The sequence below is a fragment of the Paraliobacillus sediminis genome, assembly GCF_003426055.1.
The window spans coordinates 922,744-1,038,086 of the sequence record NZ_QJSI01000002.1; the positions used below are offsets into that span (position 1 = coordinate 922,744).

The window sequence follows — 115,343 nt, forward strand, 5'->3', positions numbered from 1 at the left end:
CGTCTTTCTCTTTTAGAGAGAGTACCATATGATTAAACCCATCTATTAGTTTTGAAAAATCATTTGAATAATTATCTTCTGCACCCACAGCAAAATTTCCTGCTTGTACTTTTTTCATCGAGACTTGCAATTCTGTAATTGGATCTTGAATTGATTTAGCAAATAACCATGCACTCAAAGAGGCGAACAATATACTCATGACAATAATTGCTCCAGCCCAGTTCCAATAATCAGCAGCTATATCAGGTGCCACCTCTTCTAAACGAATTTGAGCAGATACCGTAAATAATAATATTGGCGAAACACCAATCACTAAAGCGCTAGCTATTAACGTTTTTCTAATCGTAACAAATATATAACCATGAGTGGATAATTCAATTTGGTGAATCGTCCTTGCTTTTTTTCTTATTTCAGCTAAAACTGGTTTAATTGCTTCAATCGTCAAATAATATTCAACAAGTCCATGCATAAGGGCAACTAAGGCAGAACCAATATACGCATATACGACATATTGATAGGAAACATGTAAGATTCCCATTTGAATAAATAGAATAGAGATAGCTCCAGCTGGTATCGAAAATCCAAGGAAATGTGGTAACAAAATTCTGCGCACAGTTAAAAATGGAAAGCGGTGTGTTTGTTTATAGGCTGCAGTAATTTCATCCATTGAAAGTTCCTGATCGGACGTCGCAAACTTGATCATATGTAGGTCTTTGTGGAGAACATATAATTCTGCTCCCATCATGACAACAAGCGAAACGAGAATAGTCGCGATCATAACAGATAGCTCAATTTCTGGAATCTCTAATGTTGTAAAAATAAACGTTCCCCCGACTAGTAGGACAGCAATGAAGGAACCAATTAAATAATTTATAATAATACGCCGAACAAACTGGTGATAAACGTGCATTGATACACCTACTTCTCATGTTTGTAAATAGAGAAAGTTCCGCATATCTTAGCGGAACCCTCTTTATGTTGTTTGTGATCATTTGATTGCGTTTGTGATCAATCTATTGGATTTGTGAGCATTTAATCGTGTTTGTGATCAACTAGATCAAATACCTATCAAATTAATAAACATTCATTCTCATAAATAAATGTATATTGTATATCTATAAATAAATAGTATGAGCTGGATAATGGATAGCTAAATGTTCGGATTAATTCTCTTGTCTCAATATCTGAGTAAATGTCAGACAATATGCCTTTTTTCCATATTTTCATTTGCATCATATTTTCTAGGAAATAGGGACGGAATGCCCAGTTTGAACCTTTTCGATCAGTCTCAATTTGCCAACTTGTTGTTTGTTTTCTAAAGTTAGCGGACACTTGTTGACCATTACTATCACAAACATACATCCGAAAGCTTTCTTGATTAAAATTACTTGTTACCACCTCGATAAATCCATCAACATTTTCCGGGTCTTTCCACTGTGGTAGTAACTGTTTAAGTTTTTCTTCCCAAGATAAAATATAACCTAAACGCTCTTCAATCAACGATTTCTCCCGTTGGATATATTCCGATACTTTTTCACTAATATTCACGTTTACTGTCTCGGTCGAACCAAGTTCAAAAGCAGGTTTGGCAAGATAGAAACCCTGATAATAACGGCCGCCATTCTTCCAAGCAAAGTATTCTAAGAAATCATCTTCAATGTTCTCAAACAATAAGGCAGCACCGATTCGATGTGCTAACATTGCAAGTGAATACATGATGTCTTGAAATCCTTCCTCCTTATAGCTGCCAATTATCCGTGTATCAATTTTTAACATATGTGGTTCTAGTTGACGAATCCGATCTATATTAGCACTTTTGGCACCAACATGATCAATCGCAATTTGAATCCCATATGTTTTATAATAAAGTAATAAATGATTTATATTCTCAAAATCTTCGTCTATGTCTTCTTCTGTCACTTCAATCACAATTCGATTCATAGCAAAGCCTTCTTTTTCAAACAATAGCAATGCTTGTAATAAATCTTCGCCGTCATTGACAAGTAATTGTTTGGCATTACGATTTATACATAAAAAAGACGTTTGATCAGTTGCCAACATTTCTCTGATTGCAATATGTAAGAGATGTTGATCAACTTCAACTTTAAATTCAGCTGGCACTTCTAGGTCATGAAAAAAATCACCTAAACTTATCCATTCCTCACCATTATAAAAACGACCTAATACTTCATAACCCGCAATCGTATGGGTTATGGCGCTAAAAATAGGCTGATACGCTGGTTTTACACGATCTAAATCTCCGACAATATCTAACGGATCCATGTACTTTCCCTCCTTCACAACACTACTATTGTATCATAAAAAGCAGTGATAATTTGCTGAAAAAACTGTCATTTTAATAATTATCAGAAAATTTAAATAATAAACAAACAAGTAAAAGGAGCAATGACTGCTACCATCATCGCTCCTTTCATAGTTACTTACTCAACTTTCTCACCAAGACTGTTTTAAGTTTGGCTTATATCTGTTATATTACATGACAATGTTTATGACTAAATTTCCATAAACTGCGACATTACGTAACAGCTTAATTCGCTCTGGAAATACACTTCGCTTTCCGCAGGCACGTCTTCAGCTAACTTCGTAAAGCAAAAAGCGCTTTACGAAGTGGATCTTCAGATCGCGCTGTTCCTGCAGGAGTCGTAGTGTATTTCCGTCGCTTACTATTTCAACCATAACAGGCCTTTTGAATATTTTCATATAGTTCACTGATTGCCAAAATCACAATATAACTTTTGATAAAATAGATAAGGCATTTCCTTGTTGTATTAGTAATGCTAACCAGCGGAGGAAAAATGCGAGACTCCTATGGGAAAGGAACAGTCTGAAGACCCCGCAGTGAGCGCTTTTTGCTCGCGAGGAGGCTGAAGCGTTCCCCATGGAAAGCGAGTGTTTTTACGCAGCGGCATATTAACACGGAACTTATAAAGAATAGAACGAAATCTCGATGAAGTGACGTCGCATTTCCTCTTAAGTTCGTAAGTTGAAACGTAATGATGCTTACGTAAGGAGTACGAAGTCAACTTCAACTTTGGAATAGACTTCCTTGTTAGACCTAGACTTAAATGCCTATTTCACTCTGTTAAAATTAAGTTACTTATCTATATTGGTATATATTTTTTTAAAATAGCGGTAAAACACATAATTTAATAGGATACCAATAACCAATAGAACCTCTATAACAATTAAAAGTAAATTATCTTGGAACCTTGAAACTAATAAATAACCAAATCCGATACATACGAGTAACTGAAATCCACCCATCACTAAAAAAACCTTATATTTGAAAAAATCTTTCAATTTTAAAAGCCCCCAACTAAAATAGTATCTTCCTTCTGCTATTTTAGCATAATTATTTCTACTGGCTACACTTTTATAACGAGGTTCGTGTTACTCTCTCTTTTTTTTGAAAACAGCTAACTCATACGCATCAATAGTTACACAAGAATCTAGTAAACAGCTTATCTCTGTCACTGTTTCCCTTTTGTTGCTTAGTGATTTTTCCCATCTTCCAAGCGCTGGCATCTCTACTTTGATCGTTTCATTCGTTGGATTTATAAAAACAACCAAATCTTCATCCGCTCCTGCTAATAGAAAGCCTAATGCCGGATTTTGAGCACGAATAATATGCAAGCGATGTTCAATTTCTTTTGCATTTCCAAGTCGTAGTAAACGGTGTGCTTTTCTGAATTGGATTAATTGCCTGACCCACTGCACATTTTGGTCTTCTATCTCGCGCTGTGACCAATCCAATTGATTAATCTGATCACCTGATAGATAACTATTTTCATCGCCCTTCTTTGTCCGAAAAAATTCCTGTCCTGCATGGATAAATGGGATACCTTGGGATAGTAATGTTAATCCTGTTGCTAATTGATGCATCTGTTTTTTATTTTCATTTGAAGTTGTCGGATTTGAAAGGTCTAATCGATCCCACAAGGTGTGATTATCGTGACACTCGACATAATTTACAGATTGTAACGGGTCAGAAAACAGTGAATTTCCAAATCGTTGATCAGAGGAACCTGCAACGAGTTGTGGCATTTTTTCATTATACATACCATTGCCATTGACGTACCCTGTGTCTAATTGATCAAATAATTTTCCTTTGACAACATCTCGAAAGGAATCATTAAAAAAGCTAATACCCATTAAATGATCACTTTGATTCGTGGAGGATTTTTGTTTAGGTAAAAGCGGTGTGTCTAATTCCCATCCTTCACCTAGCAACAGAATCGGACGATCTTCTTGGTTACATCGCTCACGAATTGCCTGCATCGTTTCCACATCGATTATCCCCATTAAATCAAAGCGGAAACCATCGACAAGATATTCGCTTAACCAATAGTCGACACAGTCCAGAATAAATTTACGAACCATTACTCTTTCTGTCGCAAGGTCGTTGCCTGTACCTGTTGCATCGCTAACTTTACCATCCGGTTGATATCGAAAAAAGTAGCCAGGTAGTACTTTTTCAAAATCAGAATTTTCATGATCATAAACATGGTTAAATACGACATCTAAAATGACGGACAATCCTTCTTTATGAAAGGCATGAATCATTTCTTTACATTCCTTGACACGCAAAACTGGGTCGCATGCATCTGTCGCAAAACTTCCTTCTGGCACAAAATAATGCAGTGGATCGTACCCCCAATTATAGCCTTCACTAGGATTCAATTCGTCTACTCGTGCAAAATCCTGAAGCGGTAGGAGTTGAACGTGGGTACAACCTAATTCCCTTATATAAGACAAACCTGTCGAATAACCAGCAGGATTCGTCGTGTTTAATTCAGTTAGTCCAAGAAATTTGCCGCGATTGCGTTCAGTGACACCACTTTCTTCCGCACTTGTCGCATCCCGGACATGAAGTTCATAAATAATCGCATCCGCTTTTGACACAGGCGCATACGTTTCATTTCTAAAATCTACCGGGTCTGTCCGGCGACTATCTAAAACGACACTCTCTATACCATTTGGTGTCAGCCCTTTTGCATAGGGATCGTTGATTTTGTTTTTTTCTCCATTAACTGTAATTAAAAAATAATAACGTGCTAAATGATAGTCTCCACGTACGGCAACTGTCCAAACGCCATTTGGCTTTTTTTGCATGAGATATTCTTTCTGATTTAAGCTAAGTACCATATTTGTCGCTGTTGGTGCCCAAATCGAGAAGGACGTTTTTCTACGTGAATAGTTCACGCCAAGTAAGGCCTCACGTGCATCGTATTTTTCCTCAAAAATGTCCGTACGAACAATTCCTCTTGGATAGATCGGCAATTCCATGTCTATCCAATATAGAGTCATTTCCTCATCACTATTTGCACTTTGCTCGAGTATAATGATCACTTCTTTTTCGTTCCAATCCATTGATTCGATAGCATAGATCTGCTGCTTATCTTTTATAACTGGCTTTATTGTTGTATGTTGTAGTACCTCTGTGAATACAACACGTATTTTATTTGGTTCGTCCAACCATGCGCAGTTTTTTTTCATTTGTTTGTCCTCATTTCTACATACTAGATAATCTTAAATTAGGTTATAAAGTATCGATCAAACACGTATATCTAACTATAAGAGAACTGTTCCACTGCAAATGATTATGCCAGCATAAACTAAAATATTTCTCTTTTTACAGTTTGTTTAAAATTTAAATACATCTTTTCCCAGGGGGGTTCCATGTCAACTTTCATATCTGATCCAGATGTGTTTTTATTTCATCAAGGCACTAACTATTATAGTCATCAGTTACTCGGTTGCCACCAAGAAATACAAAATAATAAAAAAGGGCTACGTTTCATTGTCTGGGCACCCCATGCGGTTTCACTTGCGGTTGTTGGTGATTTTAATAACTGGACTGGTAACGATTATCCGTTAGAGCGCTTGAATCAATCTGGACTTTGGGTTGGGTTCTTCACAACGATCATGCCTAATGTTTGCTACAAATACCAGATCACAACATCAGATGGTGCCGTTTTATTAAAAGCAGATCCGTATGCACAACAAGCCGAAGTTCGACCACGGACCGCTTCAATAACGCCTACTCCTGATCTGTATAGGTGGCAAGATGCACAGTGGGAACGGAAAAAACAAACGTATCACTCTTATCGTGAACCGATTCTCATTTATGAAATGCATCTCGGCTCTTGGCGAACAAAGGAAGATGGTAGTCTTTATTCATATAAAGAACTAGCCGAACAATTAATTCCGTATGTAAAAGAACTTGGTTATACACATATTGAATTACTACCACTTGCAGAGCACCCATTTGACTTATCATGGGGCTATCAAATTACTGGCTACTATGCCGTGACAAGTCGTTTCGGTAGTCCGAATGATTTCAAATATTTCGTTGATCAATGCCATCAACATGATATTGGTGTGATCATGGACTGGGTACCTGGTCATTTTTGTAAAGATGCCCATGGTCTACGGCAATTTGATGGGGAAGCTTTATACGAATACGCAGATCCAAGAAAGGCTGAAAAAAAGTCATGGGGTACCCTTACCTTTGATTTTGGTCGACCAGAAGTACAAAGCTTTCTTATCTCAAATGCAATCTTTTGGTTAGATAATTATCACATCGACGGGCTCAGAATTGACGCAGTCGCCAGTATGGTGTTCCTCAATTTCGACCGGCAAGATGAGACAGAACAACTGACAAATAGTTTTGGTGGTAATGAGAATTTAGAGGCACTTGCTTTTCTGAAAAAATTAAATGAAGTTGTCTTTAAATTCTTCCCAAATGTATTAATGATGGCGGAAGATAGCTCAGATCTTCCTGGCATCAGTAAACCAACCTATCTCGGTGGCCTTGGTTTTAATTTCAAATGGGATATGGGCTGGATGAACGATATGTTGCAGTATATGGAATATGATCCTGTTTATCGGAAATGGCACCATAATCTACTAACCTTTTCATTTATGTATATGTACAGTGAAAACTTTGTCCTACCGCTTTCTCATGACGAAGTTGTACATGGAAAGCGTTCCTTGTTAAACAAAATGCCTGGTGATCAGTGGCAACAATTTGCTAATCTACGGCTACTTTTTGGCTTTATGATGGTACACCCTGGCAAAAAGTTAATCTTTATGGGGGGCGAATTTGGTCAGTATATCGAATGGCGAGACCAACATGAACTCGACTGGTTGCTATTAGAATACCCGCTTCATACCCAATTACTTGACTATGTTAAAGCACTTAATCATTTCTATCGTAATACACCATCTCTTTTCACACTAGACCACGATCCAAATGGGTTTGAATGGATTGATGCAGATAACGTCGATCAAAGTATTATCGCTTTCAAGCGTAAAAGTAACGAGGCTTCCGAAGCTGTTTATATCGTATGCAATTTCACACCAAACGTGCATTACGATTACAAAATCGGTGTAACAGAACCAGGTAAATACTACGAAATATTTAATTCTGATTCTTCAATTTACGGTGGATCAAATCAATGCAATACAGACTTACATGACAGTTTCCCAACAGAATGGCATGGTAAATCAGACCATATTAAAGTGAAAGTACCACCTTTAGCCATCTGTGTTTTTAAACACGATAAGGTCTTATCTTTGGAGGTGGATTGACCATGAAAAAAGAATGCGTGACGATGCTATTAGCAGGTGGGGTCGGAAAACGATTAGGATTATTAACGAAGAATCTAGCTAAACCTGCCGTCCCTTTTGGTGGAAGATATCGGATTATTGACTTTGCATTAAGTAATTGCTTAAACTCTCATATGCATACAGTTGGTGTACTCACCCAATATTCTCCACTGGAGCTCCATAAACATATTGGTGTTGGAAAACCGTGGGACCTAGACCGGATGCATGATGGATTAACGACCCTTTCCCCTTTTATTGAGAACAACGGCGGGAACTGGTATCTTGGCACAGCCGATGCGATCACCAAGAACATTAACTATATTGAAGGCTACGATCCAGAGTATTTACTCGTCATTTCTGGTGACCATATTTACCATATGGACTATGATAAATTGTTGCAACATCATAAAGAGAACGAGGCAGACGTAACCATTTCCGTTCTTGAAGTACCATGGAATGAAACATATCGGTTTGGCATACTCAATACAACCGATGATCTCCGAATCTATCAATTTGACGAAAAACCAGTTGATGCAACTAGTAACCTAGCATCAATGGGTATCTATATTTTCAACTGGAAAGTCTTAAAACAGTATCTTCTGCAGGATGCACAACTAGCCGATTCTGAACACGATTTTGGCAAGAATATCTTACCGACAATGCTCGCTGATAATCGCTATCTCTGCGCCTACCAGTTTGAAGGGTACTGGAAGGATGTTGGCACGATTCAAAGTTATTGGGAAGCACATATGGATTTGTTTGATAAGGATTTAGCACAGTTATTAAGTAATAAAGACTGGTCGATCTATTCACACGATTCGCAATTCCCACCACAACTGATTGACGAGAACGCACTAGTCCGTCGTTCCCTCGTAAATAATGGGTGCATGGTTTCTGGAACCGTTGAAGAATCTGTTTTGTTTGAAAATGTTGTGATTGATGCGGGTGCAGTTATTCGGCAGGCAATCCTTCTTCCAGGTGTCCGGATTGGAGAAAATGTGCAACTAGAACGTGTGATTGTCCAAGAGAATGTCTCGATCCCTCCTGGCACGAAAATTATCGCAAGTCCAGATGAAGAGCCAATTGTTTTATCAAATGAAAAAGTAAAAGCCATGTGAGGAGGTGCATATAATGGACACAATGATGGGTTTAATTAATTTAGAGCATGAACAAGATTTCTTAGATGAATTAACCTATTTTCGTAGCGGTGCTTCTGTACCATTCGCTGGGCGCTATCGCTTAATTGATTTCACTTTATCTAATATGGTTCGCTCGAACATTCAAGAAGTAGCCATTTTTGCTCGAAGTAAATATCGCTCCCTTATGGATCATCTTGGGTCTGGTGCAGATTGGGACTTAGATCGACGACATGGTGGGCTATTTATTCTCCCACCAGATTGGAATGATCCGACTGATATTTCTAAAGGCGATTTAAAACATTTCCACAACAATATTGATTATTTTAAACGTGGCAAGTCAGATTATGTCTTAATAAGTGGCAGCCAATTCATTTCAAATACGGTTTACGATGATCTGTTCCAGTTTCACCTTGAAAGAAAAGCAGATGTGACACTTTTAACAACATCATACGAAAAGTCACTGCCAGAACATAGCGCTTGTATGAAGGTAGATCAAGATAATAAGCAATGGGTGACGGGTCTTTCAAATGATATCAAGAACCCTTGTATTTTTACCGGGGTTTATGTGCTACACAAAGATCTTTTACTCCAACTCATTGATGATTGTATTGCCCATTACAAAGGCCATTTCTTTTTGGATGGCATCAAGGCGAATCTTGAACGGTTACACATACAGGCCTATCAGTATGATGGATACAGTGCGATTGTTAACTCTGTCTCGAGTTATTATCGTAATAATATGGCCTTACTCGAAAAAGAAGCTTATAAAGATTTGTTTTTCACAGGGGAACATGTATTGACCAAGGTTGGTAATCAGGCACCAACCACCTATCATGATCAGGCAGACGTCACAAACTCCTTAATTGCAAGCGGTTGTGAGATTACTGGAGAAGTGACGAATAGTATCTTATTTCGGGGTGTCAAAGTTAATGAGGGAGCGATTATTAAAGATTCGATCATTATGCAGCGTTGCATCATTGAAGGTGGTGCCCATCTAGAAAATGTCATCCTAGATAAGGATGTAACGATAACAAGGAATCAAGAACTTCACGGTGCAAAAGAGCAACCTTTCGTAATTGCAAAACGACGAAAAGTATAACGAAAGAAAGGAGCACGAACAATTGGTTGATAACATCTTATTTATCGCATCGGAGTGTACACCTTTTGTAAAAACTGGTGGATTAGCGGATGTGGTTGGCTCCTTACCACAGGCGCTCAATCAAAATGAAAATATAAAAGTATCTGTCATCCTACCACTTTATCAAGAAGTTATCGAACAGTGGCAGGACGAATTAGAACAGGTTGGTTCTATTTTCGTACCTGTTGGCTGGCGTGACCAGGAGGCAAGTCTCTATAAATTAACCCAACAGAACATCGTCTATTATTTTATTGGAAACGACTACTACTTTACCCGTAAAGGTGTCTATGGGTATTATGACGATGGCGAGCGCTTTGTTTTTTTCTGTCAGGCCGTAATCGATGCAATTCCCAAACTGGATTTCCAACCGAACATTCTACATGCACATGACTGGCAAGCGGGTTTAGCACTAGCATTCGCAAAAATTCACCAACCAATTAAGCCATTAAAAACAGTATTCACGATCCACAACATCAAGTACCAAGGCATTATGCAAATCGATGCTTACCAGGATTTATTCAACTTACCATCTAGTCACATTAGTGGCATAGAATGGAATGGTCTAATAAATTGCATGAAAGCTGGTCTATTTCATGCCGATAAAATTACTACCGTAAGTCCGAGCTACGCCGACGAAATTAAAACACCTTACTACGGGGAAGGTCTGTATCCTCTATTGAATGAACGCCAAAACGATTTAGTGGGCATTATTAATGGGATTGACTTAGATGAATATGACCCAATGACAGATCCGCATCTCCCCTACAATTATGCGTATTCACGATTAAAGAAAAAAAAGAATAAAAAATATATCCAGGAAAAACTGGGCCTTCCGATCGATGATCAGGTCCCAATGTACGTCATGGTCACCAGACTAGTCGAACAAAAAGGGCTTCATTTACTCGAGGCAATTATTGATACATTTTTACAAGAGGATGTGCAATTTGTCTTATTAGGCACTGGCGATTACGCGTTTGAAAACTATTTCTACCATGCAGCAGAAAGAAATAAAGATAAATTAGTAACCTATCTAGGTTTTGATGAAGGATTAGCACGACAACTTTATGCCGCAAGTGATTTCTTTGTGATGCCTTCCTTGTTCGAACCATGCGGCTTGTCGCAACTGATCGCCCTTCAATATAAATCTGTACCAATTGTCAGAGAAACAGGCGGCTTAAAAGACACTGTAACACCCTACAATGAAATAACACAAACTGGAAATGGATTTAGCTTTTCGAATTATAATGCCCACGAATTGTTAGACATAATGCGTTATTCCTTACAGATCTATCATGATCCGGATCAATGGGCTTCCTTGCTAAAAAACACGAACAAAAGTCAGTTTGGCTGGGCAGATTCCAGTCATGCATATGCCGAACTATATCAAACGCTGATTGATGATTTGTAACTTTAGGAGGTGTTTAACCATTGGGGAAACCTACCGTCGATCAATTTATCTTATTGATCAAAAATAAACTGAAACAGCTTTACGAGAAAAAAATCAATGAGGCATCACCAGCTGAAATATATGAGACGATTTGTGCGATTGTTAACGAAGAAGTAAAGAAAGATTGGCTTCATACCGAAGCTGCTTATTCACATAGAAAACCGAAACAAGTCTATTATTTATCAATGGAATTTCTAATTGGACGCTTGCTAAAAAGCAATTTATTAAATACAGGTATGTTACATATTTGTAACGACGCCTTAACTGCTCTTGATTTGTCACCTGAAACCATTTATAAAGAAGAACAAGACCCTGGATTAGGAAATGGTGGATTAGGACGCTTAGCTGCTTGCTTTTTGGATTCCTTAGCAACCCTCCACTATCCAGGTCACGGATTTGGTATTCGCTATCGATATGGCATGTTTGAGCAACGATTTATCAATGGCTACCAAACTGAACTTCCAGATTATTGGTTAAAAGATCCCTATCCATGGGAAACACGAAAAGCCGATGAAGCGTTTGAAATACAGTTTGGTGGGACGGTCCATATGCTTGAACAAGCTGATGGAACGCTTGAATTCAAGTATGAAAACACCGATAAAGTGTTAGCTGTTCCTTATGATGTCCCAGTAGTTGGTTATCAAAATAAGGTCGTCAACACACTACGTTTATGGAATGCCGAGCTACCCGCTTCAGCGAACCAATCGCTTATCGATAAGGATCAGTCTAGCTATTACAAAGAATTAAAACATAATCATGCAATTGAGCAATTATCCGGGATGTTATATCCAGATGATTCGAACGACTATGGCAAAAGACTGCGAATTAAGCAACAATATTTTTTAGTAGCCTCAAGTCTACGAAAAATCATAACCGACTATAAAACACACAACCGACTACCACTCATCCACCTACCAAAGAAAGTAGTCATACAAATAAATGATACCCACCCTAGTCTAGCGATACCAGAATTAATGCGGATATTGATGGATGAAGAAGGATTAAGTTGGGAAAAGGCTTGGGATATTACCACACACGTTTTTGCCTATACGAACCACACGATCATGCATGAAGCATTAGAAAAATGGCCAATCCAGATGATGGAAAGCTTGCTCCCTCGCCTTTACATGATTATTGACGAAATCAATGAACGCTTCTGCCAAGGCATTTGGTTTGACCATCCAGCATTACGCGACGAGATACCTGGTATGGCTGTGATCGCAAATGATCAGATCCATATGGCACATCTCGCCATAATCGGCAGCTTTAGTGTGAATGGTGTTGCCAAATTGCATACCGATATATTAAAAACAAAAGAAATGAAAAACTTTTATAGCCTTTTTCCAGAACGTTTTAATAACAAAACAAATGGTATTACGCATCGTCGCTGGTTACTAATGTCAAATCCACGATTAACTGATCTGATTACCGAAACAATTGGACATCGCTGGTTACGCCGGCCTCGTGAATTGACCCAACTACTTCGTTATATAAAAGACAAAGCCTTACTCGAAAAACTAGAACAAGTAAAGAAGAAGAATAAACAAGATTTAGCATCCTATATCCACCAAACAACTGGCATCTTAGTGGATGATCAATCGATTTTTGATGTCCAAATTAAACGACTACATGAATACAAACGGCAGTTACTCAACATTTTTCATGTCATGTATTTGTATAATGAACTAAAAGCAAATCCTAGCCTAGACATCACACCACGCACATTTATTTTCGGTGCCAAAGCAGCACCAAGTTATTATTTTGCAAAAGAGGTAATTAAACTAATCAACACTGTTGCCTCCGTTGTTAACAATGACCCTGTAATAAAAGATAGGATTAAAGTCGTTTTCCTTGAAAATTACAACACTAGTTTAGCAGAAAAAATCATTCCCGCAGCTGACTTAAGTGAACAAATTTCAACTGCTGGAAAAGAAGCATCAGGAACTGGCAACATGAAAATGATGATGAATGGTGCCCTCACAATCGGGACATTAGATGGAGCAAACATTGAGATTAAGAACCACGTCGGTAATTCAAATATTTTTATTTTCGGCTTACAGGCTGAGGAAGTTTTCAACTATTATCAAGACGGCACGTACAATCCCAATGAAATTTATCAAAATGACGAACGCATTACGCAAATAATGGATCAGCTAAGAAGTGGCGCATTCGGCCGTGACGTCGAATTCACTGATATCTATTACCACCTCCTCTCCACTAATGATCCATACTTTATTTTAAAGGATTTTGACAGTTATGTAGAAACCCAGCAAATGGTTGACCGCAATTATCGCGATCCAGATAAATGGTTCTCAAAAACACTGATCAACATCGCGCATTCCGGCAAATTTTCAAGCGACCGGACAATCCAAGAATATGCGACAGGTATTTGGAAACTTCAAAAACAATAGGAAGCAAGGGGCGCTGTGAATTTACGATGGCGCCTCTTTTTATTGTGTTGTGCGGATGATTTTTGTGATTAAATTGTGTTTGTGATTAAATTTCGGGTGTTTGTGATCATTTGATCGGCGATGTGATCAACTGTTTGCGCTTGTGATCATTTCGTGACGTTTGTGATCAAACAATCGCCATTTGTGATCAAATCATTAAATTTTTAAATCTTTCCTTTTGACACTGCATTGAAAATAAGGTATATTACCAAATGGGCGAACAATTATTGTTAACCTTATATTTAATATTCGTATTTAGAGGTGTTTATAATGGAAAATGTATTCGATTACGAAGATATTCAATTAGTTCCAGCAAAATGTGTGGTAAATAGCAGATCTGAATGTGATACATCTGTTACATTAGGTGGCTATAGCTTTAAATTACCAGTAGTTCCTGCAAACATGCAAACAATTATTGATGAAAAGATTGCTTTATATTTAGCCGAAAATGGTTATTTCTATATTATGCATCGTTTTGAAACAGACAAGCGCATCGCTTTTATAAAAGATATGCAAGCACGTAAATTAATCGCTTCGATTAGTGTCGGCGTAAAAGAAGAAGAGTATCACTTTGTCGAGCAATTAGCGAAAGCGGAACTTGTCCCTGAATTTATTACAATTGATATTGCACACGGTCATTCTAATGCAGTAATTGAAATGATTCAGCACATTAAGAAACACTTACCAACAACTTTTCTTATTGCCGGCAATGTCGGAACTCCTGAAGCGGTAAGAGAATTAGAGCACGCAGGTGCTGATGCAACAAAAGTTGGTATCGGACCAGGAAAAGTTTGTATTACAAAAATTAAAACAGGCTTCGGTACTGGTGGTTGGCAGTTAGCCGCACTACGTTGGTGTTCGAAAGCCGCAAGTAAACCAATTATTGCAGACGGTGGAATCAGAACCCATGGTGACATAGCAAAATCCGTTCGATTCGGCGCATCTATGGTCATGATTGGCTCTTTATTCGCTGGCCATGAAGAATCACCAGGAGAAACAATCGAACAAGATGGCAAACTGTTTAAAGAATACTTTGGCTCCGCTTCAGAATTTCAAAAAGGCGAAAAGAAAAATGTTGAAGGCAAAAAAATGCACGTCGAATATAAAGGGCCTCTCCAAGACACATTAGATGAAATGGAGCAAGACCTACAATCATCTATCTCCTACTCAGGTGGTAGTAAACTAGAAGCTATTCGCAATGTCGACTACGTTGTTGTGAAGAACTCCATCTTTAATGGAGATAAAGTATATTAAATCGAAACGGGAAAGAACTAGTTTGTTAGTTCTTCCCGTTTTTTAGCTATCAATAAACCTTCTTATCGCTGGATTACCTCTCAGATGCAACGTTTAGAATCGTGCTTTTCTTTACTGCGACAGGAAAATTTTTATCAAAAGAGTGCCATAAAAATCAAATTAAGTTATACTTTTTTAATCGATTATTGTAGAGAAATGATATATAATAAAGGGGAAATGAGGAGGTGAAAAAGAAATGGAAGAACGGTTTGATCCTATGGAGAACATGCTTGGTCAGCTAATTGGCATGGTTGGAGCGATGAGTAAAGAACAAAAGGAAATGAAAGCGGATATTACTGCTATCAAAACAGAACAAACTTCTATGAAAACAGATATTACCGCTATTAAAGAAGAACAAACTTCTAGGAAAGCGTAAAACGAAAATAGACACCTAGAAATTTTAAAAAGGTTTTCAACGATGGAAGCTGATCACAATTTAATCTGGGGAAAAGCTGTCAACAACGAGTGCGATATTGCCAAAATGAAAACCCACGTTTTCCCTCACAACAAATTTTAGTTTTAACTCCCAAAACAAAACGTACCAGATTAGGTACGCCTAATCTGGTAAATATCATGCTACTTATTTATTTCATATTCTAGACAAAAGCTTATTTAGGCCTTTCAATAGTAAAAATCTCTCCGATTTTCGCGTAATCATTTCCTGCTAAACGACTAACAGCCGCCAAACCGTGCGGGTCAATTCTACCATCTTGATAAATCGCTTCATCTATGTGAAATTGGACTACTCTTCCAATCACTAAATCACATGTGGATTCTTTATCGCCCAATTCAATTACTTGTTCAAGCACACATTCCATCCGGATTTTTGCTTCCTTTACACCTGGCACTGAAATCTTCATACTTTCGACCTTAGTTAAATTCGCTAGCTCAATCTCACTTTGATCAGGCGGCAGACTTGCAGCTGTTTGATTGATTTGATCGACATTTTCCTGATCAACGATATGTACAACAAACTCACCTAACTCGTTGATATTTCGTGCAGTATCCTTCCGCAACCCTTTTGCTCGTTGAAGCGATATAGATATTAATGGTGGATTAGCTGTCACCACATTAAAATAGCTAAATGGCGCGCCATTTAACGTACCATCCTCTGCTTTCGTCGTTACAAAAGCAATTGGTCGTGGAATAACACTCCCAATTAAAAACTTGTAATTATCTCTTTCACTATTTTCTGATGGATCAATGGAAAGCATAAAAACACCCCTTTTTAAACTTAATTTAACTCGTGACTTGTTTCGTAATATATGTTGATAATACTTGCTTCTACATATTTCTCTATGATCTCACTATACCGTCATTTTCGCCAACTATATGGCTTAATCTCTCATTTTTCTAGATGATTTTATTATCGCCACAACGATGCTAATGATTCATTAAAATTTCAGCCACTTATGTGATGCCAATAGAAATTATAGTGAGACTGTTGAACAAAGCCTATAGATTTATAAAAAGGCGACTCAGAAATAACATACGCTTTTTTTGCACCCTTTTCATAACATTTTTTTAAAGATTCCAATACCACCGCTTTACCAATCTCCATACCACGGTATTGCGGTATGGTACAAACTGGTTCAAAATAAGCATAATCAGTAGTAGGATTATACCAGCATCCACAATAGGCAATATATTCGCCTTTTTCATTTTCAGCAATTGTGTGTAAATCGGGATTTAAATGAGGTGCCGACAGCATTCTTTTTTGTTGATTAATTGTTTTTTCATCATAAGGTACACTTCCATCGTTTTCAAATCCCTCCCATAATACTTTGTGATGCTTATATAAATCCTCCTTTATATGAAGACTTTTCATTCTGATACCTTTTGACAAAAAATAACTAAAGGTAATGTTCGCCATATTTATCTCAAGTATGTTTTCAGAATTGTTATCCTCTCTGAACCCATTATGTAGTAAAAAATTTATCCTTTGCGTATCAGATTCACAAACTGCAATACCAAGACCATCTTCATTACTAAAATTAGCAATAGCATATTCTAATATTTCTTTTTCAAGTTCCTCATATCCTATCTTAACTGCATAAAATGCCTCACCAAAATAATGATCATAAGTCGTTATACCCACCAACACATTATTACTACTACAAAACCATAAACCTATCTTATCCGTTAAACTATTATTAAACTCAGGATGAAATACCATCCATTCCCACCGCGCCCAATTCCAATTAATATGTCTACGTTCATCCTTTGATACTTCAATCAAAAAATCACAAACTGTCTCATAATAGGAGCTATTAAATGTTTTAAATAATGTTTTCATTAAATATCCTTCCTTAAGCAGCATTTTTTTCATCATAGTTACTATTGTTTCGGTAATTTTAATTACATTATTTCACAATTTATATTTTTATTTTAACATAAAAAGCTCATCTATTTACTTATTTAAAATATAATCTCAACTCAATTTTAGATCACAAAAAAAGACTAAGTTCTGAATGTCTCAGCGCTTAGTCTCATCTTCTATTTCATATTTCCCTTTGCCATTTTGACCATTTCTTTAACCATATTCCCACCGATGGAACCGCCAACTTTGCCAGCATCCTTTGCTTTCATTTCACCATTATAACCTCTCGTTAATTCAATCCCTTGTTCTTTGGCAATTTCGTATTTTGCATCTTGTTCCTTGTTGACATTAGATAGTTTTGCTTTTAACTCGTCTAAACCTACTCGTGCTTCTGGGACAAGTATCTTATTTCTTCTGGACACGTGCCTTCATCTCCTCTAATCTTTATGAACATAGTATCCCTAAAGATCAGCTAATTATAAATGCGAGTTTTATAAAGTCTAATTCGCCATAAAATCAAAGCGCTTTTTTTACTCATTATACAAATCAAATGACTCTTCAAAACCGTCCCATTTAACTGTTACTTGTATCACTTCATCTTCTTGATTTTTTGCTACACCCCTCGAACTGCCTGTATTAGTTGCTACCTTTTTAGGACTGCCTATTTCATTACTATTCATAGTTCCCCCTCCACCACCACTGGAAGCTTCATATGAATAATTCAGCTGTTTGATGGATGCATATATACTTTTATCTCCAATAAAACTTAAGACTCTCACGATCTTCTTTAATCAAATGATTAGCTGTATAAACACCGATACCAACAAAAGCAATAAGTAAGATACACACTTTTAATAGCTTCATTTCTACCTCCCGAGAATATCCTTATCTCATTCTAATCTAGACGCGATGGTGAAAATGTCATATGTCCTTTTTCTTGTTGGTAATAGGCTAACCTATCTTTTAGCGTACCGGTATGAAACTCAAATTTATGACCATCTGGGTCAGTAAAATAGAGTGACTTTTTATCTCTCTTATCCCTCGGTCGTCCAGGTAAAATGTTTACATTATACGCTTTTAGTTTTTCATACATTTAATCATATTCCTCTTCTTCAATTGTGAAAGCTATATGTGTATAGGAGTCATTTATTTCATTACGTGGAATATCCTCTTCGACATTGAGAGCAAGCCAAATACCCGCCAATTCAAAATAAGCTGTGCTCCTACCCTTCACTAACAATTTAGCATCAAATATTTTTTCATAGAACTGAATAGATTTATCTAAATCGGAAACTGAAAACAAAAAATGATTAAGACCTTTAATGGCCAACTAAATCACCACTTTCAGGAAAGTATTATCTTCATTATAATGAATAAATATGAAATATGAAATATGATTAAAGATTAATACAAAACAGCTCATATTAATTTGAAATTATATTCTTATTGATTCAATTTTAACTTAATGCTACTTACCTATGTATATACTAACGTACTATTTACAGAAACGCTCCAAATCTGAGCATCTTATAAAGGATTATTTCTTAACGGCGCATATATTTTCCTGAAGGACCATATTTTTTCTGGAAGGGTGCATATAAATTCGTAACAGCTCATATATCTAGCGGAAGGGCGCATATATTTCCGTAACGGCTCATATTTACTCAAATCCCTCCTATATGAGCCGTTATTTAACTCCATTCCGACTCTTTTATACCTAACAATCTATCGTTACGTCAATAACAGAGGCACTTATTAAACCACCTACTAATCCAAACAAAAAAAGCTTCTCCATTAACTGATGAAGCCTCTATCATTTTAATTATCGGTCAATTGCATCGTTGTAATACATGTATCATCATTTTTATATGTAGCTATCTCTGATTCTACATTCTTACCATCTTGTTCAATCGTAACGTGATACGTTTTATCGCGTGGAAGCCAAAAATCGATAAATCCATTAGCTTGGGACGTCATGACTTCATCTAGATAAACATTACCATCTGTATCTTCGATGTAAATATTAAAATCTTGATCCGCCAATTCGCCACGGCAACCTGTTAAACTATGCGTTGCACAAGGGTGTGTTTCGTCAATATATGGAGCAATAGAAACAAAGAAATCATCTTCTGGTAACGCATAAGTTGAATCTCCATCACTGTCCGTTACAACAAGTTGCTCTGAAGTAATTGAGGCAGCTTCAGCCTTTTTGGCACCAATACTGTATTCATTTACTAACTTTCTTATATTCAGTGTTTCCTTTTCTTCGGAATTATTAAAAATCACTATAAATAAAACTGCTACAAACGCGATCGCAACAAGTCCAATCATAGTAAAAGTATTTTTCTTCATCTTAATCACCTCCTAATTCTTTATTCCGCATTTTAAGTTCATTTATTCACAATAGTTATTTTAACACAAGAAAACAACTCGTGTGCGACTATCCTGTTAATTTTATTCGAGATATTTATGTTCCGTACTTAACAATATACGCAGCTTAATAGACAAATCAAACAGGAAGACAATCAAATTCGACTGTCTTCCCTTTTCCATTTATTCAAAGAGCGCCATTTGTTCATTCTCGCCGAGTCGATCTATCGTTGTTGGATCATGATCTTGGAAGTAAGCATGATGGAGCCACTTTTCCTTGGTCATTACTTTCTTACTTGAATCGGTTGATTGTCTTAACCGATAGCTATAGATAACTGGGAAGTAATCTTGAAGGAATTTCCCTTCTGCATGAGAAACTTACATTCTACTAGATTTCGCTAAAAAAAGCAGTTACTTAGTTATTCCCGTGCACTGTAATCATACTCATTTGGCTTTGATTGAGAAAACGGATCGGCAGGATACTTGTTCCTAATCCACTATCAATATAAAGATATTTTCCATCTCCTCGCTCAAATATCCCTTTATCAAATGCTGGAAAGAAACCTTGATCTGGTGCGACTACACCACCAATGAATGGTAAGCGTACTTGTCCACCGTGCGTGTGTCCACTCAGTGTCAAATCTACTGGACTTTCGATGAAACTGTTTGATGTGTCGGGTGTGTGTGACAGTAACACCGTGTAGTTGTCTGGGTTAAGTCCATCTAATGCTGCTGCAAGGTTGTCATGTTCTGTTGAGCTATCACCAATGCCAACAAGATTGATCGTCGCATTATCTAGGGTAATTGTCGTGTGCGCATTATCTAACATACTGACATTTAGCTCTTCCAATCCCGCAAAAAATACTTCTGTATCTGGATTATCCCATTCATGATTTCCCGATATAAAATAAACGTTTTCATTTAATATCATAAGTTCCTCAACTAATGCAAACATGTCCGTAAAATCACTCGTTTTTCGATCGATAAGGTCACCCGTAATGACAATGATATCTGCATTTAAATCCTCGACTTTTTTTATTAACTTTTTGTTTTGATCACCAAAAACTTTATTATGTAGATCACTTAATTGTAGAATAGTAATAGATGAACGATTTGGCATCTTTTCCGTTTCAAACGCAACCTGATTTACTTTAAAAAGGTTAGTATCGTAATATGCTTTAATTCCCACCAGTAAAACAAATAATAGACTCATATAAATAATAATCTGTTTCTTTTTCATCGAACAACCCCACCTCAATAGCAATATTTTACCATGTTGTCACCTTATTGTCTCTAATTTAAAGAAAAACTAAAAAGTAGCTACCGCCAGAGAAGCAGAGTAGCTACACCATTTTACTTATAAAACGGAATGGATAAATGCTTTAATCCATTACTGTATATTGGATGATCAAATTCTTAATTCGTATGTTGTGGTATCCCGACTTCTACATCTTCAATTAACCACGTTACACTATAGTTATCGGTTTGATAGGTTATCCGATATGGACCATTTCCAGATGCAGTGAAATATAGCGGTCCATGTATTGTATTACCTGGCTCAACTTTTCTTTCATGTACAAGATCGTCCAATCCATATATATCTAGTTCTTGTCTTGAAAAATCCTCAACGATAAACGCTCTAGCAGAAGCATATTTACTTAAAGTTGAAACATTCTCAAAGGAAAGTCCCATTCGCACGACATATTTTGGCGAATAGATTTCATCCTCTAATCTTCTGGCAACGGTCGTCCCACCAGTAAAAGTGATATTAGCTCCACCAATCTCCACCTCTTCACGCATGGCGAATGTCCCTAAATCCTCACGACTTGCTACAATTTCTTCTTTTTTTTCCTTTTCACGTTGTTCAAACGACTTATTAAATGCAACAATCTCTTCTCCTTCAGAATCAACAAAACGAATCGTTGGTTCGGTTTGATTTTGGTAATAGGTAGAAGCCTTATATGCTTGGCGAAGGTTTTGATCCAAGAAATCTGTTTGAGCTTCACTAATATCCTCTTCTGAACCAATTTCTTGTAAAACTTTGGCTTCGATTGTTTCATTATCTAGTAGTTCAAGCGTTAAAACACCAGCATTTTCTTTCGTTTGAAACATTTCTAAATAGTCTAAATACTGCTTAAATTCATCTTTACTTAGACGGATTTCCTCTTCGCTCCAGTCTTCTAAACCAATCTGTGACCAGTCCCGTTCTGATTCAACTGTCTGCTTTGTGTCATTCGAACATGCTGTCATAAAACCAATTAATAAACATATAATAACTACCTTTTTCAAGATGAATTCTCCTTACTAATAATATTTCAAGTCAATTAACTAGAATCTTATCATCTAATCACATTGATGTCTTGACCAAAAGGGAATACCTCACTTTTAATAGTACTTTTTTATATTACAAACTTCTATTAATTAAGTCTTCCACACACTTCAAAAATATAGTTAAATGCTTGTTAATTAACTTCAAAATCATGCTATACTTGACTTAACACATGAATTTATTAAGTGATCGATTGTTATATCGAGGAAGGTGATAGATTTTGTTTGATGGTTCAAGCGTGTTGACTTTCATACTGTTCATTGGTGTCAGTTTTATGTAGAGTTAAAAAAAGAGAATGATAAACTAAAAGAAGCGCTAGAATATTTTCAAAATAAATATAATAATTAGAAAAAGACCTCAAGATAATTTGGCCCTTTTCTTATTTAGACCCTATATTTTAAACTGTTAAGTGAATGAATTTTTAGACAACCTAAAAAACTATAAAGAAGAAGCTATACGTTTAGATATTTACATTTTACTCAAAAAATGAATTAAACAGGTATTAACCCAAACTTAATTCATAATGATAAAATTGGGTATCCTTTATGTAACCACTTTTTTCATATAACCTTTGAGCGGAATCATTATCTGGTGCTGTACTTAGGCTTATACTTTTGGCATTTGTTTCAATAGCAAATTCTTTCGCTTTTTGTAAAAGTATTTCTCCTATTCCTTGTTTTCTAGCTTCTTTAACTACGTATAAGTCATTTAAAATCCATGCTCTATTCATCGCTATAGAAGAAAAATTCGGATATAGTTGTGTAAACCCTACATATTTTTGTTTGTCTTTAACAACAAATATAACAGCATCCTTGTTTTCTAAACGTTTTTTAATGTAAGCTTTAGCACCATCTATATCTGATGTTTGTTGATAAAATACACGATACTGATTAAATAAATTTGAAATGCCTTCTAAATCTTCAATCGTAGCTTGATAAGACTCCATTGAAATTTCCTCCCCATTGATTAAGTACTTCACACACATTATATTAACATATATATCCAAAAAAATAACGCAAAAATAATGCGTCATTGATTTTCCAATGCAGCATTCATGTTACTATATAGAAAAAGAATATAGGGGGAGATTTTATGATATTAGAGACAGTTGCTATTCAGGTTAAGCAAGAAAAAATGTCCGAATATGAAGTAGCTTTTCGTGATGCCTCAAAGATTATTTCTTCGATGAAAGGATACATATCACATGAATTACAGTCTTGTTTGGAGGTAAAGGGTAAATATTTATTATTGGTTAGATGGGAAACGCTAGACGATCATACGATTGGATTTAGACAATCAAGCGCATATCAAGACTGGAAAAAACAATTACACCATTTCTACGATCCATTTCCAGTAGTGGAACATTTTGAAAATGTTGATCTTAGTTAAGTAATGTAAAAAAACATGAAGGTCGTGGCTATATTGCAAAATGAAAAAGATATCATCAATCTAATTCAAAATGACAGAGAAATGATGACTATTTTACGGACAGCAAAGACATTAAATTTGCCTGATTGGTGGATATGTGCTGGCTTTGTACGATCTAAAATTTGGGATACCCTTCACGCATTTACTGCTAAGACTAATCCAACTGATATCGATGTGATCTATTTTGATAAAGATAATACAGATGAAGTAACTGAAAAAAATTACGAGGCTGTGTTAAAAGAACTTCTTCCTAATGTACCTTGGTCCGTTAAGAATGAAGCAAGAATGCACCTTGTAAACGACATTCCACCGTATATGTCATCTGAAGATGCGATCTCAAAATTCCCTGAAACAGCAACTGCACTTGGCGTGAAATTAGATACAAAGGATAATGTAATTCTGACTGCGCCATGTGGCATTGTTGATGTGCTCAATTTAGAAGTAAAACCGACAGCTTATTTTAAAGAAACAGCAAAACGTGCGCAATTTTATGAAAAGAGAATAAAACAGAAAAATTGGCAATCTATTTGGCCAAAACTAAAAATTCACCACATTTAACTTGGAATATAACTTACTCTTATGTGCCTTACTACTCACCAACTATTTTTATCAAGCTCATTTGGCTTTGATTAAGGAAACGTATTGGAAACCATGTTGTCCCAACGCCACTATCAACATATACATATTTGCCATTTTTCATAGGATAGAGCCCCTTATCCAATGATGGAAAATACCCCTGTCCGGGCGCAACAATTGCACCAATAAAGGGTAATCGTATTTGTCCACCATGTGTGTGGCCACTAAGCGTTACGTCTATTGGTGTTTTTGCTAGCATCCATGAAATATCTGGAGCATGTGATAATAATATGGTGTAATCCGTTTGTTCCATATTTTGCATCGCTACGTCTAGGTCTGCATGCTGTGTAGTAAAATCCGCCACACCTAGTATCGTAAGTCTTGTATTTGCAACGGTAATTGTTTGACTTTTATTATCAAGTAGTTTGACGCCTCGAGCATGCAATCCATCAAATAATTTCTCTCGTATTGAATTATCCCATTCATGATTTCCAGATACAAAATAGACACGTGGATTGATTTCAACTAACTTTTCAATCAAATGAAACACATGAGATAGTTCTCTTGTTTTCCTATCAATAAGATCACCTGTAAGCACAATCACATCTGCATCTAGTTGATTTACCTTATTAAGTAGCATTTCATTATTATTTAAAAAAACTTTATTATGTATATCACTTAACTGTAAAATTGAAAAGGAAGATCCTTTTGATAATTTTTTTGTTTGGATCTTAAAAGGTTGCACTTTAAAGAAATTTGTATCGTGATATATTTTAACTAACACAGAAATTGCCGCTAAAATGCTTGATATAACAATGAATTTTGTTCCCTTTTTCATCTCTACATCTCCATCTCTATCTTTGATCAACTCACGCAGTGTCATTATTTTACCATTTGCATGCTTAATTGTCTTTAATCACTAGCAATTTTTTCTAAATAATCAACTAGTCAACTACTTTTATGCAACTAGTTGCGTGTCATACTCTTTTGAATTATCGTGCTCGTTTCCGCCGGATTACTGCCTTGCTCCCCCCAATTACTGCATCGTTCCGCCCAATTACTGCCTCGCTCCGCCCAATTACTATCTATCATTCCAACAGAAATACTAGAAAATCTAGTATTCATTCATAGTAGGATTCCCTACACATATACATGTACAAACGACATTTTGTATGGAGAGGGTTTTGTGAGTGAGTTATTTATGGGGAGTAGATTCTGCAACGAATGTGACAAAGGATTTATATAATTGTGTTTTAAAAAACTATGGAAAACCAGAATACTGGGGGAGAAATATTACACAGATGGATGGTGTTGCTGAAGGATTAACCCAAAATGAGATAGAACTTTTACACAATAGTGGGACAAAGATTATCCCTATTTATAGTAAATTAACAGCTGCGATTGGTAGTAGAGAAGGACGCACAACTGCGCAAAATGCAGTTTACCATGCTAGACGACTAGGTATTCCAGAGGGAACGATTATATTTGCGAATGTAGAGAACTCTTTTGAAGTGGATACGGATTGGATTTTAGGTTATGTAGAAGCAATGTATCCTACTGGTTTTAAACCCGGATTTTATAATGATTTAATTGAGGGTAATTTCACGTCTGCATACTGCCAAGCCGTCTCACAAAACGATCAAGTAGCAGTACAAGCTGTGCTTTGGAGTGCAGAACCAAAAACAGGTATTTCAAAACAAAGAAATGCACCAAAGTTTGATCCATCGAAACCAAATTGCAAAGCCAACGTTTGGGCATGGCAATATGGGCGCGATGCATCCACATGCCCAATTAATACGAACTTGATCAATCAGCGGTTATATAATCTTTTATGGTAAATAATTAAACAAAAAAAGTCGATACCATTGCTGGCATCGACTTTTTTTATACACGCGATTAAAATCACGTGTCATGTACGTTTTGAGGCGAAAAACCGTTGACCACATTCAACGTTTAGCCCTAGGGCAAATCCTTCGACTTACACAAAATAGCTCATCGCTACAATACTATATCACGCTTGATAAAAAAGAACAATGTAAATTAATTCATATTAATTTCAAAACCCAAACTTTTTCTCAAGCATTTCTGCTAGATCATCGTCACTTAGTGGCTCGCGATGGGTATTCTCTAAATAGATATTCTTTTCTGACTCTGGCATCAAATATGCTTTATACCACAAGAAAAAGTCAGGCGAATCACCGTACATTCGAATATATTTTCTTAGTGTATCGAGATTGTAGATTGTTATATCCATGTTTGTTAACCAATCAGCCGAAAAGAAGTTCTTCCATTTTCCATGTTCTGACCTTTTACAGACATCTATCCCTGCTTGATAATGCCGCATTGCAATCGACGCCTGAACAAACGCCTGTGGATATTTAGCCGATTGATACGAATAGTATGATTCACATAGGGATACAAGTCCTTTACATCCCGATTCATGTAACTCTATTTGCATGATTAGTAGATCTTGAAACCTTGTCTGCTCAATAGGATTCAATTTCCTCTTGATCACGTAACACCTGACTTTTAGATCTTGCCACTTATTTATCCGTTCCCTACATTTCGTATCAAACCATTCTATTTGTTTTTCAAAAGGTAAATCTCCCGTTGCCCAATGTAATTTTTCCAATGATTGATCTGTTTTACCAGTTAACCAGTGTCCGATCAATTTTCTCGCAGTATGGTGATAGAATTCATCACCAGCTCGATCGTCCTTATTTTCTCCATATTGAATGGTGATTTTTACGTAGTCTTTATAGACTGCAAAAATTTCATCATGATAAGTAGAGAAAAGTCGACTGATAAACTCACTCAAATGGACATTTATATTAACGTTTCCTTTTTTCCATAAATTACTTACAAGGTCTAGCTGATACAAATGGGGACGGACGTTACCTGAATTCAGTAACAGATAGCTATTAGCTTGAGCTGAAAATGCGCTAACAAGTTCATCACGGATAAGTTCTGATGAGGAAGGAAACATTGTCAAATGATTGGATGCTTGTAAATCATGAAAGGTAATATGATAATAAATACCATGACTTTCACCATCACTTGGACTAGGTAACGTCGAAACTCTCTGATTCGTATTTCCATTCCTTCTTGATACCATTTTTCCGTAACCATTATCTGCCCATATTTTTATCACACCATCAGGTACAGTTACTTCTCCCTGTCGGTATAATTCTGCTATTTCCCCGTAAAGAGCCATACAACAAACTGGATTTTGCACATGTGCTTTCACCATCTCAAATTGACGATTAATAACACTGCTAATTAGTCCGCCTCGTTTTTTTGCTGTATTATAATCAGGATCATGATCCCAGAAAGGTCTATCACCTTGCCCTCGAAAAGAAAGTACCCATAATACTTTTTTGTGCTTTTGTTTGATAATCGCCTCTTCCCACAACTGTTCAAATAAAGCTGGATGTTGTTTATAACTCGGTTTTTTGTTTGGATACGCGCGTGAGAACATTTCTGCTCCAAGCGGCTCAGCATGATGATGGGTTATCCACAAACCCATCTCTGAAGCTAGTTCAAAATGGATGCCATCTCTAGGTAAGTCTGTCCCTGGGATGACCATATTACCGCCACATCTTAACAGTGCTTCAAAAACAGGTAACCAAACTTCTTCCGTTGGCGGATACCCTTCTTTCCAACCAATCAAACAGTCTTCATCATTAACAAACCAACCCCTATAACGGACAGCTGGCATTTCTGAATCATATGTCTGAATTGGAATTATTACACTGCTTTTTTTCGGTATTTCGATATCGCTCCAAAACCAAAATGGATCAACCCCAAAATACTTTTTACTTATGTATAACAATCCAAAAACGATCCCCAAATCATCGCTTCCAATGAGATGCATAACAGACGTGTTATGCATCTTTGTGAAACGAATTAAAAAGGATTCCTCCTGATTCACTATATCTTCATCCATTTCTGGATAACGAATTATTAAATTTGCTAAAGTTTTATTACTAACTATAGCAGGCTGGTGTCCGATAACTTTTTTAAAATCTCGGATAAAGATATCTAATCCATGTTGAAATGCTGATTCAGTAACTTTTGGAATGTTTATAACGGTATCCTTATCGATAATAAATGAATCGTTAGTCATATCTGACACCCTCCTAACACTATTATTTTATCAAAAACTTCGCTTGTTTCTCGGTTATTTTATCGAACGCCCGAATTGAAGGCATCATAAGTGTCAAACTTAACAAACTTACACTTAGTACTGGTACTAAGGCTTGGAAGGTAAGGGATACAAAAATGATTCCTATTGTTCCAAGTAACATAATTATTGTCGGAAATGGATTTAAAATCATTACTAGAAAAGCGTTTTTAATTACTTGCACTAGCTTCATTTCATAATGAACAAAGGTTGGGAATATATAAAATAATGTCAATAAATAGACCATCGTAACAATAACAAGAGGAATGCTTAACAAATTAATAAGCGTATTGGATGATGCATTAAATATCAAAATATCAACATACAAAATCACTCCAAAAATCGTAAGTACGTAACCTAGGATATTGCTGCGAATAAATTCTTTTTTATATGTCTGCCAAAATGTTTTAAAAACAGGAATATCTACCTCGCCAACCAACCATTTACGTACAATCGTAAATGTCGCAACAAGAGCGGGAAAGAAGCCAATAACAACAAGCCCAAGTGCTGAAAAAATAAGCCATAACATATTTAGAAATGCCATCCTTACAAACCATTCTAATGCGTTATTTAAAGCATTCATAATTGGATCGCCTCCTAAATAACTTTATTTTTAGGTAAGCTAGAGGCAATCACTTACGTTTTTTCATTTGTAAATTACTTGCCTCGTTGCAATCCTATTAGCCAAACGTTTAACCTTTTATCCCACTTGTGCTTATCCCCTCTACCACATAACGTTGGAAAATAAAGAAGATAATAAATACTGGAACTAATGTGAGAATAGACATCGCAAACATCGCTCCCCAGCTAGATACTGTTTCATTACTCAAAAACATATTGAGGGCCATTGAAACCGTATATTTACTAGGACTATTTAAATAAAGAACTGGTCCAAGCAAGTTATCCCAAGTCCAATAGAAGGTGAAAATAGCTGTAGTAGCTAAAGCTGGTGTTATCAATGGTAAAATAATTCTGTAATATATACTAAAGGTATTACATCCATCAATTCGTGCGGCTTCATCTAAGTCTCTTGGAATGGTTCGAATAAATTGAACCAGTAGGAAGATGAAAAATGGATGACCAAAAAATGCTGGAACTACTAATGGTTTTAACGAGTTTAACCAACCTAATTGAGAGAAAATGATATACTGTGGAATCATTACAACCTCATAAGGTAACATTAAAGTGAACATCATAACAGCAAACCAAATTCCTTTTCCAGCAAACTTCAAGCGAGCAAATCCGAATGCAATTAAGGAACAAGAAACCAAGTGGCCTACTAGCATAAAGGCAACAAACACTAATGTATTTTTAATAAATACACCAAAAGAGAAACCTGCAAACCCTTCCCAGCCTTGCGCATAGTTTGATATGATAAACGGATCAGGGAGCAATGCATCTGCTGTGATAAAAATTTGTTCACTTACTTTAAAAGAACTCATTAAAAGCCAAATAACTGGATAGAGTAACAAAATGGCAAATCCGCCAACTAGAATGTGATACAACCAATACTTTGGTCTAGAAACACGCATCTTTATCTACCCCCTTCTGACTCGTAGTGAACCCAAAATCTTGATGTTGCAAAGATAATAGATGTCAATACAGCGATTATTATTAGCATTACCCAAGCCATTGCTGACGCATAGCCCATGTTAAAGTACTCAAACCCTTGTTTAAATAGATAGAGAGAATAAAGGAGCGTTCCATCTAATGGTCCACCAGTACCTTTTGAAATAATGAATGCAGGAACAAAAGTCATAAATGCCGCGATTGTTTGCATGATCATATTAAACAAAATAACTGGACTTAACATCGGGATCGTTATAGAAAAGAACTTTTGCATGAAATTTGCACCATCCACACTTGCTGCTTCATAGTAGCTTTGCGGAATCGATTTTAGACCTGCTAAGAAAATTAACATCGATGAACCAAACTGCCAAACCGATAAAGCAATAAGCATCCAAAGTGCTGCTGTCGGATCACCAAACCAACGAATAGCATCTAATCCTAAGCCTTGTAAAGCCAAATTGACAATACCATCATCACCGAAAATATTACGCCACATAATTGCGACTGCAACACTACCACCAATTAGAGATGGCATATAGTACATGGTTCGGTAAATCCCGACTGCTCTTGAAGCTGTATTTAACAACATTGCAACTATTAGTGCGAAGACTAATCGTGCTGGTACACCACCAAAAACATAGATAATCGTTATTTTTAATGATTGGAAATATCTCGGATCCTCGGTAAACATTTTTTTAAAGTTGTCCAAGCCTATCCAGGTTGGAGAAGAAAATAAATCATATGAAGTAAACGAAAAATATAGCGACGATAATATCGGAATAAATGTAAAAGCTAGGAAACCAATAATAAATGGTCCAATAAAAAAGTATCCCCATAAATTATCTTTCATACGCGTGTTCATTTACTCATCTCCTTTCTATAGGAACTTCTATGGCTTTTAAAGTAGATAGCTGATCTATAAGAGCAAAGATCAGCTATCTATCGTTGCTATACACGCTTAATTAATTTCCAAGCATACTTTCAGCTTGACTTCTAAAGCTAGTTGCAGCTTCTTCAGGCGTAATTTGACCGTAACTAATTTGCTCTGTGATCATATCTAATAATTCAATTACTTCACCAGCACCAGATGGATCTGCTGCGCCCATTGGTGAACTATTTTGTTCCGCCCACTCGACATACTCAAACACTTGCTGTTGTGATTCTGATATTTCTGCTTTTAGTGCCTCTTTCACTTCAGAAGATCCAGGTACACCACGGTCACCTAAGATTAATTTGTTTGCTTCGACATCATTAACAAAGAAACTGATAAATGATGCTGCAGCCTCTTTATGCGCTGAATTTTCAGAAACCGAGAAGAACATACTTGGTTTTAAAAATAAACCTTCAACAGCATTTGGACCTGGCATTGGAGCAATTTCCATTGGTCTATCAGCAACCTGTTGTACACCAACGAATTGATTTGACCATTGCCAAATACCGACACCTTCTTGTTTAACCACTGGATCATCCTCAATACCAGTTAGTTGAGCTAAATAGTCTGGTGTTGGTGTTGCTTTATTTTCAACTTGATCTGCAATCTTAGAGAAGAAGTCAACAAATAATTGATCATCATCATAGCCTAAGCCACTACCATCTTCTGCATAAAGTCGTTTCCCTTGTGTACGTAAATAATAATTAAAAAATACGTCACCTTTATAACCAGTATCGAAGAACAATCCAGCATCTACTGCCTTAGCAGACATATCTTGAAAGTCATCAAATGTCCAATCTTCTGGAATTGCATCTACACCAATTTCAGCTAAAACTGCAGGATCATAATGGAAACCAAGAGCATTTACACCTAAGTTGAACCCGTATATCCCATCATTAACCGAACCACCTGAGACGACGGTATCCGCTATGTTTGAAACATCAATTTGGTTATCTAGAAATGGTGTTAAATCGGCCAATTGATTATTTTGAGCATACTGTGTTAAATAAGAAAGATCCATTTGAATGATGTCTGGTAATTCATTTGCTGCTGCTTGCGGTGCTAATCTCTGCCAATAATCATCCCAACTTGCGAATTCAACTTCAATTTTCACATTAGGATTTTGATCCATATACATTTGAGCAACTTCACTTGTATAATCATGTCTTGGTTGGTCACCCCACCAAGCTAACCTTAATGTAACTTCCTCACCTTCGTCTTTAGCATCATCACTTGCACCGTCATCCTCTGTTTCTGTAGCAGCTTCATCTCCAGTTTCATTTGTGTCCCCTGAAGAATCATCACTGCATGCGGATAACCATAAAACCATCATAAGACCGAGCAATAAAAATAGCGTTTTTTTCATTTTTACCCTCCTTCATATTGTAAGCGATTACATTACAATCTAATCTTAACAGCTTTTCATAAAATCAATGATAGAAAAAACAGTTATAGTTGTTCAAAAACAAGTGAAGTGTTTACATCGCTAACCTGACTTGATAATGTCAGAAGGTGTTACACCTGTTATCCTTTTGAAAATTTGGCTAAAATATTGCGGATTGTTGCCAAAACCCAGTTTATCAGCCAACTCAAAGACTTTGATATCTTTCTCCCGCTCGATGATCTCAACAGCCCTTTCAATTCTTTTATTCGTCACATAGGTAGAAAACTTATAACCAACTTCTTTCTTAAATAATTTACCTAAATAATCTACATTCATAAATAGTTGTTCTTTAGCAATCCAATGTAATGATAAATAAGAATTCTCTAAATTATTTTGAATAATATCAATCATTTTTATCACAATTGATGAATAACTGTCCGTCTTTGAAGTATTGTGCATCATACGCCAACAAATATCTTCTAGAGTAGCAAAGCATTGTTCAAGCGTCTCTAAATCTTCTATTCCTGCTATTTGTTCCATATAATCTGTACGATCTCCTTTAACGTTTCCTAAACTTTTGTTCATAATATATAAGAACATCTGGATTAGATAGGATTTTGTCAGACTTGATTTTAATTTCAGATCATATATCATGGTAAAAATTTTGCTTAGCTCCAATTTCACTTCCTCATAACTACCTGATTTGAGTAAATGAAGTAATCGTTCACTATCATAACGATATAGTTCCGCATTATTATTTTGCTGTTTTACGTCATCGGACAGCGTTAGGATGCTTCCAGTTCCCCGATAAAATTGTTGATCCAAATACCGATGTGACTCATGATAAGTCTGATAAACACGTGATAACGCACAGGCATGACTAACCACAATTGTCATCTCAACATTTACAGCTTTTGCATAGCTTGTTTGAATTTTTTTAATCATATATAGAAGATGTTGCTGCTCTTCATGCTCCTTAATCAACACAATTAAGTCATTCCCTACTATTGTATATGTCTCGTAATTTGCATTTCCTAATATATCATCGATGATTTTTTTTAGTACGCGGTATTGATCCGTATCGAAATATTCTTTACAGTAGAATACTAATACCTGAACATTTTCGTTAATCGATAATGTATCTTTCAGGTAATCTTCTTTTTTGATTTTTTTAATTGTTAGTAATTCCTTCAAACATTGTTCTTTTTCGTTGTAATCAATTCCTTCCAACTTGCCTTCGATATTTTCTACATATAAAACTTTTTCCTTATCGTAATTGAGATCTTTTACAAGATCCCTCAGCGCATGTGCTATCGTCTTTTCATTACATGGTTTTAGCAAATAATGTTTCACACCAGACTGCATCGCATTTTGGGCATAATCAAATTCACTAAATCCCGATAATAAGATCCATTTTATGTTCGGAAAATGTTTCTTACTTTTCTCTATCAGTTGGATTCCATCTAATCCAGGCATCATGATATCGCTAATCACAATATCTGGTTGACGAATTGAAATGAATTCTAGTGCCTCCACACCATTACAAGCTGTACCGATTAATTCAGTACCTTCCGATTCCCAATCTATAATGGAAGATATACCCTCTAAAATAGTTCTTTCATCATCCACTAATAATACCTTGTACATTGCGCACCACTCCTTCAAAAGGTAAGATTACCTGTACCGTTGTACCTTTATTCTCATCACTTTCGACTTCAATACCATAGTCTTCACCAAACAGAATTTTAATTCGTTCATTAATATTTTTTAAGCCTATTCCAGTTCCCTTTGGCACATAATCACCATTTTTTAACTGATTTAAAAACTGTCGATCAATTCCTGGACCGTCATCCTTAACACTGATGATCAAGTACGCATTTTCAACTTTTGCACTGAGCTCGATCGAACACGTTCCGATCATCTTCTGTAAGCCATACCGAATAGCGTTTTCAACCAATGGTTGCAAAACAAATCTAGGAACGATGCAATGCAGATATGCATCTGGTATTGACGAATGAAACTTTAACCTTTCTTCAAATCGATAAGACTGAATGGTTATATAGTGTGTTACAACTATCAGTTCTTTTTCAAGTGTAATAACGGATTCCTTCGTGTTAATTGATGCACGTAAAATATAGCCTAGAGATTCTGCCATATTAGATATTTTATGCTCTCCGCCCATTTTTGCTGCCCAATTAATTGATTCTAATGTATTATATAAAAAGTGTGGATTTATCTGTGCTTGTAATGTTCTAAATTCAGAGTCCTTAATCACTAATTGTTTCTTATAATTTTCCTCTATCAGAAAATTTATTTGGCTCATCATCTTTTGGAAATTATCATGCATTTGTCCTGATTCATCTCGTGATAGTTTGCTATCAGCTTCTTCGTCAAAATAAGTAAAGTTACCAGTTTGTACGCGCTTCATTTTTCTGTTTAGACTTTCAATTGGCCCAGTAATACCTCCTATAAAACGCCCACCAAAATATGTCATAATAACAAATAAAACGAAATAGGTAATAAAGACAGCCTTTCTTACCGAAGATATTGCTTTAAAAAGATTACTGTACGGTGTAATAATCATATACGTCCATTTTGTATATGCTGTTGGCGTATACGTAATAAAAAAACGTTCTTTCGTATCACTATCTTTAATTATCTTATATCCTTCAGAATCTTCATTCTTATTAAGAATATATTCTTTTGCTAAGATAGATGGATAAAGTTGGTTATCTTCACCGTCATGTATAACCAACTGAGCTCCCTTTTCATTTAAGGCTTTTGAAAAATCCGTGATAATTTCTTCTAGATCAACTCGAACAGTCACGATTCCGATTCTTTCCAATGAAAATGAGTTTAGATAATACTTAACTTCTCGACCAACAATTATCGCTTCATCAGTTTGATCTGGAAAAATCCATTGTGCTCCTCCCTTTTCAGGATATGTTTTGTTTTTTATATTACGCAGTCGACTTTCAGCTAATGTCAACATATAATTACCCGTTGCATATTCCTTATCATCAAGATCGTATACTTGTAATGATTCGACGTATTTATTAAGACCTCCTAAGTCTAATAATCGTTTTCTAAGTTCTACACCGATAATAAACTGCTCATATTGATTGTCAGCTTCTTTTAACTTCAATAAATAAGATTGTACATATGGATCTGTAGCTAATTGAAAAGATAGTCGCTCCATTTTTTTTAATTCATTTTCAATCGAGCTAGAAGATACACTTAAAGACTGAGCAGACTGACGATAAATTTCTTTGTTATAGATATTAAATGCGTATTGTAAAATAAAAAGACTACCTAAACTAAATGTAAACAGTACGACTAAAGTTAAAATAAACATTTTATTTTTAATTTTGAGGTCCGAATAAAAAGTTTTGATCCTGTTAAACATCAGACCACTCCTTTATTTTGTGGTGATGTTACAATTGCTGCGTTCATTTTCTTTGTGATTTGTTGCCTATAGAAGTTTTGTTTTGAGTGGAATCTAAGGTAGTTAGTCAATAGGAGATTTTAAATTCAATAATGTTAGAACATAGTAAAAGATTGGAACTATAAACTCCGATATAATGAGAGTTTATGCCTCGTGGAGTAAGTGAATTGGGCTCCCTTTCCACAGGCACGGCTTCAGCTAACTCGGAAGCAAAGAACACTTCCGAGTGGATCTTCAGCCCGTGCTGTTCCTGCTGGAGTGTCACCCATTTAACTTGATCCACTAGTTTTTTGTACTAATAAATTCACCGTGCAAAAAATAGAGATAGAGAGCTTGTTTTCTCTCTTACTTGTTATTTTTAACTCATGAAATATACCACTATGCTAGTGATGGAAATATACGGAGACTCCTCGATAATATAAATCCATTTTCTTCGTGCGATGTGATTCACTTTATTTCCATGTTATAAGTTCGTCAACATGGACTGGTTGACCTGTTTTTAGAGATATATTTCCTGCTATTCCTGTTAGAATAGACATCGCGCCATCAACATGTGTTGCCGCACGGTGAAACGTATCATCTATTGGCGTGCCAAAAATATCCTGCAACAATAAGGGATCACCACCGCCATGGCCACCTAAACCTTCATCTAACTCCACATCATACGGCTCATCGAACATCGGTAATACTCGAATTGACTTTTCCTCTACACTTCCTTCATCCGCCTTATCACCACCAGAATTGATATAAGACTGCTCACATATTTTAACTTCAATCCTGCCTTTACTTCCATTAAATGAAACCATATATCCTTCCCATGGTAAATAAGCATTTAAAGAATACGTGAGGATCGCTTTGTTTTTATAAGTAACGAGCACACCTAATGTGTCTTCAATACTAATGCCATCACCAAAAACACTTTGATCACGTTGATAGCCATCCTCTTGTTCTGCATCTAAGTACATCGCTTTTAAGTGCTCATTTTCTTCCAAGTGAACGGCAAATGGATCGTCTTTTGCTACTTCACTTCCGTGTGCACGTTGATAAAAATGAGTTACTCCTCTTTTTTCCGCATTTTCTCTTCCATAAAAACGTAAGCCACCTGTTGCATAAACAACTTCTGGTGTTGTCCCTAACCAAAAGTTAACGAGATCGAAATGATGGGTCGATTTATGGACTAGTAATCCGCCACTATTACGCTTATCCCGATGCCATCTGCGGAAATAATCGGCACCATGTTGCGTATTTAACGCCCACTCAAAATTGACAGAAAATACTTCACCTATAACATCATTTTTAATTAATTCTCTTATTTTTGTATTATGCGGTGCATAGCGATAATTAAAAGATACACGAACCTCTTTTCCTGTTCTATTAACGGTGTCGATGATCTCTTGACACTTGTCTGCATCAACTGTCATTGGTTTTTCTGTAATCACGTCACAGCCTAATTCTAATGCTCGAATGATAAAGCTATGATGTGTTCGATCAATTGAGGTTACAATGACCGTGTCTGGTTTTTGTTCTCTGATCATTTGGTCAAATGCATTGGAGCGATAAGATGCAATTTGTTTATGTTTATATTTTTCCTCCAATAATCGATTCGCATAATCCATTCGCGTTTGATTGATATCACAAAATGCTACTAGTTCACTTGTATCTTCAAAATCACGCACAACTGCTCCATAAAAGAATTCGGCTCTTCCACCTACACCCACTAAGACATATTTTTTTTTCACCTAAAACAACTCCTTGTTTTAATTTAAATTATATTTTATGTGATAGCGCTTTCTTTAAATTGTAGACAATACATCCTTTCTATAAAATTTTCCTATCCTCTTTCCATAATACAACAATAACAAATATAATAACAACGTTGTTTTCTATTTGTTTTCCTGTCACCTACAAAAACCTTTTTAAGGTGAAAATTCGACATAGAACTAACTAATAAACAGTGATTACCACAATTTATAAAGATATTGACGAATGATCAACTGTTTTCTTAACAGAAGCAACTGTTTTTTCATCTAAATTTAAGGACAAGTTATGCTAGTCTTTTATTGTAAGCGCTCTAAAGACTTATGTGGAGGTGATTAGTTAACTGTACGGTATCAGGTAATAAAAAAAGGAGGATGGAATATGTTACGGATAATGAGGTCAAAAACGCGTTGGTTTGCACTATTTCTATCTGTGTTATTAGTAGCTACGAGTATGCCACTAACTACTATTGTTGTACAAGCTGAAGATGAGATATTTGTAAAACAATTTGATTTTGGAACAGATGATAGCGAACTTGCTGATGGGTTTGAAAAAATATCTGATCAAACCGCATATAGCGAAGAAAATGGCTACGGATTTGTTGATCCAAGCAAAGTCACTGCAATAAATCGGGCTGGTGCAGATACGTTACAAACCGATTTTGTTACGTACACTGAAACATCATTTCAAGTTGATCTTCCGAATGGAGATTATGCGGTCACTGTCCTATTAGGTGATGAAGATGACGCAACTGAGGTTGGGGTTGTAGCTGATTCCATTCAAAAAGTACAGGACGCTTCATTAAATGCTGGAGAAATAACGGAGCGTACATTTGATATCGCTCTGATTGATGGTCAATTAACAATTGAGTTGACCGGATCAAATCCCAAAATAAGTGCACTCATGATTTCAGAATTACAAACACGTACAAAAGCAGAAAATCCAACCATTTATGTGGCAAGTGATTCAACGGCACAAACGTACGATCCATACTGGAAACCGCAGGCAGGTTGGGGACAAATGTTAGATCGTTTTCTAAGTACCGATGTAACAGTTGATAACCAAGCAATTGGTGGTCGTAGTTCAAAAACGTTTGTTACAGAAGGTAGATTAGATACTATTTTAAGAGATATACAGCCTGAAGATTATCTATTGATTCAATTTGGACATAACGATTCTACAAGTAGTCGACCGGAACGCTATGTAACAGTTGAGCAATACAAAGACTATTTAGAGACATATGTTACAGGTGTTCGTCAACGCGGTGGTATTCCTGTATTAGTTACACCAGTTGGACGCAGAGACTTCAACGCATCTAATGGCCAATTCAATGTTAGTTTTCCCGAATATATTAAGGGCATGGAAGAAGTAGCGGAAGACTTAGACGTTTTATTAGTTGATTTAAGTGCATTAAGCCGGGCATATTACAATGAAATTGGTCCAGAAGGCACGCGCTCCGTGTTTTTACACGCTGATGCTGGTGTGTATAGCGCTTTTCCAGACGGTGTGCAAGATGATACGCACTTCCAGGAATACGGTGCGATACAAATCGCAAAATTATTATCAAGCGGCATAAAGGAACTAGATACAAAACTGGCTTCTTTAGTGGCTGATGTAACTTTACCTGAAGCGGTACCAGCACAACCTACGAATCTACAAGTTTCTGGGGTAAGTAACGCTGGTGCCATATTAAGCTGGGACGACGTTGATGAAACGGATATCTACCGTGTTTATCAAAAAAAGCTGGAAGATACTGATTTTGAACTTGTATCTACCTCAACCGTTTCAAAAGTTAATTTAAATGGGATGGAAGAAGGAAACCTATACCAGGTTTTTGTTACTGCAGTTAATGCCAAAGGTGAATCAGAACACTCTGAAACACGTGATATCCTAACAAAAGAAGCTACATTCAAATTTGATTTTGGTCCTGAAGGGCAAACCGTAGCGGAAGGATACACAGGTGTAGATCCTACGACGGTATACAACAAAGATAGTGGTTATGGATTAGTAAGCAATGATGGTGTCATCGTTCGTGACCGTGGAGGAGATGATTTATTACGAGATTGGATCGGTTACTTTAGTGTTGGTTGGGATTTTAACGTTGACGTTCCCAATGGCTTATATGCCGTTAAGGTTCATGTTGGTGATTTTTTAGGCAGCGCACGCACAGAGTTAACAATTGAAAACCAAGGCTACGGTGGAATATCTGCTCCTAGACAAGGATCTACGGAAAAAGTTATTCCAGAAGTCGCGATTACAGATGGCCAAATGAATCTAAATTTTGCAGGCTCAACTGGGATTGCTAATGGCTTAGAATTAACACCAATATTGGTAGCACCAAGCGGTTTAGCATTGGATGATCAATCGTTTGAATCAGATAACGCTTATGCTACGATCTCTTGGGATGCAGCAGGTGGTGCAACATCTTATAATGTTTATCGTAAAGTTGCCGGAACTAGCACAACTGAATTACTTGATGCGACAACGGAACCAACTTTTACAGACAATAGTGTAGTACTTGGGATTGAATATGAGTATACAGTAACAACAATTGATAACGTTGGGACAGAAACCGTTCCTTCACTACCTTTAACTGTATCTATGATTGACTCCAATCAAGAAGTACCAGTTGCACCAGAGAATTTAAAACTAGATTCTGTAAATAAAAATGACCTAACGATTAGTTGGGATACTGTTGAAAATGTTAGTTCATACAACATTTATCGTGCAGATGCAGAAGATGGCGAGGATGTTTTAGTTGGACAAGCAACCACTAACAGTTTTACCGATGAAACAGTATTAACAACTATTCCGTATTACTATCGCGTAGCTGCTGTTAATGCCGGTGGTGTTTCCGAAAAATCAGATCGATTAAAAACACCTGCAGACACAGTTCTCTTAAAACAAATGGAAGATATCGACCGGGCACCAATAGCTCTTAAAACAGATGAAGGTGTCCTTCTTAGCTGGAGATTACTAGGAACTGATCCTGAAGCTATTGGTTTTAACATTTACCGAGACGGCGAATTGTTAACCGAAGATCCAATTCAATCAACTACCAATTTTGTTGATGAAAATGGGACAGCTGACTCTAGTTATCAAATCCATCCGATCGTTAATGGTGAAATATTCGGAGAACGCGTCGAAACAACTGTATTAGAAAATAATCACTTTGATATACCATTAAACAAACCAGATGATGGCGTGACACCACTTGGAGATCCTTACACATATCGTGCCAATGATACAAGTGTCGGTGATTTGGACGGTGATGGAGAATATGAATTGATCGTAAAATGGGATCCAAGTAATGCACAAGATAACTCCAAAGCTGGTTACACAGGTAATGTTTATATCGATGCATATGAATTCGATGGCACGCAATTATGGCGTGTTGACCTAGGTGTAAACATCCGTGCAGGGGCCCATTATACCCAATTCATGGTATATGACTTCGATGGGAACGGAAAAGCTGAGGTAGCATTTAAAACGTCAGATGGGACAATTGATGGTGAAGGAAATGTCATCGGAAAAGCTGACGCTGATTACCGATATACCAATGGTTATATACTACAAGGAGCAGAATATTTATCAATTTTTAATGGTGAAACAGGTGCTGCAATGGATACGATTGACTACGAACCAGCACGTGGAGATGTTTCCGCATGGGGCGATAGTTATGGTAATCGAGTCGACCGGTTCTTAGCTGGAATTGCATATTTAGATGGCGAAACACCAAGTCTCGTTATGGCACGTGGCTACTATACAAGATCTGTTTTGGTTGCTTATAATTTTTCTGATGGAAAGTTAGAAAAGCAATGGACATTTGATACGAAAGATGAAGGTTATAGTGATTATGCTGGACAAGGATACCATTCCTTAAGTGTAGCGGATGTCGATAATGATCAAAAAGATGAGATCATCTATGGCCAAGTAACGATCGACGATGATGGAACTGGCTTATATAATTCAGATCTTGGACATGGTGATGCACTACATGTAGGCGAATTTGATCCAAGTAACGATGGTCTAGAGATCTTCTCAACACAAGAAGATACTAGCAAACCATATGGCTATGATATGCGTGATGCGGAAACTGGCGAAATTTTATGGGGAATAGAAACTGGTCAAGACACAGGACGTGGACTGACAGCTGATATTGATCCCCGATATGAAGGTTCAGAAGCATGGGCCGTTGATGGTGCGTGGAATAGCACAGTAGGTGGCTTGCATAAAGCAAATGGCGAGAAAATTTCCGATTCGATCCCTGCATCCAATTTTGCGATTTGGTGGGATGGCGATGTACTTCGTGAAATACTAGACCATAAGTGGAATGAAGACGCTGGCGTTGGTGTCGGTACAATCGATAAGTGGGATTATCAGAATAGCGAATCAGTTAATTTACTCACTGCAGATGGAACATTTTCAAATAATCATACAAAAGGTACACCGGCATTACAAGCAGACTTATTTGGTGACTGGCGGGAAGAAGTCATTTGGAGAACCGAAGATAGTAGTGTTTTACGTGTCTACTTTACACCAGAAGAAACAGATACAAGAATCCATACACTGATGCATGATGCACAATATCGTGTTGCAGTCGCATGGCAAAATGTTGGCTACAATCAGCCGCCACACCCTAGCTTTTTTATTGGCGAAGGAATGGCAGAACCGACTAGACCTAATATTGCCGTAGTTGACGTTGCGCACTCTGATACGGTTGCACCAGTAACAAGCTATCAAATTGATCAAGAACAAACGAACGATTGGTACAATAAACCAGTAACGATTGATTTTAATGCTGAAGATCAAGAATCTGGAACTAACAAAACATTTTATACGGTGAATACTGGAGAACCACAAGAAGGCACATCAGTAACATTAGAAGAAGATGGTGCACATACAATCGCTTACTGGAGTGAAGATAACGCTGGGAATGTCGAAGAACAAAAATCGTTTAGCATTGCGATTGATAGAACTGCACCGACAATTGAATTCTCTGAATCTACTGATACTATCTTTACAGTAGACCAGGAAATAACAATCGCAGTAGTTGTTGAGGATGCATTGTCTGGTGGAGCAACATCCGATTTCGAAAAAATAATCATACCAGCATATCAATTAGGTTTAGGCACCCATGATTTTGAGGCAACTGCGCACGACTTGGCTGAGAATAGTGCTACTCAATCTCTTAGCATCAAAGTCGAAGTTGACTTTGATAGTCTAGCCAATTTAACCAAGCAATTTGTTGATGAAAATGGTGGCGAACAACAACTAGTGGAGTACTTACAAACAACATTAGCCAATGCAAAAAATGCGAATGAAAGCGATGACCAGGATGAGCTTGACCTACAACTCACTGCTTATATTAACGCAGTAAAAGCTACTAGTACGGATGCTTTAACTGACGAGCAAGCAAATGTGCTTATTTCATTAGCCAAAACCTTAACTGACAGTGACATCACGCTTGATAGTGGTAGTGGTGGATCAGATGATGAGGATAATGAGGATGAGCAAGATTCTGTTGTTGAAAAAGAAGAAGAAGAAAAAGATTCAGCTAAAGAGGACGATAAAGGAACAGATACTAACTCTAAGGATTCAGACAATCTAGCGGATTCAAAAGATACTAGTTCTAAGGGTCAAGGTAATCTACCAGATACAGCGACGACTATGTTTAACTTCTTACTTATAGGTCTGGTCCTACTATTGGCTGCTAGTGGTGTTTGGCTATACACGCGCAAAAGAGCAGTGAAAAAGTAAGTTTCATTTAATCAATACAAAAAGGTAGCCAATTGGCTACCTTTTTGTATTGATTAATTCTAGCTCCGCTCAATTATGGCATCCTTCCGCCTAATTAAGACGTGCTCCGCCCAATTATGGCGTCCTTCCGCCTAATTAAGACACCTTCCGCCCAATTATGGCGTCCTTCCGCCTAATTAAGACGCGCTCCGCCGAATTATGGCGTCCTTCCGCCTAATTAAGACGCGCTCCGCCGAATTAGCACCCTCTTCCGTCGGATTAAAACGCTCATCAAATAAAAAAAGAGTCAGGAGCTGCATTACGGTAATTTACCGCTTTACAGGTTCTGTCTCTTTTTTTAATAATTTATCTAACGCCTATTGTGAGCTTGCATTATAACTACTGATTTAACTCAGAAGTATGATTCATTCCACTTAATTATACGTTTTCCAAAAATCAAAAATAGTAGCTGTTAATACTTTTGCACCATTCTCTAATGCTTTTTCATCGATATCAAATTTAGGATGATGATACGGATAAATAAATCCTTTCTCCTCATTCGCTGATCCTGTAAAGAAATAGGTACCTTGCTTTTGTTCAAGGAAGTAAGAGAAATCCTCTGCACCCATTGTTGGTGGATCTGCTTTGATATTTTCTGCAGGTAATACATCTTTTGCTGCATTAACAAGCAGTTGATTCATCGTCTTGTCGTTCTTCGTTGCTGGGTAACCAAATTGATAATCAATATGGTAATCCGCACCGAATGCTTTACATGTATGTTCGGTAATCTGCTTTATCCAGTCATACATTTCTTGACGAACGTCTTTATCAAATGTCCTTACTGTTCCTTCCATTATACAAGCACCAGAAATAACATTTGCTTTACTTCCAGCTTGAAACGAACCAATCGTCAAGACAGCTGACTTTAATGGGTCTACTTTCCGACTCACTACTTGTTGTAAGTTACTTACAAGTTGACTCCCAATCGAAATAACATCCGTTGTATCATGTGGAAAGGCTGCATGTCCACCAACACCCTTTATTTCGATCACAAAGTCATCTGATGAACCGAGTATATAGTTATCATTATGTGAAATATGATTTACCGGAATATAGTTTTCCATATGTGTGGCAAAAACAGCATCGACACCTTCTAATGCACCCGCTTCGATCATCGATTTTGCCCCACCTGGATCTTCTTCTTCCGCATGTTGATGAATAAAGACTACTGTACCTTCTAATTCATCCCTCACACTTACTAACGCTTTCGCTATTCCAAGCGCAATCGCTGTATGAGCGTCATGACCACAAGCATGCATCACACCAGAATTTTGAGATTTATATGGCACATCATTTTCTTCTTCTATTGGTAAAGCATCAAAATCCGCCCGAATCGCTACAGTTTTACCAGGTTTCCCACCTTTTAATGTGGCAACAACACCTAATCCACCAACATTAGTCTGTACATCTAATCCTAACTTTGTTTGATAATCGGCAATAAATTTGGCTGTCTCATGTTCTTGAAAAGACAACTCTGGATTCATGTGTAAGTGTCGTCGTATATCAACCATTTCGTCATATAATTCGTCTAGTTTCAAAAACATTTGCTCTTTCAAGTGAATATTCACTCCTATCTTACGTTGTTCGTTCTTTAGTCTTATTCTCTACCTTACCCAAAATGAAGTCTGCAATAACTGCTAATAATACAGCAGGAATAGCACCAGCATAGATTTTTAGATCTGATTGAAGACTAATACCAGAGATGATTTCTTTCCCTAGTCCACCTGCTCCGATATATGGCCCAATACAAGCTACGGAAACAGCTATAACTGAAGCTACACGCAATCCTGCCATTAAAAATGGAATAGATAATGGAAGCTGTATTTTTGCTAATAATTGTAAGGACGTCATACCAACACCAATACCTGCTTCGGTGATACCTTCTTCTACTTCCCTAATCCCTACATACGTATTTCTTACGATTGGAAGTAAAGAATAGAAAAACAAACCAATAACCATTGTTTCAAATCCTAATCCAAAATAAATCATTAAGATTGCTAACATAGCTAAACTAGGTACTAATTGCAAAATATTTGTTAGAGAAAGAATAAATGGTGCTGCTTTTTCAAATTTCGCAGCTAGAATACCTAATGGCACACCTACGACAAGTGCAAGCACAATCCCGTAGACAACCATTAATATATGTTCCACTGTTAACGCTAATAATTCCGCATAATTTTCTAGCATATATTGACCAAGTTCAGTGATAAAGTTCATGTCAAATCACCTTTTTAAAAAGATTTTATTATAAAACATTGTTTCGCTTATTCAAGCATACCTTTTTCTTCTAAGAATTCAGCTGCAACTTCTTCAGGAGTACGTTGATTAATATCTACTTCATGAATTAATTGTGTCATTTCTTCTGTACTAATCAAACCTACGATTGAATCAAGAATGTCGCTAACTTCTGGATATTCTTCAATTATTTCATTTCTTGCTACTAATGATGCATCATATGGAGGGAAGAAACTTGCATCGTCCTCTAATAATTTTAAATCATACTCTAAGATTTGTGGATCAACAGTATAAGCTGTTACAACGTCTAACTCATCACTATTAATACCCTCATACATGAGTGAAACTTCCATACCACGAACATCATCAAAGCTGTATCCATATGCTTCTTGATAACCTGCATAACCGTCATTTTCTCTTTCAATCCATGAACTATCTGTACCAACGATTAGTTGATCAGCGAATTCACCAAGATCAGACATAGTTGTTATGTTATTTTCTTCAGCAAAATCACCTTGAATTGCAATACCATATTGGTTACTAAATCCAATTGAGTCATACCATTTCATATCATACTCTGCACCAAATAATTCTTGTGCTTGTTCAATTGTTTGTTGCGGATCTGTTGAATATTCTACTTCATCTTCATCAAAGTGGTTATTATATACTTCACCAGAATAAAGTGTTGCAATATCAAACTCTTCGCGATCTAAAGCAGCCATGATTTGTGGGCTTGCTTGAATATCTTCTGTAATATTTACTGCATGATCTGTTTGGTCTTCCACTAATAATTTAACAATTTGGCTCATGACTTTCGGATCAGTATACGATTGTGCACCGTATTCAAGTGTTGTTCCACCATCAGCTGATTCATTATCGCCACATCCTGCTAGTGCTAACATTAATACTGCGAATAAACTTGCAAATAAAAACTTTCTCATAATGTAATGTCCCCTTTTTTCTTTTTATATTTAGGCTTTTGAAAGGCCTTTTTCAATTTTTGCAAAAACAAAATCTAATAACAACGCGATACCAATAGCTAATATCGTTCCGGTGAAAATCATTTCTTTATCATTAAACCCAATACCAGCAAGTACTAGTCCACCTAAGCCGCCAGCACCAATAACAGCTGCTAAAGTCGTCCAACTAATTACATAAACGGTTGTGACTCGAATTCCTGACATAATATAAGGCAATGCAACAGGTAACTCGACCTTAAATAAACGTTGAAACGTATTAAAACCCATCCCCCTAGCTGCTTCAACAATACCGGGATCGATCGATTGCACACCAGCATATGTGTTCCGTAATAATGGAAGAAGCGCATATAAGAAGAGCGCTACCACAGCTGGTTTAAAACCAATCCCTAAAATAGGTATCATGATTGCTAGTAAAGCAATTGTAGGTATTGTTTGAAAAATATTAGCTATGTTAAATATAAGATTTTTCAGTTTTTCGTTTTTCATTTTCGTCATATAAATTGCTAATGGAACAGATATAACAATAGCAAGTAGTATAGCCGTAAAGGAAATTAGAATATGTTCATAGGTATAACCTAGTATAGAATCATATTTTCTTTGCCAAAAATCAATGTAATCTAAAATCATTTCCATTTAAGCCACACCACTCTTACTCTCATATATTTGATGAAGAGCTACAAACAATGTACTATTCTCGATTATCCCAACTAGTTTCTTATCTTCTGACAGAACTGGTATAATCGATTTCGTTTTACTTAAGTCACCCATCGCTAAATTAAGATCCGTTGTTTCATTAACAGTAATGACTGAATAATCAACTATTTCAGAAAGCCGTGCCGCTTTATTTGCTAAAGCCTTATACAGGCTTAGCACACCTAAATACTTTCCTGTTTCATCGACAACTGGCAGTTCTGCAACATTATTTGTAACCATATCCTCTATTGCCAAATCCACTGTTGTTTCAGTTGAAAGCACCATATAGTCTTTTACAGAAAGCTCTTGTACGGATGGTAATTTTTTGGCTTGATCAAGTCTATCTGATCCAATGAATTCTTTCACGAAATCATTTGCTGGATTAGCTAGAATCTCCTCTGGGGATCCTTTTTGAACAATTTCGCCACCCTTCATCAGAATGATTTGATCAGCAATCTTGATTGCTTCATCCATATCATGGGTAACAAATACAATTGTTTTTTTGATTTCTTTTTGAAGTCGAACGAGTTCATCCTGTAGTTGTTCTCTACTGATTGGATCTAGTGCACTAAAGGGCTCGTCCATAAGAATTGTAGAAGGTTCTGCAGCAAGCGCACGAATAACACCTATTCGTTGTTGCTGTCCTCCACTTAATTCGGAAGGATAACGTTTCATGTATGTTTCTGGTGCCAAATTCACCATATTTAGTAACTCTTCTACACGTTTTCTAGTTCGTGCTTTTTCCCACTTTAGTAGCTTTGGAACCGTCGCTACATTATCATAGATCGTCATATGTGGAAATAAACCAATACTTTGAATCACGTAACCCATTTGACGACGAAGCTGAATCGGATTAATATCCTTAATATCTTTATCATCAATCAAAATTTGGCCATCCGTGTGTTCTGTTAATCTGTTAAGTAATTTCATTGTTGTTGTTTTACCACAACCACTCGGACCGATTAACACATTAATTTTTCCTTCTTCAAATGTAAGATCAATATTTTTTAATGCTTGAAAACCATCATCGTAAACTTTATTTATCTGTTTTAATTGAATCAAGAGTTCTCCCCCTCATCTTTCAAAAAGTAATTTTTCACGTGCTTTCACTCATACAATTATATAGTTGATCTGTAAAAGAATAAAACGCCGTATAAACTTATAATTGCACAAACTTTATAAAATATTAAGTTTACAAAGTGCACGCCATTTAGATTTATACATTTACTCCATAATTCTCTGTTTTTCGTCACGATTAGCCACTTTCTATTTTGTACCAACTATGCTAATCTGTTACTAAATAAATTTAAAAGAGTTGGTATTCATGGAAAATAATCACTATATAGAAACAGTACATAATCGCACGATAGAACAGATAGCTGAAAACATGAAATCTTATGGTTTTCCAGCTACAATCGGTCGGGTTTATGCCTTCATTTATTATGCAGGCGAGCCACTTGACTTAGGTACACTTGCTGATAAAACAGGCATGAGTAAAACAAGAATGAGTCAAGTTCTAAGAGAAATGGTCGAACTAAATCTTGCCGAAAAAGTTTTCATCAAAGGTTCTCGCAAAGACTTTTATACAATCGACGCAGACTATTATCAAAATTTCGTTTCCCTTTTTACATCTAACTGGAAAAAGGTTGTTCAACGCAATAAACATTTGGAACAAAAAAATCAATTAGACTTAAAGAAAGCACTTCAAGATCAAACGCTAGATGATGAAGCAAAACAACAAGCAAAAATGATGTTCGAAGAATCCGAAAAGTCGAAAGAATACTTTGAGTGGATTGAACGTTTAGTTGATTTCTTTGAATCAAATGAAATCTTTAATCATGTCCCTAGAAAAATTGAAAAGTAAGATTGGTTAGTAAGCATCGCTCGGGATGCTTACTATTTTTTTATTTCCTCGGAAATCTTTTAAACAAAATCCCTTGGGTATTTTACTAAACAAAATCCCTTGGTATTTCTGTTTTCCATTCTTTGTGGAATACTTCTTCATCATTTTCATAAGCTGTCAAAATATTAGTTAGGAAGAAAGTCGTTTCGTCACTGGTCATTTCACTACTACTTACTAGTTTCGTTTGCCAGTCTTCTCTACCTAATTTTAATTCCCAATCACATTGGACACGTGCTGATAGTGGATTGTTTTCTTCTATAGTAAAAGTATTTGCATTCGTACTACCATACTCCATGCCATTGTGTGGAAGTCTTCTTTCCCCTTCATCAGAGAAATCTTCTAATTTCCAGATCCCATTAATTAGATCGTGTCTAACTTCACGTGTCCGCTTTTCTGCGCGCAGTATTTCTTTTTCCATTATTTCTGCCGTTTCTGGTGCTTCAAAGTTACCTGCGTGAACATCTTCAGGCTGTGGCGTTCGTACTGGTATCGTCAACCTCGTCTCTTTTCCACTATAAAGCGTGAGCGTAACGGGTTTAGCTGACGGCCAAGCTTGTGGCCAAGATGTTGGTGAAATGGCTAGTTCTAGTTGATGTCCTTTAGGTAATTGCTGCCCTAGTGCATCTAATTTAATTTCCACCTTATATTTCTTACCTGGTTTCAGTTTTTCTGGATGTTCATGCGATGCAAGATGTGTCAGATTTAACATACCCCAGCTAATTAACGTCGATTCCCCGGTTGGCGCTTTATCACATAGTCGGACATTTAGCAGTGCATTTTCTTGATCTGATGCAATTTCCGCATGAAATATAGGATGGCCTAAAAGTTCTGTTGTTTCTTCAAATGGATCCGAAGTATAGACAACTGATTTTCCGTTTTCAAGACGTTGATCACCAGGTAAATCACCAGGTTGGCCGAATGGACAGAATACACCTGTATAAAAACCATGTTCCTGTACACTTGGTATCAGAACTTGCTCGCCTTCCTTACTTTGATTCGTAAGTTTTCCATTTGCTAACAACAACGATTTGTCTGTTACATTAGCAGACGGCCATGACGTATCACCAACCCATTTACCTGGGCGTTCTGTATACGTTACTTGTGGTAATGCGCTATCTTGAATCCAAGAAGTTAATTTGGGTTCATCCATTATTCCTGTATCAATTCCTTTTAACCATTGATCCCACCAACGTAAACACTCTTGTAAAAAACCAATTGCTGGATCAGGTGTCGCCACTTCAGGGTATTCATGTGCCCATGGTCCAATCAGCCCTTTACTTTCTTTTGGTAGATTTTCAAGCAGACGGAAAACCGTATTCGTATACGCATCTTGCCATCCACTAACCGTAAATACAGGGATTTGAATAGCTGAATAATCTTCACATATCGATCCATGCTTCCAATAAGCATCTCTGCGTTGGTGTCTCATCCATTCTTCAACTAATGGTGGAGTGTTTTCTAGACGATCTAACCAATTCTCTTTCCAACTTTTACCCACTACTTGCGGATCTTGTGGTCTTGCATTATAAACAAACATAGTCGATGACCACCAAAGCATGTCAGAAGCTAACACGTTTCCACCGCGATAATGTACATCATCTGCATACCTGTCATCTGTCGAATCTAGTGTGATGATTGTTTTTAATGCAGGGTGTTGTCTTGCAGCAACTTGCAAACCATTAAATCCTCCCCACGATTTACCGATCATTCCAATTGAACCTGTTGACCAATTCTGTTTGACAATCCAATCGAAGATCTCCAAGGCATCATCTTGTTCTTGCTTGATATACTCATCTAGTAAAATACCATCAGAATCTCCTGAACCACGAATATCAACACGGATACTTGCATAACCGTGACCTGCAAAATATGGATGTCGCGCCGAATCTCGAATAGCAGTAAAATCATTTTTGCGATATGGAATATATTCCAAAATAGCTGGTACCGGATTTTCCACTGCATCTGTCGGAAGCCAGATTGTCGCAGCTAACTTAGCACCATCAGACATTGGAATCCATACATGCTCTATCTGTTTAATTTCTCTTGGGTAATCAGTTTTTACTGTACGTTTATCTGAATCTTTAATATTAAAAACCACTACACTCAACCTCTCGTCTTATCTTATGGTGAAATTAATTTCTTTTTGCTTGTCTGTCACAACAACACGTCGGACAAATTCATAAACGAAAGAAAGGGTCTGTCTGACAGCTTCTTCCTTGGTATAACTTCTACGTCGATTTAATACGGTATTCATCATACCCTTCCAAATCATCAATGTTGTATCAGCTAATAAATCGACATCTTCCTGCCTGATAAATCCTTCATCCACAGCATCTTTTAGATAGAGTACACTTCTTTTCGAAAAATTCAATTCCAATACAATTGGTTTGATTTCATCAGGTAATCCGATTAAATCTTCTTTATAGATCTTGTAATAATCATCTAATAAATCATCCACAGAACCACCTAGGTCTTCCATAAAAATGAGTTCATAGATCTCTGGTCTTTCAAAAGAATGCATACAAAAACATTCCCATGAATATAGCCAGCTCTCTATCGTATTTCCACCTTTATTTAGATAATTTGGTAAATCATTAATATAGTCTGTTGTAAAACGCATTGATGCAAAAAACTTTAAATGCGAAAGATCCTTAAAATAATTGTAAGCAGTGGAACTTGTATAACCAGCACGATCTGCAATTTTTCGAATCGTAACGTGATCGATCCCATCCTCCTCAATCATTTCCGTGGCAGCATCCAGAAAATAGCGCCACATCCTTGTTCGTTGTATTTCCTTCCTTTCATTTTTCATCAACTTTTCCCTTTCTACTAGCTCTTATCTTGTCTATTTATAACGCATTTTTTTATGAACGTGTTTTTTTCGTGAACACGTTCATTATAACAAACTCAGTTTTTTTGTCAAAGGCAGTTTGGTAAAAAAACTAATCAAGCTCCTCACGATTAATGTATCCTTCCATTGGTATTACTGCTCAATTCCGCCGGATTATCGCTCGCTTATCAAACAAAAAAAGAGCCAGAAACTGCATTACGACAATTTGTCGCTTAACAGATCCTGACTCTTTTTTACAAATAAAAAAGGACTCTACAGAATAGAGTCCTTTCATTATAAAGCTATTACGCTTTGTTTACATTAGTAGCTTGAAGTCCGCGTTGGCCTTCTTCAGTTTCAAATGTAACTTTTTGACCTTCGTCAAGTGATTTAAATCCTTCGCCTTGGATAGCTGAGAAATGAACGAATACGTCTTCTCCTCCGTCAATTTCGATGAAACCAAAACCTTTGTCTGCGTTAAACCATTTTACTGTACCTTCTTGCATGTTTGTTTCCTCCTAGGTGGATAAATTCCACATTTTATTACTATTAATGCTCAATTAGATATCAAAGGCGAAAAGTTTAAATACTTACTCCTTGCATACCAAACACGAATAACTTCTTTACTATAGCATGTGTTTTTAAATAATGCAAGTTATTAAATATTTTTTTCACCACATATCAATTGATAATATAAAATATCTCAGAAAAATTGACCGCCTTTTCATCAAAATCACGCACGTTAAGGCAGTCTCAATAGTTTTATATGTCACCTATCGCTAGCTCATTTTGGTATCACTGGCAACAAAACATGGGATGGATATTCTGTTTGATGGTACACCGTTTGCTTTGCTTTTACCACTTTTACTGTATCTAATGTTGTATCTCCTGTATTGGGATTCACATCGTATCTTGGGAAATCACTCGAAGCTATATCGATTCTTATTGCGTGACCTGGTAAGAATACATTACTAGTAGCCCATAAATCAATCTCCAGCTGAATAATTTCACCATTCATGCTCGCTTTTTTCTCCTTACCGTGTCGATACTTCGCTCTAACAATCCCATCCGTCAGATTATACGCTCTACCATCAGGAAAAACGTCTACTAACTTAGCAGAGAAATCCGTGTCAGGAGCATCCGTGGATACCCATAAAATAACTTTAACCCAGCCTGTTACCTCTAGAGCCTCATGTAATGGTGCTGATGTATACACCAATACATCCTCTCGCTCCTCCGTAACCCTCTGATTTCGTGGGCCCGCTCCTTTACCGTTATAAAATAAGATGCCCCCACCGTTTGTTCTTACAGGAATTTCAGGATCATGGGTATAGTGATCGCACTTCTCTTTAACAGGAGGATGGATCGTTAGACTTCCAGAACTCATTGTTGTATTCGCTTGCCCATCACTATGAAAATAGTAGGGTGTGTATTGCGTCCGTTTAAGTGGCCATTCTTTTTCTGTGCGCCATTCATTTGTACCCATCACAAATATTTTAATTGGATCTTGATCATCCAGTGGAAAATCTTTATTTTTTAACCATTGATCAAACCATCTGTTGTGAAGGGAAGTAATATCATTTTTACCATCAATGGAAGCCCCAGAAGCATTTACTCCAAACGATTGTTCACCGAGTTCTGAGTAAAACATTCCATGCCCCCATGGACCAATCATTAATTTTTGATTGTCGTTCGATTCACTCATTTCTTGATAATTTGTTAATGTTTGCCCTAAAAAGTTATCATACCAACCTGCAAGATGGTAAGCTGGGATATCAATTTGCTTTGGATCTATATGACTAACATTTGCGATAGCCTTTTTACTATATACTTGACTCATATAGTTACTATAAATTTCATGTAATTCTGTATGTTTCATGACTGGTGGCCAATCTTTAATTGGTGTAAATCCATGCCATTCTTCAATCTGGTTTAAATCGTTGGTGATTTCTTTTATCGTTTCATTATATTGATTTCTTTCTTGTTTTCTTTTTAAATAATCCGATGCTATTGAGTCCAACATCCATGTTTCTGCAGACGCTAATTCTAATACACCACCTTTACCAAAGGCTTCTTTAAAGATATTACCTACCATTGCTGGAAATATAGCTTTTAGTGCGGGTGGACGCTCAACCATAGCGTACAGCTGCGTATATGCATAGTAAGATAAACCAAACATTCCGACCTTCCCATTAGAATATGGTAAGGTAGCGGCCCATTCTACAGCATCATAGCCATCTTTTCCCTCTTGAGCAAAAGGTTCAAACTCTCCTTCAGAAGCAAATCTACCCCTGACATCTTGAATAATAACCACATATCCGTCCATCGCTAAACGAATCGGATCAATATATCTATGAGAAAAATCGGGAAGGTTTTTGTTATAAGGTAATCTTGTTAACAATGTAGGGTATGCACCAGCCTCTTGTGGACGATAAATATTCGCATACAGCCTAATCCCATCCCTTAACGTACAAGAAACTTCTCTATCAACTATTACGTGCTCTTTTTTAGTCACCATGGATCATCCTTTCTGTTTAAAAAGCCTGTGCTGACTCATGTCAACACAGACTTTTAAAAACTATTATTTACCCAACATTTCGTCTACTTTATCTTGATTATTATCAATCCACTCTTGGGCCACTACTTTTGGTTCGATTTCGTCCTCTTCAATCTTAACTATCATTTCTTCAACATCATCAATCGGAATACTCCAATTGCTTAAAAATTCATACGCGTCTGGAGCTGTTTCTTGTAATTCGTTGTTTGTAATGACATGAACTGATGCTGATTCAAAGAATCCTTTTTCCTCTTCAAGTACTTTCAGATCAAATTTGTTAAACATCGAGTGTGGGCGCCATCCATAAAAAATAACCGGCTCTTCATTTTCCATTTTACGCATTGCTTGTGCAATCATGCCACCTTCAGAAGAATTAACTTGCTCTATATCTAAATCGTAACCTTCAATTAACTCATCAATAACACCTGTTACACTCGCACCATCTTCAATTCCATACATCTCATTATCAAACTCATCTTCTATTCCTTTAATATCAGCTATAGAATTAATATCTTCCATATACGTTGGAACTACCCAACCTGAAGCTGCATTATCATAACTCATAGCGGTTTCCTCAATCGAATCCGAATATTTCTCTAAATATACATCATGAACCGGAAGCCAAGAATCCATAAACACGTCAATATCGCCACCTGATAACCCAACGTAAACACTACCTGCATCAGCTTGTGTTTGCTCTATTTCATATCCCATGTCCTGTAAAATCAGACTAGCAATTTCTGTTGGCGGAACAGTACTCGTCCATGGTGTTACACCTAATGTAATCGTTTGACTATTACTTGTTTCTTCTTGCGTTTCTCCGTCTGTTGCATCCTCATCTTGTCCACAAGCTACAATTAATCCTACTAATAATACACCTATTATACCTAATACTACTTTTTTCATTTTAACTCTCCTCTTTTATTTTTATAATTTACTACCTAAACCTTGCGTTATCCGGTCAAGAATAATTGCAATTACAACAATTGCTAATCCTGCAGTCAAACCGAGACCTACATTAACTGTTGAAATACCTTTTAATACGGCTGATCCTAAACCTGGTGCACCAATCATCGATGCAACTACAGCCATAGATAGTGCTAACATAATCGTTTGATTCACACCTGCCATAATCGTAGGTAAAGCTAAAGGTAGTTGTGCTTTAAGCAACAATTGCCATGGTGTTGTTCCAAAAGCTAATGATGCTTCAACTACTTCTTCAGGAACTTGAATGATTCCTAATCTTGTCATCCTTACAGCTGGTGGGGTCGCAAATACAAATGTTGCAATAACTGCTGGCACGCCACCAAGACCAAATAATAAGATCGCTGGTATTAGATAAACAAAGATAGGTAACGTCTGCATAAAGTCTAAGATTGGTCGGACAATTCGGTCGACAACTTGGTTTTTAGCACTTAGAATCCCAATTGGAACACCCAATATTACCGAAATGATTGTAGAAACAATAACAATCGAAAGTGTTTGCATGGTTTCGGTCCAAAGGTCAACAGAACCAATATAGATACAACCAACTAAGCTAAAAACCGCAATACTTCTACCAGCAAACTTCCACGATAGAAGTATGAGTACAATAGCAATGATTTCTGGAGGTATAACAATTAATAAATTCGTTACGCCTTCAACAAATGAACTAAGGACATTACTGATTTTATCAAAAAAACCACTCATTTCAGGAAGCAACCAGTCATTAACAAACATATTTGTCCATTTTTCTAAAGGTAATTGAAAATAATTCATGACGGTATCACCTCCGTTTTTTCCTTACCAAGTACTAGCCCAGCCAAGATTGAAACACGAGATATTATCCCTAATAACTTTCCATCCTCTATGACAACAATGGGGTATTTTGTATCTACCGCAATCCCAATTAACTCATTTAATGCTGTATCTTTACTAGTTGAATGAATACCTTCAACAATTAGTACTTCTTCCATCGATATCGTTTCTTCATAAGCTCTTATCGCATCATCAATTGTTAGTAAACCTTTAAAGTTCTTTTCTTTATCTACAACAAAGATGCTTGACGCTCCTGCTTCTTCCATTTTTCGAACCGCTACGCGTGGGCCATCTTTATAGGTCATTAACACTTCTGGTTTTTTCATGACATGCGATGCTTCTAACACTTTTGAACGATCTACATCCTTAACAAAATTAGAAACATAATCATTTGCAGGATTTTCTAAAATTTGTTCCGATGTACCAACTTGAACAATTCTTCCGTCCTTCATGATGGCAATACGATCTCCCAGTTTTAATGCCTCGTCTAGGTCATGCGTAATAAATAAGACTGTTTTTCCTAATTTGTCCTGTAGCTTTAACAACTCATCCTGCATCTCTTTACGAATGATCGGATCTAAGGCACTGAAAGCCTCATCCATTAGTAAAATATCAGTATCATTAGTTAGAGCGCGCGCAAGCCCTACACGCTGTTGCATACCGCCACTTAACTGACTCGGATAGCTTGTTTCATATCCCTTTAATCCAACATCAACGATTGTTTGCAATGCCTTCTTTTCACGTTCTTCTTTTTTTACACCTTGAATTTCTAATCCATAAGCAACATTATCTACTATATTTTTATGGGGCAACAAGCCAAACTTTTGAAAGACCATACCTAATTTTTTACGTCTCGTTTCAATTAATGTTGCCTTATTCATCTTTGTTATGTCTTCTCCATCAATTAAAACTTCCCCATCCGTTGGCTCGATTAATCGATTCACTAACCGAATTAATGTCGATTTCCCGCTTCCAGATAAACCCATTATGACAAAGATCTCACCCGTTTTAATAGAAAACGATGCTTGACTTACTCCGACAGTCATTCCTGTCTTCTCAAGAATTTCATCTTTTTGTTCGCCATTTTTCAACCGCTTAAGCCCCTGTTGGGGATGAGCTCCAAATATTTTCGTTAAATTATTCACTTCAATCTTATTCATCAACATCCCTCTCTCCTAATCAATTTTGAAAATTAGTCCGCCAAATCCAGTTGACTTGAGACTAATGAATTCTAACGTTTGATGCCAATTTGTCTTCCTACTTGCTTCGGATTTTCTAATTGTTTATCTTCGTTCCAAATTTTTTCAATAATCGTTGTTACAAGTGTCGGGAATGCTGCAGGTTTTCCCTGTTCTACATCGATGCCCATTAACATTTGCTCACTTGTTGCGATGACTTCACTGCTCCCATTTCTCATTGTAAAAAACACGTGCAGCCGTTTTGAGTCAATATTAATTAACTGTGCCATAACTTGCAGCGCTTCCTTCTCACTAGCTTCTTGTAAATAGCATAGATGCGTTTCCAATGTAAAAATAGTATACGAATATTCTGTACGAGCATCCGAATCTAGTCCAATATAATCAATAAATGCATCTACTGCCAGACTAAATAACATTGCATAAGCTGCGTCGTTCATATGACCGTTATAGTCAACCCACTCCTTATGAACAACTTCTTGATATAGAAATGCCTGATCCATCATAAACTTATTCTCCTTGTGAATTATTGATTTTTCACTACGTGCTTAGATTCTGGCCAGTAGTCTTCTACTAAATCCAATAACTTCACTAAGAACTCATTACGTTTACTTTCTAACTCCGCAATACTTGTATCGCCAGCATGATTTTCACAGCCTTCAATCACTTTTTCTTTCAACTCATCTGTTAATTCCGGCGCTTCTAATTTCGTCCATGGAAGCTTCAAAGTTGGACCGAACTGTTCTAACATGTGACGCATGCCTTGATCCCCACCCGCTAAGTGGAACGTTAAAAATGGTCCCATTTGCGCCCAACGAAGCCCAGCACCATAAATGATAGCAGCATCAATTTCCTCTGTAGTCGCTACCCCATCATTAACAAGATGTAACGCTTCACGCCATAATGCTTCCATTAATCGGTCGGCTACGTGTCCTTCTATTTCTTTCTTAATAACTAAAGGTTTCATTTGAATCGATTGATAAAATTCTTTTGCTTTTTCAAGCACCGTAGCATCAGTTGCTTCTCCACCGACAAGCTCAACTAACGGTAATATATAAACAGGATTAAATGGGTGTGCTACAATCACACGTCCTGGATATTTCAATCCCTGTTGTAATGTAGTAGCCATAATGCCTGATGTACTAGAACCAATAATTGCATCAGGTTTTGCATACTGGTCAATACTAGTCAAAACACTTTTCTTCACATCTTCACGTTCAGGCACATTTTCTTGAATAAAAAAGGCATCTCGTACCGCTTCCTCTATTGTAGGAACAAAAGTTAAACGATCTTGTGAAGCACTTTTTGCAAGACCAAGTTTTTCTAAAGAAGACCAGACTTGTTTAACAACTTGGCGTGTTCTTTCCTCTGCTCCTTTAGCAGGATCAAAAGCAATAACATCATATCCTTGTCCCAAAAATCGAGCAATCCAACCATTTCCTATGACACCTGTACCAATTACTGCTACTTTTTTCATTTCAGCCATTATTTATCTCCTCCTTTGAAATTACCTAATCCATACTGTTCTCTAGCTTCTTGAGGCGACATTATTTCTACACCATTTCCATTCAACATCTTAATAGCTTTATCTACCAATTGATCATTACGAGCAAGAACGCCTTTAGATAAATAAAGGTTATCTTCTAAACCTACTCGAACGTTACCACCTAATAGTGCAGCTTGGGTAACAATAGGCATTTGCATTCGACCGATACCAAAAGCGGACCAGTGTGCGTGCTCAGGAATGCGATCTTTCAGGTAGATCATTGTTTCTACATCTGCTTCTGCTCCCCAAGGGATTCCAAGGCAGAATTGAAACATTGGATCACCAGTGATCAATCCCTCTTTAACTAGCTGTTTCGCAAAACGAAGATGTCCTGTATCGAAGCATTCTAATTCAGGCTTTACACCACTTTGTTGAATAAGTTTTGCTTGTTCTCTTAACCAATTAGTGGGACTCATATAAATCATGTCTCCAAAATTAACTGATCCACAATCAAGTGTACACATTTCTGGAAGCAAGTCCCCAATAGGCTTGTGTCGTTCTTTTGGTGTTTGAATAGCCGTTCCATCTCCGCCAGCTGCTGGTGTATCTAAACTTGGAATGAAATCACCACCACCTCCAGCTGTAATATTTATAATCACATCGGTTTCTGAGTCACGAATGCGATCTACTATCTCACGGTAATGGTTGATGTCTTGACTCACGCCTCCTGTTTTAGGGTCACGTGCATGAACATGAGCTACTGTTGCGCCAGCTTTTGCTGATTCAATTGCAGCCTCTGCAATTTCTTTTGGTGTTACTGGAACATGAGAACTTTTCGATGTAGTATCTCCTGCACCTGTTACAGCTGCTGTTAATAAAATTTTACTCATCTTTTCTGTCTCCTCTCCACATATGTACTCATTCTTATCTCGTTATTCAATTTCACTGTACCGTCTGGACGGTTTTAACTTGTTTAAAACTATATCATTCAGTCCGTTTTAATACAAGGAAACGCAAAATAGGTAAGCGGTTTCTTCGGTGGAATCCCATTTAAAATAAATAGCTGTAAGCCACTATTAACGACATTTTCAACATTTTATTAAAAAAACTCAAAAAATAAAAATACTATCTGATTTTCAGATAGTATTTTTCACAATTTTGTCATTATTCATTTGCCCATTCTTTTAACTTCTTATATACCGCGTCTTTTTTTTCATCACCAATATGATAAATATCGAATAGCTCTGTAAGCCAAATTCCATCTGTTGCTAAGCGAATAATGGTTGACTTTATTGGATCAAGTCCTTCATTTTCAATATCGTATTGCCACTGTGTGTATAATTCACGAATAGGATCCAATAATTTTTCGTTAACCGCTTTTGCAGCTAATAAACCCGAGTGCATATCTGTATTCTTATACATCTGATTAAACGTTACTTCCACATAAGCCCGAATCCATTTTCCTTTCTCCACCGGATCTGCCTTAGCGTTTGTTTCTATTTTCTCTTGATAATTATGAGCTAAATGTTCTACCATTCCTTCAACAAGTGCTTCTTTTGATGGGAAGTGATAGAGTAAACCACCTTTACTTATCCCTGCTTCTTTTGCTACAGCCTCTAATGTTAAATTAAAAATTCCTCTTTCGCTAACGATCTTCGATGCAGCATGAAGAATATCAACCTTTCTAGAATTTTTACCCATCCATTCTAATCTCCTCATTATTAAAGTAATGCATTTACTATACTATCTGGACGGTTTTTTTTCAATTTTTTTAAAATAATCTTATTAGGAGGTTTGTCGAATCATCTATCCTCTACAATAATATACGTAGCTTTAATCGGTCCATGCACACCAACAACGAGATTCATCTCAATATCCGCACTATTACTTGGACCACTAATAAAATTTATACAGGATGGTACTTGCTTGCCATCTTCAACAAGCTGGTGAATTTCTCGCGTCGCTTGGGACATTCGTGGAACAAGTGTGCTTTTAGGTACAATCGCAATGTATGTGGCAGGAAGTAAGCTGACCGACCGTCCCTTTCCTTTATCACTAAACAAGACAACAGTACCTGACTCCGCAAGCGTAATATCGCTAAATGTAATGCCTACATCGGCTTTTTCTGCTAGGCGAAGGCTCTCATCACCATCTGCGGCATCCCACTGTTTTACATGTACATTTGCAGAAGCCCATGATGAAAATTGATCCTGTAAACCAAAACTGCTGAACCGCGGATCATCCCACGTCATTATTGATTCTCCACCATATCCCTTAATAACTTCTAACATTGCGTCACCTAAATTACTTTCAGTTGTTTTGACCAAGTCGGTGTGAATAAAATCGCATTGTCTTTCCAATATAGTTACTAATTGCTCCTGGGTCTGTTCAGCAAGCACACGCCATTGTACTTGCTGCTTCCATCTAGGACGTTTAACTTCATGCGTTATCCTTTCCCTATCTAAATTTTTAGCAATCTTGTCTAAAAATGCTTCTCGATTTTTAATCTCTCCTTTGGCCATCGTTACTTCCTCCCTTCGCTCTATTCTTAAACCAATCTCTAAATCGCTCCTTTTCCGGTACAGGAAATTCGCGCGCATCTGTCCACGCTTTAACTGGACCAGGACCTTTTGAGATTGTGCCATCTTTAACAAACGGTGTCACTAAAAACGGCGCCATTTTTGTTGCGACACTAAAAAGTTTGGCTGACCCTGCGACTGTTTCGAATCCTTTCATTGCGAACCTTTCTCCTCTGGAAGATTTCTTTTCTTTCTCGACAATATTGCGCCGATGCATGATCAACTGTTCATGCAATGGAATTTTGACCGGACAAACATCGGTACATGCCCCACACAAAGTGGATGCATATGGAAGCTCTTTATAATCGTCATAACCACCCAACAACGGAGTAAGTACAGCGCCAATTGGCCCTGGATAAATTGATCCGTAAGCATGACCACCGACATGACGGTAGACTGGGCATACGTTAATACATGCCGCACAGCGAATACAGTGAAGTGCTTCTTGAAATTCTGTTCCAAGTATTTTTGAACGTCCATTATCGACGATTACTAAATGAAATTCTTCTGGACCATCTACCTCGTCTTCCAATTTTGGGCCAGTTAATGCCGTTACGTAACTCGTCAACTTTTGACCGACAGCAGCTCGCGTTAACAGACTCACTAATACATCAAGTTCCTCCCATGTTGGCACAATACGTTCCATGCCCATGACCGTAATCTGTGTTTTCGGAAGGCTCGTTACCATACGCGCATTTCCCTCATTCGTAACGAGTGCAAATGAACCAGACTCCGCCACTGCAAAGTTACAGCCAGTAATTCCAACATCAGCTTCAAGAAACGCTTTGCGCAGTTGCTCTCGAGCAAACAAAGTTAATTCCTCTGGTTTTTCCGTGTTCAGATAGCCTAATTTTTCCTTGAAGACATCGCGAATCTGTTCTTTATTTTTGTGCAATGCTGGTGCTACTATATGTGATGGTGGATCATGGTCATCCACTTGAAGAATGTATTCCCCTAAGTCTGTCTCGACCACCTCACAACCGTTTTCTTCTAAAATATCGTTTAATGCAATTTCTTCCGTTACCATCGACTTTGATTTCACAATTTTATTTGCGTTTTTATCTGCAATGACTTGACTAATATAGTTATTTGCATCATCTGCTGTCTCAGCAAAAAAAACATGACCACCAAGCGCGGCAACCTTTTCGCTTAATTGGTTTAAATAGTAATCTAGATTTTCCATTGTGTGGGTGCGAATCTCTTGACCTAACTCGCGCCAGTCTTCCCAGTCACCTAGCTCATCTGCGGCAGTAGCCCGGTTCGTCTGTAACCTTCCTTGGGCAGATCGTACAGCTCCACGCATGAAGGTATCATCTAATCCCTTATCAACACGTTTCGTAAAGTCCTTTTCTCCAACATGCATCGGCATCACATTTCACCTCGACTGTTCAAAATTTCTGCGATATGCATTACTTTTATCGGTTTACTTTTGCGACTTATTCGACCACCAATGTTCATTAAACAACCGCCATCAGCGCCAATTAGAACTTCTGCTTCGGTTTCTTCGACATGCATGACTTTCTCATCGACCATCTGCTCAGAAATCTTTGGCATCTTTATCGAAAATGTTCCGCCAAACCCGCAACAGTCATGGCGATTCGGTAGATCAATCATTTCTAAACCTTTGACATTACCTAATAATTTTAATGGTGCTTCTCTTACCTTTAATAATCGCGTCATATGACAAGACGTATGATACGTTGCCTTCGCATGAAACTCTGATCCTGTATCTTCTATTAATAAAACTTCTGTTAGAAACTGTGTTAATTCATATGTTTTATCCTTTAATCGTTTTGCTTTCTCTTGCCATTCTGGTTCATCATTAAATAGCGCTACATATTCATGTAACATGAAAGCACAAGATCCTGATGGACAAACCACATAAGTAGATTGTTCAAAAGCGTTGATCATATTTTTCGCTGCTGCTTTGGTGTTTTCATGATAGCCACTATTGTAAGCAGGCTGTCCACAACAGGTTTGCGTTTTCGGAAAATCAACTTCACAACCAAACCGCTCTAATAATTCTACTGATGCCTTACCAGCGTTTACATAAAACATATCCCCCAAGCACGTAATAAATAAGGATACTTGCATTATTTTCCCTCCTACCAAGTTAGACAGAAAAGGGAAAGTGAGTTAGCACTTTCCCAATAGAACTATTTATATTGAATATAAACGGCATGCGTTTGCAAAAATTCCTCCAATCCATGTTTTCCATCAGCGCCACCTATGCCAGATTTTTTCCAACCAGCATGGAAGCCTTGGACAGCTTCAAAACTCTCACGATTCACATATGTTTCGCCGAATTCTAATTCATTACTTGCTTGCATCATGTTATTGACGTCTTGTGTGAAAATTGCAGATGTTAAGCCATATTGACAATCGTTAGATAATGCAATTGCTTCATCTAATGTAGAGAAAGATGCAATAGGCAATACCGGCCCAAAAACTTCTTCGCGCATGATTTCCATCGTATTATCCACATCTACTAGAACAGTAGGTTGATAGAAATAACCTTTTTCACTATCCGCTCGTTTTCCACCGGTCAAAACCGTGGCACCATTTTCAACTGCACGATTTACCATGTCCTCGACATTCTGTAGCCCACTTTCACTTGAGAGTGGCCCCATACCAATACCTTTATCCACTAATGGATTACCATACGTTACTTCAGACATTGCTTTGGTGATTTTTTCGATAAACAGATCAGCTACAGCATCATGCACATAGACGCGTTCCGTACAGTTACATACTTGACCAGTGTTAATCACGCGTGAATCCAAGATAGATTGGACAGCTATATCAATATCCGCATCATCCATCACAATTGCTGGTGCTTTTCCACCTAATTCTAGTGATACTTTTGTGATATTTTCGGCAGCATTTTTCATTACTTTCTGTCCAGCATTCGTACTACCTGTTAGCGTGATCATGCCAATTTTCGGATTTTTAGAAAGTTCATCTCCAACAACACTTCCCGCACCCGTAATAATGTTGATAACCCCTTTAGGCAAACCAACTTTTTCGAGAATTTTTGCGAATGCTAGAGCATTGTTAGGTGACGTGCTGCTAGGCTTTAAGACAATCGTATTACCTGTTATTAGTGCTGGTGCAGCTTTTCTAGCAATTAAGAAAAACGGGAAATTCCATGGCAAGATCCCTGCAACAACACCGATTGGCTGCTTATAAATTAAGATACTCTCTTTTGGTCGATCACTCGGAACAATTTCACCTTCATACTTGCGTGCCCACCCAGCAATGTATTCAAAATAATCTGCAGTTACACTCACCTCAACGATTGCTTGATCTAGAGGCTTACCCATTTCTTCAGCGATTATTTCAGCAAGGTGATGAACATTGTTACGAATTTCATGACAGATCGCAAATAAGTACTTGGCTCTTTCCGATGAAGGAAGTTTGGCCCACTCTTTTTGTGCAACTTCTGCTGAATCAATCGCTTTTCGCGTATCTTCTAGGGAAGCCTTTGGTACGGTAGAAATGATCTCTTCTGTAGCAGGATTGATTACATCCAATGTTTCATTTGTACTCGCCTTTACAAACTGTCCATCAATAAACATCTCAAAGTTTTTTGTAACCGTTTTCAAATTACCCATTTTTTTCATCCTCTCCTTATTTATCTATATTTTCATATATCTAGACGACTTTGTCAACATAAACAAACTATTTATATGTTTTGTTTATTAAGTTTTATTATTGTTTTCGTTATTTTATTCTGTTTTTTTGTTGGAATGGTCTAATAATGACCAATTCGAATAGCTAAATATCTGACAAATGTAATAACAACATTTGACAGACGTAACTTCTTTCATTTATTCGTTTCCTATATGATTAAATTACAACCTAAACACATACTAACAATAGTTTGATGTTTTCTTATCCCGCACACGAGTTTTCTAAAAAAGACTTTTAAAAAATTATGAAATGAGGCAATATGTCATGGATCACACACTACAAATTGGACAGATAAAACCACAATTCCCTATCTTACAAGGTGGAATGGGTGTAGGTATCTCGTTAAGTAAACTTGCTGCAGCAGTTGCAAATGCTGGTGGTATTGGTACTATTTCTGGAACCGGCATTTCAGTTGATGAATTGAGAAGCCACATTAAAAAAGCAAGAGAATTAACGAACAATGTAGGATATATTGGTGTTAATGTTTTATTTGCGATGACTGATTTTGCTGAGAAAATGAAAGCTGCAATGGAAGAGAAAGTTGATTTTATAATTTCAGGTGCAGGTGTATCTAGAGATATGTATGCATGGGGTCGCGAATATGGCATACCAGTTATTTCAATAGTTTCAACAGCCAGATTAGCAAAAATTTCAGAGCGATTAGGTGCCGCTGCTATTGTTGTTGAGGGCCATGAAGCAGGTGGTCACCTAGGAACAGAACGCCCTTTATTCGATATTCTACCTGAGGTTGTCGAAGCCGTTAACATTCCAGTAATAGCCGCTGGTGGTATTCTGACTGGTGAAGATATTGCGAAAGCATTAAGATTTGGTGCCGTTGGTGTTCAAATGGGTTCTCGTTTTGTTGCAAGCGAAGAGTGTGACGCCCCACTGGCGTTTAAACAGAAGTACATAGACGCAAAGGAAAATGATACTGTATTGGTAAAAACAACGGTTGGCTTAGAAGGCAGAGCGATAAGGAATCGTTTTACAGATCGAATCAGTGATGGCGGCAAAGTAAAAATTGATAGATGCTACCGCTGCTTAAAAAAATGTTCTTTTCAGTTTTGCACGCTAGATTCACTATTTAGATCGATGAATGGTGACGTTGAGGACGGTTTGGTTTTTTCTGGAGCAAGGGTACATGAAATCACGAAGATAGAATCCGTACAACATATTATGGATCATCTTATGGAAGAGGTTTGATTGCATGCAGTAAAAATAGACTCTAAAATAAGAGTCTATTTTTTATTTAAAACTATTTTCAGAGGAATGAACTAAGTGTTATCGTTATTTCTTAAGCACCTGGCAATGTAATCTTGAATTCTGTACCCGATCCTATTGTACTGTCCACTTTAATCGTGCCATTCATTGCGTGAATTGCATTATAACTAACCGTCATGCCTAAGCCTGTACCAGTTTTTTTTGTTGTAAAGTAAGCGGTACCAAGTTTTGCTAGTTGCTGTTTTGTCATTCCATAACCGCTATCTTTGATACAAATAATAGCATTATTTTTATTAGCTATTGTCTCAATTGATAATATGCCACCGTCGGGCATTGCTTCTATGCAATTTTTTGCTATGTTAATAAAACTTTGTTGCAGTTTGTTTTGTTTATATTTTACTAGCAATTGATTATTACATTTTGTAATGATATCAACATTATGTATCGCTGCATATGGCGATAATACGCTAACTACATATTCAATATCTGACTCCATCGTAGAAATAATACAACTATTAGGCCTTGCTTTAGTTATTGATAAATAATCGTTTATTATATTTTCTGCTCGTTCCAATTCTTTTAATGACAATGCAGCATAACTTTGCCTACTATGATCAGAGATCTCTGGTGTCATTAATAATTGTAAGAAGCCTTTCGTTACGGTTATCGGATTACGAACTTCATGGGAAACACTAGCAGCCAATTCACTAATTACTTTTAATTTTTCCGTTTCCAATAATTCTTCTCTGATTCTTATATTTTCTATTGAGTTTTTTATGATATAGGTAATTACGAGCATACTTAAACCTTGTATTATGACAAAATTTAATGATGTAAGATTCTGTTCTGTGGATGAGGTTTGAATCGTTGCATGAGATAGTAGAACAATGGCTAAAGATGCAAAAAAAGCGGTTAATGTGAGAGATATCATTTTGCCTTTGAGACCTAAGTTATCAAATTTAGTTTTACATAGTGATATAAAAATCAGCATGAAAGTAGTAACGATTAAACTTATAAATACGCCTTCCCCACCAATTAAAAATTGATTTACAACGATTGTAAGGTACAATACTAGCCCTACACGCCAACCAAAATAAACTAATCCTAAAATGAATGGGATTTGTCTTAAATCAAATATAATCCCACCTGAGAACCTTATCGGATAAGCCATACAAGAAGTAATCGACAAAATGATTAAAACAACAATTATAACGTTCGTATTTTTATGATTTGCTTTTCCTTTATCAAGCCACAATGTTTGAAATAGAAAATAAGGTATAAATATAAACAAAAAATTTATTAATAACTCCTCATAATGCAGAATCATCCAGTCACCCCTCTTTATATACGTATTTTGCCACATTGTGGTTTTTTTTACAATAAGAATACCAAAATATTGCACTTAAAATTAAATTTTCACATGAATGTAACACTACTTTTACAATAAATGAAAAAGTGAAGCTAGTTGCGTAATAATTCATCCGAATTTACCTCTTTCTATTTGTTTAGCTTTTTCTCCTGATCTTTAATCCAGTTATCAATTGATTTCTTTGAAAATAAAATCTTACTGCGCATTTTAAAATGTGGTATCTCTTTCTGGCTTGTCATATCGTAAATCGTATCTGGATGCACACCGAGATACAGTGAGACTTCTTTAACGGTTATAATTTCTCGTTCCATGTCATGACCTCCTCTATACGTTTGATTACTCATATAATCGTTATCTTCCAGTAAAAGGTGTCTGCTTTGGATAAAAAAGGGTACTATTCATAAAATACAATATATCCATGACAAATGTCATCTTAAATATGGGCGTTTGTGACTTATTATATGTCGTTTTTTCTTTTATGATAGAAATAGAATTACTAACAAGAGAAGGAGTTTAATACTATGCCTATGCGAACACTAGTATTTCAAGGTTATATGTGGGGGTATATTTTAAGTAAAGCAAATAAATCATTTGCTATTAATAGATTAAATAAAGCTGGTAAAAACAGAGAAAAACTAGCACTAATGGATAAAATAATTTTAAAATGTACAAATAAATTAATTAAAATTTCAGGTGCAGACTTATCTGTAACAGGTACCGAGAACATTCCATTAAATGAACCTGTCTTATATGTTGCAAACCATCAAGGACATATGGATATTCCAATTTTGTATTCAACTGCACCACAAACAATGGCCTTTGTCGCAAAAAAAGAAATGGAGAAAATTCCGTTATTAGGTTTTTGGATGAAAGAACGTGGTTGCGTATTTATCGACAGAGGGAATGCACGTAACTCTTTAAAGGCGATCAATCAAGCGATCTCAAGTTTAAAAGCAGGTCATCCAATCGCAATTTTTCCAGAAGGAACGAGAAGTAAAGGACCAGAGATTGGTGATTTTAAATCCGGCAGCTTACGAATTGCACTAAAAGCCGGTGTGAAGGTAATTCCTGTTTCATTTAAAGACTCGTATAAATTGATCGGTAAAAAAGGTTGGAACAAGCCAGCAAAAGTTTCTGTTCACTACTCTGACCCAATTGATTCAAGCGATTTCAAAGATACAGGCGAACTAGCGGAAGAAGTACTAACACAAATAAAAAAACATCTATAAGTATTCAAACAAAAAAAACGCAGTCACTGACCAAATGACATTATGTCCATTTGCAATGACTGCGTTTTTTATTATACTCTATTCATCTATTTTAACATGTACTGCTAAATACTGATATATTCTACCGCGTAAAAATATAGGAACAAAATGCCCAGTAATTCCATATATATATCGTATTATTCTATATCGGAAGGAGATGTACGAAATGAACAGTAAAACCTCAATTAGTACTGCTGCCAACTTTGATAAGTCACGTCTATTTTTTAACAAATGGGAAATGTATAAATTATTAGCCCCGTATGACTTACCTTTAAAAATACCTTATACTTCTGTCTTCTCCATCCAGTCGTTTGAGCAATTCACCTCAAGCTCTATGCCATTTTATGTAAAGCCCGTTCATACATGGGCTGGATTGCATATAGCACGCATCACACCCGTTTATAACGGCTATCACGTAAAGTTTCAAAGTGGTACAGAAGAAACCCTTCCTAACCAGCAAGTTTTGTGGAGAAAATTAGAACACTATTATCAACATACACTTGTAATCTTGCAACAACAAACACCTACTATCCCATTTAATTCGCGAGCGTTTGACATTCGTGTCCATCTGCAACGAGATGAGCGAGGCCGGTGGCTTTACGCAGGAGATTTAACGCGAATTGGCGGTGACAAATCCATTGTTTCAAATCTTTTTACAAATGGTGGTGGCGTAGTGGAAACGGAATTTGTACTACACCATTCATTTCCTTATGCAAAAGGAAAAAAAGTGATAGATAATCTAGCAAAAGCTGCATTCGCAATTTCCGAAGTACTAGATAGCCAGTATCCATTTATCGATATCGGCGCCGACTTTGGTGTTGACCAAAATGGGGATCTCTGGTTATTTGAAGTCAATACAAATGACGCTAAAGGACGCCCAGCATATGATCTCTTTAAAAAACTACCCGATAAAAATGTCTATAAACAAATGATTGCAATGGATAAGAGGCGACATAAAGTTTGGAAGAAAAACAACATGCATTTTTAATAAACTCTATCCTTATCAAGACGTGGGTAAGAGTATCTACCAGGAATTAATATAAAGAAGATAATTATAAAGAGGATTAGTATCACACGACACCCTTTTTAATTTCAGCGATCAGCCGGTTGCTTACATTTGATAGTGATCCTAGAGCTTTTTCTCAGTTAGTAGAACAAATGGGCAACACATTTTTCAAAAACAAGCACTTTTACAAGCGTTTCACCCTCTCGTATTCATTACTTCTCTCATAGAATAAAGAAGTAAGATGAAAGGGGGTTGAAATAAATTGAATGAACAAAATAGGTACTCAAAATTATTGCGTAAAAATTACAGCTACCTAAACAAAGGATGTAAAGCTTGCGGGCATAGAATTTGCAGATGTAAAAGAAAAGAATGTCCAGAATTTGTGCATAAAGCGTATAGATGCAAAGTGAAGCATACTGTAATTAATATTATAAGCGGACCTCAAGGACCTACTGGACCCACTGGGCCAACCGGACCTCTAGGAGGACCTACTGGACCTACTGGCGACACTGGCGCTACCGGACCGATCGGACCTACTGGTGACACTGGCGCTACTGGACCGATTGGACCTACTGGCGACACTGGCGCTACTGGACCGATTGGACCTACTGGCGACACTGGCGTTACTGGACCAATCGGACCTACTGGCGACACTGGCGCTACTGGACCGATTGGACCTACTGGCGACACTGGCGCTACTGGACCAATCGGACCTACTGGCGACACTGGCGCTACCGGACCGATCGGACCTACTGGTGACACTGGCGCTACTGGACCGATTGGACCTACTGGCGACACTGGCGCTACTGGACCAATCGGACCTACTGGCGACACTGGCGCTACCGGACCAATCGGACCTACTGGCGACACTGGCGCTACTGGACCAATCGGACCTACTGGCGACACTGGCGCTACCGGACCGATTGGACCTACTGGCGACACTGGCGCTACTGGACCGATTGGACCTACTGGTGACACTGGCGCTACTGGACCGATCGGACCTACTGGCGACACTGGCGCTACCGGACCGATCGGACCTACTGGTGACACTGGCGCTACTGGACCGATTGGACCTACTGGTGACACTGGCGCTACTGGACCGATTGGACCTACTGGCGACACGGGTGCTACCGGAGCTACCGGACCAACAGGTGGGGGATTATCTGAATACGGGTATATTTACAACCTCGGTGCTCAAGTTGTCCCAATAGAAGCTGATGTCATCTTTGATTCAAATGGATTAATTACAGCTGGAATCACACATGCTCCTGGAACCGCTGAAATCTTAGTAACCACTCCAGGAGACTACGAAGTTACTTTCTCCATTTCTGGTGTTGAACCCAGCCAATTTGCATTATTTTTAAATGGCGCGAATGTAGGTGGAACTGTTTACGGATCTGGGGCTGGCACACAGCAAAATGATGGTCAGGCTATATTCACCATAGCATCTGGTGATGTCCTCACCCTTCGAAATCATAGTTCTGCTGCAGCAGTTACCCTTCAAACTTTAGCAGGGGGCACACAAACAAACGTAAATGCTTCGATTGTTATTAAGAAGTTGGATTAGTTTTGATCCAAGTTCTCCATTTCGAAAAGTATTTACCAGTCACGTGGATATTAAAAAGCGCTCAGACATTTTTACTCTGAGCGCTTTTTTATATTTATTATTCCTCGTCTTCTTCTAAAATCTCATCAAATGCTTCGGAAACTGTATCAAATTCCGCATCGTCTACAATAGCTGTTAAGTCGCCATCTTCATCTGTCTTAAGGAAAAAGATATCAATCTCGCCTTCCTCATCCTCTTCTAGGTCAGCTAGGAAACTTACAGCAAGATAATCTGTTTCCTCTAACGTAACTTTTGCCAAAACTTCAACTGTTTGCTCCAGCTCTTGTTCATCAATAATGGTAAAGACTTCACCAACTTCAATTTTATCCATCATAAACCCTCCCATGTACTTTATTTCTATAGCATAACTTAATTTTTTCAAAAAATGCAAACTTAAGTGTGAAAAAAAATAAAAAATAAAGGATACTGCTACGAATTCCACATAAGATAGATAATGACTAATCACTTGGAAAAATGGGTATAAAAATACTATTAATATACCATACTAATAAAAACAAGGAGGAACTTACCCATGATTTTAGCATATAGTATATATATTATAAGTTTAGGAGCTGCTTTTTATGCAAGTTATAAATATGTAACCTATACGATGAAAGTAACTAATATCAGTCTTCATACAAATTTATTTGTTGCTAGCGTACTGAATCTAACAATCTATTCTTTAGCAATCTTTAACTGGTTTTTGTACACATTCCTACGAAGCGAAGCTCAATTTATAACCGGCCTTCAATTAGGGATTTGGCTATATATCACAAGCGAAGTTTCATTAGTAGCAACAATGTTGTACAAGTATAGAAATATTGAAGTAATGGATTGGCTACATTCCATCTGGTACTTCATAAAAACAAAAAGTTCAAAAGCATATAGAGGAATTAAAAAATTGCAGAAAACCTAAATTAGGGATTCAGCGTTTCCTGCTGATCCTTCTTCACCTTTCTTCACAGTTAATAATCTAATCTTATTTAAACAACTTCTTAATTAGTTTAAAAATATCAAAGGATGTTTCTTGATACACTTTATTGTATGCATATTTTTTTGGACTCCTTGCCCAACCAGTTCCTTTTGGCATTTTTAAACCTGCCCGATGAACTAATTGTCTTTTTACACTCGTCCTAGCTGAAATCCTCTTTTTTAGACTCGGTTTTCGTATACCAAACTTCATAAGATATCTCTCCTTTATTGCGCGATTCATGACGTGCTGCTGTTCGCCCGATTATTCTAGTTTTCGATCGATCTATTTTTCGTACCACTAAGTAACGCGTATATTTCACTAGATTATATCAGAAAATACACGCTGACATAACGTCTTTGTAATTGTATATAAACATTAAATTTGCTGATACTCTATCGCATCATACGAAAGGAAAATAACCTCCCTAGAAATTAGGAAGGGTATGTTTGTGTTAGTCTTGTTTATATGGAATGTTAACTAACTCTGGAACTGTAACAAAGTCCAAGCCTTCATCTTTCAGTGTCGGGATTATTTGCCGAAGCGCTTCAATTGTATTGGTTCTGTCACCTTCCCACTCAGCGCCATCATGCATCAGGATAATAGCACCTGGATGAATATTACTCAACACATTATAAGCGATCACTTCTGGATCAGCCTCCTGCCAATCTAGCGAATCAACGGTCCAACCAACAACAGAATAATTCATTTCCTGTAATTTCTCAACTAATTCATTGTTTAAGAAACCATATGGAGCACGGAATAATTTCGTTCGATAACCGATTTGATCAACTAAATTATCTTCTGTTCGGTTTACTTCATTTTCCAGTGTAGGTATGTCACCTACTTCTACCAAGTTGGGATGCCAATACGTGTGATTCCCAATTATATGTCCCTCATCAATTATCCGTTGCACAAGCTCGGGATACGCTTTCGCCCTAGCACCCATAAGAAAAAAAGTCGCTTTAACATTATACCCTTGCAATACATCTAAAATCTGCGGCGTAAAACGAGGATCTGGTCCATCATCAAACGTTAATGCAATTCTATTCTCTGATCGATCACCACTTAAGACAATTGTTTCAGGATATCTTTCTTGTAAAATAAAATTAGAAACTGGATACCTAACCCGCTCCGATAGTTCTGACCCGCCTTCTGGGTCTGGTAAGTCTTCTTGAGTCGGCTGTGCAAAGCTTGTCACAGCAGGTGTAGCCCAAATCACGAAAAAACTTATTATAAATAGTCGCAAGCTAAAGCTCTTCCAATACATTCGTTCACCTCCACATATAGTTATTATATTCTTATCATTCTTTTAAAAATTTTCTTTATTCATCCATATATGTCGGAGTATAAAAAATGCACTATATCTTTGTAACATAAAGAGAGACATGCATCCATTAAAATCGGAACGCACGCCTAACACTACTTTATTTATAACAAAAGCATGAGGTAACATGGTCATTAACCATTCCGCTTGCTTGCATAAAAGCATAACAGATCGTTGGCCCAACAAATTTGAAGCCTTTCTTTTTTAATGCTTTACTCATTTTGTCACTTATCTCTGTTGTTGCAGGCACATCCTTAATGTTTTCCCAACTGTTTTTAATTGGTTTACCATCAACGAATGACCATATGTAGTCGGAGAAACTTCCTTCTTCTTCAATTATATCCAAATAGAACTTAGCATTTGTTATAGCAGCTTGTACCTTCAACTTGTTTCGAATAATTCCTGGGTCTTGTAACAATTCTTCTTTCTTTTTATTATCATACTTCGCAACTTTTTCTGGATCAAAATGATCAAACACAACACGATAATGTTCTCTCTTTTTCAGTACTGTATACCAGCTCAATCCCGCTTGCGCACCTTCTAGTATAATTAACTCAAATAACTTCTGGTCATTGTATTCCGGAACGCCCCATTCGTTATCATGATAATCGATATATAATGGATCCTCATTAACCCAATCACATCGTTTCATTAACATCACCCCATCTATATCTCTTATCTTAACAGAAAAATAAGCTTATCAATTTAATCAGCTTATTCGGTATTTATTGAAAATTAATAAAAAAACTTTATATCTGGCTAAACATTTGAATTCTAAAGATTCTTATAAAAATAAAAACGCTTATTTGTTTTGAGCCTTTTGACGTTGATGACGCGTCACTTTACTCCTATTACCACATATCTTCATAGAACACCATTTGCGACGTCCATGTGTATCAATAAATAATAAGACACAATCTGGATTAGCACATCGGTGGATATTGTTTAATTGACCAGAAGAAATAAGTGTTAATGCATCTAATGCAATCAGTGATATGAGCGCATTTTCTGGTTTTCCCATTGGGGTAGGAATTAACTGATCGTTTTTTAATTGATACGTAAAGGGAGCATTTTCTATTAGTAATTCCAAATGTTTAATCCAATCAGAGGAAAGTTCTTTCCCATCGGCCAGCATTTCAAAACCTTCTCGAAGTACCTGACGCAATTCACGTAAAATGGATAATGAATCATTCCCCCAATGTTCTATATCTGCACTAAATTGTTCCTTAAATATTATTTTTTCCATGATTAAAGTGTCAAACCATGCTCTGACATGATCTGCGTTTGTTAATAAATCATGACGGGTTCCATGTCGAACAACTTCAGTGTTAACCAGGTCCATAGAAATATTGCCTGATATGAGCGGGAACGTTATTTCGTTTGTCATGAAAATCATCTCCTTTAACTTATAACCTATTATAACACGATTGACAGGTTAATAATAACGAGGTATATTATTAACCATTAAATAATTTAATTACCGGTTAATTAAAGGAGGCGTATTTTATGTCAAAAAGTTTTTTAGGTCCAAAAATAGTAATGGTAACTTTTTTTACGTTGATGGGCGCATTTGGATTGAACCTAACTGCAGGACAGTTTTTTGTTCCTCTAAATGATACTTTCGGATGGGATTTAACCATACTGAGCTTAGCTGTATCGTTGAATATGATTACTTGGGGAATTTTCCAACCAGTAATGGGGAAACTGATTGATCTGTTCGGTCCAAAATCTGTAATTGCAGGTAGTGCCGCTTTAATGGGGAGCGCATTTATCCTTTCAGCAACGATAACGCAATTATGGCAATTCTTTCTTTACTATGGCATGCTAACTGCTATTGGCTTTGCTGGTTGTGGTTCCATGGCAAATTCTGTGCTCGTATCTAGGTGGTATGTGACGACCCGTGCTAAAATGCTTTCTCGAAGTTCCATGGGGATGAACATTGGTCAACTCATCCTACTTCCATTAACTGGAGCTTTAATTGCTAGCTCCAGTTTTCGAACTGCATTTGTTGTTCTAGGATTAATCATGCTCGTTATAGTGGTTCCATTCGTGTTAATTGTAGTAAAGAATAATCCGTCAGAGGTCAATCAAATGCCTGATGGGGATCCTTCATCTTCATTTACAGTAGTAAAAAGTGTTTCATTGTCAGAAGCACTAAAAAGTCGCGAGTTTTGGATTGCTACTCTAGGATTTGCTACATGCGGTTTTACCTTATATTTGGTAGCCATGCATCTCCCAAACTTTGCAGTTGATTTAGGTGGTGGTAAATCACTTGGTGGTAAATTATTAGGTATTGCTGCTTTTGGAAGTGCAATTTCAATGTTAGTTACAGGTCAATTAACACCTGTATTCGGTAAAAGGAAATTACTAATTATGTTGTACATGGTGAGGTTGCTTGCTTTTATCTGGCTTGCTGTATCACCAGGTATTTGGCAACTATATGTGTTTGCCATTGTCTATGGAATTTCTTCTATGCCGATTATTCCCCTTGTAACAGGAATCATTGGTGATAAGTTCGGAAAAAATGCAATGGGAAGTATTCTAGGATTTAGTTGGTTCATCCATCAAGTATTTGCTGCATTAGGCGTTTTTCTTGGTGGCTACCTTCGAACATTGACTGGTAACTACGAACTAGCATTTTGGTTAGGAGCAGTTTTATTGACGTTTGGAGTCGTACTTACCACGTTAATTAAGGAGCAACCTATACCTGCTATTAGCAAAACAGCAGTGCAATAATATTGTCTTAGTATTTTAAACTTAAATAAATAGAAGGAGTGAGTTAGCAAATGAGTCATTATCTAATTCAACAGTCAAAATTTGTTCGAAAGGCTACGATTGAATACGTAAAAGAGGTGAATGAAAACCGATTGGAAATTATACCTGCAGGATTGAATAATAATATTAAGTGGCATTTAGGACATATCTACACAGTAACTGAAAAATTCGCTTTTCAACTCACCGGTAAAAAAGCAACTGTGCCTGCTGATTTTCCTAAACTTTTTAATCCAGGAACATCTCCAAAAGATTGGTCTGTAAAATCCCCAGCGAAAGAAGAATTAATTTTTTTACTAAATGAACAAATCGTGAAAATGGAAACATTATCAAAGGAAATAGAGTTGCCCATTAAGAAAGTGTATAACACTTCGACTGGACTGCGAATAAGCAGTGTTGCTGCATGTCTAAGCTTTTGTCTATATCATGAAGGCATGCATTTTGGTGTAATAAAAACTATCAATCAATTTTCACAAAATAAAGATTGATAAGGAAAAACTCCCCTTTATCTTAAAAGGGGAGTTTTCTACATAGGCTGTTTTGATTCTAAAGATTGTTGTTTTTAACAAAAGACAAAATGGTAATATAGGTTAGAAAAATGATGTAATATATCATTAATAGGGGGAATGAATATGAGAAAGTCTGGTATCATATCCGTTGCAGCTTTTTTAATTTCTTTGATAATATATGCAGCATGGTTCTTGAACGCAGATTTATTTTCAAAATCAGCAATGATACTCGTGGTTGCACTCCCGATTATTGGAATAATTACTGCCTTCTTTACTAACAGTAAAACGCTCAAAACAGTTGGATTACTTGGTAATTCTCTTCTGTTTTTATGGGCTGTTGTAATTCCATTAGCTTCTACTTTATTTTGGAATACACCATAAACTGAGAATGTTGCTTTAGAACTGAAACAACTTTTCATTTTAAAGGGGAAGAATAATCATGAAAAAACTGTGGTTCGTATGTATCTTTATTCTATTTTTAGTAGGGTGTAGTTCTGAATCAGAATTATCTTATTCTGATGTGGAGATGGACAGTTTGGATCCAGATATACGTGCCTTTTTCGAAAGTGTTGCGGATACAAATGGGAACTATCTGTATTATTCCGGAGAAGATAATCTAGTTGTACGTTGAACGGTAAGAATGTCATACAAGGCGAGAAAGCAATTCATTTTACTGCCTTTAGTATTGAAGGAGATGGAGAAGTTCTGAAAATTAACTATATGGAAGCAAACACCGATAATTATTCTGACGAAGTTCTAAATCATCTTGCACTATATGAGATAAACTTGGATAGAGACTATGAGGCAATTCAAATCTTTAAGAATGGTGATGAAGCTACATTCACTGCTATATCAGGAAATGATTAACCACTAGTAGACCATACAGGTCCAAAATAATGTGACACAAAAAAACTTCATTAAGGACAATGTCTATGTCTGACACTGTCCTAATGAAGATTATTTGTTCAAATATAGTCTTGGAAATAAATATATCTATTTAGTAAAAAGTTAGATAATGCGCGTTGTAACAATACCCTCTATCTCTTTTATTTTTTCTTCTAAACACGGAATAACATCGCCATTTACAGTGTTTTCAATATCAACCATTGTATACGCGTGATCGCCTCGGCTTCTATTCACCATATCAGCAATATTCAAATTAAGGCTTGATAGAGCAGTTGTAATCTGTCCAACCATGTTAGGAACATTTTTATGAAATACTGTCAGACGTCGTTTACCTGAGTATGGTAAAGCAATTCTTGGAAAATTAACTGAGTTTTTAATGTTACCAGTTTCTAAAAACTCCTTTATTTGACGCGCTGCCATAACGGCACAGTTTTCCTCTGATTCTTGTGTAGAAGCACCAAGATGTGGAATTGGAATAACATTTTCCATTTTCAAAATATTTTCATTTGGGAAATCCGTAATATATTTACCTACCTTGCCTTCTTTAAGCGCAACTTCTATATCCTTCTCATTGACAAGCTCTCCACGAGAAAAGTTAAGAATATGTACACCAGGCTTAATGATATTAAATATATCTTCATTAAACATGCCACCCGTTTCTTTAGTAAAAGGAACATGGACCGTAATAAAATCACACTTTGCATATAGTTCCTCTAGCGTCATTGCCCGTTGCACATTTCGAGATAAATCCCACGCTGTATCAACAGACATGAAGGGATCAAAGCCAATTACATTCATGTCCAAATTAAGTGCATCATTCGCAACAAGCGCACCAACCGCACCTAAACCAATGACACCTAGTGTTTTCCCTTTAATCTCATTACCAACAAATTGCTTCTTTCCTGATTCTACAAGTTTTGGCACTTGATCCCCTTCATTCACTAACGTCTTTGCCCATTCTACGCCAGCAAACAGGTTACGAGATGACGCCATTAATGTCGTTAGTACAAGTTCCTTTACAGCGTTAGCGTTCGCACCAGGTGTGTTAAAAACAACGACTCCCTGCTCTGTATACTTTTCAACTGGAATATTATTAACACCCGCTCCAGCACGAGCAATCGCTTTTAGTTTTCCTCCAAAATCACCGTCATGCATGTTAAAACTACGAAGCATAATCGCATCAGGTGCTTCACTATTAGTATTAATCTGATAGTTTTCCCCAAATACACTTAGTCCTTTTTCTGAAATATCATTTAATGTTTTTATTGTGTTGACTTTCTCTACACCAGTCTTGCTCATCTCATTTCCTCCTCTTTAATCATTAATAAATTTATTTTCTTCAGACGTTACAAATCTTAAGCAACTATTCCCCTAAATAGACAGAAAGAGGTAAGGGATTAGTCTCAATTCCCTTACCTCCGCCCAGGCGAACAGCTTTAACACTAAGGTCCTCCCTAACGGTTATCTGCACTCGCCAGTCATACTTAGACTTGTGTTTTATTTAATATAATCCATGCATAATATAACAAATCCAGACGAATTAAGCAATGAAATATCTGAATATTTTAAATAAAGTATGAACTTTTTATGAATTGATCACATACAGTTGTTTTAATTGTATTTATACTGTCATTATTTAGAAATAACCGCAAATGAAATGGTCAATGTTTATCCTCTAACTATTACCCGGGAAATACTGCTTTAAATTTATATAATACGCAATATGACAATGCCAGGGATTTGATTTACTTTTTCTTCTAAACTCGGAATAACATCGCCATTAACATTATCTTCAATATCCACCATTGTATAAGCGTATTCCCCACGACTTCTATTTACCATATCAGCGATATTCAAATTAAATTCTGATAATACCAATGTGATCTGTCCAACCATGTTGGGAACGTTTTTATGGAATACTGTCAGTCGTCGTTTTCCTGAGTATGGTAAGGCGATTCTCGGGAAATTCACTGAGTTCTTAATGTTACCTGTTTCCAAAAAGTCCTTTATCTGACGTGCAGCCATGATGGCACAGTTCTCCTCTGATTCTTTCGTAGAAGCACCAAGATGTGGAATTGGAATAACATTTTCCATATTTAAGATATTTTCATTTGGGAAATCGGTAATATATTTACCAACCTTGCCTTCTTTAAGTGCAACTTCAATATCTTTCTCATTAACTAGTTCACCACGAGAAAAATTAAGAATATGAACACCTGGTTTCATGATCTTAAATATATCTTCGTTAAACATACCTCCTGTTTCATCCGTAAATGGAACGTGTACCGTAATAAAATCACAATTAGCATATAGTTCTTCTAACGTAATTGCTCGTTGTACATTACTCGATAAATTCCAGGCTGTATCAACAGACATAAATGGGTCAAATCCAATCACATTCATGTCTAAATTAAGCGCATCATTCGCTACAAGCGCACCAACCGCTCCCAATCCAATCACACCTAACGTTTTCCCCTTAATCTCTTTACCTACAAATTGTTTCTTCCCTGCTTCAACAAGCTTTGGAACCTTTTCACCGTCAGCCGTTAACGTCTTTGTCCACTCTATACCAGCAAATAGATTCCGAGATGATGCCATTAATGTTGTTAGTACAAGTTCTTTTACCGCATTCGCATTAGCACCTGGCGTGTTAAAAACAACAACACCCTTCTCAGTGAATTTATCGACTGGGATATTATTAACACCCGCTCCAGCTCGAGCTATTGCTTTTAAAGCATCTCCGAAATCACCGTCATGCATGTTAAAACTACGTAGAAGGATAGCATCTGGATTATCAATTTCATTATCAAACTTATAATTGTCACTAAATACATTGAACCCACTTTTTGATAGATCATTTAACGTTTTTATTGTATATACTTTTTCTAATATAGCACTAGTCATCTTGTTTCCTCCTCTTAATTTTCAGTAAGTCTATTATCCTGATAATATGAAATGAGCAGTTAGCGACTATCCCCCTTTAAAAACAGAAAGAGGCAAGGGAATAAATTCCCTTACCTCTGCCCAGGCGAACGGCTAAACACTATGTGCTCCCTCGCGGTAATCCGCGTTCGCCAGTCACACATAGACTTGTCTATTATTTTGAAAAACATCTGTTTGTTTTGATTAGTAATTACATATTCTAGCTTTTAAGTTGATAAGTATATAGAAATATAAACTTCTATAAGATACCTACACCGACAATATATCAAATATCAAATAAATACGCAATAGAAAAGTGTACGATTTCATTAAAAAACAAATAATCGTTCGTCTTTTTTGTAGTTGTGTTGTATTTTCAATACGTTTCTTAATAAGTGGAAATAAACAACTGTCTACTAGCTTAAGCTTCTCAATTAATTCTGTTCTTATTTGTCTTTTCAATAATATTATAAGAAATTAGCAATACACCTGAATAATAAATGTTTAAACGTATTTAAAATTACTCTTTCCACCTATCTCAAAGCCCCAACTTTCTCACAAAAAAACAAGTGCTAAACGTTGACTGTTTTAAGTTTAAAGTACATTGTTTATATTACTTGACAGTCTTTAAAAATGCCTGTTTTCTAATAAATTCTAGGATATTATAAAACAACAATAAATTCCGATGTAAACTTTCTCATCCCGATACGTCAGCAAAGGGTCTCCCTTTCCGTGGGCTCAACCATTTGCTTCCTTCGCTGATTAAAGCAAAATATATAAATGTAAAACAACATTAACAACAGAAATTAGTAGTCGGAATTGAAAATTAATGTGTTAGCCTGCTACTATCTTCTTTCCCACTACAACAAGTGAAATATTCTAAAATAGCTGTCGTTTGAAGCGCATCTTCTAAATATAAATATAAGATATTCAAACATTTTTCTTCTTCCCTTGTTCACTTTAAATCAAGTTTCAAAGGGATATAGCTAGCGTCAGCTGACACTTGTTGACCAAATGTAAAGTGTCGACTATAAGAAAATTTTTGTTTTAATCTACTATCATAATTATTTTGAAAAGATAAATTCGTTAAATCTAATTCATCTTTAAAGACATTAGCTTGTTCAGGTGACAAGTGGGTTGATCCAAACGAACCGTTTAACAATTTCATTGGTGAAGCAATATAAATGTATTGCTTCATGAATATTCCCACTTTCAATACTTCTTTATTTAACTCAGCCGCTTAATTATTTTAACATAATACTTTTTCAATTTTTTTGACTAGTAATATCATTCAATAATTTTTAAATAAGACTGAAATATTTTATTGACCGTTTGCATCTACTGAGCTAAAGTTAAAGTAAAACAAAATATGGAATTTTTGTACTAAAATTACTGGAGAGTGGTGAAAAGTTGAGAAAATTAGAATGTGACAAACAAACAATTGAAGCACAGATTGACACAATCGTAAACCGATCATTTGAAATGAATCACAATTGGGATTGGCCAGCCGGCGTTGCTTTTTATGGCGTCTGTTTAGCGAATAAAGCAACAGGAAATGACACGTATATTACCTTGCTTAAAGATTGGATTGATGCATTTATTGATTTCGGGATTCCACCAATGTCTGTTAATAGTTGTTCTATGGGCCATTCTCTACTCACGCTTTATCACATCACGAAGGATGAAAAATATCTAAACATAGCAGTAGAAAAAGCGGATTATCTCGTTGGAGAAGCGCCAAAATTTGCCGAAGGTGTCTTGCAGCATACGGTTGCTGGAAAAGGATCAGTTTTTCCTGAACAAGCTTGGGTCGACACGCTTTTCATGGCAGGATACTTCTTAATTAGAATCGGTCATGACTTAAATAATGAAACATACACAAAGGTCGGTCTAGAACAATTTGAAGGCCACGAAAAATATTTACAGGATGCTTCAACTAATCTTTACTATCACGGTTGGGATAACATAAACCAAAACAATATGTCTGGTGTATTTTGGGCTAGAGGAAATGCTTGGGCAGCTTATACAATGGCAGCTGCATTACGAAATATTGATGTCCAAGATGCAAGTTTCATGACAATAAATGGCTCTTTGCGTGATTTAGTAAGCGCTTTATTACAGTTACAAAGTGACGATGGACTGTGGCATACGATTTTAACAGATCCTACATCTTATCAAGAAACATCCGCATCTGCTGGTATTGCAGCTTCCCTTACACTAACCGGTTTACATACACCACGAACATTTCAAGCTGCACAAAAGGCGTTAGATGGTTTACTCAAAAAAATAGATCAACAAGGTACCGTTTTAGACGTATCAACTGGAACAGCCGTCATGAACAATATCGAAGGATATAAAATGACTTCAAAAAAACGAATTGAAGGTTGGGGACAAGGTTTAATGTTGGTCTTTCTATCACATGTTTTACTAACAAACAAATAAACCTAAAGAGGAGGATGTTATATGTATTGGATTTTTGATTAAATACTCACGTTTTATCTGAATAAACCATTGCGGTTACGCTGGCGTTTTTAAGAATTCCCTACTTCAAAACAGCTTGAAATAGTGTTAGGTGGGGAAGTTTAATACAAATCTCTCTCCCCCACCTATTGAAACTATTTTTAAATCGTAACCTTAATTGTTGAATCTTCACTACTAACTGCTTGTTTAATATTTTCTTTTCGTGTGAAAAGTCGGTAAACCGCTGGTATTAGCAACAAGGTAATAAACGTTGCAAACAGTAAGCCTGAAATGATTGCAGTAGCCATTGGTGTTTGGTAATTACCAGTTGATCCTGATGCTAATGCAAGTGGTAGCATTCCACCAGCAGTAGTTAAAGTTGTCATAAATATCGGCCGTATCCGGTCTGTTCCGGCTGTCACAATTGCGTTAGGTACAGTACTTCCCTCTTGTCGTAATTGCTTGATTCGATCGATCAACAGGATAGCGTTATTCAAGACAATTCCGATTAGCATAATAACTCCCATCCCCGACATCATATTTAATGGTTGTTGCGTCAGGAATAGTCCTACTATTACGCCAACAATCGTCATCGGAATAACGGACATTACAACGAATGGACTTAATAGATGATTAAACTGTACAGCCATCACCAAGTAGACAAGGAAAATAGCAATTACTAACACCATCAGCATTTCTTCCATAAGCTCTTGTTGCTGCTCTAGATCACCAGTAGTTGAAATGCTATATCCGACTGGTGTATCAATATCAGCAAGCAGTTTTTCTATTTGGCGATTTATTGTACCAAGATCTGTTCCTTCAATGTCTGCGTCTATTGATACAAAACGGTTTCCATTAACATGTGAAATTTCATTTGGTGATTCTACTGCCTTCAATTTAATAAAGGTTGCTAGTTTTTCCTCTCCATCAATCGTAGGTATCGTTAAATCCAATATATCTTCTTTTGTTATAACTTCTTGATCCCATTTGACTGAGAGTGGCACGACTTCATTATCTATTTCTAGCTCAGCAACAGGCATATTCAAAAATGCTTGTTCCATGTATTGTTTCATCTGTTGTTGCGACAAGCCAGCTTCATCCATTTTCTCTTCATTCAATACGATTTCTTGTTCTACGGATGTTCGCTCCATCGAATTGGTAATCCCTACAACTCCATCCATGTCAGATAGCTTATTTGTAAAGTTATCAGCTAGTTTCTGTAGAGTAGTATAGTCTTCTCCCTCAATATTTACTTGAACTGAATTGACTCCACCTTCATTCATCGATGTTTGCATTTGAATACCGACGACAGGATAATCATCTTGAAGGTTACGAAGAGACCGGGTAATATCTGCATTAATCTCGTCTTGCTCTCTTGTAATATTAGCCCCTTTAGTCATATTGATCATACTATACATGACACCATTACTATCCATCACGTAATTCGTTTCTACATCCTGGATCTTAGATAACTCTTCATTTATTTTCTGAACTAATTCCTCTTTTTCTTCTATTGATAGTCCACTTTCTACGTCAATAACTAATTCATTATACCGATTGAAAATATCAGGCATGATAGACATCGGTATTTTAGTGACTAAAAACATGGAACACGCAAGCACCACGCTAAATGCACCAATCACTGCAAGACTGTGACGCTTCTTTTTTACTATCCACGTAACAATTCGAGCGTATCCTTTTACTATTTTTCCCTGTTTATAATACTTTTTATTTGTGATTTTCAAAAACGTATCCGACAAAGTTGGGATTAGCGAAAATGATACGACAACCGAACTAATTAACGTTACCGCAACAACTAAAGCTAGGATAATCATAAATTGACCGATCTCACCGCCGACCATACCAATTGGTAAAAAGACAACAATGGTCGTTAACATCGACGCAATTACTGCTGTGGCTACTTCTTTCGTTCCTTTTATAACCGCATCAATATTCCTATAACCTTGTTCTTTTTTTCGATAGATCGATTCTAGTATTACAATCGATGAATCAACCATCATCCCCACACCTAAACCAAGTCCAATTAACGTTAAGATATTAAAGCTATAATCTAGAACCCACATTGAAATAAACGTTAAAAGAATAGAGACTGGAATAGATAATCCAACAATAACTGTTGCCCGTACATTTCTAAAGAAAAGAAGTAGGATTACAATCGCTATTGCGCCACCAATTAAAATATTACGCGTTACACTATCTATCGATTCACTGACATAGTCTGCTTGCGCAACCATTTCATTCAGCTCAACATTAGTAACTAATCCTTCGTCTCGAATCTTGCTTATTTCAGCACGAATTGCTTCAGCCATTTCAATCTGTGTAGCATCAGCTGCTCTCCCGACCTGAACAAAAATGATATCCTTCGTGCCATCTTTCCATACATAGGAAGAACTGTCTAACGCTTGTAAGGTTACTTTTGCAATATCTTTTAGCACAACATCCCCTGTAGCAGTAACAATTTTTATCGCCTTGACATCTTCTTCACTTGTCAATTTTGTATTCCAACGAATCGAAGTTGACGCTTCATTTTCAGTGATTTCTCCCACTGTAGATTCGCTATTAGACTGTTGAATCGTATTAATGACCGCAGAAGCCTCTAACCCTAATTCTTGCAGCTTATCACGGTCAACCTCGATAACCATTTCATGTTCTAATAATCCCATCAGTGAAACATCTCTTACTTCAGGTAATTCTTCTAAACGAGGCTCCAATACATCCGTAGAAAAAGCAGTAAGTTCTTCCATACTTCCCTCTGACACATCCAAAAAGAATTCATAATTTGAACTTGTTCCACTTTGTGCTATTTCTACCTCTGTAATATCACGCATGTTTTTGGTAGTGGCATTCACAACAGATTCCACTTCTTTAAATACATCATCATTGCTTCCACGTTCCAACATAATACTGATCGCACTGCTTCCAATCATAGAGGTTGAATGAATTTCCTCAACGCCTTTGATCGCTTCGATGTTCCTTTCGAGCGGTGTCGTTATATTCCGTTCTACATCAATTGCAGCTGCATCTCCTGCATAAATCGTTACATAGGCGCCATCAAAAGTTAGTGATGGAAAAAGCTCCTTATCTAACTTAAAAGCGGCAAAACTACCAACAAGCAGAATTAACACAACTGTTAAAGCAACCAAGACCTTTTTTTGGACAATAAACTTTACCACATGCATAAGATTCCTCCATTTCTTCTCTTAAGCTATTCTTCCTTTATTACATATATTAGTATTAAACCCACTAATTTCATTTATTATATAGTTTTAACAGAAAAAAAATAAGAAGCCACAGCCGTAATTCCGAATACGCCTTAGGTCTTATCTATGATTGATAATTTCGATTTTTGTAATCGAATTAACCTTCCAAATAGTGCTTCTAACAAAAAAAGTAGATCTCATATTATAATGAGATCTACTTTTTATGAATCTTGATTATTAGCAAACGCTTCTGGAATCATTGTGAATCCTTCAATGATCGTGTCTTCTTCAACCTCAATCATAATGCATAACTTACCGTTAAAGTTAATCTGTTTCACGTATTTCAGATCCTGTGGGCTAAGTGAAATATTAGCAACCTTCGTACTTATTTTGATAGACTTTGAATTATATTTTGGTAAGATACTACTAGCTTTTAGCTCATACGTGTTATCATCAATGACCTTATTAAAAGCCGCTTCTACCTTTTCTGTATTTACCTCTTCTATCCCGCTCATTTTTAAAACACGTTCGACATCTTGACGGTCTAACTTTGGTGGCTCATCCTCTTCATTATCTTGGATTACGCGATTAATTTCTTCATAAACATTCGATAGTGTTGCTGTATTTAGTTGATTTCCTGTTATATCTTTTACGATTTCCTCAAAAACGATTTTATCTTCTTGTGCAGTCATCGTCTCCTCAGCGTTTAAAACTTCTTCTATAAATTCAGGATCTGGTTCATGTGCTTTGCCTGATAAATATAAAATGTGATTCACATCAGCCGTATTATCTGTGAAACATGGGAATAAAAATCCCGCTACTGGCGTGTTCAGATTGATAACTGGGTCAACCTTCACGTTATATCTAAATTCCTTCTCTACATAATCAAATTGCAATTCCTTTTTAGGCTCTTGTGTATTATTAATACTGCACAAGATAAACGCATGCGAATAGACAGTATCACGATCGCTTTGCTCCGACTCTTCACTTCGTCGTTTCATTGGCTTTAAGTATTCAGCACGAATGAATGTCACCACAACATCAATTTCATATTGTTTGTCGTGAAGCATTTTTTCGACTAGGCGAAGCATCTGTGCTTTCCAGTCCTCTACATCACTGCTCAGCAATCCTTGGTGGAGAATAAGTTGACTACTATCTGCCGCTTCCCGTTGGAATTTCAATTCAAATAACTTTTCATCTAATTGGCCCGTCAGCACTTTTTTGAAATTATTTAAAAATAACTCCTGTTGATCTTCATCTAACAATTCAAAGGGTTGACTTTGCTCATGATAAATTTCGCTTGATTCCTTCATGATGTAAACATTATAAATATCCGTTATTTTAAGCAAATCATTCCCAACTTTAAATTGCTTGCGAATGTTTGCGATGTCCTTTTTATTCATCGTTTGTCCTACTCCTTTTAACGTGTCCGTCACCATTCATTTTTGTCTTTTCAATGCATTTATCTTACTAGATTATAGCACAAGCAAAACCCTTATAGGAACGAATGTTTTGTCTTTTTTTATTTGAAAATTACAGTGATGACACGTTAATTAAATAAAAAGCATTGTTTATAGAGTTAAACCACATGAAATAGAGATAGACTTGCTAAACATACTGATAAACTTTTTTATACATAATGATAAAGATTCCACAGACAATTAGCGAGAGAAACTCGGCTATTGGGACAGCGAGCCAAATCCCATTCACTCCTATCATTAAAGGGAATACCACTAATCCTATTAAGACAAAAACCAATGTTCGCACGAAGGAAATTACCGCTGAGACTTTTCCATTTGATAAAGCAGTAAACAGCATCGATGTAAATATATTGAATCCCATGAATAAGAAACTAATACTAAATATCTTAAATCCATCTGTGGCAATATTATATACATTGCTTCCCTCTGCCGCCAAAAATTGTATAACATAAGGTCCAAGTAAAACTGAAATTCCATAGATTACAAGTGAACCTATAACGATGATACCTATACTATTTTTAAAAATGCGCTTTAATTGCGTCCGATCATTGCTTCCAAAATTATAGCTTATGATCGGTGCAATACCCACTGCATACCCCATAAATATCGACTCTAACATAAACATCGAGTAGAGTATGATCGTAACAGCTGCCACCCCATCTACACCTAGATATTTAATCATAAGTATATTATAAGCAAAGGTTACAATAGCAAATGAGCCATTAGAAACCATCTCGGATGAACCATTTAGACAACTATTTAGAAGGATTTTTCTATCCGTTTTTGGTTTAACGAAATATAAACCTCTCTCTTTTTTAGATAAAAAGTAAATAGCACCAAATAGAGCAGGAATAAATATCCCTATCCCAGTTGCAATTGCTGCCCCAGCTATACCCATTTGCAATGGCACAATAAAGACATAATCTAAAACAATATTTGTAACGCCACCTAGTATAGTTATAATCAATCCGATAGTTGGTTTTCCTGCGGTTACAAAGAAATTTTGAAAAAGCATTTGCAGTATAATTAACGGACTAAAAAGCAACATAATCACACCATATGTGTACGTTAAATCCAACAGTTCTTTATTTGCATTTGCGCCAAGTAATTCTAATAGTGGATTAATAAAAATTAATCCTAGAATCATGATAAAAAAACCTACAATTATGCCACAAATTACGATAAACGTGAAATTCTCTCTTGCTTCTTGATATTTATTTTCACCCATTTTTTTTGCAATAATTGCGCTAGCACCAGTACCAAGCATTAATGCAATCGCAAAGATCAAACCATAGATCGGAAGAAAAATATTAACTGCCGACAATGCGGTTGCATTTACAAAGCGCGCAAGAAAAATACCGTCAATCATCGTATAGACAGCCGTAAACACCATCATAACGATTGTCGGTATAGCGTAAACCAGCAGTGATAGCAGATTAAAATCCTTCCCGAGCCCTTTGGACATTTCCATCATACTTCATCTCCTTGTAGATTCAAATCACTATTGATATACTAAAGTGTGGACTAACACTATAGTCAAGAGGAGAATTATATTTCTATGGAAATCAACCCAAAGATCCACCTATCGACAGGTCAATTTGCTAACCTAATGGATGTCAGTAAAGATACGCTATTCCATTATGATAAAGTAGGCATTTTCTCTCCAGAAATTAAAGTCGGTAATGGATACAGATATTATTCCATTTATCAATCAGATGTTTTTTATGTTATTACTACACTTAAAGAATTGGATATGCCACTAAAGGAAATTAAGGCGTACCTTCATAAAAGGTCTCCTGAAGAACTTATTCTTTTACTCGAGAAAGAAGCAGTTAATTTAACCGCTAAAATTAATCATCTTCAAAAATTGAGTGATTTTATTTTAGAAAAGTCTCGAATAACCAAAGAAGCAATCGGAATAAACACGTCAGATATTATCTTTGAAGAACGAGATGAGGAACGATTACTCGTAACGGAAGCAAATGATTCAATAGAGGACAAAAATATTTATGACTCTATTTTTTATCATGATAATTGTTTAAAAAACTATAATATCGATACTACTCACTCACCAGGATGGATGATAGATAAAAAGAAGGTTTCAACACATGAAAACATGAAGTATGACTATTTATTTACAAGAGTAAATAAATCAAATTATTTTAACTTTACAATTAAAAAGGGAACTTTCTTAGTAGCGTATCATGCACAAGGGTATGCCGATATAGATCAAACATACAGTAAAATTTTAGATTACGCTAAAACTAATGCGTTAGATATTCAAGGCTTTTTTTATGAAGACGTATTATTAGACGAACTATCTGTTAAAGGATTTGAAAAGTATTTGACTAAAATTTCTGTCCAGATTATTACATAGTCGATGAATTATGCAACTATTTCTAAATGATTAATAACATTAATTATTCTTTAGTGAGAAAGGTAAATAAAATAACTCCACCGAATTACTAGCGGAGTTAGCATACCTATTTAACTATTCTTAAATTTCTAATCCTGCTATCCCAAAGCCTCCGGGTCCAGCATGCGTTGAAATCATAGCGCCAGCTTGCACCCAAATCACAGATTCAAAACCAGCTTCTTTTGCAATTTCATTCATTCGCTCTTTAATCGTCTCATCAAGTCCGATCGAGTATTGGAAATAAAGCTGTTTTCTGTCAATGTTATAATCATTGAAAAAATCTTGGACAAGTTTTTCTGCAACTATATTAATTTTTCCGCGATATTTTTTAGTTGAAACTAGCTTACCATCAACTAATTCAATACGTGGTTTTATCTTTAGCAATGCACCGCCAATATAAGCGACATTACTTACACGTCCACCTGCTCTTAAAAAATCTAACCTACCAGGTACAAATGCCAGTCTTGTTTTAGGAACAATTAACTCAATTTTTTCTATTAATGCTTCGGGTTTGATCATAGGATCTTTATCTAACAAGTCAGCCGCATAAAGCACAATCGCAGCTAAACCACCGGTAACATTTAACGCATCAATTAGAAAAAGGTTCTCAAAATCTTCTGATGCAATAATCGCATTTTGAAAAGATGATGATGCTTTTGATGTATAACCAATATGTATAATTGTACAATCTGGATAATCTTTTCTAATTTGAGCAAAAAAAGCAGTATATTCATGTGCATTTGTTGATGTTGTTGTGGGGATTTTTTTCGTGCGGTCATAATAATCATAAATCTCTTGTACAGGTAACGATCCATCTAAATAGTCCTGTCCATCCATGATCACGTGCATCGGTACAACTTGTATATTGTATTTAGTAGCTAATTCTTCTGAAATATCAGCGCCACTTTCTGTCGTTAAAATGATTTTTTTCATATATATCTGCGTCCCCTTTCATAGGAAGCAGGGGACGGTTCTCTGCTTCCAGAAGCAAAGAACCGTCCCCTGCTTCCACTATTATACCCTTTTTGAGATGTACGAGGCAATTCACTCCAAAATAAAGACATGCTTGGATGAACCTAACGGGAGAGTTTCAGTGAATATTTTCGTTAAAGAACGTCACAACATCAGATATATGCGTTGGATTCGCTAAAGTTATCTGCACACTTTTCCTCCTAGAATATAAGAGATTTATATATATCTCCAATAAGTCCTTCCAATTGATGAACCCCTAATTCTGCATTCGTCATAATAACAGCGCCTTTTTCTAAGTGTGGATACGCCACTACCATACACTGAAAGCCTACTCCCCAACCCATAGACGTGATTTTTAATTCTTTTTTGGAGCCCTCTAGAAATACTCCTAATCCAGTCCAGCTTTTTCCTCTTTGAGAAGTTATCAGTTCTTTAGCTAAAATTTCTGAAATACCAATTTTACTTTCTCCTTTTAAAGCATTCATCAACTCAAGGAATAATGTAGCTAAATCTAATGAAGTCGTCCATAATCCTGAAGCTGCAGCATAAGGATAAATAGGATAATTACCATCAACCAGTTCACCATTTTTGTTATGACCACAAGAAAATTCTTTTTCTATTCCTTCTAATAGTGATGTATTTAAATAGCTATTTTCCATTCCTAATGGCTTAAATATGAACGCATTTACCACTTGATAAAATGGCTTTTTCGTCACATCTTCTATTAGTTGTTGAATAATACAATAGCCCGCATCTGAGTAGTGGAATTTACTTTCTGGCTCGAACTGTACTTCAATGGCGACTTTACAATATGGTGTTTTCTCCTCTAGCAATTCAACTGTAGAAGGAACACCTATATCTGAAATCAGTTCAAAAAAACTACCTTCAGAGTCCTTAATCCCAGATTGATGACTAAGCACGTTTCTTAAAGTAACTTTTTTATTTTTTTGTGAATTCGTTCTCAGGCACTTTCCACGTAACAAGTCTCGTATTTACATTTTCATCTAAACCCAGAAGTCCTTCCTCTATCAGCTTTAAAGCCATCATTCCAGTTAAGAATTTACTAATCGAACACGCACTAAAAATAGATTTTTCATTTACTTTTCTATTACTATCCACCTCAAGCAAACCTAAATTTTCTGTTCCACTAATTCGACAGTTTTCAATTAACACAATACTTAAACCATGCACTTTATAGTGTTGCATTCGTTCTTCAATATTAATATTTTTTAATTTCATATTTCCCTCCTAGTTAACGTTATAATAATACTTTAAAACGAATATATGTTCTGTTTTGAATTTTTAGATAAAATATCCTTTCTCGATCTATATTTTTTATAATATTGTTTAGGTGAACTACCTAAAATATCTGGCCATCCACACGACTAGTAGTCAAATATCTCCCTAAGCTAGCCACTGCTTATTTTTTCTATAAAACACAATAAATGTCCATAAAAAAGAGAGGCTAATTCCAAATGCGAATTGCCTCTCTTGGAAGCAGAGAACCGTCCCCTGCTTCCTCTTCTTATTTCACATCTAAAACAATAACATTAACGGAGTTTGCTGCCAATGTAACAGTTATACTATCGCCAATTAGCTTAATAGATGCTTCAGTTGGTTGTACTTTCTCATCGTTCTTTTTATTAACATTTGGTGTATTTAGAAGCGTGTCATCTCCGGTTACAGTGATCATTTTTCCAACAGCATCTAGGGTAAGATCATTCAACTTAATTTCTGTAGTTTTTTCGAATGGACCTGCGTTTACTAATTTCACATAAACGTGTTGGTCATCTTTTGTAACAGAGTTGAAAATCTCACTGTTATAAGCTTCTAACTTATAATCTAAAACGGTACTTGTAACGTTACCATCTGTATACGAACAGATCAGACGATCGCCGTTCTCACCACCATAATTAACGGTAATCGTATAAGGTGTCTCTTCCATTAATTCTTGATAACAACTTGCTCTAAGGTTACCTGCAGCTGTACTTGATGAATAATCACCTAACTTGTAAGCTTCAATTCCCAGTTTGTGAACTTTCACAGCCGTTGCATTACCGTCATAGCCAATCGCATATTCAATAACATCTTTCTTTTCTGGTGAAATATCCGTTAATCCAACGCCTAGATAAAAACCATCAATACCAGATGCTTTGGTTGCTTGCAATACTACTTTATAGTCTGACCATCCTTTGTTCATGATGCACAAACCATTCAATCCGCTCGTTTGCGCCGGTAAAATCAGCCCTTTTTCTGGGTCAAGTTTATATCCAACCGATCCAGGAATTATTTCCCATACAGTGTCCAAGTCCACCGTGAAGTCCTGTTCAAACAACAATTCACCACTGGCATTATCGATAACGTGTACCTGTTTTACATGAATTTCCGCATTTCCCGTAGCGATTTCAATACCACCATGCGGTTTAAGTTCTGTTAATTGTCCATCTTGATAAGCTGATAACGAAGTACCCAATAACTTATTACCAAGATATTTTGCAAACAAATGTTGGACATAGTAATTCGGTGTATACCAAACCGCTTGATCATCAAACCAAATTAAATCAGGTGTCCAACGATACGTACCATCAGTCAGAACTTTGTTAAATAATGGCGCATATGCAACTAATTTCACGACATCCGCATTGTTTTCGTAACCCGTCATAATTGCCGCTTCTGCAACTGCACCGGCTAATGTATTCTTATCTGTCGAAGCAAATTCACCAACGAATACTTTTGAAGATTCCGCTTCATTTAGACTACCATCTGGTTGATACGCTCTATAATAGTAGTTATAACGGTCGACGTTGTTTAATAGATACTCGTTAGAGCGATAATAATGCTCATCAGCAATTGTATCCATATAATTCGGTTGGTCATTATACCAAGAAACAGTTTCTTCCATTACAGACGTACCATCTGTAAATGGGACGGTTGCGGTACCAGTGATATTTCCACTTAAAAATTTCCATCCTTGTTGATACGCATCATCATCCGCTTGTGCACCAACAGTTGAAATGATGTGCAACGTATAGCCTGGATAATGCTTGTCCAAATAGGCATCAATAGCTGTTTTAAAGTATTCAAAGTTAGCAAAAAATTCATTACCCCAGTTTTCATTACCTACACCTAAATAATGCAAGTCAAACGCTGCTTCATGGCCCATTTCTTTACGTAATGCAGCCCATTCGTTATTTTCAAAATCTGTGTTAATTGCAAAATCTATTAAATCAGTAAAACTCTTCACATAATAGTCTCTTAACGCGCCACCTGCTGGATTGACATAATTTGAACGCGCCTGACACAGCACACCACAAGCCATAACAGGAAGCGGCGTTGCATTTAAGTCCTCAGCTAATTGGAAATATTCCATGTAGCCTAAGCCCATCGTCATCATGTAGCCCCAAACGTTAAAGTTTTCTTTACGAAGTTCGATCGCCCCAACAGAATCTTTCCATTCATAGACATTCTCCCAGATATAAGAACCTTCTGAAATACAGCCACCAGGGAAACGAAGAAATTTCGGATGTAAATCTACAAGTGCATGGACTAAGTCTTTACGCAAGCGATAGTTCGGATTCGCTTTATAATTTATATGAGCAGATTTAGAACTTGCTTCTTCACTTGCTCCCCAAACATCTTTTGGCATTAAGGAAATCATATCGATGGAAATTTCTCCAGCAAAGCTCAAAGCTAATTGGCCAAGCGCTGTTTCAGAAGCTGTTAATATTAGTGGTTCATTCACACCGTATTTGAACCATTTGTTTCCACCTTCAACTTCAATCAGTACGTGATCACTAATAACGGCACCCTTATCATCTTGTAAGGCTACTGAAATGGTACCTGCCGCTTCTGCCTTGGCCCAAATTGTGAAATCAAAGCGTTCATCTTGTTTGATAGACATCGCACAATGATGATTTGAATCTGTAAAACCTTTGTTAATGATTCTGCTGCCATTTGGCACTGTAATATAGTGCGAATTCGCATCTTGATCCGTAACACCAAAATAGTCATTTAACCCACCAGAACTTTGCACCGTTACCTGATCAATATCTCCAAACCAAGCATGAAGCGGCTGGTGATTACGCCCCGTTGAGCAACCACAAGCGCCAGATGTATGGGAATACGTATCAAAAGCGAATGATTCAAATGAACGGTTTTGCACAAGTTCAGCATAAATACCACCATCAGCAGCATTATTAATATCTTCATAGAAAAGGCCATACATGATATCACTAATATCCAATACTTCATCCTTACCATTAATGGTTATGTGATGCGATGGAATATTCTCTGGAATAACTGTCACCGAAAAGGATTTTTTAATCGTATAATTACCTTTTTTAAGGTTAGCGGTAAGTGTCACACCCGTTGGCACATCAACTTTGCCAACGACACCATTATCAGATAGTGCTTCTTTATCGCTTGATGTCCACGCTACATCTACCTTCGCACCCATAAGCGATGCTGGTAAGGTCACATCTTTAGAGACAACTTTAATTGGAAAGGATAAATATTTATCTTTTGCCAATTGAACGATCTCTTCATCCTCAAGTGATTCGCACATCAATTCAATCACCGCATCATGGGACAAACCTGCGGAATAAACACGGAAATCAGTTAAGGAACCATCAAAATCGGCATCGACATCAAATTGTGATTTTCCAATAAAATTGTTTCTATAATTATTCTGATTTGAAAAGGTATCAAACCATTGACGTAATCGCTTATATGTACCACTCGATGTTTGACTAATTGATCCATCAGCAACTAATTCACCATTTACATAGATAACAGGACCAGCACTACTTAATGTACCGCCTTCTGTTCCGATCACTGACATCGCAACATGGATCCATTCACCAGCATTATAAGTCTTTCCGCCATCAGCAATTAATTCCTCTTCGGAAAAGCATACTCCACGTAAACCACGTGTCATAAATAAATAGGGTCCAGCTGTACCTTTTCCAAAGTCAAAAATTCTTTCCCAAACGTTTGTACCTTTTCTTAAGTAAACCCACGTACTAATCGTTACACCCGTTTGATCACTAACGTTATCAAGTAAATTAGCAGGAAGCTTCAAATAAGATGTCCCACTATCACCACCAGTAAAGCTTAGCGCTCGCCTTCCATCAACATTTTCAATCTCTGGCTTCTTCTCGCCTTCCGCTAGTGCATGATTGCCATTGCCTGAACGATCTTTACCAATATTGGAAATATCATCAAAAGCATAATGCGCAATGATTTGATCCTTAATGAAAGTGTTTGCATTTTTTTGTATCATATATGTTCTCCTATTCTAATTATAATAAGTTACAGGTGTTTTTACGACTATCACAAAACTAAACATGTACTTACAACTATTATAATAGCAGACGCATAATATTCCAACTACTTTTATTACATTCTTAAAAACAGTTACAAACCTTACAATAAAGGGATATATTTAAATCGTTTAACTTATACGAACATATAAGGAAGCAAGGGACGGTTCTTCGCTTCCAGAAGCAGAGAACCGTCCCCTGCTTCCTTGCTAACCGTTATTCTTCTAAAAAGTAGGATCGTATTTCTTTCCAATTGTTCATTCTGGTATAGCCTGTTTCATTGGTATTGTGTGGGGAGGTAAATAAGATCCCTTTGCCAACAAATTGTTTGAAGTGTCTTACATTATCATCAATAAGATAGTCTGCGTTTATAATACTTTTGTCACCACAAAAAACAAAATTTAAATCGCTTAAGAAATCGAAGTGCTCTTTTAACCATTCATATTTTGCGTTAAACGATGGTGGAAACTCCATTGCAGCTGTAGTAATAAAGACTTGATAGTGTTCCGTTAATTCCTTTATAACGTTTACACTGTCTTTTATAACAGCTAAGTCACGAAAGAATAAAGGATCTGCTATTAATCTATTAATTTCTTCTTTTAAATCGGGGCATAAGTCCTCTAACTTTTTTCCGTTTAAATCTTTCATTGTAATAGTTTCATTATACTTTTGATTGAAAAGTGATACATGTTTAGGTAAAGCATCCGCTATTACCTCGTCCATATCGATCGCTATTCTTTTCATAAATTGTTCCTCCCTAACGTCCGAGTCTACTCCCTCATTTTTCTAAAATATGTTTCAAAGTAGTTTCCAAACGAGAATCTTCATCTATTATATAATCCGGTAGATACTTCCGTTCATTAGGTATTTCGTGTTTTCTTCTATTAATCCAAATAGAATTCCATCCAGCTTCTTTAGCACCGACAACATCATTCCGATAAGAATCTCCAATATAAAAGGTTGCTTCTGGTGAAATACCCATCTTATTCTCTACATAGTTAAATATCGCTTTATCCGGCTTTGAAATACCTAATGCCCCAGATATAAAGATATTTTTTTCATTTATCCAGTTGGTCAATTGTAATTGCTTCACCTTATTTGCTTGATGCGCAGCGGGACCATTCGTAATTACCCCTAAGGTTACCCCCTTTGACACCGCCATGTTCAGTACATCTCTCATTTTCGGATCAATCACTATTTCCGCTTGATTTCGTTGATAATAAGATTGGAATAATAGAGCATTCTGTTCAGATATTTCTATTCCCATGCTGGCAAAGGCCTTACTAATTCGATACACATGCATCGCTTTTACATCTATTTCCCCGTTAGTAACTAGGTCAAATACTATATCGCTATAGTGTCTACTCTTAACAAATAACGTATCAATTGATACATCAAAATTAAACTCTCCGAAAACTTCTCGATAGGCATCCTCAAATGGTTTTAATTGATCATACAATGTGTCATCAACATCAAATAATAGATTTATCAAAATTCATCCCCCTTGATAGGTTAATACAATAAGTGGAAGGTTTAAGACTTATGTCTTAAACCTTCCACTTATTTATATTGATTTATAGACACTTACGACATTCTCAACTGTGAATCCATATTCTTTTAAAACTTTTACTGCTGGAGCACTTGCGCCAAAGCGATTAATAGTCACTGTTTTTCCCTTTAGTCCAATATATTTGTCCCAGCCAAAACTGGATCCCATTTCTACCGCTAAACGTTTTGTAACATCACTTGGCAGTACTTTTTCTTTATAGGCTTCATCCTGCTGTTCAAAAACTTCCATACTCGGCATCGAGACGACTGCTACATCTTCATTATCTAAGCGTAATTGTTTTTGCGCCTCTATAGCTAGATTTACTTCAGAACCAGTCGCTATGATAATACCATCTGGTACTTCTTTTTTAGCAGGAGAAAGTAGATAAGCACCCTTCGCGACGAGATGAACTTTTTCTTTTGTCCCTGCTAGAACAGGTAAGTCTTGACGCGTTAATGCCAATACAGTTGGTGTTTCTTTGGAAGTAATTGCAATTTTCCAAGCAGCCACTACTTCATTTCCATCAGCTGGTCTGAATAGTTGTACATTAGGCATAGACCGCAAACTAGAAAGCTGCTCAATCGGTTCGTGTGTCGGTCCGTCTTCACCTACAGCAATCGAATCATGTGTCAAAACTAACGTGATTGGTGTTTTTTGGATTGCAGCTAAGCGTAAGGCAGCACGTAAATAGTCAACAAACACGAAGAATGTCCCACCATATACCTTTGTTCCACCATGCAAGGCAATTCCATTTAAAGCACAAGTCATACCAAACTCTCTTACACCAAACCAGATATTTCTACCATCATATTGCCCTGGTCCAAAATCCTTTTCACCAGCAACCATGGTATTATTAGAAGATGATAAATCAGCCGATCCTCCCCAAAAGTTAGGTAATACTTTTGAAAGCGCATGAATTGTTTCTTTACTCGTTACACGACTAGCAGAACTTTCACCTACATCATAAACTGGTAGTTCAGCGTCCCAATTATCTGGCAAGGTACCGCTAGTTGCTGCTTCAAATTGAGAGGATAATGCTGGGAATTCTTTTTTATAATTAGCGAATAGTGCATGCCATTTATCTTCTTCAACTTGTCCTTTTACAGTAATTCTTTCTTCAAATACTTTTTGTACATCTTCCGGCACATAAAATGACTTATCCTTATCAAAGCCATAAAATTCTTTGACACGACTAGCTTCTTCTTCACCAAGCGGAGCGCCATGAACCGCTGCTGTTCCTTGTTTACTTGCACCGTATCCAATAATCGTTTTGACCTCAATTAATGTCGGTTTATCTGTCTCATTTTTGGCGGTTTCAATAGCCTTTGAGATCGCACTCAAATCGTTACCATCTTCAACTAAAATATAATGCCAGCCATTCGCTTCGTATCTTTTACCAACGTTCTCTGTAAAAGACTTGGAAGTGGGACCGTCTAAAGATATATCATTTGAATCATATAAAACAATCAGCTTGCCTAGTTTCATATGTCCAGCCATCGAACTCGTTTCTTGTGAAACACCCTCCATTAAATCACCATCACCACATAGTACATAGGTATAGTGATCAACAATATTGTAATTAGGCTTATTATACGTTGCCGCTAAGTGCGCCTCAGCCATCGCCATCCCAACAGCCATTGAAATCCCTTGACCTAATGGACCAGTTGTTGCTTCGACACCATCAACATGATCCACTTCTGGGTGACCTGGCGTATTACTATCCCATTGTCTAAATTGTTTTAAATCAGCAATGCTTACTTTATACCCAGATAAATGAAGTAAACTATACAACATAGCAGATCCATGTCCTGCAGAAAGGACAAACCTATCTCTATCAAACCAATTTGTTGATGTTGCTGGATTTATTTTTAAAAAGTTAGTCCATAAAACATACGCCATAGGTGCAGCGCCCATCGGCAACCCTGGGTGTCCAGACTTTGCTTTGTTAATTGCATCAATACTTAAGGTACGAATAGTATTAACCGCTTTATTATCAATATCAATACGTTCTGACAATTGAATGTCCCCCTTCGAATAGCCAATCAAATCAATGATTGGCTATTCATTTAAATTTATAAGGCTTACTAGATAACTAACAATATTTACGTATTTTTTAGACACGTTTCGATTTATTTCAGACTATTTTTAATTCTTGTTGTAGCACCTCTTAAGTTGTAGCACTCTGCATAATCTCTAATTGGACGTTTAATGTGATCAATAACATAACGCTGTCCATCTACATTTACTTTGCTTAGATTTGTATACATTTTTTCGATTTCGACTTTTACTTCATCATCATTGAACGTATAGTGACCAGCAATATCTAATATCTCATCTGATAATTTAGGATCTGCTGTTATCTCTTTAGTAGTCAGATTCCTTTGGTCACCAGTCATCCATTTTCTCCATCGCTCACTATTAATTGCATGGTCCAATAAGACGGCTCTTGTATTTGACTTATTCACTACTAATTCATTTTCAGCTAATTTCTCTTCTAGTGCTGCTAATTTTAAATAAGCTCTTGTTTCTTCTGTACCATACTGCGGTGCAACATTTGTAGCAGCTATATCTGATGGAATGTGTTCTAGTAATGACACGTCATCTAAATAATCTCCGTTGTGCTCTTTTAGACCAACACCATAGCGTTTAGCCATTTGTGCTAGATCATAAGCGTTTTTAAAGTTAAATTTTCCTGCTTGCTCGGTTCTTTTTACAAGCGTACCTGTTTGCCCAACAATAAATGTCGGCATTGGTAAGTCACGTTTCTCCAATTCTACTTGTAATCGATTAATGAACGTCTCATACGTTTCTGTTGTTGTTAGGCCGCCGTTTGTTTCTTCCGTTCCAACTTCATAGCCAATTTCAGGAAGGTTACGCGCTTTTCTTTCTTTTTCACAGAATTCAATTAAATCTACCGTTCTTTCCAATACAACATCTAAAGGAATAACCTTACCCATTTCAAAAGGATCTTTCGTTGGGTCAATCATTAGTAAATCGAATCCTGATTCAATGTCCGCAATATACGATTTCTTGCCTATTTCCATTGCTTTTTCAACTGGAAGGTGATCATTTCTTTCTTTATCACGCTGCCAAGGTCCACCATGATCTCGACAAATATAATACAGACCGTTGTAATTTATTTTTTCTGCAACTTCTTTTACTGCTTCTACAAAAGTGAACTGGTTCCAACCATTTACATAGCCACCGCCAAGCTCATCCATATCAACTTGATTACGACTAGCAATGAACATTACTGGATAATCATCATCATTAGAAAGCTCTAAACTTGCTTGTAAACAATTTTTAGACATTGGTCCAATACCGAGAATAGTCGCGCTATTTCCACTTTTTTGTAATTCTAGTAATCCTTCTACTGTTCTTTTTATAGATAATTTCATTTGATTGTCCTCCAATTATTATAGTTATATTTTTTTATTCAAAAGTTGCTTTTAATTTTCTTAATAATGGATCAGACTTCTTGATAATATCTGAAACACCCATCTGCACTACTTTTTTCCCTTTAAACCTATCCATCTCTCTAATTTCCACATCATTTGTTAGAATCACGCAGGCAGCTTCTTTTATTTCAGCATCACTCAACCGATTTTCTATACCTGAAGAACCTTGTGTTTCTACTTTTATATCAATCCCAAATTTTTTAGCCGACAATTCTAGCGATTCTGCACTCATATACGTATGTGCAACCCCACTCGGACAAGATGTTACCGCAACAAATTTCATATTATAAAACTCCCCTCATTTTATAGTTGATCAATTGAAATATCTAAGTCTTCGAAATCATCATCGCTACTTTCAGTTGATTGTTTGTCTTCTACCGCATCCTTCTTCAGTATTCTTAATGCAATCGCGGTTACCAGTGCACCTAATAAAACGGAAATCACATAGCCAAATCGGCCTTCTACAACTGGTAAGACAATCAATCCTCCCCATGGGGCATGATTTAATACTCCAAATAAGAATGCTGAAATGTTTCCAACTACAGATCCCATAATGATAGACGGAATTACTTTTAGTGGATCAGCAGTGGCAAAAGGAATCGCTCCTTCTGTTATTCCTACTCCACCCATAAATAGTGCTGCAATACCTGAATCTCTTTCCAAACTATTAAACTTTTTAGGGAATAGTAGTGTTGCTATACCCAAACCAATTGGTGGAATACATATCGCTACACCAACTCCACCCATTAAGAATGGTAATGTATCTACTTGCGTTTGCGCGAAAGTTGCAGCCACTTTATTGATTGGACCACCCATATCAGATGCAATCATCGCCCCTAACACGCCACCTAATGGAACTTTTGCAGATCCTGACATGCCATTTAGCGATGCAGTCATCCATTCCATAAATAATGCAATCGGTTCACCTATTAAGAAAACCATGATAAAACCAACAATAATTGTGCCACCTAATGGGTAAATAAAAATTGTACCCAATGTTCTAAATGATGAAGACAATTTAATTTTCTTCAATTTTTGTACAACATAACCTGCTAAGAAGCCTGCGATAATACCTCCAATAAATCCAGCACCAATCTCATTAGCGAGATAAGCACCTATCATACCTGGAGCTAAACCGGGTTTATCTGCGATACTATATGCGATAAAACCACCCAATATCGGAATAAATAACGCCAAACCTGCTGAACCAATTTGGTTTAACTTAGATAACCATCCACCATCTGGAACAGCTGCTTCACCACTTAACATGACAGATAATGCAAATAGGATACCACCAGCAACAACGAAAGGAATCATATAAGAAGTTGCTGTCATCAGATGTTTCTGAAAATATTTAAGATGTTTCATTTTATTTCCTCCTTCACTTTTTGATTAAGAAGTTCAATAAGAACATTTTCATCCGCACTTTCAACTTCAGCTCTGAAGTCTTCATGCATTAACAATCTTGCAAGTTTTGAAAGAATCTTCAAATGTAAATTATCCTCATTTTGTTTTGGTACACTTATTAGGAAAACGGTAGTTACTAATTCGCCATCATCCGTCCACTTGATAGGATTAACGAGTCTACCTACTGTAACCGTTGATGACTTCACTCCATCACTTTGGCTATGAGGTAATCCAATACCATGCCCAATATATGTTGGTATTTCATTTTCCCTATCAATAACGTCTTTCAAAAAAACTTCTTTACTAGACAAATAGTTTTTAACATCTAAATTGGTTATTAATTCGCTAATCACCTCTTCTTTGGTTGCCACATCAATATTCGATACAACCAAAAAATCTACTGTGTTTGTCTGTTCCATTTCTCTCCTCCTCGGGAATAACATAAACTACTATCAGTTCAATTGAGTAAGTAAAGACCGAGTAATGACTGCGCATTCATTATTGTTCCCTCTGTGTCTATGTATAAATAATAACCCGATGTAACCGCTCTCACAATTTAAAGAATTCGAAAGAACTTTTTACAAAAACTTACCCTATCTTCCAAAAGCGACACGAATAGACATATAGCGACATTTCTAAGCGGTTTTTAGTAATTAAACTAGTAAGAAAAAAGCACAAAAAAAAGACCAGGAACAAATTTGCTCATGGCCTCCTATCTTGTTATTCAACTTTTTTTTCATACTCTTTTATAATTCTAAATGCATCAATTGGGCTTTCTGCATTTTCTAATTGTGCAATAAAATCAGTTTGATAGGTCATCTTTGTAAGTCCAATAACTGCTGGAATCTGTTCTTTTTTATCCTTACTTGCCAACAAAAATATAATCTTTGCCCGTTTATCCCCAAATGAGATTGATTGTTTACATATCAGGAGACTGACACTACTCACCTTCACTAATTTATTGTTATTACCATGAAGGAGTGCAAATTCATTATCTTTTACTGAATAAAAACCTAACTGTTCTTGAATTTTTATTATATTCTCCATATATGCATTATCTATAAAGCCACTTTCAAACAAAACTTCTCCGCCTAGTTTGACAGCTTCACGCCATTCTATTTCGTGTCTAACAATTTGAATCGCATCAATACCTATTAAATCGCTTAAGGTCAACTTCTTTTCTGGGATTCTTACATGAGAATAACCCAGTTCATCTTTAATTATATCCATTACCTTTGTCTTCGTATTATTATCCAGAAAGTCTAACCTTCTATTAATAGAGAAGTAATTGGTCAGTATATTCTTTTTAGATAATCCGGCAATCTCCAAATTAGCAAAGTCAGATTCATTCATGACAGCATTAATTTTCACAACAGGTTTATCTATCTCTAACGTTAATTTCGAAGTTGTGATAATTAAATCAACGTTATCCCAATCATTAAAATCATTCAACATATATAGCGGAATGGTGTCGACATAATTAATTTGATACGTACTATTTAATTTGTCCTTGACCATTGCAATAACACCATAACCTAACCCACATACAAGTAAGACGTTCTTATATTGAGAAGTTGTAGTCCGTTGCATACTCGCTAAAAAATGAATCGCTATAAGTGTTATTTCATTTTCGTTGTGAATTTCACCTAACAGTTCAATACCCACTACTGACTTTTTAACTGCTTCTTTGATGTACACATGTTCCACAGGGATAACATCAAAAACTTCATCGTAAATTTGAACACTACTACGAATCCTATGAAGTAACGGTGCTACATGATTTAATAAACCTTTGTATAAAATAGAATCTTGCTCAAAAGTCATATTTAAGCATACAGACATATGCGATACAAGTTCATCCACTGTTTTTTCTGTAGTTATTAAATCTAATTCTTCATTTAAACTAGTATATTTACTTGTGAAAAACACGAAGCTCACTAAGATATCTAATTCATCTTCATTCAATTTATAATTTATGATCTCTTCCAAATCGGCAATTATTTTTTTATTAAAAAATGGTGCGAACTTTAAATTAGTACCATTCAATGGGTTCTCAACTTTATTTTTAACATACCAGATAAATACGAAAATATTGGCTAAATACCAATAATAGGAATCATCATTTAATACCCATCCAATTTGCTTTAACAAGCTCTTCGTCCATTCATTAATTTTAAAAACATTAACTTTTTTAAACGCTTTTTCTAGTTCTATTAATATAGCATGCTCGTAACTATCTGAAAATTTATCTTCTGACTCAAAGTATTCGATATACTCTCGAAACAGCCTTACCCTCTCATTCAAAATATTCGTTTCATTACCAATAAGATGAAAGCCGCGATCATATTCTAAAATAAATCCTTTTTGCTTGATATCTGACTCGATCAAGAATAAATCATTTTTTAATGTCGTACGTGAGACCATAAAATTATCAGACAGCTTATTCAGATTTAAACTATCAATATTAAAAAAAATTAAGAAAGACATGATATTTGTTCTTTCTGCTTGGTTAAAAAAATAGTTTTCTTCTTCCTGAAGGTCTATATACGTTAATTTACTAGGAATGACTAACTTCCCTTTGCTTTTTTTAATGATTAAATCTGACTTACTCGACTTTAAATGATCATTGATATTATCAATATCATAACGTATCTTTCGTTCAGTTATACCCAACTCTTCACCTAGTTCACGAAAACTAGATTCTTCTTTACCTTCTAGGTACTTCATTATAAGAATCATTCTTCCACTAATCATCTAGAACACCTCGCTATAATTATAGACTATCACGATCAGAAAAAAAGTAAATGGAAGTTCCTAACAGAGGGAAGCAGGGGACGGTTCTCCGCTTCCTTCATCGCTTAATAAAAAGGGGTTATTTACAAATACACGGTATTCTAACTACAGGATTTTCGTTATCTACCTATTAAAAGAACGAGTTAAAAATCTCGGTGTTGCTTAGCCACATTCTACTGGGACAAGCGAACACACGAATAATTTATATAATTTCAAATTAAAGAAAAATAAAAATAGCATCAAAGAAAAGTATTCTTAAATATCTTTAAAAATTGGAGGATAATTCAAAAAAAGGATACGTGTTATCTACTAATTACTAAGTCAAGAAAAGAAAGGTTTTAGCTGCTTCATTCCACAATTGGAAGCAGAGAACCGTCCCCTGCTTCCAGCAAATTTTGAAACTTTTCGTCTAGCACTACGTATATAACATATGAGAGGAGTCAATCATATGAAAAAATATCTGATACTACTTATACTGTTTTTTTCTGTATTATTATTATTGCCTATGCAAGCATTCGCTGTTGATTTTGAGATTAAAAATACACAAATTGATGCCTACTTACAAGAAAATGGCGATGTGCAAGTAGACGAACAGCACATCTATCAATTTAGTGGAGACTTTAATGGCATTACCCGCACCCTTATCCCTAAAGAAAATACGATGCTTGAAAACGTTGAAGCATCTGAAAATGACATGCAATTAGATTTGGAACAGGATGGAAATCTTTATAAAATTTATCGAAGTGGCTCTGATGAGACAATAATTATTGATCTTTCCTATACCATTAAATCTGGGATAGAGGTCTATTCTGATTTAGCACAGTTTTACTGGCCATTCTTTGATAGCAGTAACGAATCCACGTATCAAAATATCGATGTCTATATTTACCCACCTCAAGCTACTGATGATGTCCTTGCATTAGGATACGACGAGGCAGAAGGTACTTCCCAAACAACACCGGATGGTATTGTTCACTTTGCCATGGGCGAAGTTGATAGCGGGAGCAATGGAGATATTCGTGTTGCTTATGATGCTTCGCTATTTTCTAGTGCCGACATAATCGCAGACAAAACAATACGTGATGATTTTACAGCTGAGATAACGGCATATGAGGAAAAAGTGGCTTCTTTTGAAGATAGAAAGGATATGTTTGGTAGTCTTGCTCCTTTTGTAATTGGAGCCTTTGCAGGTTACCTACTTGCTCTGGTAGTTGTTGCATGGAGAAAAAGACGAAAGATTTTATGGGAAATTGATCGTAGTTCCCTACAAAATTCCTTTTTACCAAAGGAAGAGATGAGTTTACCAGCGACAATACTTTTCATGAAAGGTATTGTCCAAAATGGAGAAATAATTTCAGCAGCTTTATTAAACCTTGTTAGAAAAGGCATTTTGATAAGAAAAAGTGAAAGAGAATTTGTTGAAGTAAATAAGGAAAAAAATCATATCCATGAGAGCTTATTAATCAGCTGGTTGTTTTATACTATAGGAAGTGATGGTAGATTTTCAGTTGACGACCTTGATACGTACATCAAGGATACAAAAAATCAACAAGCCTATCAAGATGATTATATGCAATGGATCGGAGCAGTAAAAGAAGAAATGAATCAGCACAAGTTAGATGAAAAGAAAGTAGGCTTTCGTTGGACAGTTGCAATAACTAGCCTACTTCTTATTCCGCTTACCATTCTCTTTGGTATTCATCAGTTGTTTATGTGGATGTTCTTTTCGATAATCTTAATGGGTAGCTTATTATTATTTGCCGCTGTCTACCAACCACTGACAGTAAAAGGAGCTAGGATTAAGCAACAATGGAAACAATTCGGTACAAAGTACGAGTATATCGACGAAAAGCAGTGGAGTGAATGGATGAATGATGAACAGATGCAGGCTTTCATCTATGCGATTGGTACAAACAACAAGTCAATGCTTGCCAAGAATGAAAAACTAGTCAAAGCACCCCCAAATTCAAACACTAGTTTTGATTCACCAGCTAGTGATATGTTTATGCTCATGTTGCTAGCAAGTACCATGACGAACAGCTTTAATGAAGCTGATCAAACCATTTCAGCAGCAACTGATAGCGGTTCTGTTTCAGGTGGTGGTGCTGGCGTTGGGGGTGGTGGCGGAGGTTCTGGTGCTTTTTAGTGGTAGCATGGAAGCAGGGGACGGTTCTCTGCTTCCCTTAACTTCAACAAAGAATGTGACAAAACCACAGATTAGTTGATAATCTGTGGTTTTGTATATAAAGCTGATTATATAGTTCATGAATAATTTGGTTCTTTATCCATGATATTCTTCTGCAAAACTTTAGCAGTCTAAGGATAGACAGTTTATAAGTTCATTATAGGTATTTCTTAAATACCATGCATCTTGTTGAACTTTTCACCGCTCTTTATTCTAGTAGATTGGGCTAAAGCGCCAGGATGATCTTTACTAAGTGTTTCTTACATGGAGATAGCTGCATTGTGGGTTATAGTTTCGAAAAAAAATAATGTAGTGTTGAATGATTCTTCGGAAGATATCCCTGATAAACCGGCTCATGAAAATACGAAAGATGTAAAGCCTTTGAAGATTAAAGGTGTGAAATTTGCGCTGTTGACCTTCCTATTTTATTGTGGAGTTGAAACATCAGTGGGACTTTGGGGAAGTAGTTTTCTTGTAAATGTGAAGGATTTACCGGCATCGGTTGCAGCACAGTGGGTTTCATTTTACTGGGGCGGCTTAACAATTGGTAGGTTTATAACGGGGTTTGTTACGTTTAAAATGAGTAGCCGGATGCTGATTCGAACGGGTCAAGTTATCGCATTATTTGGTGCCACGTTGCTATTACTGCCTTTACCTTCTATTTTGTCGCTTGCAGGCTTTATTTTGGTTGGATTTGGGTTAGCACCTATATTTCCATGTATGTTACATGAAACACCAGCACGTTTTGGCAAGACACATTCTCAGTCAATTATGGGCTACCAAATGGCATTAGCTTATACAGGTAGCACCTTTATACAACCTGTTCTTGGTTTTCTTTCATCCTATACAACAATAGGGATCTTCCCGTTTTTTATAGTCATTTGTATTTCAAATTGAATTCCCGAAATTGCAAGATAACCAGTTCTCCAACCAGTTTCGCCTACTATAAATTGGGCCATGATGATCGGACCAAGAGTAGCTCCTACACCCCAAAAACTATGTAACCAACTCATATGGTGCGCCTTATAATTTACAGCAACATAATTATTTAATGCCGTATCTACAGTTCCTGCACCTAAACCAAGAGGAATCGCACATACAATTAACCAAATGATTGATGGAGCAAAATAAAAGCCCAGTAAAGCACTAGCTGTCATTAAGCCACTTATAAATGTGATCTTTCCAGTTCCAAACCGTTTCAGCATGTTTCCACTAGCTAAACTGGAAACAATCGTACCACCTGCAATTGTCATAAATATCAATCCCGCTGTCTCAAGTGGAACTCCAAAATCTTCTTGCATTACAGGCCATGCGGCTCCTAATAACGAATCAGGTAACCCTAAACTAATAAAAGCCAAATAAATAATAAGTAAAAGTAATAATGTCATCGTATCTCCTTCGCTGTACTTTTTTAAGGATGCAAGGGACGGTTCTTTGCTTCTTTTAACTATAACAAAAAAATGTCACGAAACCACAGATTAGTTTATAACTGAACTTTCCTAGCGTGAAAAGCCTCTAAGTCTTGGTATTACTATGAAGTCTCACAATCCAAAGTTAAGGTTGACTTGTTGCATCTTTTTTAATCATTATTGCGTTTCATCTTACGAAATTCAAGGAAAATGCATCGTAGTGATACTTTGTTACCCGCTTCTCAAATGAAATACCCTCCGCTTCTATATAAGCTATAGGTTGTGCTCACGGAAAGCGAGGCCATCCTGACATAGCGGGATGAGACTATTTACGTCGAAATTTATGGTTGTTTCGCTGCATATAAAGTTCAATTAAAAAAAGGCTTCAACCAAAAATGATTGAAGTCTTAGTCTCGTCTATCATATTACTTATCAAACTTATCTTTTACATCCTCAGGCAATTCTTCTGCCTGAACTTCTTCGTAACCTTTCACAAAGGCTCCTTTTGCGGTTATCTTTAAAAATGCATTTTCCTTTAAATCTTTTATTGCACTAAATGCTAATTCTGTTTTCTTCCCGTCTTCATGGTAGCCAGTTAAATCGTAGTAATATCTATCCTCATCTATAACAGGCTCTTCATTTATTTGGACATAAACATTTCCAATAGTAAGAAACGGATTGAAACGATCTCTTTCTGCTGGATAAATCGAAAAAACACCAACGATGATAACTACAAAAGCAATAACAATAAACCCTACTGTTTTTTTCAAATTTCCCCTCTCCCTTATTTTACAATTCAGATAAGACTTGATTTATTCCATAAAAGGAAGCAGAGAACCGTCCCCTGCTTCCTTAACTTCTTTAAAAGACCATTCTCTTTACTTGCTTCACATAAAGAAATCGGACAATCAAGAAATAAATCACTTGAATCAAAGCAAAACTTCCTAATACAAGGGAAGATTCTACCATTAAATTGTAATTAAACAAACGGGACAAAGCGAAAAGGGCAACAGAACCATGCACTAATGCGACAACAATTGGTGAGAAAAATAGAATCGCGATTTGTCTGTTGACTACCTTTTGAAGCTCAGATTGTGTCAATCCAATTTTGGCAATGGCTTGGAACTTGCGCTTTTCTTCGTCCAAATCTGTAAATAAGCGAAAATAGAGAAAGCTACCAGCCGAAACAAAGAACACAATTCCGATAAACAAGCCAATAAAAAGAATAGGTCCATATGCTTTGTTAATTTCATAAATGGTATAATCCGTGATAAACGTTTTATACTGTAAATCGCCATCTAAGTTATTTATTTTTCTGCCCGCCTCAATTAATTGATTCGTTTGTCCTTCTTCCGGTTTCCATGTGCCACTATAGCTCTTACTTTCAGGTGATCCAAGTTGCTCGAAAACCTTGTCATTCACCACATAATACCCATAACTATTTGTTGGTAATACAGCTGATTCTACTACTTTTGTAGGTTGAAGTTCTTGCCCGTTTTTTAGTTGTACACTCGCTTCCATTAACCCTCCACTAGCTTTTGGACCCTCTTCCACGAACTCACCCTCACCACTACTTTGTTCCACTACAATGGCCTCATTCCCCTTTGGATGCAATTCCTTGTCACCAATAAATGCTGCAAAGCGATTGTAGTCAGAAGCGCTTAAGATTAATACATTTCCATCAGCTATCTCATAATAGTTCAGCTCCAGCGATTCCATCTTTGCATCAACGCTTTCCTCCTGCAAGATAGCATTTATTTTTAACATATCTTCCTCGATTACTGCTTTACTGTCATTAAGAAACGGGCTATACGTGATCGGATAGGTATCCTTTGTTCCGTTGATTATCGATTGAAATCCAAATAAAGAACCAATCGCACTAAAAGCAACTGTTGAAATGATTGCCACCATAAAAAATGTCCTTGCATTATCCTTCAATCGGAAGGATAAGTCAGAGAATAAGAGCATATTTGTTTTCCGCCAAAAGATCGACGTATTATTTTTCAAAAGCCGGATAACATACACACTTAATTGGGTAAATAAGAGATAGGTTCCAAGTGTTACAACTAAAATAACTGGAATCATAGCATAAACAACATAGATACCCTCAACCAAAGTAACCGTAACATATCCCGTGATTAGTAGGAGTGCTGCGAGCACCGATAGCGTAACAGATGCTTTTGGTTCTCCTTTAGATTGTTTATCCCCTTTCATTAAATTAACGAGTTTTTTCGTACGGAGAATAAACGAAACAAATATCGATATACAGAAAAATAGAAATAGAAAACTACTGAACGTCACAACAATTGCTAGTGTTGGAAAATAAAAATCCAGTGTTTCACTAATAATCAACACGTTTTCAGCAATTAAAAGAATCCCTTTTGCAAATACCAAACCGATTAGGATTCCACCAACTGTTGCGAAAAAGCCGATTAAGATATTTTCCAAAAATACCATTAGACGGATCTGTTTATTAGAAGCACCAAGCATAATTAACAAGCCAAACTCTTTCTTTCTCGACTGTAAAAAAGAACTCATCGAGTATAGGACAAAAAAGAAAGAAAACACATAAATGATTGCTCCAGCAACACCTAGTCCCATTAGTATGTTTTTATTGATCACACCTCCTGAAAACGCTGGATGGAATGCAAAGATGGCAAAAGTGAAGAATACCATCACCGTGAACATACTGCTAAGGAGGTACGCAATATACAGTCGTTTATTGCGCAATACATTATTAAACGCGAACTGTCGAAAATTCATTACCGTCGCCTCCCATCAAGGAAAGCATATCAATTATTTTCTGGAAGAATGCTTGTCTACTCTCCCCACGATGAATTTCGGAATGCAGTTTCCCATCTTGGATAAAAACAACTCGGTCGGAATAGCTTGCCGCTTGTGGATCATGCGTTACCATTAACAAGCTCGTTTGTTCCTCCTTATTAATGGCTCCAAGCATTGCCATGACGTCCTTTGATGCTTTTGAATCTAAGTTACCAGTTGGTTCATCGGCTAACAGTAGCTTTGGTTGATGAATCATCGCCCTGGCAATGGCTACTCGTTGTGCTTGACCACCAGATATTTCGTAGGTGCGTTTTTTCATAATTGGAGTAATACCAAGACTCTCCGCAATTTTATCCGCTTTTTCTTTCATGTCTTTAACTCGCGCACCATCTAGTGTCAATGGTAAGACGATATTTTCTTCGACAGTTAGTGTATGCAGTAAATTAAAGTCTTGGAAAACAAATCCAAGTTCAGTTCTGCGGAATTTAGCTAACGCATCTTTCTTAAGCTTATGTGGATTTTTCCCTTCGACTTCAACTTGTCCAGTAGTAGGTGCATCGTTGGTGGAAATAATATTTAGTAATGTTGTTTTTCCGCTACCGGATGGACCCATAATGGCAACAAATTCACCTGTTTCTATTTCTAAACTAATATCTGTAAGGGCACGGTAGGCCACTTTCCCTTCGTAAACCTTACTTACATTTGTAAGTGTGAGCATAATCATCATTCTCCTCTGCTAAGTTTCTACAATAAGTATAGCCGAAGCACGCAGCCTTAAACTATCGATTATCCTTTCACTAATCTTACATCGTTGTAAGGTTTTGTGTGGTTGAAAAAATGATTCGAATCGTCGTTCCCTCTTCCATCTCTGATTCCAATTCAATCCCGTGCTCTAGCTTTTCAGCTACTTCTTTTACCAAGTAAAGCCCCATCCCTGTTGATTCCCGATATTTCCGGCCATTTTCACCGGTGAAAAATTTATTAAAAACCCGCTTCTTGTCCACAGTTGGAATACCAATCCCAAAATCTTTCACTTCAAGGATTGCTTCCCCTTCCCTTTCATAAACGGACAGGAGAAGATGCTTCGCTTTTCCAGTAGAGTATTTGACAGCGTTCTGTACAAGTTGTGTTAATAGGAAGAAAAGCCACTTCTCATCAGTCTGTACTGTTATACCTGACCTATGTTCCTCTAATTGTGGATACACTTGATGCCGGATGTAAAAACGCTTATTTTCTTGATTCACTTCATGGATTAGCTTCGATAGGGGGACTGGCTTAATCTGAAAATCTTCTGCAATTGTACGAAGTCTCGCCATATAAAGAACAGTATTTAAGCCACTACGCATCCGGTCTGTTTCCTCGCGAATGCTAGAGGATTCAGGTTCGTCTAATGTTTGTGCAGTTAATTCAATGACAGAAAGTGGTGTTTTCATTTGGTGCACCCAGCGATCCATAAATAATAAATGCTCATCCTGCCTATCTTCCGCTTTTTGAAATTCTTCTTGGTACAAACGATACTGTCTAAGAAGTAACCGATCGAGCGCTTCAGATATTGACGTTCGTTCCGTAGTCTCGAGTGATTCCACCATTGTTTCCAGTGGATTCTGCAACCTTTGATAGAATTTTTTTCTACTCAAGTACCGATAGATGAGAAATGCTGTTAATAATACGAGGGATAGAAAAAAAGCGTAAATGATTACACCTGTCCCACGATAGCCATCAAGCCAAAAAAGTGTAGGAATCATAACGATTTGGATGAGTTGAAGCACAATGATAATAAAATGGTCACGAAGAAATAGTTTCATGATTTCGCATCAATCCACGTCATGTTTAAACGATATCCTGCGCCTCTAACCGTCTCAACAGCATTTTCTATCCCTAACGCTTGAAACTTATTTCGAACGCGCGTAATGTTTACATTCAACGTATTCTCGTCGACATAGGCTTGGTCATCCCAAAGTTTCTCCAACAAATCCTGCCTACCAGCAACACGAGGATAACGCTCCAGCAACGTTTCGATGATATCGGTCTCTTTTTTTGTTAAGGCAGCTACTTCATCTTTAAATCGAAGTTCCAACCGTTCCGGATAAAAGTGCAAGTCCCCATGACTCAGCACTCTTTCTTGATACTTGGTTGCATATTCCCCGTATGCTCGGCGCATGTGACTTCTGATTTTCGCCATCACAATATCAGGATGAAAAGGCTTCGTAATAAAATCATCCCCGCCATTTTCCAATGCCATGACTTGATCCATCTCACCTGTTCGAGCCGAAATAAAAATCACCGGACAAATAGATTCTTTTCTAATTTGCCTACACCAATAATACCCATCATAACTAGGTAAATTAATATCTAATAATAAAAGATTAGGCTGCACATCACGAAATGTTTCCAATATCCGTTCAAAGTCTTTGGCAACTGTAACTTGATAGCCATATTTTTCAATATAGGAAGATAAAAATTCCGCGATTTTCATATCATCTTCGACAATCATAATTTTCTCCATGTTTGGTTTCTCCTAGCTTAAAGGTTATTTAATATGTTTGGATTAATTGCCCATCTTTTATCTTTCATAAATATTGTTTATCGCTATTCTTTCTGTTATTGTAAGTTTAACTTTAACGTTTCACCATATTTTCACTTACGTTTACTGTACCATAAGTTTTTCCTCAAATACCATATAATAATTAGGATCTATCACACCGACTATCCTTACGTTTTCGTTCACCTCCATTATTTTATAGTTTAGCAGGTACATGATTTAAAAATTACATAAAAAGAAGGTGCTTATTAGCATGACAAAGGAAAAAACAAATACTTTAAAACCTTTTATCTCTCTTATACTATCTACTAAAATACCAAAAATCGCAC

Annotated in this window: 96 protein-coding genes, 3 pseudogenes and 1 riboswitch (2 of these 100 only partly in view); of the genes and pseudogenes, 27 read left to right on the top strand and 72 right to left on the bottom strand. The window is 36.6% G+C overall.

The window, feature by feature from the left end:
* The 3 genes from D2K60_RS10740 to pulA form a co-directional block, all read right to left on the bottom strand.
* A protein-coding gene (locus D2K60_RS10740; protein ID WP_117169995.1) for a methyl-accepting chemotaxis protein crosses the window boundary here: on the bottom strand, positions 1 to 910 show its 5' portion. The gene continues 188 nt to the left of window position 1, outside the view; the window shows 910 of its 1,098 coding nt (coding positions 1-910); the start codon lies at positions 908 to 910; its stop codon lies beyond the left edge, outside the window.
* Between the two features lie 158 nt (positions 911 to 1,068).
* Complete coding sequence (locus tag D2K60_RS10745) at positions 1,069 to 2,283, bottom strand: EAL domain-containing protein (RefSeq protein WP_117169996.1); 1,215 nt, start codon at positions 2,281 to 2,283, stop codon at positions 1,069 to 1,071.
* A 1,128-nt stretch (positions 2,284 to 3,411) separates the two neighbouring features.
* Positions 3,412 to 5,517 carry a type I pullulanase gene (gene pulA / locus D2K60_RS10755; RefSeq protein WP_117169998.1) on the bottom strand — a complete coding sequence of 702 codons (2,106 nt, stop codon included), beginning with the start codon at positions 5,515 to 5,517 and terminating at the stop codon, positions 3,412 to 3,414.
* A gap of 183 nt (positions 5,518 to 5,700) precedes the next feature.
* On the opposite strand from pulA, the gene glgB reads away from it, so the two are divergent.
* The 7 genes from glgB (at position 5,701) to D2K60_RS10790 (ending at position 15,475) form a co-directional block, all read left to right on the top strand.
* Positions 5,701 to 7,614 carry a 1,4-alpha-glucan branching protein GlgB gene (gene glgB, locus D2K60_RS10760; protein ID WP_117169999.1) on the top strand — a complete coding sequence of 638 codons (1,914 nt, stop codon included), beginning with the start codon at positions 5,701 to 5,703 and terminating at the stop codon, positions 7,612 to 7,614.
* Between the two features lie 2 nt (positions 7,615 to 7,616).
* On the top strand, positions 7,617 to 8,750 hold the full coding sequence (locus D2K60_RS10765; RefSeq protein ID WP_117170000.1) for a glucose-1-phosphate adenylyltransferase: 1,134 nt from the start codon (positions 7,617 to 7,619) through the stop codon (positions 8,748 to 8,750).
* A gap of 13 nt (positions 8,751 to 8,763) precedes the next feature.
* Positions 8,764 to 9,870, top strand: coding sequence for a glucose-1-phosphate adenylyltransferase subunit GlgD (gene glgD, locus D2K60_RS10770; RefSeq protein ID WP_117170001.1), 1,107 nt, complete (start codon positions 8,764 to 8,766; stop codon positions 9,868 to 9,870).
* Positions 9,871 to 9,892: 22 nt separating this feature from the next.
* Positions 9,893 to 11,317 (top strand): glycogen synthase, encoded by a 1,425-nt coding sequence (locus tag D2K60_RS10775; protein ID WP_117170388.1) that lies wholly within the window; start codon positions 9,893 to 9,895, stop codon positions 11,315 to 11,317.
* Between the two features lie 20 nt (positions 11,318 to 11,337).
* On the top strand, positions 11,338 to 13,767 hold the full coding sequence (locus D2K60_RS10780; RefSeq protein ID WP_117170002.1) for a glycogen/starch/alpha-glucan phosphorylase: 2,430 nt from the start codon (positions 11,338 to 11,340) through the stop codon (positions 13,765 to 13,767).
* Positions 13,768 to 14,076: 309 nt separating this feature from the next.
* Complete coding sequence (gene guaC / locus D2K60_RS10785; protein WP_117170003.1) at positions 14,077 to 15,060, top strand: GMP reductase; 984 nt, start codon at positions 14,077 to 14,079, stop codon at positions 15,058 to 15,060.
* A gap of 235 nt (positions 15,061 to 15,295) precedes the next feature.
* A complete protein-coding gene (locus D2K60_RS10790) occupies positions 15,296 to 15,475 on the top strand; it encodes a hypothetical protein (protein WP_117170004.1) in 180 nt (59 codons plus the stop codon).
* A 232-nt stretch (positions 15,476 to 15,707) separates the two neighbouring features.
* On the opposite strand, the gene D2K60_RS10795 is transcribed toward D2K60_RS10790, so the two are convergent.
* The 9 genes and pseudogenes from D2K60_RS10795 to D2K60_RS10830 form a co-directional block, all read right to left on the bottom strand.
* On the bottom strand, positions 15,708 to 16,313 hold the full coding sequence (locus D2K60_RS10795) for a flavin reductase family protein (RefSeq protein ID WP_117170005.1): 606 nt from the start codon (positions 16,311 to 16,313) through the stop codon (positions 15,708 to 15,710).
* Between the two features lie 188 nt (positions 16,314 to 16,501).
* Entirely contained in the window at positions 16,502 to 17,395 is an 894-nt protein-coding gene (locus tag D2K60_RS10800; protein ID WP_117170006.1) for a GNAT family N-acetyltransferase, read from the bottom strand.
* A gap of 200 nt (positions 17,396 to 17,595) precedes the next feature.
* The gene (locus D2K60_RS10805; RefSeq protein WP_117170007.1) at positions 17,596 to 17,841 is read right to left on the bottom strand and encodes an alpha/beta-type small acid-soluble spore protein; all 246 of its coding nucleotides are present in this window, start codon (positions 17,839 to 17,841) and stop codon (positions 17,596 to 17,598) included.
* Between the two features lie 108 nt (positions 17,842 to 17,949).
* Entirely contained in the window at positions 17,950 to 18,099 is a 150-nt protein-coding gene (locus tag D2K60_RS20660; protein ID WP_162880753.1) for a hypothetical protein, read from the bottom strand.
* Positions 18,100 to 18,314: 215 nt separating this feature from the next.
* A pseudogene (gene fosM / locus D2K60_RS10810) lies at positions 18,315 to 18,749 on the bottom strand (FosM family fosfomycin resistance protein).
* A gap of 488 nt (positions 18,750 to 19,237) precedes the next feature.
* Complete coding sequence (locus D2K60_RS10815; RefSeq protein ID WP_117170008.1) at positions 19,238 to 19,771, bottom strand: CueP family metal-binding protein; 534 nt, start codon at positions 19,769 to 19,771, stop codon at positions 19,238 to 19,240.
* 433 nt (positions 19,772 to 20,204) lie between these two features.
* Entirely contained in the window at positions 20,205 to 21,029 is an 825-nt protein-coding gene (locus D2K60_RS10820) for a metallophosphoesterase (RefSeq protein WP_117170009.1), read from the bottom strand.
* Between the two features lie 176 nt (positions 21,030 to 21,205).
* Positions 21,206 to 22,078: a hypothetical protein gene (locus D2K60_RS10825; protein ID WP_117170010.1), complete on the bottom strand. Its 873-nt coding sequence runs from the start codon at positions 22,076 to 22,078 to the stop codon at positions 21,206 to 21,208.
* Positions 22,079 to 22,620: 542 nt separating this feature from the next.
* Positions 22,621 to 23,064 (bottom strand): GNAT family N-acetyltransferase, encoded by a 444-nt coding sequence (locus D2K60_RS10830; RefSeq protein WP_117170011.1) that lies wholly within the window; start codon positions 23,062 to 23,064, stop codon positions 22,621 to 22,623.
* 146 nt (positions 23,065 to 23,210) lie between these two features.
* Here D2K60_RS10830 and D2K60_RS10835 point away from each other — a divergent pair, with 146 nt between their 5' ends.
* Both D2K60_RS10835 and D2K60_RS10840 read left to right on the top strand, forming a co-directional pair.
* A complete protein-coding gene (locus D2K60_RS10835; protein ID WP_117170012.1) occupies positions 23,211 to 23,507 on the top strand; it encodes an antibiotic biosynthesis monooxygenase family protein in 297 nt (98 codons plus the stop codon).
* Between the two features lie 15 nt (positions 23,508 to 23,522).
* The gene (locus D2K60_RS10840; RefSeq protein ID WP_117170013.1) at positions 23,523 to 24,104 is read left to right on the top strand and encodes a nucleotidyltransferase family protein; all 582 of its coding nucleotides are present in this window, start codon (positions 23,523 to 23,525) and stop codon (positions 24,102 to 24,104) included.
* A 31-nt stretch (positions 24,105 to 24,135) separates the two neighbouring features.
* On the opposite strand, the gene D2K60_RS10845 is transcribed toward D2K60_RS10840, so the two are convergent.
* Together D2K60_RS10845 and D2K60_RS20665 are read right to left on the bottom strand one after the other, a co-directional pair.
* Positions 24,136 to 24,960: a metallophosphoesterase gene (locus tag D2K60_RS10845; protein WP_117170389.1), complete on the bottom strand. Its 825-nt coding sequence runs from the start codon at positions 24,958 to 24,960 to the stop codon at positions 24,136 to 24,138.
* Between the two features lie 128 nt (positions 24,961 to 25,088).
* Positions 25,089 to 25,247, bottom strand: coding sequence for a hypothetical protein (locus D2K60_RS20665; protein WP_162880754.1), 159 nt, complete (start codon positions 25,245 to 25,247; stop codon positions 25,089 to 25,091).
* Positions 25,248 to 25,312: 65 nt separating this feature from the next.
* Between D2K60_RS20665 and D2K60_RS10850 the strand changes: the two genes are divergently transcribed.
* A complete protein-coding gene (locus D2K60_RS10850; protein WP_117170014.1) occupies positions 25,313 to 25,960 on the top strand; it encodes a glycoside hydrolase domain-containing protein in 648 nt (215 codons plus the stop codon).
* Between the two features lie 218 nt (positions 25,961 to 26,178).
* On the opposite strand, the gene D2K60_RS10855 is transcribed toward D2K60_RS10850, so the two are convergent.
* The 8 genes from D2K60_RS10855 to D2K60_RS10890 all read right to left on the bottom strand — a co-directional run bounded on the left by D2K60_RS10855 (position 26,179) and on the right by D2K60_RS10890 (position 37,373).
* Positions 26,179 to 28,248, bottom strand: a complete 2,070-nt coding sequence (locus tag D2K60_RS10855) for a glycosyl hydrolase 115 family protein (RefSeq protein WP_117170015.1) — start codon at positions 28,246 to 28,248, stop codon at positions 26,179 to 26,181.
* Between the two features lie 22 nt (positions 28,249 to 28,270).
* The gene (locus D2K60_RS10860; RefSeq protein WP_117170016.1) at positions 28,271 to 28,888 is read right to left on the bottom strand and encodes a YesL family protein; all 618 of its coding nucleotides are present in this window, start codon (positions 28,886 to 28,888) and stop codon (positions 28,271 to 28,273) included.
* 109 nt (positions 28,889 to 28,997) lie between these two features.
* A complete protein-coding gene (locus tag D2K60_RS10865) occupies positions 28,998 to 29,837 on the bottom strand; it encodes a carbohydrate ABC transporter permease (RefSeq protein ID WP_117170017.1) in 840 nt (279 codons plus the stop codon).
* A gap of 2 nt (positions 29,838 to 29,839) precedes the next feature.
* The gene (locus tag D2K60_RS10870; protein WP_117170018.1) at positions 29,840 to 30,736 is read right to left on the bottom strand and encodes a carbohydrate ABC transporter permease; all 897 of its coding nucleotides are present in this window, start codon (positions 30,734 to 30,736) and stop codon (positions 29,840 to 29,842) included.
* A 100-nt stretch (positions 30,737 to 30,836) separates the two neighbouring features.
* Positions 30,837 to 32,171, bottom strand: coding sequence for an ABC transporter substrate-binding protein (locus D2K60_RS10875; protein ID WP_117170019.1), 1,335 nt, complete (start codon positions 32,169 to 32,171; stop codon positions 30,837 to 30,839).
* A 120-nt stretch (positions 32,172 to 32,291) separates the two neighbouring features.
* A complete protein-coding gene (locus D2K60_RS10880; protein WP_117170020.1) occupies positions 32,292 to 33,836 on the bottom strand; it encodes a response regulator transcription factor in 1,545 nt (514 codons plus the stop codon).
* Positions 33,811 to 35,595 carry a cache domain-containing sensor histidine kinase gene (locus tag D2K60_RS10885; protein WP_117170021.1) on the bottom strand — a complete coding sequence of 595 codons (1,785 nt, stop codon included), beginning with the start codon at positions 35,593 to 35,595 and terminating at the stop codon, positions 33,811 to 33,813. The genes D2K60_RS10880 and D2K60_RS10885 overlap by 26 nt, the downstream gene beginning before the upstream one ends.
* A 491-nt stretch (positions 35,596 to 36,086) precedes the next feature.
* The gene (locus D2K60_RS10890) at positions 36,087 to 37,373 is read right to left on the bottom strand and encodes a Gfo/Idh/MocA family protein (protein WP_117170022.1); all 1,287 of its coding nucleotides are present in this window, start codon (positions 37,371 to 37,373) and stop codon (positions 36,087 to 36,089) included.
* Between the two features lie 400 nt (positions 37,374 to 37,773).
* On the opposite strand from D2K60_RS10890, the gene D2K60_RS21140 reads away from it, so the two are divergent.
* A complete protein-coding gene (locus D2K60_RS21140) occupies positions 37,774 to 43,152 on the top strand; it encodes a rhamnogalacturonan lyase family protein (RefSeq protein WP_117170023.1) in 5,379 nt (1,792 codons plus the stop codon).
* Between the two features lie 413 nt (positions 43,153 to 43,565).
* Here D2K60_RS21140 and D2K60_RS10900 read toward each other — a convergent pair whose 3' ends face one another.
* The 5 genes from D2K60_RS10900 to D2K60_RS10920 are packed head-to-tail and all read right to left on the bottom strand — an operon-like array spanning position 43,566 to position 48,161.
* Positions 43,566 to 44,747, bottom strand: a complete 1,182-nt coding sequence (locus D2K60_RS10900; RefSeq protein WP_117170024.1) for a M20 family metallopeptidase — start codon at positions 44,745 to 44,747, stop codon at positions 43,566 to 43,568.
* Between the two features lie 19 nt (positions 44,748 to 44,766).
* Complete coding sequence (locus D2K60_RS10905; protein ID WP_117170025.1) at positions 44,767 to 45,408, bottom strand: ABC transporter permease; 642 nt, start codon at positions 45,406 to 45,408, stop codon at positions 44,767 to 44,769.
* A gap of 47 nt (positions 45,409 to 45,455) precedes the next feature.
* Positions 45,456 to 46,367 (bottom strand): ABC transporter substrate-binding protein, encoded by a 912-nt coding sequence (locus tag D2K60_RS10910; protein ID WP_117170026.1) that lies wholly within the window; start codon positions 46,365 to 46,367, stop codon positions 45,456 to 45,458.
* 30 nt (positions 46,368 to 46,397) lie between these two features.
* Entirely contained in the window at positions 46,398 to 47,039 is a 642-nt protein-coding gene (locus tag D2K60_RS10915; RefSeq protein WP_117170027.1) for an ABC transporter permease, read from the bottom strand.
* On the bottom strand, positions 47,040 to 48,161 hold the full coding sequence (locus D2K60_RS10920; protein WP_117170028.1) for a betaine/proline/choline family ABC transporter ATP-binding protein: 1,122 nt from the start codon (positions 48,159 to 48,161) through the stop codon (positions 47,040 to 47,042).
* Between the two features lie 262 nt (positions 48,162 to 48,423).
* Between D2K60_RS10920 and D2K60_RS10925 the strand changes: the two genes are divergently transcribed.
* On the top strand, positions 48,424 to 48,963 hold the full coding sequence (locus tag D2K60_RS10925) for a GbsR/MarR family transcriptional regulator (protein ID WP_117170029.1): 540 nt from the start codon (positions 48,424 to 48,426) through the stop codon (positions 48,961 to 48,963).
* Between the two features lie 85 nt (positions 48,964 to 49,048).
* Here the strand turns inward: D2K60_RS10925 and D2K60_RS10930 are convergent, their stop codons facing one another.
* The 15 genes from D2K60_RS10930 to aldA form a co-directional block, all read right to left on the bottom strand.
* Positions 49,049 to 51,100 (bottom strand): CocE/NonD family hydrolase, encoded by a 2,052-nt coding sequence (locus tag D2K60_RS10930; protein WP_117170030.1) that lies wholly within the window; start codon positions 51,098 to 51,100, stop codon positions 49,049 to 49,051.
* 18 nt (positions 51,101 to 51,118) lie between these two features.
* Positions 51,119 to 51,814 (bottom strand): TetR/AcrR family transcriptional regulator, encoded by a 696-nt coding sequence (locus D2K60_RS10935; protein WP_117170031.1) that lies wholly within the window; start codon positions 51,812 to 51,814, stop codon positions 51,119 to 51,121.
* Positions 51,815 to 52,137: 323 nt separating this feature from the next.
* Positions 52,138 to 52,338 (bottom strand): cold-shock protein, encoded by a 201-nt coding sequence (locus D2K60_RS10940; protein ID WP_112180538.1) that lies wholly within the window; start codon positions 52,336 to 52,338, stop codon positions 52,138 to 52,140.
* A 278-nt stretch (positions 52,339 to 52,616) separates the two neighbouring features.
* Positions 52,617 to 54,347, bottom strand: a complete 1,731-nt coding sequence (locus D2K60_RS10945) for a CocE/NonD family hydrolase (RefSeq protein ID WP_117170032.1) — start codon at positions 54,345 to 54,347, stop codon at positions 52,617 to 52,619.
* Positions 54,348 to 54,413: 66 nt separating this feature from the next.
* Positions 54,414 to 55,295: a glycine betaine ABC transporter substrate-binding protein gene (locus D2K60_RS10950; protein ID WP_117170033.1), complete on the bottom strand. Its 882-nt coding sequence runs from the start codon at positions 55,293 to 55,295 to the stop codon at positions 54,414 to 54,416.
* Positions 55,296 to 55,316: 21 nt separating this feature from the next.
* Positions 55,317 to 56,147: an ABC transporter permease gene (locus tag D2K60_RS10955; RefSeq protein ID WP_117170034.1), complete on the bottom strand. Its 831-nt coding sequence runs from the start codon at positions 56,145 to 56,147 to the stop codon at positions 55,317 to 55,319.
* Complete coding sequence (locus tag D2K60_RS10960) at positions 56,144 to 57,346, bottom strand: quaternary amine ABC transporter ATP-binding protein (protein ID WP_117170390.1); 1,203 nt, start codon at positions 57,344 to 57,346, stop codon at positions 56,144 to 56,146. Before D2K60_RS10960 ends, D2K60_RS10955 begins: the two co-directional genes overlap by 4 nt.
* 71 nt (positions 57,347 to 57,417) lie before the next feature.
* On the bottom strand, positions 57,418 to 57,888 hold the full coding sequence (locus D2K60_RS10965) for a thioesterase family protein (protein WP_117170035.1): 471 nt from the start codon (positions 57,886 to 57,888) through the stop codon (positions 57,418 to 57,420).
* A 20-nt stretch (positions 57,889 to 57,908) separates the two neighbouring features.
* Positions 57,909 to 58,859: an L-carnitine dehydrogenase gene (locus tag D2K60_RS10970; RefSeq protein ID WP_117170391.1), complete on the bottom strand. Its 951-nt coding sequence runs from the start codon at positions 58,857 to 58,859 to the stop codon at positions 57,909 to 57,911.
* A gap of 8 nt (positions 58,860 to 58,867) precedes the next feature.
* Positions 58,868 to 59,758 carry a beta-keto acid cleavage family enzyme gene (locus D2K60_RS10975; protein ID WP_117170036.1) on the bottom strand — a complete coding sequence of 297 codons (891 nt, stop codon included), beginning with the start codon at positions 59,756 to 59,758 and terminating at the stop codon, positions 58,868 to 58,870.
* Between the two features lie 274 nt (positions 59,759 to 60,032).
* Positions 60,033 to 60,569, bottom strand: a complete 537-nt coding sequence (locus tag D2K60_RS10980) for a TetR/AcrR family transcriptional regulator (RefSeq protein ID WP_117170037.1) — start codon at positions 60,567 to 60,569, stop codon at positions 60,033 to 60,035.
* Positions 60,570 to 60,670: 101 nt separating this feature from the next.
* Entirely contained in the window at positions 60,671 to 61,390 is a 720-nt protein-coding gene (locus D2K60_RS10985; protein WP_117170038.1) for a LutC/YkgG family protein, read from the bottom strand.
* A complete protein-coding gene (locus D2K60_RS10990; RefSeq protein ID WP_117170039.1) occupies positions 61,371 to 62,816 on the bottom strand; it encodes a LutB/LldF family L-lactate oxidation iron-sulfur protein in 1,446 nt (481 codons plus the stop codon). Before D2K60_RS10990 ends, D2K60_RS10985 begins: the two co-directional genes overlap by 20 nt.
* Positions 62,816 to 63,541, bottom strand: a complete 726-nt coding sequence (locus D2K60_RS10995) for a (Fe-S)-binding protein (RefSeq protein ID WP_117170040.1) — start codon at positions 63,539 to 63,541, stop codon at positions 62,816 to 62,818. Before D2K60_RS10995 ends, D2K60_RS10990 begins: the two co-directional genes overlap by 1 nt.
* A gap of 62 nt (positions 63,542 to 63,603) precedes the next feature.
* Positions 63,604 to 65,061 (bottom strand): aldehyde dehydrogenase, encoded by a 1,458-nt coding sequence (gene aldA, locus D2K60_RS11000; RefSeq protein ID WP_117170041.1) that lies wholly within the window; start codon positions 65,059 to 65,061, stop codon positions 63,604 to 63,606.
* A gap of 343 nt (positions 65,062 to 65,404) precedes the next feature.
* Here aldA and D2K60_RS11005 point away from each other — a divergent pair, with 343 nt between their 5' ends.
* Positions 65,405 to 66,343, top strand: coding sequence for an NAD(P)H-dependent flavin oxidoreductase (locus D2K60_RS11005; RefSeq protein ID WP_117170042.1), 939 nt, complete (start codon positions 65,405 to 65,407; stop codon positions 66,341 to 66,343).
* Positions 66,344 to 66,434: 91 nt separating this feature from the next.
* On the opposite strand, the gene D2K60_RS11010 is transcribed toward D2K60_RS11005, so the two are convergent.
* Both D2K60_RS11010 and D2K60_RS11015 read right to left on the bottom strand, forming a co-directional pair.
* Positions 66,435 to 67,688: an ATP-binding protein gene (locus D2K60_RS11010; RefSeq protein WP_162880756.1), complete on the bottom strand. Its 1,254-nt coding sequence runs from the start codon at positions 67,686 to 67,688 to the stop codon at positions 66,435 to 66,437.
* Positions 67,689 to 67,858: 170 nt separating this feature from the next.
* Positions 67,859 to 68,041: a helix-turn-helix domain-containing protein gene (locus D2K60_RS11015; RefSeq protein ID WP_117170044.1), complete on the bottom strand. Its 183-nt coding sequence runs from the start codon at positions 68,039 to 68,041 to the stop codon at positions 67,859 to 67,861.
* 210 nt (positions 68,042 to 68,251) lie between these two features.
* Here D2K60_RS11015 and D2K60_RS11020 point away from each other — a divergent pair, with 210 nt between their 5' ends.
* The 3 genes from D2K60_RS11020 (at position 68,252) to D2K60_RS11030 (ending at position 71,571) form a co-directional block, all read left to right on the top strand.
* Entirely contained in the window at positions 68,252 to 68,959 is a 708-nt protein-coding gene (locus tag D2K60_RS11020; RefSeq protein WP_117170045.1) for a lysophospholipid acyltransferase family protein, read from the top strand.
* A 205-nt stretch (positions 68,960 to 69,164) separates the two neighbouring features.
* A complete protein-coding gene (locus D2K60_RS11025; protein WP_162880757.1) occupies positions 69,165 to 69,986 on the top strand; it encodes a YheC/YheD family protein in 822 nt (273 codons plus the stop codon).
* A 424-nt stretch (positions 69,987 to 70,410) separates the two neighbouring features.
* Positions 70,411 to 71,571, top strand: coding sequence for a collagen-like domain-containing protein (locus D2K60_RS11030; protein ID WP_117170392.1), 1,161 nt, complete (start codon positions 70,411 to 70,413; stop codon positions 71,569 to 71,571).
* 97 nt (positions 71,572 to 71,668) lie between these two features.
* On the opposite strand, the gene D2K60_RS11035 is transcribed toward D2K60_RS11030, so the two are convergent.
* A complete protein-coding gene (locus D2K60_RS11035; protein WP_117170047.1) occupies positions 71,669 to 71,941 on the bottom strand; it encodes a DUF1292 domain-containing protein in 273 nt (90 codons plus the stop codon).
* 201 nt (positions 71,942 to 72,142) lie between these two features.
* On the opposite strand from D2K60_RS11035, the gene D2K60_RS11040 reads away from it, so the two are divergent.
* A complete protein-coding gene (locus D2K60_RS11040; protein WP_117170048.1) occupies positions 72,143 to 72,526 on the top strand; it encodes a hypothetical protein in 384 nt (127 codons plus the stop codon).
* Positions 72,527 to 72,589: 63 nt separating this feature from the next.
* On the opposite strand, the gene D2K60_RS11045 is transcribed toward D2K60_RS11040, so the two are convergent.
* The 4 genes from D2K60_RS11045 to D2K60_RS11060 all read right to left on the bottom strand — a co-directional run bounded on the left by D2K60_RS11045 (position 72,590) and on the right by D2K60_RS11060 (position 75,294).
* A complete protein-coding gene (locus D2K60_RS11045) occupies positions 72,590 to 72,793 on the bottom strand; it encodes a hypothetical protein (protein WP_117170049.1) in 204 nt (67 codons plus the stop codon).
* A gap of 241 nt (positions 72,794 to 73,034) precedes the next feature.
* A complete protein-coding gene (locus tag D2K60_RS11050) occupies positions 73,035 to 73,850 on the bottom strand; it encodes a polysaccharide deacetylase family protein (protein WP_117170050.1) in 816 nt (271 codons plus the stop codon).
* A gap of 157 nt (positions 73,851 to 74,007) precedes the next feature.
* Positions 74,008 to 74,559 (bottom strand): DNA-3-methyladenine glycosylase I, encoded by a 552-nt coding sequence (locus D2K60_RS11055; protein WP_205418597.1) that lies wholly within the window; start codon positions 74,557 to 74,559, stop codon positions 74,008 to 74,010.
* 150 nt (positions 74,560 to 74,709) lie between these two features.
* Positions 74,710 to 75,294 (bottom strand): CGNR zinc finger domain-containing protein, encoded by a 585-nt coding sequence (locus D2K60_RS11060; RefSeq protein ID WP_117170051.1) that lies wholly within the window; start codon positions 75,292 to 75,294, stop codon positions 74,710 to 74,712.
* A gap of 119 nt (positions 75,295 to 75,413) precedes the next feature.
* On the opposite strand from D2K60_RS11060, the gene D2K60_RS11065 reads away from it, so the two are divergent.
* From D2K60_RS11065 to D2K60_RS11085, 5 genes are all read left to right on the top strand, one after another.
* Positions 75,414 to 76,643, top strand: coding sequence for an MFS transporter (locus tag D2K60_RS11065; RefSeq protein WP_117170052.1), 1,230 nt, complete (start codon positions 75,414 to 75,416; stop codon positions 76,641 to 76,643).
* A 50-nt stretch (positions 76,644 to 76,693) separates the two neighbouring features.
* Complete coding sequence (locus D2K60_RS11070; RefSeq protein WP_117170053.1) at positions 76,694 to 77,167, top strand: DinB family protein; 474 nt, start codon at positions 76,694 to 76,696, stop codon at positions 77,165 to 77,167.
* A gap of 144 nt (positions 77,168 to 77,311) precedes the next feature.
* Complete coding sequence (locus D2K60_RS11075; protein WP_117170054.1) at positions 77,312 to 77,569, top strand: hypothetical protein; 258 nt, start codon at positions 77,312 to 77,314, stop codon at positions 77,567 to 77,569.
* 58 nt (positions 77,570 to 77,627) lie between these two features.
* Positions 77,628 to 77,819 carry a hypothetical protein gene (locus D2K60_RS11080; RefSeq protein ID WP_117170055.1) on the top strand — a complete coding sequence of 64 codons (192 nt, stop codon included), beginning with the start codon at positions 77,628 to 77,630 and terminating at the stop codon, positions 77,817 to 77,819.
* On the top strand, positions 77,816 to 78,055 hold the full coding sequence (locus D2K60_RS11085; protein ID WP_117170056.1) for a hypothetical protein: 240 nt from the start codon (positions 77,816 to 77,818) through the stop codon (positions 78,053 to 78,055). Before D2K60_RS11080 ends, D2K60_RS11085 begins: the two co-directional genes overlap by 4 nt.
* A gap of 141 nt (positions 78,056 to 78,196) precedes the next feature.
* On the opposite strand, the gene D2K60_RS11090 is transcribed toward D2K60_RS11085, so the two are convergent.
* The 3 genes from D2K60_RS11090 to D2K60_RS11100 all read right to left on the bottom strand — a co-directional run bounded on the left by D2K60_RS11090 (position 78,197) and on the right by D2K60_RS11100 (position 82,214).
* On the bottom strand, positions 78,197 to 79,393 hold the full coding sequence (locus D2K60_RS11090) for a phosphoglycerate dehydrogenase (RefSeq protein WP_117170057.1): 1,197 nt from the start codon (positions 79,391 to 79,393) through the stop codon (positions 78,197 to 78,199).
* Between the two features lie 408 nt (positions 79,394 to 79,801).
* The gene (locus D2K60_RS11095) at positions 79,802 to 80,998 is read right to left on the bottom strand and encodes a phosphoglycerate dehydrogenase (protein ID WP_117170058.1); all 1,197 of its coding nucleotides are present in this window, start codon (positions 80,996 to 80,998) and stop codon (positions 79,802 to 79,804) included.
* Positions 80,999 to 81,109: 111 nt separating this feature from the next.
* A riboswitch (ZMP/ZTP riboswitch) is annotated at positions 81,110 to 81,186 on the bottom strand.
* Between the two features lie 785 nt (positions 81,187 to 81,971).
* Complete coding sequence (locus D2K60_RS11100; protein ID WP_117170059.1) at positions 81,972 to 82,214, bottom strand: hypothetical protein; 243 nt, start codon at positions 82,212 to 82,214, stop codon at positions 81,972 to 81,974.
* 212 nt (positions 82,215 to 82,426) lie between these two features.
* Between D2K60_RS11100 and D2K60_RS11105 the strand changes: the two genes are divergently transcribed.
* Entirely contained in the window at positions 82,427 to 83,458 is a 1,032-nt protein-coding gene (locus D2K60_RS11105) for a glycoside hydrolase family 88/105 protein (RefSeq protein ID WP_117170060.1), read from the top strand.
* A gap of 179 nt (positions 83,459 to 83,637) precedes the next feature.
* On the opposite strand, the gene D2K60_RS11110 is transcribed toward D2K60_RS11105, so the two are convergent.
* From D2K60_RS11110 to D2K60_RS11120, 3 genes are all read right to left on the bottom strand, one after another.
* Positions 83,638 to 86,676, bottom strand: coding sequence for an efflux RND transporter permease subunit (locus D2K60_RS11110; RefSeq protein WP_117170061.1), 3,039 nt, complete (start codon positions 86,674 to 86,676; stop codon positions 83,638 to 83,640).
* A 242-nt stretch (positions 86,677 to 86,918) separates the two neighbouring features.
* On the bottom strand, positions 86,919 to 88,100 hold the full coding sequence (locus D2K60_RS11115) for a DUF4317 domain-containing protein (RefSeq protein ID WP_117170062.1): 1,182 nt from the start codon (positions 88,098 to 88,100) through the stop codon (positions 86,919 to 86,921).
* Positions 88,101 to 88,305: 205 nt separating this feature from the next.
* Positions 88,306 to 89,649 (bottom strand): MATE family efflux transporter, encoded by a 1,344-nt coding sequence (locus D2K60_RS11120; protein WP_205418598.1) that lies wholly within the window; start codon positions 89,647 to 89,649, stop codon positions 88,306 to 88,308.
* An 87-nt stretch (positions 89,650 to 89,736) separates the two neighbouring features.
* Between D2K60_RS11120 and D2K60_RS11125 the strand changes: the two genes are divergently transcribed.
* The gene (locus D2K60_RS11125) at positions 89,737 to 90,555 is read left to right on the top strand and encodes a MerR family transcriptional regulator (RefSeq protein WP_117170063.1); all 819 of its coding nucleotides are present in this window, start codon (positions 89,737 to 89,739) and stop codon (positions 90,553 to 90,555) included.
* A gap of 120 nt (positions 90,556 to 90,675) precedes the next feature.
* On the opposite strand, the gene D2K60_RS11130 is transcribed toward D2K60_RS11125, so the two are convergent.
* The 11 genes and pseudogenes from D2K60_RS11130 to D2K60_RS11180 all read right to left on the bottom strand — a co-directional run bounded on the left by D2K60_RS11130 (position 90,676) and on the right by D2K60_RS11180 (position 106,055).
* On the bottom strand, positions 90,676 to 91,527 hold the full coding sequence (locus D2K60_RS11130; protein ID WP_117170064.1) for a DegV family protein: 852 nt from the start codon (positions 91,525 to 91,527) through the stop codon (positions 90,676 to 90,678).
* 239 nt (positions 91,528 to 91,766) lie between these two features.
* A pseudogene (locus tag D2K60_RS11135) lies at positions 91,767 to 92,805 on the bottom strand (serine hydrolase domain-containing protein).
* A gap of 286 nt (positions 92,806 to 93,091) precedes the next feature.
* Positions 93,092 to 96,847 carry an alpha-L-arabinofuranosidase C-terminal domain-containing protein gene (locus D2K60_RS11140; protein WP_117170065.1) on the bottom strand — a complete coding sequence of 1,252 codons (3,756 nt, stop codon included), beginning with the start codon at positions 96,845 to 96,847 and terminating at the stop codon, positions 93,092 to 93,094.
* Between the two features lie 256 nt (positions 96,848 to 97,103).
* Positions 97,104 to 97,631 carry a 5' nucleotidase, NT5C type gene (locus D2K60_RS11145; protein WP_117170066.1) on the bottom strand — a complete coding sequence of 176 codons (528 nt, stop codon included), beginning with the start codon at positions 97,629 to 97,631 and terminating at the stop codon, positions 97,104 to 97,106.
* Positions 97,632 to 97,665: 34 nt separating this feature from the next.
* The gene (locus D2K60_RS11150) at positions 97,666 to 98,379 is read right to left on the bottom strand and encodes an HAD family hydrolase (protein WP_117170067.1); all 714 of its coding nucleotides are present in this window, start codon (positions 98,377 to 98,379) and stop codon (positions 97,666 to 97,668) included.
* A 72-nt stretch (positions 98,380 to 98,451) separates the two neighbouring features.
* The gene (gene tkt, locus D2K60_RS11155) at positions 98,452 to 100,452 is read right to left on the bottom strand and encodes a transketolase (protein WP_205418599.1); all 2,001 of its coding nucleotides are present in this window, start codon (positions 100,450 to 100,452) and stop codon (positions 98,452 to 98,454) included.
* Between the two features lie 113 nt (positions 100,453 to 100,565).
* Positions 100,566 to 101,834, bottom strand: a complete 1,269-nt coding sequence (locus D2K60_RS11160; RefSeq protein ID WP_117170068.1) for a class II D-tagatose-bisphosphate aldolase non-catalytic subunit — start codon at positions 101,832 to 101,834, stop codon at positions 100,566 to 100,568.
* 34 nt (positions 101,835 to 101,868) lie between these two features.
* Complete coding sequence (locus D2K60_RS11165) at positions 101,869 to 102,177, bottom strand: PTS fructose-like transporter subunit IIB (protein ID WP_117170069.1); 309 nt, start codon at positions 102,175 to 102,177, stop codon at positions 101,869 to 101,871.
* Positions 102,178 to 102,197: 20 nt separating this feature from the next.
* A complete protein-coding gene (locus D2K60_RS11170) occupies positions 102,198 to 103,262 on the bottom strand; it encodes a PTS fructose transporter subunit EIIC (protein ID WP_117170070.1) in 1,065 nt (354 codons plus the stop codon).
* Positions 103,259 to 103,720, bottom strand: a complete 462-nt coding sequence (locus D2K60_RS11175) for a PTS sugar transporter subunit IIA (protein ID WP_117170071.1) — start codon at positions 103,718 to 103,720, stop codon at positions 103,259 to 103,261. Before D2K60_RS11175 ends, D2K60_RS11170 begins: the two co-directional genes overlap by 4 nt.
* Before the next feature lie 301 nt (positions 103,721 to 104,021).
* On the bottom strand, positions 104,022 to 106,055 hold the full coding sequence (locus tag D2K60_RS11180) for a BglG family transcription antiterminator (RefSeq protein WP_117170072.1): 2,034 nt from the start codon (positions 106,053 to 106,055) through the stop codon (positions 104,022 to 104,024).
* 487 nt (positions 106,056 to 106,542) lie between these two features.
* Here D2K60_RS11180 and D2K60_RS11185 point away from each other — a divergent pair, with 487 nt between their 5' ends.
* A complete protein-coding gene (locus tag D2K60_RS11185) occupies positions 106,543 to 108,240 on the top strand; it encodes a DUF2207 domain-containing protein (RefSeq protein ID WP_162880759.1) in 1,698 nt (565 codons plus the stop codon).
* A gap of 303 nt (positions 108,241 to 108,543) precedes the next feature.
* Positions 108,544 to 109,176: an MFS transporter gene (locus D2K60_RS11190; protein ID WP_420818817.1), complete on the top strand. Its 633-nt coding sequence runs from the start codon at positions 108,544 to 108,546 to the stop codon at positions 109,174 to 109,176.
* On the opposite strand, the pseudogene D2K60_RS11195 reads toward D2K60_RS11190, so the two are convergent.
* The 6 genes and pseudogenes from D2K60_RS11195 to D2K60_RS11220 form a co-directional block, all read right to left on the bottom strand.
* Positions 109,164 to 109,667: pseudogene (locus tag D2K60_RS11195) on the bottom strand (MFS transporter); the annotation flags it as partial. The gene D2K60_RS11190 and the pseudogene D2K60_RS11195 overlap by 13 nt on opposite strands.
* A gap of 446 nt (positions 109,668 to 110,113) precedes the next feature.
* Positions 110,114 to 110,458, bottom strand: coding sequence for a YxeA family protein (locus D2K60_RS11200; RefSeq protein ID WP_117170075.1), 345 nt, complete (start codon positions 110,456 to 110,458; stop codon positions 110,114 to 110,116).
* Between the two features lie 91 nt (positions 110,459 to 110,549).
* Positions 110,550 to 112,451 (bottom strand): ABC transporter permease, encoded by a 1,902-nt coding sequence (locus D2K60_RS11205; protein ID WP_117170076.1) that lies wholly within the window; start codon positions 112,449 to 112,451, stop codon positions 110,550 to 110,552.
* A complete protein-coding gene (locus tag D2K60_RS11210) occupies positions 112,426 to 113,190 on the bottom strand; it encodes an ABC transporter ATP-binding protein (RefSeq protein ID WP_117170077.1) in 765 nt (254 codons plus the stop codon). The genes D2K60_RS11205 and D2K60_RS11210 overlap by 26 nt, the downstream gene beginning before the upstream one ends.
* 85 nt (positions 113,191 to 113,275) lie before the next feature.
* The gene (locus D2K60_RS11215) at positions 113,276 to 114,277 is read right to left on the bottom strand and encodes a sensor histidine kinase (protein WP_117170078.1); all 1,002 of its coding nucleotides are present in this window, start codon (positions 114,275 to 114,277) and stop codon (positions 113,276 to 113,278) included.
* A complete protein-coding gene (locus D2K60_RS11220) occupies positions 114,274 to 114,978 on the bottom strand; it encodes a response regulator transcription factor (protein WP_117170079.1) in 705 nt (234 codons plus the stop codon). The genes D2K60_RS11215 and D2K60_RS11220 overlap by 4 nt, the downstream gene beginning before the upstream one ends.
* 289 nt (positions 114,979 to 115,267) lie before the next feature.
* On the opposite strand from D2K60_RS11220, the gene D2K60_RS11225 reads away from it, so the two are divergent.
* On the top strand, positions 115,268 to 115,343 hold the 5' end (the start) of the coding sequence (locus D2K60_RS11225; protein ID WP_117170080.1) for an ABC transporter ATP-binding protein. 1,664 nt of this gene lie beyond the right edge of the window; only the first 76 of its 1,740 coding nucleotides appear in the window; it begins with the start codon at positions 115,268 to 115,270; the stop codon falls past the right edge of the window.

What these genes read in the sequence shown, in the direction of transcription:
- D2K60_RS10800 (WP_117170006.1), bottom strand. Translation starts at nt 17,395, where the DNA reads ATGAAAACATTATTTAAAACATTTAATAGCTCCTATTATGAGACAGTT.
- D2K60_RS10865 (WP_117170017.1), bottom strand. Translation starts at nt 29,837, where the DNA reads ATGCGTGTTTCTAGACCAAAGTATTGGTTGTATCACATTCTAGTTGGC.
- D2K60_RS11205 (WP_117170076.1), bottom strand. Translation starts at nt 112,451, where the DNA reads ATGAATTTTCGACAGTTCGCGTTTAATAATGTATTGCGCAATAAACGA.
- D2K60_RS10860 (WP_117170016.1), bottom strand. Translation starts at nt 28,888, where the DNA reads ATGAATGCTTTAAATAACGCATTAGAATGGTTTGTAAGGATGGCATTT.
- D2K60_RS11080 (WP_117170055.1), top strand. Translation starts at nt 77,628, where the DNA reads ATGAAAAAACTGTGGTTCGTATGTATCTTTATTCTATTTTTAGTAGGG.
- D2K60_RS10855 (WP_117170015.1), bottom strand. Translation starts at nt 28,248, where the DNA reads ATGACTAACGATTCATTTATTATCGATAAGGATACCGTTATAAACATT.
- D2K60_RS10830 (WP_117170011.1), bottom strand. Translation starts at nt 23,064, where the DNA reads ATGGAGTCTTATCAAGCTACGATTGAAGATTTAGAAGGCATTTCAAAT.
- D2K60_RS10910 (WP_117170026.1), bottom strand. Translation starts at nt 46,367, where the DNA reads ATGAGAAAGTTTTTATTTGCAAGTTTATTCGCAGTATTAATGTTAGCA.
- D2K60_RS11055 (WP_205418597.1), bottom strand. Translation starts at nt 74,559, where the DNA reads ATGAAACGATGTGATTGGGTTAATGAGGATCCATTATATATCGATTAT.
- D2K60_RS10925 (WP_117170029.1), top strand. Translation starts at nt 48,424, where the DNA reads ATGGAAAATAATCACTATATAGAAACAGTACATAATCGCACGATAGAA.
- D2K60_RS11180 (WP_117170072.1), bottom strand. Translation starts at nt 106,055, where the DNA reads ATGATTAGTGGAAGAATGATTCTTATAATGAAGTACCTAGAAGGTAAA.
- D2K60_RS10880 (WP_117170020.1), bottom strand. Translation starts at nt 33,836, where the DNA reads ATGTACAAGGTATTATTAGTGGATGATGAAAGAACTATTTTAGAGGGT.
- D2K60_RS11025 (WP_162880757.1), top strand. Translation starts at nt 69,165, where the DNA reads ATGAACAGTAAAACCTCAATTAGTACTGCTGCCAACTTTGATAAGTCA.
- D2K60_RS11100 (WP_117170059.1), bottom strand. Translation starts at nt 82,214, where the DNA reads ATGAAGCAATACATTTATATTGCTTCACCAATGAAATTGTTAAACGGT.
- D2K60_RS10975 (WP_117170036.1), bottom strand. Translation starts at nt 59,758, where the DNA reads ATGAGTAAAATTTTATTAACAGCAGCTGTAACAGGTGCAGGAGATACT.
- D2K60_RS11075 (WP_117170054.1), top strand. Translation starts at nt 77,312, where the DNA reads ATGAGAAAGTCTGGTATCATATCCGTTGCAGCTTTTTTAATTTCTTTG.
- D2K60_RS10950 (WP_117170033.1), bottom strand. Translation starts at nt 55,295, where the DNA reads ATGAAAAAAGTAGTATTAGGTATAATAGGTGTATTATTAGTAGGATTA.
- D2K60_RS10815 (WP_117170008.1), bottom strand. Translation starts at nt 19,771, where the DNA reads ATGAAGAAAAATACTTTTACTATGATTGGACTTGTTGCGATCGCGTTT.
- D2K60_RS10985 (WP_117170038.1), bottom strand. Translation starts at nt 61,390, where the DNA reads ATGGCCAAAGGAGAGATTAAAAATCGAGAAGCATTTTTAGACAAGATT.
- D2K60_RS11210 (WP_117170077.1), bottom strand. Translation starts at nt 113,190, where the DNA reads ATGCTCACACTTACAAATGTAAGTAAGGTTTACGAAGGGAAAGTGGCC.
- D2K60_RS11020 (WP_117170045.1), top strand. Translation starts at nt 68,252, where the DNA reads ATGCCTATGCGAACACTAGTATTTCAAGGTTATATGTGGGGGTATATT.
- D2K60_RS11125 (WP_117170063.1), top strand. Translation starts at nt 89,737, where the DNA reads ATGGAAATCAACCCAAAGATCCACCTATCGACAGGTCAATTTGCTAAC.
- D2K60_RS11220 (WP_117170079.1), bottom strand. Translation starts at nt 114,978, where the DNA reads ATGGAGAAAATTATGATTGTCGAAGATGATATGAAAATCGCGGAATTT.
- D2K60_RS11175 (WP_117170071.1), bottom strand. Translation starts at nt 103,720, where the DNA reads ATGGAACAGACAAACACAGTAGATTTTTTGGTTGTATCGAATATTGAT.
- D2K60_RS10840 (WP_117170013.1), top strand. Translation starts at nt 23,523, where the DNA reads ATGAAGGTCGTGGCTATATTGCAAAATGAAAAAGATATCATCAATCTA.
- D2K60_RS10965 (WP_117170035.1), bottom strand. Translation starts at nt 57,888, where the DNA reads ATGATGGATCAGGCATTTCTATATCAAGAAGTTGTTCATAAGGAGTGG.
- D2K60_RS11165 (WP_117170069.1), bottom strand. Translation starts at nt 102,177, where the DNA reads ATGAAATTTGTTGCGGTAACATCTTGTCCGAGTGGGGTTGCACATACG.
- D2K60_RS10845 (WP_117170389.1), bottom strand. Translation starts at nt 24,960, where the DNA reads ATGAAAAAGGGAACAAAATTCATTGTTATATCAAGCATTTTAGCGGCA.
- D2K60_RS10935 (WP_117170031.1), bottom strand. Translation starts at nt 51,814, where the DNA reads ATGAAAAATGAAAGGAAGGAAATACAACGAACAAGGATGTGGCGCTAT.
- D2K60_RS10885 (WP_117170021.1), bottom strand. Translation starts at nt 35,595, where the DNA reads ATGTTTAACAGGATCAAAACTTTTTATTCGGACCTCAAAATTAAAAAT.
- D2K60_RS11010 (WP_162880756.1), bottom strand. Translation starts at nt 67,688, where the DNA reads ATGATTCTGCATTATGAGGAGTTATTAATAAATTTTTTGTTTATATTT.
- D2K60_RS11040 (WP_117170048.1), top strand. Translation starts at nt 72,143, where the DNA reads ATGATTTTAGCATATAGTATATATATTATAAGTTTAGGAGCTGCTTTT.
- D2K60_RS11015 (WP_117170044.1), bottom strand. Translation starts at nt 68,041, where the DNA reads ATGGAACGAGAAATTATAACCGTTAAAGAAGTCTCACTGTATCTCGGT.
- D2K60_RS11185 (WP_162880759.1), top strand. Translation starts at nt 106,543, where the DNA reads ATGAAAAAATATCTGATACTACTTATACTGTTTTTTTCTGTATTATTA.
- D2K60_RS11050 (WP_117170050.1), bottom strand. Translation starts at nt 73,850, where the DNA reads ATGTATTGGAAGAGCTTTAGCTTGCGACTATTTATAATAAGTTTTTTC.
- D2K60_RS10990 (WP_117170039.1), bottom strand. Translation starts at nt 62,816, where the DNA reads ATGCCGATGCATGTTGGAGAAAAGGACTTTACGAAACGTGTTGATAAG.
- D2K60_RS11065 (WP_117170052.1), top strand. Translation starts at nt 75,414, where the DNA reads ATGTCAAAAAGTTTTTTAGGTCCAAAAATAGTAATGGTAACTTTTTTT.
- D2K60_RS11115 (WP_117170062.1), bottom strand. Translation starts at nt 88,100, where the DNA reads ATGAATAAAAAGGACATCGCAAACATTCGCAAGCAATTTAAAGTTGGG.
- D2K60_RS11095 (WP_117170058.1), bottom strand. Translation starts at nt 80,998, where the DNA reads ATGACTAGTGCTATATTAGAAAAAGTATATACAATAAAAACGTTAAAT.
- glgB (WP_117169999.1), top strand. Translation starts at nt 5,701, where the DNA reads ATGTCAACTTTCATATCTGATCCAGATGTGTTTTTATTTCATCAAGGC.
- D2K60_RS11110 (WP_117170061.1), bottom strand. Translation starts at nt 86,676, where the DNA reads ATGCATGTGGTAAAGTTTATTGTCCAAAAAAAGGTCTTGGTTGCTTTA.
- D2K60_RS11090 (WP_117170057.1), bottom strand. Translation starts at nt 79,393, where the DNA reads ATGAGCAAGACTGGTGTAGAGAAAGTCAACACAATAAAAACATTAAAT.
- D2K60_RS10875 (WP_117170019.1), bottom strand. Translation starts at nt 32,171, where the DNA reads ATGAAAAAAACGCTATTTTTATTGCTCGGTCTTATGATGGTTTTATGG.
- D2K60_RS10745 (WP_117169996.1), bottom strand. Translation starts at nt 2,283, where the DNA reads ATGGATCCGTTAGATATTGTCGGAGATTTAGATCGTGTAAAACCAGCG.
- aldA (WP_117170041.1), bottom strand. Translation starts at nt 65,061, where the DNA reads ATGGGTAATTTGAAAACGGTTACAAAAAACTTTGAGATGTTTATTGAT.
- D2K60_RS11035 (WP_117170047.1), bottom strand. Translation starts at nt 71,941, where the DNA reads ATGGATAAAATTGAAGTTGGTGAAGTCTTTACCATTATTGATGAACAA.
- D2K60_RS11160 (WP_117170068.1), bottom strand. Translation starts at nt 101,834, where the DNA reads ATGAAATTATCTATAAAAAGAACAGTAGAAGGATTACTAGAATTACAA.
- D2K60_RS10980 (WP_117170037.1), bottom strand. Translation starts at nt 60,569, where the DNA reads ATGGGTAAAAATTCTAGAAAGGTTGATATTCTTCATGCTGCATCGAAG.
- D2K60_RS20665 (WP_162880754.1), bottom strand. Translation starts at nt 25,247, where the DNA reads ATGAATACTAGATTTTCTAGTATTTCTGTTGGAATGATAGATAGTAAT.
- D2K60_RS11170 (WP_117170070.1), bottom strand. Translation starts at nt 103,262, where the DNA reads ATGAAACATCTTAAATATTTTCAGAAACATCTGATGACAGCAACTTCT.
- D2K60_RS11190 (WP_420818817.1), top strand. Translation starts at nt 108,544, where the DNA reads ATGGAGATAGCTGCATTGTGGGTTATAGTTTCGAAAAAAAATAATGTA.
- D2K60_RS21140 (WP_117170023.1), top strand. Translation starts at nt 37,774, where the DNA reads ATGTTACGGATAATGAGGTCAAAAACGCGTTGGTTTGCACTATTTCTA.
- D2K60_RS10915 (WP_117170027.1), bottom strand. Translation starts at nt 47,039, where the DNA reads ATGGAAATGATTTTAGATTACATTGATTTTTGGCAAAGAAAATATGAT.
- D2K60_RS11060 (WP_117170051.1), bottom strand. Translation starts at nt 75,294, where the DNA reads ATGACAAACGAAATAACGTTCCCGCTCATATCAGGCAATATTTCTATG.
- D2K60_RS10765 (WP_117170000.1), top strand. Translation starts at nt 7,617, where the DNA reads ATGAAAAAAGAATGCGTGACGATGCTATTAGCAGGTGGGGTCGGAAAA.
- D2K60_RS20660 (WP_162880753.1), bottom strand. Translation starts at nt 18,099, where the DNA reads ATGAATAGTAATGAAATAGGCAGTCCTAAAAAGGTAGCAACTAATACA.
- D2K60_RS11215 (WP_117170078.1), bottom strand. Translation starts at nt 114,277, where the DNA reads ATGAAACTATTTCTTCGTGACCATTTTATTATCATTGTGCTTCAACTC.
- pulA (WP_117169998.1), bottom strand. Translation starts at nt 5,517, where the DNA reads ATGAAAAAAAACTGCGCATGGTTGGACGAACCAAATAAAATACGTGTT.
- D2K60_RS11130 (WP_117170064.1), bottom strand. Translation starts at nt 91,527, where the DNA reads ATGAAAAAAATCATTTTAACGACAGAAAGTGGCGCTGATATTTCAGAA.
- D2K60_RS10995 (WP_117170040.1), bottom strand. Translation starts at nt 63,541, where the DNA reads ATGCAAGTATCCTTATTTATTACGTGCTTGGGGGATATGTTTTATGTA.
- D2K60_RS10820 (WP_117170009.1), bottom strand. Translation starts at nt 21,029, where the DNA reads ATGAAAAAGAAACAGATTATTATTTATATGAGTCTATTATTTGTTTTA.
- D2K60_RS10870 (WP_117170018.1), bottom strand. Translation starts at nt 30,736, where the DNA reads ATGAACACGCGTATGAAAGATAATTTATGGGGATACTTTTTTATTGGA.
- D2K60_RS11140 (WP_117170065.1), bottom strand. Translation starts at nt 96,847, where the DNA reads ATGATACAAAAAAATGCAAACACTTTCATTAAGGATCAAATCATTGCG.
- D2K60_RS10940 (WP_112180538.1), bottom strand. Translation starts at nt 52,338, where the DNA reads ATGCAAGAAGGTACAGTAAAATGGTTTAACGCAGACAAAGGTTTTGGT.
- D2K60_RS10795 (WP_117170005.1), bottom strand. Translation starts at nt 16,313, where the DNA reads ATGCTTTCCATTGATCCATCAGAAAATAGTGAAAGAGATAATTACAAG.
- D2K60_RS11145 (WP_117170066.1), bottom strand. Translation starts at nt 97,631, where the DNA reads ATGAAAAGAATAGCGATCGATATGGACGAGGTAATAGCGGATGCTTTA.
- D2K60_RS10960 (WP_117170390.1), bottom strand. Translation starts at nt 57,346, where the DNA reads ATGAATAAGATTGAAGTGAATAATTTAACGAAAATATTTGGAGCTCAT.
- D2K60_RS10905 (WP_117170025.1), bottom strand. Translation starts at nt 45,408, where the DNA reads ATGAACTTTATCACTGAACTTGGTCAATATATGCTAGAAAATTATGCG.
- D2K60_RS11005 (WP_117170042.1), top strand. Translation starts at nt 65,405, where the DNA reads ATGGATCACACACTACAAATTGGACAGATAAAACCACAATTCCCTATC.
- glgD (WP_117170001.1), top strand. Translation starts at nt 8,764, where the DNA reads ATGGACACAATGATGGGTTTAATTAATTTAGAGCATGAACAAGATTTC.
- D2K60_RS11045 (WP_117170049.1), bottom strand. Translation starts at nt 72,793, where the DNA reads ATGAAGTTTGGTATACGAAAACCGAGTCTAAAAAAGAGGATTTCAGCT.
- guaC (WP_117170003.1), top strand. Translation starts at nt 14,077, where the DNA reads ATGGAAAATGTATTCGATTACGAAGATATTCAATTAGTTCCAGCAAAA.
- D2K60_RS11120 (WP_205418598.1), bottom strand. Translation starts at nt 89,649, where the DNA reads ATGGAAATGTCCAAAGGGCTCGGGAAGGATTTTAATCTGCTATCACTG.
- D2K60_RS11070 (WP_117170053.1), top strand. Translation starts at nt 76,694, where the DNA reads ATGAGTCATTATCTAATTCAACAGTCAAAATTTGTTCGAAAGGCTACG.
- D2K60_RS10835 (WP_117170012.1), top strand. Translation starts at nt 23,211, where the DNA reads ATGATATTAGAGACAGTTGCTATTCAGGTTAAGCAAGAAAAAATGTCC.
- D2K60_RS10955 (WP_117170034.1), bottom strand. Translation starts at nt 56,147, where the DNA reads ATGAATTATTTTCAATTACCTTTAGAAAAATGGACAAATATGTTTGTT.
- D2K60_RS10790 (WP_117170004.1), top strand. Translation starts at nt 15,296, where the DNA reads ATGGAAGAACGGTTTGATCCTATGGAGAACATGCTTGGTCAGCTAATT.
- D2K60_RS10970 (WP_117170391.1), bottom strand. Translation starts at nt 58,859, where the DNA reads ATGAAAAAAGTAGCAGTAATTGGTACAGGTGTCATAGGAAATGGTTGG.